Origin of the sequence: Acinetobacter sp. GFQ9D191M (genome assembly GCF_011174875.1) — a bacterium.
GTDB lineage: Bacteria > Pseudomonadota > Gammaproteobacteria > Pseudomonadales > Moraxellaceae > Acinetobacter.
This window is the reverse complement of the sequence record NZ_JAALGV010000101.1, coordinates 1-104918: the sequence shown is the minus strand read 5'-3', so window position 1 is coordinate 104918 and position 104918 is coordinate 1. Positions and strand designations below refer to the sequence as shown.

The window sequence follows — 104918 nt, the reverse complement described above, 5'->3', positions numbered from 1 at the left end:
CTCTTAACTGACTGGCATTACATCTTCGGATGGGTTTTTTTATTGCACTTTAAACAAGCATTTAGGTAGTTTTTGCACATTGACGGGGCGATTATTATCTGTACAATTTGTTACAACTGTTAATAAAACAGCCATATTTTATAACAAAGAGAGAAAATCTAAATGTTTAAGAAACTTACTCTTGCTACAGTACTTATTGCTAGCCTAGGAACTGCTCACGCTTATCAAGCTGAAGTGGGCGGTACGATTGCTCTGGTTGATCCAGACAATGGGGATACTTCTACTGGTTTCGCAATTGATGGAACTTACTACTTCAATCCAGTCCAAGTTAAAAACTCGCCTCTTAATGAAGCAGCATTTTTAAATCGTGCAAGCAATATCAATGCAGCGGTTTCTTATATTGATTACGATTTATTTGATGTGACTACATTTAATGTAGGTGTTGAATATTTTGTTCCAAATTCAGATTTTTATGTAAGTGGTAATATTGGTCAATCATCTACTGATACACCTATTGGTGATGATGACACAACTCTTTACTCAGCAGAATTAGGTTATTTACCGGTCCCTGGTCTATTAGTTGCTGTTGGCCTAGCTGGTTATGACAATGACGCAGGCGATGATGTTGATCCAACCTTACGTGCCAAATATGTTACTCAAGTCGGTCAATATGACATGAACTTTGAAGGTGGCGCAAGCTTCGGTGATCTTGATGCTTATAGCCTCGGTGCAGATTTATATTTAGACAAAACTTTCAGTGTTGGTCTGGGCTATTCTGATTCCGATATTGATAATAGTGATGTTTTCACTATTCGCGCGAAGAAATTCTTCAATCAACAAGTTAGCCTAGAAGGTTCAATTGATTTTGCTGACGAAGGCAATATCTTTGGCGTACGTGGTGCATACCGCTTCTAATCTCCAAGATTAAAAGTCCAAAAAAAAACCGCTCAATTGAGCGGTTTTTTATTTGAATAATTTATTGTTCCAGATGAGCAATTCGCATTTGCAGGCTAACATTGCCATTAAAGACATTTTTATCCAGTTCATAGACCAGACGTACATGCTGTTTCATCGGATCAAACTTGTATTTATCGATGGCACTAAAGGCAATCGCATCCACAACCTGTCCATTCTCTAAGGCAACACGTAATTTCAGATGTACATCCTTGAGCCAGCGGTAATCCAGAATCTTAAAGATGCCTTCAAAAATCGGTTGAGGAAACTTTTGTCCCCATGGACTTAAGTTTTGCAGTAAATCGACCGTTTCAATTTGGAAAGCTGATGCCGGTAGTTCCCCATCAGTCCACAGCGTAGCGGTAAATAGGCTTTCATCCATCTCTGCAATCAGCTGTTCAAAGACCTGTTTAAATTCAGCAAAATGCTGCTTTTTAATGGTTAGTCCCGCTGCGGCCGCGTGCCCACCAAAATGGCTGACCAGATGCGGATACTGCTCTGCTATCCGTTCAATACTATCCCGGATATGAATCCCTTCAATGGAACGTGCTGAACCTTTGATATGAATCCCATCTTCATCTGCTGCGAACACAATACTTGGACGATGGAACTGTTCTTTTAAACGCCCCGCCACAATCCCGATCACACCCTGATGCCAGTGCTGTTCAAACATGATCAGCGCGGCTGGCAAAGTATTCTCATCCAGCTGGATTTTTTCCAGTTCAGTCAAAGCTTCTTGCTTGATTTTGCCTTCTACCTGACGACGTTCGACATTGAGTTTATTCAGCTGTTCTGCGAGTGGATAAGCGGTTGCCAGATCCGGAGCAAGCAAACACTCGATCCCGATATCCATGGTTTCCATACGACCCGCTGCATTAATGCGTGGGCCAAGCACAAAACCCAGATCCTGCGCTTTGAGCGTAGCTGCATCACGACCAGCAATCTCTAGCAAGGCACTGATGCCAGGTCGGCAAAGATGATGTTGAATCCGTTTTAAGCCGGCATCCACCAGAATACGGTTGTTATAGTCCAGACTTGCGACATCTGCATAAGTACCTAAAGCGACCAGATCCAGATAATTGGTAATAACCGTTGAAGATTTACCCAACTTTTTACGATGAGTCGATAGATTTGCCAGAACATAAAAAGCTACCCCTACACCTGCCAAAGCCTTACTTGGAAAATCACAACCCAGCTGATTGGGATTGACCACAGCCTCTGCTGCAGGTGTAGGCTTGGTAGTTAAGTGGTGATCGGTAATAATCACCTGCATACCATGATCTTGCGCCTGTTTCACGCCTTCATGACTGGAAATCCCGTTATCCACTGTGATTAAAAGATCCGGCGTAAAATTAGCAAAAGCTAGATCCGCAATCGCAGGTGTCAGGCCATAACCATACTTAAACCGGTCAGGAACCAGATAGTCGACATGAGCACCCATATCACGCAGAGCAAGTACCATCAGTGTGGTACTGGTCGCCCCATCAGCATCATAGTCACCGACAATTACGATTTTCTGGCCGGCATCTATAGCCTGATCAATCAGCTGGACCGCTTCCGTTAAGCCTTTCATGGTCGGAGCCAGCAGATGCTTGAGTTTCAGCTCCAGCTCCTGTTCAGATTCCACGCCACGGCGTGCCAGAATGTTAGCTACAAATGAAGGCACGCCCTGAAAAGATTCAGGGCGTGTCAGTAAAGGTCTTTGCTTGATTTCAAGTTTAGGCATTGTTATGGCATCAATCGTTGTAGTTTCCACGCCCCATCGATTTTTTCATAACTCAGGCGGTCATGTAAACGGTTGGGGCGCCCCTGCCAGAATTCATAATAGTCCGGCTGCAAACGATAGCCGCCCCAGAATACCGGTTTATCCAGCTCTTCCTGATTGGCAACCTGCTGATGCAGATTCCAGAAACGTTGCTGTAGTTCTTCACGACTCGCAACCACACCACTTTGCGGAGTACTGATATGAGCAGCGATCTGACTTTCACGTGGACGTTTATGATAATAATCAGTCGATTCTTCTTCCGAAATTTTAACTACCTTACCGCTAATCCGGATCTGACGTTCCTGTTCCTGCCAGTAAAACAGCAATTCTGCATACGGGTTTTCGGCCAGATCCAGACCTTTTTGACTGTCATAATTGGTATAGAAATCATAACCCGCTTCAGTGGCACCACGCAGCAACACTGTGCGCACATGCGGACGACCCTGTGCATTTGCAGTTGCCAATGACATGGCATAAGGTTCATGCAGCTGTGCAGCAAGGGCATGGTTAAACCACTGCAAAAACTGCATATGCGGATTGGGATTGACCTGATCTTCATGTAGCTCGCCTTTTTGGTAGTTCAGACGCAGTTCACTTAGATCCTTAATCAGATCGCTCATTCACTCTTCCCCCATTTAAGCGGCGTTGGCACGTACCGCATCAGCCAATGAATTTGCCAGTGTGGTTACCTCTGCAAGATCCTCGCCTTCCACCATGACACGGATCACCGGTTCAGTCCCTGATTTACGGATCAGTAAACGGCCACGGCCTTTGAGCTGTTCTTCAGCTTTGCTAAATTCTGCAGTCAAAGCAGGCACTGAGTACGGGTCAAACATGGTATTCAGACGTACATTCACCAAGACATTCGGCAATAATTTAAAATCAGCCACTAACTCGTGCAGTGCTTTCTTCTGCTCGACCATCACGGTTAAGACTTGCAGCGCAGCAATAATCGCATCGCCTGTGGTGCTCTTGTCCAAAGTCAGGATATGGCCTGATGGCTCACCACCAATCGACCAGCCTTTTTCTTCCAGACCTTGCAGTACATAACGGTCACCGACTTTGGCACGTAGCAGCTCTACCCCAGCTTTCTCGAGGGCCAGTTCCAGCGCCATGTTGCTCATCAAGGTACCAACAATCCCAGCTGGCTTATTTTTTGCCTGAGTCGCAAGAATATACAGAATATGATCGCCGGTAATTTGCTCACCGTTTTTATCGACCATAATCACGCGGTCAGCATCACCATCGAAGGCTATGCCTAAATCAGCACCATGCTCAACCACTGCTTTTTGCAGATTTTCCGGATGAGTTGAACCACAGTTCTCATTTATATTCAGACCGGTCGGTTCATCATAGATGGAAATAACCTTAGCACCCAACTCACGGAAAACCGCAGGGCCAACGCTATAAGCTGCACCATTGGCACAGTCAACGACAATGGTTAAATCATTCAGGTCTAAATGGTATGGGAAAGTCGACTTACAGAATTCGATATAACGGCCATTGGCATCTTTCACACGGAAACTTTTACCCAAGTTCGCGTTATCTTCAATTACTAGTTCTTTTTCCAGTTCCTGGTTGATCTCATCCTGCAAAGCATCAGGCAGTTTTTTACCTTCACTCGAGAAAAATTTAATCCCATTATCGAAATACGGATTGTGTGATGCAGAAATGACAATACCGAGACTAGCATGCAAAGCACGGGTCAAATGGGCAATGGCAGGTGTTGGCAAAGGTCCAAGCAGATGCACATAGACACCTGCCGTATTGAGTCCTGCCTGTAGCGCAGATTCCAGAATATAACCAGATAAACGGGTATCTTTCCCCAGTACCACCAATGGTTTGTTTTTTTTGCTATTTCGTTTTAATACTTTTCCTGCCGCAAAACCTAATTTCAGGGCAAATTCAGGTGTAATCGGTAACTCACCAAATTTTCCACGAATACCATCGGTACCAAAATAACTCATGCTTTGTCTCACTTCTTAGCGGGTGATTTACATCATCCTTTTTCATTGTGCAACACTGTACACCAAAACAAAAAAGCCGTCATGAGGATGACGGCTTTTTTAGAGTAAACAATCAGCGAAAGTTAGCCCATACGGTAGTTTGGCGCTTCTTTGGTGATGGTTACATCATGCACGTGAGACTCAGACATACCGGCAGATGTGATTTTCACAAACTTGGCATTTTGACGAAGATCATCAATCGTTGCAGAACCGGTATAGCCCATAGAAGAACGCAGACCGCCCATCATCTGATGCACGATATTGCCCATTGGGCCTTTGTACGGTACGCGACCTTCAATACCTTCAGGAACCAGTTTTTCAGCACCGGCTTTAGAATCCTGGAAGTAACGGTCAGCAGAACCAGTTGCACCGGCCATCGCACCCAAAGAACCCATACCACGGTAAGCCTTGTAGTAACGGCCCTGGAAGAATTCAACTTCGCCCGGTGCTTCTTCAGTACCGGCCATCAGTGAACCCACCATGATGGTACTTGCACCAGCGCCAATCGCTTTTGCCATATCTCCAGAGAAACGGATACCACCATCAGCAATCAATGGAATCTGTTCTTTCAATGCACGTGCAACAGAATCAATTGCAGAAATTTGTGGCATACCAATACCAGCCACAATACGAGTTGTACAGATTGAGCCAGGACCAATCCCCACTTTTACGGCGTCCGCACCCGCATCAAGCAAGGCAAGCGCAGCATCACCAGTGGCGATATTACCGCCAATCACTTGAACTTGTGGGTAGTTCTGTTTGACCCAGCGTACACGCTCGATCACACCCGCAGAGTGACCATGTGCAGTGTCCACAACGATCACATCTACACCAGCATCAACCAGTGCTTCTACACGGCTTGGTGTTTCAGCGCCAGTACCAACTGCTGCACCTACACGTAGACGACCTAGATCATCTTTACAGCTATTTGGATAAAGTTCCGCTTTACGGAAATCAGTTACCGTGATCAAGCCTTTTAATTCATTGTTTTCGCCAACAACGATCACTTTTTCAATACGGTTTTTTTGCAATAAGGCCTGAATGTTTTCTTTCGATTCGCCTTCACGCACAGTCACCAGACGGTCTTGGCCAGTCATGATATTGCTAACCGGCTGTTCCAGATTGGTTTCAAAACGTGTATCACGACCTGTCACGATACCAACCACTTTACCGTCTTTAACCACGGGTACGCCACTGATGTTATTCGCTTGAGTTACAGCGATCAGTTCACGTACTGTAGTTTCTGGGGTAACTGTGATCGGATCTTTCACCATACCGGCTTCAAATTTTTTCACACGGCGTACTTCTGCGGCCTGGGCAGCAATATCCATGTTCTTGTGCAGAATACCGATACCGCCATTTTGTGCCATCGCAATTGCCATACGTGACTCAGTCACAGTATCCATAGCTGCTGAAACAAGTGGGATATTCAGGTTAATGCCGCGAGTCAGGCGTGTCTTTAGAGAGACATCTTTTGGGAGAACAGTAGAGTAGGCAGGGAGTAATAGGACATCATCGAAGGTTAACGCGTCTTGAACGATGGTCAACATAACAGTCTCACTGGTAATTTCCGTGCGCTATTATAAACAAATTTAGCTCTAAATTTCATTGCAATTGCAAAATTTATTTTGTCTAAATCTGGACTTAGATTTAATCCGAATATCTAAACCTGTAAATTTGACTATTCAATCAACAATTTAAATATGCCAGAGTAGTCATCATATTTATTTGCTTTACAAAATCCCTTACTAATTTTTTCTCCCATAAAAAAAGCAGAGTCCATACCCTGCTTTTTAAATCTTGAGTTTGAATTTAGCTCACCCGTTCGAAATTATCATCATTTTCGGCTTCATCCGGCTCAATCTGGATGAATGGAATCATATTGTGTGCCATCCGTGCTTTATTGCACTGGGCATCAGCGATCTGCACTTCTTTACAGGATGAGCTACGTAGCTCGTACATGCCGCAACTCACCTGCTCGCCAATCTTGCCTTCTAGCGCAACACAGCGCGGATTTTTCTGATTGGTTCCCGCCATGCATGAATAGACCGAGGTGACAGGCTCAGTATAGTGCTCAGGCATGGGAATCCCCTCTGCCCAATAAAATGAAACCCTGAAATAGGCGCAACATGCGCCACAACTTAAACATGCATCTTGTGTAGGAACTTGAGACAACATTTCTTATAAATTCTCGTCATCAAAAACAGTTTTTTTGCCGGCGGAAAATATAAAAAATGTTGTTTTTCTACTCAAGAAAAAATTTAAAATTTTCTTGAACTATTCAGGACAAGTAAAAACAGTTTCATCCATTAAATCAGTGCCACATTCCAGTGTTTCAATCCAGTCCAGAAACTGGTTAATCTGTTCTTTACCCACAAATGGTGTTCCATGTTGTGGCACAATCATGTCTACATCCATGGTACGTACCATCTGTACCCATAAACGAATCACCTTGTTATTGCACATATAGCGCTGGTGAAATCCTTTCATTTTCGGAATGTGCGCTGCAAAATTTTCCAGTGGCTTTGAAGCATCCTCGACCATTGACGCCCCCATATCACCAGAAAACAGGATCTTGGCAATCGGGTCATAAAACTGGAAATTACCGACTGAATGTAAAAAGTGCGCTGGAATAGCAATAATGCTGGATTGACCGAGTGGAATGATCTGACCATGATCCGGCAATTCAACCAGACGATCCAGCCAGTTACCTTTCATACGGTCACTCATAAAGGCTGAATTCAGATGCGGCAAGAAACGCGCCCAGAGCTTGGAAGCCACGACTTTGGCTTCGGTATAGACCAGCCAGCGCGGCATGGAGGTAATAATGTCCGGATCCTGATGCGATGCCATCACATAATCCAGATTGCTTAACCGGGTATAGCGGTTCAGTTCCATGGTCAACGGTACATAAGTTAAATCACCGCCCGGATCAAGTACTGCAGCACGCTCATTGTCTAAAATCAGAAATTGGTTTGCCTGGACACCTTCACCTTTAACGAGACTGGTAAAACTAATACATTTATGTGTCCCATTATCAAACAAGACTTGCGATGTGGTGCGCTCGAAGGCCATCAGTAATCCCCAATTTTTTTCGTTTAGGATGGTTTTTCTATAGGCATATAACATATAGGGAATTAAATGAACTTACAATCAATAAAACTGGATATATCACTTTATTTATCAGTAAATTGAGCACAATTTCACAATAAAAAATCCCGAGTTTTTAGCTCAGGATTTATACGAAATTGATTTTTATTTTTAAAATAAATAATGTTGTGCCAAGGTGCCGACACCGATGATCAAGAAAATACTGGCGCCAATTTTATGAATCAGGCCGATTGGAAGTTTATTCGCCAGTTTATCACCGATAAATACCGCAGGTGCGTTGGCAATCATCATTCCGACGGTAGTACCCATCATCACCCAAAGCACACTGTCAAAACGTGCTGCCAGTGCCACTGTCGCAATCTGGGTTTTATCACCAATTTCAGCCAGGAAGAACAGCACAAAAGTCGCACCAAACACGCCGTACTTTTGCCATTTATTGATACTGTCGTTTTCATCCCCTAATTCATCCGGAATCAGCATCCAGATTGCCATCCCAATAAAACCGACTGACACGATCCACAGCAAAATTTCTGGCCCAATAACGGTAGTGACCCATTGCCCCAGGGCTGCTGAAAGACCATGGTTAATCAGGGTTGCCAGTAAAATTGCAATTAAAATCGGTGTCGGTTTGCGGAAACGTGCTGCAAGAAGCAAAGCCAGTAACTGGGTTTTATCACCCATTTCGGCAAGTGCAACGATGGCCGTGGAAAGCAGGAATTCGTACATGCGGTCTTTCTCTGGCTGGCATTTTCTACCGATGATTCACCCTTCCCGCCAGCCAAAATCTGCAGAATGGTAAATCAAAGGTCTTGCCAACAAAAGAAAGCTTCGAGAAGCTTATTTGGTTCTTTGCTATGATGACCATGCCCTGTTGAGCAAATATGTTGACCATCACCCTTCTGCTTTGCGCAAAAGGCGGCTACTCCCCAATGAAGTGCGCCCATTATAGCCAACCGTGTTTATATTTACAAATTGTCATATAAAAAAACCCTGCCGGAGCAGGGTTTTTATTTTCATACATTCATGAATCAGATCAAGAGTGTACGAATATCCTTTAACAGCTTGGTCAGCTTATTGGTAAAGCGTGCAGCATCGGCACCATTAATTACGCGATGGTCATAAGACAGTGACAGTGGCAGCATCAAACGTGGATCAAAGCCCTCCCCATTCCATACCGGTTGCATGGTTGCTGGGGAAATTCCCAGGATCGCCACTTGCGGCCAGTTCACCAACGGCGTAAATGCTGTACCGCCAATTGAGCCCAAGCTGGTAATCGTGAAGTTCGCACCTTGCAGATCTTTAGGTGACAATTTCTTGTCACGCGCTTTCTGGCTTAATTCACCGAGCTCAATGGCGATCTGCTTGATCGACTTCTGGTCCGGGTTACGTAATACAGGAACAGTCAAGCCATCTGGCGTCGCAACCGCAATGCCCATATGGATCTCATTACGTAGCAATACCGATTTACCGTCATCAGACAGGTGACCGGCAAACTCGCGTTCTTCTTTGAGCAGATAAGCTACAGCCTTGATAATGAAAGCCATGATGGTCAGGCCAATACCTTCTTTCTTGAAGTTGCCTTTCAGCTCATTACGCCAAGCTTCCAGCTCAGTGATGTCTGCTGCATCAAACTGGGTCACTTGTGGGATATAGTTATTTAAAGATAACTGTGGAATCGAAACCTGTTGCAGACGCGTCAAGGCTTTCTCTTCTACCCCACCAAAAGCACTGAAATCAGGCAGTTTTGGTAAGCCAGCAGGAGCTGTAGCTGCCGCAGGTGCGGTTGTTGTTTGCGGTGCAGTCAGACGATCTTTCACATACGCAAACAGGTCTTCTTTCATTAGACGCTCATGCGGACCAGAAGCTTTCACTTCTGCCAATACCACACCCAGTTCACGAGCCAGTTTACGCACAGCAGGACCAGCATAAACTTTGGCATTGGCAGCGTTCTGCTCTTTGGTGAGCTTGTCTGCACTATGCGTTTCAGGTGTCGCAGCAGGTTCAGCTTTTGGAGCTGTGGCTGGTGCAGGCGTAGCTTTGACTGCAGGTGCTTCTGATTTTTCCGCTGGAGCTGCAGCAGGTGATGCTTGTCCTTCAGCTTTAATCGTAATCAGTGCCACACCTTCAGAAACACTCTGGCCCAGCTCAACATGAATCGCCTTAATCACTCCGGCAGTCGTGCTTGGCACTTCTACTGTCGCTTTATCCGATTCGACCACGATGATGCTCTGGTCTTTCTCCACCGTATCACCGACCTGTACCAGAATTTCTGCTACAGCAGCCTTGTCGACACCCAAGTCAGGTACTTTTACTTCAATATCGCCTGCAGGGGATGCCGCCTGTTGTGGTGCTGTTTCAGTTTTGGCTTCAGGTGTTGCTTGAGCTTTTGGCTTTTCTTCTGCTTGAGGCGCTGCTTGCTCAGCAGCTGGTGCTGAATCTGCAGTTTTCACTGTCAGAATCAGCACCCCCTCTTTGACTGAATCACCTTCCTGAATATGAATCGCTTCTACAGTACCTGCAACTGTACTTGGTACTTCAACTGTTGCTTTATCCGATTCAACCACGACCAGGCTTTGATCCACCTCAACTTCATCGCCAACCTGAACCAGAATTTCACCCACCAGGGCCTTTTCTACGCCAATATCCGGCAATTTCACTTCTACAGTAGATGTAGAAGCCGATTGAGAGGCCTGTTCACTTTGGCTAGAGGCTTTAGGCTGATGTGCCGCCACTTCCTGCAGGATTTCCTCATCAGGCAATTCAGTTGGAGTATTTTCCGAAGTTTTGTCAGCAGCATCAGCTTCCTGACTTTCTACCGTACTGGCATCATCTTCAGCCTGCAGTTCAATCAGGACAGTACCTTCAGATACTTCATCACCCTGATTGATCAGGATGTTTTTGACCACACCTGCTGAAGTGCTTGGCACTTCAACAGAGGCTTTATCCGATTCCAGCAGCACAATACTTTCATCTACAGCGATGGTGTCACCCACCTTCACCAGGATTTCTGCCACAGTTGCCTTGTCTACACCAATATCTGGAGTCGTAATTTGCATGATTAGTTCTCCTCTTTGTAGTCAGCAACTGGATGCAATTCAGGAGTCGCCTGAGGTGCCCAAGCCACCGGACGATCAGTATCTAACTCAAAGCTAGAGATCGCGTCTTTCACTAAACGTGCATCGACTTCGCCTTCATCTGCCAGCTTCTTCAAGGTTGCTACGACAATATGTGCAGCATCGACACCAAAGTAGCTACGCAGGTTGCCACGGGTATCTGAACGGCCATAACCATCGGTACCCAAGGCTACGAATGGACGGCTATCTGGAAGATAGGCACGGATCTGTTCGCTATAGGCACGCATGTGATCGGTAGCCGATACCACAATACCGTCCTTGTCACGTAACTGCTGAGACACCCATGGCTCTTTCGCTTCTTCAGCCAGTGGATGCAGGCGGTTATATTCTTCACATGCCATACCATCGCGAGCGAGTTCGTTAAAGCTGGTCACGCTCCAGACATTGGCATGAATCTGATATTCCTCACGCAGGATTTTTGCGGCCTTGATGACTTCACGCAGAATCACGCCTGAACCCATCAACTGAACCGTCGCTTTTTCGTCTTCTTCCAGCAGATACATACCACGCTTGATGCCTTCTTCTGCACCTTGCGGCATTGGCGGATGTTCGTAATTTTCGTTCATCAAGGTCAGATAATAGAACACACGCTCCTGATTCACATACATACGTTGCAGACCATCATGCACGATCACAGCAAGCTCATAGCCAAAGCACGGGTCATAAGAGACACAGTTTGGAATGGTGTTGGCCAGAATATGCGAATGACCATCCTGATGCTGCAAGCCCTCACCATTTAAGGTAGTACGGCCAGCGGTTGCACCCAGCAAGAAGCCTTGCGCCTGTGCATCACCTGCGGCCCAGGCAATATCGCCAATACGCTGGAAGCCGAACATCGAGTAGTACATGTACATCGGAATCATTGGCAGGTTATTGGTTGAATAACTGGTCGCCAAGGCTGCCCATGCGCTCATCGCACCGGCTTCGTTAATCCCTTCCTGTAACATATGACCGTCTTTGGCTTCACGGTAATGCATCAACTGTTCCTGATCTTCAGGGGTATATTGTTGACCATGCGCTGCATAGATCCCCAATTGACGGAACATCCCTTCCAGACCAAAGGTACGCGCTTCATCTGGCACGATCGGTACCACACGGTCCTTGATTGCTTTCTCTTTTAATAAGGCAGAGATGAGACGAACCATGACCATGGTGGTGGACTGTTCTTTACCGTTTGAACCTTTGAGCACAGCATCAAAAACAGAGAGCTCAGGAATTGGTAAAGATTCGCTTTCTTTGCGACGTGCTGGCAGATAACCACCCAGTGCTTCACGGCGTGCCTTCATATATTTAATTTCAGGCGAGTTTTCGCTTGGGCGGTAGAATGGAATTTCTTCCAGTTGTTCATCAGTAAATGGCAAGTTGAAACGGTTACGTACGTATTTCAACGATTCCAGCTGCATTTTCTTGATTTGGTGGGTCTTATTCACCGCTTCAATTTCATCAGACAGACCATAACCTTTTACGGTTTTCGCCAGAATGACCGTTGGCTGACCTTTGGCCTTGGTCGCTTCTGCATAGGCAGCAAAGACTTTGTACGGGTCATGACCACCACGGTTCAGATTATCAATATCTTCATCGCTCAGGTCTTTGACCAAAGCTTCTGCTTCTGGATATTTACCAAAGAAATGTGCGCGTGCATAAGCACCACCTTTCACCTGATAGCGCTGATAATCACCATCTACTGCTTCTTCCATAATCGCTTTGAGTGCACCAGATTTGTCTTTATCCAGTAGCGGATCCCAATGACGACCCCAGACAACTTTAATCACGCGCCAGCCAGCACCACGGAACAATGATTCAAGTTCCTGAATGATCTTGCCATTACCACGTACCGGGCCATCCAGACGCTGCAAGTTACAGTTCACCACCCAGATCAGGTTGTCCAGCTTCTCACGACCCGCCAGTGAAATCGCGCCCAAGCTTTCCGGCTCATCCATTTCGCCATCGCCCAGATAAGCCCAGACTTTACGGTCTTCTTCCTTAATCAAGCCACGGTTCATCAGATACTTTTGAATATGCGCCTGATAGATCGACATGATTGGACCCAGACCCATCGATACCGTCGGGAACTGCCAGTAATCTGGCATCAAGTAAGGATGAGGATAAGAGGGTAAGCCTTTGCCGCCGACTTCACGACGGAAATTATTCAGATGCTCTTCAGTTAAGCGACCTTCTAAAAATGAGCGGGCATAAATCCCCGGTGCACAGTGACCTTGATAGTAAATCAGGTCGCCACCGAAGCTGTCGTTATTGGCACGGAAGAAATGGTTAAAACCCACATCGTATAAAGTGGCAGATGAAGCAAAGCTGGCCAAGTGACCACCTAAGTCATCACCGGTTTTATTTGCGCGAAGCACCATTGCCAAAGCATTCCAGCGGATCAGCGCGCGAATACGGCGCTCCATGTCCTGGTCGCCCGGCATCGCAGGTTGTTCTTCTACAGAAATAGTGTTTAAGTAGGGAGTATTTAAACGCTGAATAGGAACATGTTTGGCAATTGCGCGTTGATAAAGTTTTTCAAGTAAAAAGGCGGCGCGCTCGGTTCCCATGTGCTGCAAAACGGAGTCAAAAGCGTCTTGCCATTCTTGGGTTTCTTGAGCGTCGGTATCTCCATAAAACGCCATAATCTACAGTTCCTGAAAGCCAAATTGATCACTTATATGTATCATATTTACGGCTTATGCAGGTATGGCCTTGGCTGAATGCGGTTCTGGAGTACTATTTATTATCTAAATATACATTGACACTTTATTACACAAAGTAACAAAAAGAAGTCAATAATGGCGATTTTTTATACGACAGTTATAATTCTCGGTGATAATATAATATCTAAAAGCAATTAGACCGAACTCCTTCTCTACTCCCTGGAAGAAATGTTCAGTCTAATTGCCTTAAAAGCGGTTTGATTGATTTTTTATGAGTATCAAGTATCAGACGTATTAAAGTATTTCAGTTATTTTGAGCAAAGCTACGCTTAAGGCAACATTGCTAAATAAGTTGAAGGATTTTTACGTTGACCGTCTTTTACTACTTCATAGTGTAGATGAGGACCAGTACAACGACCTGTACAACCTACATTCGCAATATGATCACCGGCTTGCACCTGATCTCCCACACGTGCAATCAAGCGTGAAGCATGGGCATAACGAGTAAGGTATCCATTACCATGGTTAATTTCGACATACTGACCATAACCTGTACCCCAACCCGATTTGGTTACGATACCAGGACCAGTTGCATAGATCGGTGTACCGCTTGCAGCAGCCAGATCTAGACCTGAGTGATTTTCAGCACGACCACCCATGGTACGGCCGCCAAAATTTGAGCTGACACGTTTCATGTCGGGTAATGGATGAGCCACTAACCACGAATAAGGATTATTTGAAGATGCAACTTTACTGGATGAAGAATTGCCATATTTTTGAGCAATGGTCTGATTATTCAGTTCAACCGGTTTTTCACGTAGCTGAACATTTAATTTAGTTTGTGCGGGAATATCAATATCTTCAGGATGGGTATAAGAACCCTGCGATAAAGTACGTGTTAACTGCTCAAGACGGTCAGGTGTAGCATCTTGTTGATTCAGATCCACTAAATCTGCAAAAGCTACTGAAGCAGCTGAAACCGAAATAGAAAATGCCAATAGGATACGTCGCATAGGCATATGCATAAAAAACCTCTCTAAACTGCTAATCGAGTTTCTTGAAGATCTCTTCCTTGATATCCACTTTAAGAAGCGCATAAGATTAAGACATAAACATGTAGGAATTATGTATGTCGGAACCTGTCAACGTCTTTCAAAAAACAAGAAAACAGATAAAAACAGGAAACTTTTCGTTTCTCTCATCACAAGTTTCTGCATGGCAGAAGCTTACGAAACTCGTACAACCGCTATTGCCTCAACCCGAACAATGGCAAGTTGCCTGCTATCAAAATGGTGTGTTAACGATTACTGGTGAAAACCAAGCCATGATTTCTCAATTGGCCTATCTTCAAAAGCAATACATCTCACAACTCTCTCAAATAAACGAATTAAAAGATCTCACTAAAATCCAGGTTTGCTTAAGGAATCCATCCCCTGTTCAACCGGTTCCAGAAAAATCTGAAAGAGCCTTGAGTCCAGAAACACAGGAATTACTTCGCGGTGCTGCTGACTTTATAAGCGACCCTAAGCTTAGCCAAGCTTTACTACGTTTGGCAAGCAATAAAAAGTAACATTGCAATGAGATGTAATAAATTCCAATGTTATTTTTATGTGACAGGCGTCACATTAGATGCAGCTAAGTTATAACACAAAGACACAAAGACAAGGACTTATGTCACAGTTACATAACTAATTGGACATTGAGTTACGTCATCAAATGTTACAATTTCATAGCTGCTTGGGTCACTTTTCACGTTACGCAATAGTTGATTATTCAAAGCATGCCCTGATTTGTAACCATCAAATTTGGCAATGATCTGGTGGCCTAGCAGGTATAAATCACCTACTGCGTCCAGAATCTTGTGACGTACAAACTCATCCGAGAAACGCAAACCTTCTTCATTGACCACACCAGTTTCATCTACACCGATGGCATTTTCCAAGCTTGCACCCAAAGCCAGATTATTGGCTTTCAAGTAGTCAAGGTCTTTCATAAAGCCGAATGTACGCGCTTCACTGACTTCATAAACGAAGGTTTCTGTAGAAAAATCGATGCTGGCAGACTGATGTTCTTTTTTAAAGGCAGGGTGATCAAAATCAATAGTGAAATTTAGCTGAAAGCCGTCGTGTGGGCTGAAAATCGCCCGTTTATCATCGATCAGGGCTTCAACAGGTTTAATAATTTTAATAAATTTCTTTGGTGCATCTAGTTCTTGCAAGCCGCCCTGCATGAGCAGATAAATGAAAGGTCCGGCACTACCATCCATAATGGGAACTTCTGAAGCTGACACTTCAATAATCAGGTTATCAATGCCCAGTCCCGCAATGGCGCTCATCACATGCTCAATCGTACCCACTTTGGCATTTGACTGAACCAGATTCGAACACATGAAGGCTTCCTGGATCAATAAGGCATCCGCAGGAATATCGACAGGTGGATCCAGATCAATACGACGAAACACAATGCCCCCATCGGCGTGGTGTGGCACAAAGTTAATCATAACCTTCTGCCCACTATGAAGACCGATTCCGCTCGCTTTCACGATACGTTGCAGGGTACGTTGTTTCAACATGCTTTTTATCATCTGTTCACCAATAAAACCGCTATACGTTAGCATATTTGGCCATTGATAAAAAACAAAAGGTGGCTCTAAAGCCACCTTTTCTGTGCAATCATCGTAAACACATGCTGTTACATATTACTTACGCTGTTGATTTTTAAGATAATCTTGGATGCTCATTGGCGTTGGACGCGGGCTAGAAACTGAAGCTGCAGGATTAGCTGCTGCACCTGCTTCATTTTGCTGACGCTGAATTGCCGGTACATCATCATCTTCAACTACTGCCTGTGATGCTGATGGACGTGCTGCCTGTACATTCGCGCGTTTAGTCGGCTCAACCGAATCTGCAGCATGGCGAGTCAGACCAGTCGCAATCACTGTGACGCTGATTTCATCACGAGCATCAGGATCAAATACTGTACCGTAGAAGACCTGACCTTCGTCTAGATCCACGATCTGGTTTACAACATCAGTAATTTCTTCGATTTCACCGAAGGTTACGTCATCACCACCCGTCACGTTAATCAGAATACCTTTGGCATTCATGATGGTGACGTTATCCAGTAATGGGCTGCGAATCGCCTGTTCTGCTGCCTGACGTGCACGGTTTTCACCACGACCCAAGCCTCCCCCCATCATGGCATAACCACGTGTACTCATTGCAGTTTTCAGATCGGCGAAGTCAAGGTTAATGTGACCAGGACGTACCACCAGATCAAAGATACTACGTACCGCATTCAACAGTACATCATCCGCTTTTTTATATGCATCCTTCATTGAAATATCACGGAAGACTTTCAATAGACGCTGGTTTGGAATGATGATCAGAGAATCTACGTGCTGTTCTAACGCTTCAATCCCCTTCTCGGCAGATTGCAGACGGCGTTTACCTTCAAAGTTGAATGGTGTAGTTACGACACCAACAGTGAGGATACCCATTTCTTTAGCAATTTCAGCAACGACTGGCGCAGCACCGGTACCTGTACCACCACCCATACCGGCAGTAACGAATACCATATCGGTACCTTCAAGCTGCTGGCGGATCAGTTCACGGCTTTCTTCTGCTGCCGCTTGACCGACCTGTGGATTTGCTCCAGCACCCAGACCACGTGTACTTTGCTCACCCAGCTGAATTTTAAATTCGGCTTCCATGCGATCCAGTGCCTGTTTGTCTGTATTGGCACAGACGAACTTTACGCCCTGGATATCGGACTGCAACATATGCTGTACAGCATTACCACCCGCACCACCTACACCAAATACAGTGAAACGGGCTTGACCATTGCTATCGCTATGATCTTCTTCGAAAAATTCAAATGAGGCCATGACCTATAAAATTCCTAATTCATAATTGGCAGTCACTAAGCCCGTATACTGCCTTAATCTTGATAAAAATTGTTTTTAAGAATGCTGCTCAAGCAGGCACTTGTCAAGTACAAGCCGGATTAACTACAACTTCCCAACAATATTCACAATAAAAATCGCTTAAAAGATCGCTTTTAACGTTTCGTTAAAACCTGACCATGCCCGTTTAATGCGCTGTGTTACTGATAATTTGTCCCCGTCTTCGGTTTCAACGAGGGTTTCCTGGGTATCACTCTGACTAAACATCAGCAAACCAGCCACTGTTGCGTACTGGGAACGACGTAAAGCCGCCTGGTGCTGTTCATCCGCATAGACCTGTACCGGCGGATTGCCCAGATGTGCAGATACACCCAAGGTACGGCGTACAAAGCTGACCATACCTTCAATCTGACTGGCATCACCAGTCAGCACCACACCATGATACAGTCCCTGCATCGCGCCATGGTTCACCAGTTCATCACGCACCAGACCCATGATTTCTTCATAACGCGCCATGATAATTTCAGTCAGTTCAATCCGGCTAATGGTTTGTGGTCCATCAATGCCCTGGAACTGAATCATATGCTCTGGTTTAACCACTTTCAGGTCAACACAACCATAGAGCAATTTCAGACGTTCTGCTTCTTCTGTCGTAGTCTGTAAAACTGCTGCGATATCACGGGTCACATGTTCACCGCCACGCTGAATGGTATGGGTTAATGCCAAACGGCCATCCAGATAAACAGCGACATTGGTGGTTCCCGCACCGATATCCACCAGACACACGCCATATTCTTTTTCATCTTTGAGCAGGCTGGCTTCAGCGGTAGCCAGACAGGACACCACCATTTTCTCCACACCGATATTGGCCCCTTTTAAAGCGCGGTCAATATTCTGCATGGTGCTGATCGGTAACATCATCAAGTGATAATGCCCGGTCATGCTATGTGCCGACATACGGATCGGGTTGAGTACCCACTCAGGTGCATCATCCAGCTCGAAGCCCAATGGTACCGCACTCACCAGATAATGATCTGAGGTGACATGACTGGCTTTGGCCAGCTCAAGTGCCCGTACCACTTCACTGGTCGTAATTGAATGTTCACTATTATCAATGGTGGTACGACCCGAGGCATAAAAGCTTTTTAATTCAGCACTCGGGATCGAAATCCACGCAGAATGCACACGACATTCAGCCATATCTTCCGCTTCTTGTACGGCGTTTTTAATGGCGGTAATGACTTTATCGAGACTGACAATTTTTCCTTTATTCATGCCTCGGTTACGAGCGGTCGCCATTCCAATCACTTGGATATTGTCTGGCGCGTGTACCTTACCAATCAAAACTGAAACTTTGTGTGTCCCAATGTCAATCGCCACAACCGAGGGAACAGCTTCACTCATTATTAACTACTACCATTACGTGTTTGTTAGATTTATGGCTTTATAAGGCCTCTAGTTTTTAAAGCCGGTCATTATGGCTTTACTGTTACATTATTCTCAACGCCCGTGTCATTAATGGTTACAATAAATTGACCATTTACAATTTTAGGCGGAATTGAATTTTTCCATTGAATCGCCAATCCATTACGATAACGCAGGTCAATCGCTGAAATTTTTGACCATACCGGTTTTAGTTCGCTATAGGACAGATGACTCAAACGTTGCAACTTGCTCATGGTCTGGTCTTTATCGACAATCACACGCAAACCTGAATCAAACTGCATAAACCACGTCATTCGTTCAGTTAAATATAATTCTTTTAAACGAATACCTTGTGGTAAAAATAACTGGTTGATTTCATTATAACGTCGCATCATGGTATTTGCATGAGTAGAGGGTCCATGCAGCAACGGTAAAGCTGAATAATCTTTAGGACTGACTTCAGTGAAAATAATGCCACTATCACTTAGCAGTCGTCCTGTACCCCATCGTGCAATAGCATGATGCGGCATCACCCGGACATGAATCTTGTCTGGCCAGGCACGAGACACTACGACACGGTCCACCCAGGACAATTCCAGTGCGCGGTCACGAATCGATTCCAGGTCCGAAGTGAAATAGTTTTCAGTCACAATCGGTGAAACGTACTGCATGACCTGGCGCTCTTCAGCTGCTGAACGCGTTCCTGCCACTTTCAGCTCTGCTACCTGAGCATCCGTCATCACCTTATACAGGCCAAAAATCCCAAAAGCCAGCACCACCAGCGCGACACACAACAAGGCCCAACCACCCAGGTTGGTCAGTTTTTCTTTGCGTGTCGGCGGCTTGTCGTGAATTGAGGTAATCGCAGCACGTTTACGGCGCATGGTTGCTGGGAGTTGAGCCATAACTTAGTGTGCCGCACCGTTTAATGTTTGTTCCAGAATCGCTACACAGAGCGCATCAAAACTATAGCCGACGGCTGCTGCCGCTTTTGGTACCAGAGAATGACTGGTCATCCCCGGAACTGTATTCACTTCCAGCAACCAGAAATTACCCTGTTCATCCTGCATTGCATCAATACGGCCCCAGCCACTTGCACCCACTGCCTGGAAGGCACGTAGAGCCAAGGCTTGCAATTCTTTCTCTTCAGACTCGCTTAAGCCACATGGAATGCCATATTCCACATCATTACGCTGATATTTAGCTTCATAGTCATAGAAAGCCACATCTTCTGGCGGTTGCAGACGAATGACAGGTAGGGCCTGACCATTCAGAATTACAATGGTAAATTCACGGCCTGTGATCCATTTCTCTGCCATAACCACGGCATCATGTTCAGTGGCTTTGGCAATCGCATCAGCAAAGTCTTCTACTTTTTCAACTTTACTCATACCAATACTCGAACCTTCGTGTACAGGCTTAATGATCAGCGGCAAATCTAGAGCAGATACAATTTCTTGCGCATTCGAGTTCTTGGTCACGATACGATATGGCGCAGTAGGTAATTCTGAACCCTGCCAAACCTGTTTGGTTTTGACTTTATCCATACCAATGGCAGAACCCTGTACGCCTGTACCGGTATATGGAATATTCAACCATTCCAGCGCACCCTGAATCTGACCGTCTTCACCGCCACGACCATGCAATACCACAAACGCACGATCATAATTTACTAGCTCGGTAACACTACGCTCTTGTGGATCAAACGCTTCTGCATTGACCCCAGAACGCATTAATGCCTCAAGTACGGCGGTTCCACTATCTAGCGAAACCTCACGCTCTGCAGATTTACCACCCAGCAATACGGCAACTTTTCCGAATTTTGAAGCATTTGACACGTTTATATCCTTAAACTTTTTGAATCTGTTCAATCAGTCATAACATGACTATTTTACTTTACATATAAATGATTTTGAGCAAGTTCGATTGAGATTGCTCCAACATTACCTGCGCCTTGGGTTAATAACAAGTCATTTGCTTGCAATACCTTTTTCATCACCTGGCTCAGGTTCCCCTCAACCGGATCAATCAGGATTGGTTCAACTTCCCCACGTAAACGGATACTACGTGCCAATGCGCGGCTATCTGCACCTACAATTGGCTTTTCCCCTGCCGGATACACTTCAAGTAAGAGCAGCTGATCAACTTGTGAAAGCACTTCTACGAAGTCATCAAAACAGTCACGGGTACGGCTGAAACGGTGCGGCTGGAACATCATCACCAGACGGCGATCTGGATGGCTGGCACGAGCCGCTTTAATAGTGGCTTCTACTTCTTTTGGATGGTGACCATAGTCATCGACCAGTTTCACATCGCCGCCTTCAAGTTCGAATTGACCTTGTACCTGGAAGCGACGACCTACACCACTGAAGCCTTCCAGTGCACGGCAAATAGCTGCATCGGATACGCCTTCATCCGTTGCAATCCCAATTGCAGCCAAGGCATTGAGTACATTGTGCAGACCCGGCTGATTCACAGTCACGCGTAGCGGCTCACGATCTTTACGTAATACGGTAAAGTGGCTGCGCATACCTTCCTGTACGACATCGACGGCACGAATGTCATTATCTTCATTAAAACCATAAGTCAGTAATGGACGACCAATACGCGGCATGATTTCACGGATATTGGCATCGTCACCACACACAACCGCCAAACCATAGAATGGTAGTTTTTGTAGGAACTGGATAAAGGTATCTTTTAAAACATCGAAGCTACCGCCATAAGTATCCATATGGTCAGCATCGATATTGGTCACCACGGCAGCCATTGGTTCTAGATACAGGAATGAGGCATCTGATTCATCGGCTTCTGCCACGATATAACGACTTGCACCCAAAGCGGCATTCACACCGGTACGGTTTAGCAAACCGCCGATCACATAAGTTGGATCCAGATTTTCTTCTGCCAGCATACAGGTGATCAGGCTGGTGGTTGTGGTTTTACCGTGAGTGCCTGCAACCGCGATCCCGTGACGGTAACGCATCAGCTCACCCAGCATTTCTGCACGGCGGACTACCGGTGTACGGGTTTCAAGAGCCGCCTTGATTTCCGGGTTTTCCTTATCAATCGCGGTAGATACCACGATGACATTGGCACCCTTAATATTGCTGGCTGCATGGCCGATATAGACCTTGATACCATTTTCTTCTAATTGAGCCGTAGTTTTAGAGGCCTTGATGTCTGAACCAGAAACTTTATACCCCTGGTTTTTCAGTACTTCCGCGATCCCGCACATCCCTGCACCACCAATCCCTACAAAATGGATATGCTTGATCCGGCGCATTTCCGGGACTTTAATTAATTTCTTTGCTTGGTCTGCTGGGGTTACTGGAGACATAATTTACTCGGATTACAATTCTTGAATTAAACGGACCACATGCTGGGTCGCATCGGGTTGAGCCTGACGGCGTGCTTTTACCGCCATTTCCATCAATACCTGACGGTCAAGCATCGGCTCTAATAAGGTTTTTAAACTGTCTGGCGTCAAAGTAGCCTGCGGGCAGATTTTAGCTGCCTGCTGATTGGCCAGGAATTTGGCATTCGCAGTCTGATGGTCATCAACCGCACTTGGAAGCGGTACAAAAATCGCGGCTACACCGGCAGTTGCAATTTCAGTAACCGTCAGTGCACCGGCACGGCAAATGACCAGATCGGCGTCGCTATAAGCTTGGGCCATATCTTCAATAAACGGCTGAACTTCAACCTGCAAGGAGGCGGGTTTGTCTGCATAACGTGCGCGCGTTGCTTCAGCATGATTTTGACCACACTGATGATAGACATTTAACGGCACATTCAACTGTTTCAAGGCTTCCGGCACACGTTCATTTAAGGCTTGTGCCCCAAGTGAACCACCAACAATTAAAATTCGTAGCGGCTGGCCAGCTTTTTCCCGCTCCTGATAACGCCAGGACGGATTTAAAATTTCTGTAATTTCTTTGCGTACCGGATTACCAGTAGTCACCACTTTATCTTGTGCCGGGAAAGTATCAGGAAAAGCTTGACATACCGTTTTAGCGACCCGTGACAACTGGGTATTGGTAAAACCCGCGACTGCATTTTGCTCGTGAATAATTACAGGAATACCCAGGATCCGCGCTGCCAGACCACCCGGTCCTGCCACATAACCGCCAAAGCCTGCAACAGCTTCGACTTTGAGCTGTTTCATATGCTTCATAGCACTAAGAGTGGCTTTTAAAATTTTAAACGGGGCCAAGACTTTACGCACAAAACCATTGCCACGCACACCTTGAATATCGATTTGATAAATTGGAATATTATGGTTTTTTAATAATCGGTTTTCCATGCCCGCTGGTGTTGCCAACCAGGACACTTCAATTCCTTGTTGTTGTAGATCTTTTGCAACGGCTAACGCTGGAAACACATGTCCACCCGTACCTGCGGCCATCATCATGACATGTTTAGGCTGTTTTTGCTGAGCGTCGGTCACGGTCTAATTCTTCAATTAAAAAATGAAACAGGAGGTCTAATTTAAGTCATCAATTGTAATCACAAACGCTTGCCCTTGAAAGTTTATTTACCTTATTTCAACAAGCGTTTCATTGTTTTTTTCATACTAATTTGAAGTTTAAACTAGTTTTATTATAAGGTCTGCATTTTTCCTTAGACTTAAGTGAAATATAAGCATAATTTTTAAATATTTTTCATTTAATCTTTTTATAGTCATTTCCTAAATCTATACATTTTTCACTAATTACTGCTATTTTTCCATTTAATTCATCCTATTAACTTATGCCTAAATCATATAAATCTGAATAAAATTTTATGTTATCCCTATCTCTATATAATTTTTTTCAAATTGATCTGCATACTCCTTAAATGGATTCAAGCATTATAGATGTCAAAAATATCAATTCGTGATCTATGGATTATTTTAGCCGGTTATCTGGCGGCCATGCATGTCGGCAAACTGTCTGCTGTTATTCCCATTCTGCAACAGGATTTAGGCTTAAGTTTTACGCAAGCCGGGTTTTCCCTATCTTTAGTACAAGGGGCCGGGATGCTATTCGCCCTTTGTATTGGTGCTTTTTCGGAAAAAGTGGGTTTAAAGCGCTGCATGATTTTGGCGTTAATCATTTTAGGACTGAGCAGTATCGCTGGCCTTTGGATTCAGCATGCCACAGCCTTATATTTCTTCCGCTTTACCGAAGGGATTGGATTTTTAACTATTTCCTTGTGCGCGCCTGCAATTTTAAAACGGATCAGTCGGCCTGAAACACTGAATTTTAAAATGGGACTCTGGAGTTCCTATATGGGTGTCGGTGTCAGTCTTGCTGTTTTTAGTATTCCTGTTTTACTCGAATACCTGAACTGGCAGAATATTTGGGCTATTCTCGGCAGTCTATGCTTGATTATTGCAGGCATCATTAAACGATACCTGCGAATAGATTCAATGGCATTTGCATCTAACACAATTCCTCAACCAGTACCGTCAAATACTTCATTCTGGCAGATTGTCAAAGTTACCCTTACCCATCCACCCATTCTGTGTTTAGCTATTATTTTTGCCTGTTATACCAGTCAGTGGATTACCGTGACCGGGTTCCTGCCCAGCATGTATGTCGAACATGGTATTGATTTAAAAGTTGCAGGCGTTCTGGTTTCAATCGTGGTACTTGCCAATCTGGGCGGCACTTTTGGTGCAGGTATGTTGTTACAACGTGGCTGGAAACCCAAGACGCTATTCAGTACCGGATTTACAGCCATGCTGTGCAGCAGCTTTCTGGCTTTTGCAGCCAGTTCATGGCTCATGTTCGACTTACAGTTTATAAGTGCTGTACTGTTTTCACTGATTGGTGGAATTATCCCGACCACTATTTTTGCCATTACTTTGCAGCATGCCCCGCGTGCCAATGCCGCAGCAGCCAGTGTGGGTCTGGTTTTACAGCTTTCAGCCTGTGCTCAATTTTTTGTGCCGCCTTTGAGCGCAGCACTGGTTTCGACTACACAGAATTGGGCTTATATCGCGGCAGTTACCGCCAGCCTCTCTATATTAGGAATCTTAATGACCCTGCTTTTATTCAAGCATTATGGCCAATAAAAAGAGCCTCAGACGAGGCTCTTTTTTATTATTGAAAGCTTAGGCTTGACCCAGACCGGCTTCCAGTACATCAAACAGGTCATCTGCAATGGAGGTACCAAACTGAGTATCAATTTCACGGATACAGGTTGGACTGGTGACGTTAATTTCAGTGACATAATTGCCAATCACATCCAGACCGACAAATACCAAACCTTTTTCTCTGAGATAAGGCCCCACTTGCGCTGCAATGGCTCTATCATTCTCAGTTAATGGACGTGCTTGACCTAAACCACCTGCTGCCAGATTGCCACGCACTTCACCATTTTGCGGAATACGGGCCAGACAATACGGTACTGGTTCGCCATTGATCATCAGGATACGCTTATCCCCTTCTACAATTTCAGGAATATAACGCTGTGCCATAATCGGCTGGTTACCATTGTTGGTCAGAATCTCAATGGTTGAGCCAATATTGATACCATCCTGATAGAGACGGAAAATTCCGGTGCCGCCCATACCATCCAATGGTTTTACAATCACATCAACATGCTCTTTTAAAAATTCACGGAGCAGGCTTTGTTGCGACGTTACCAAAGTCGGAACTTGCAGGTGCGGGAACTGAGTAGCAAACAGCTTTTCATTGCAGTCACGCAGGCTTTGCGGTTTGTTGATAATCCATGCTCCTTCACGTTCTGCCTGTTCCAGAATATAAGTGGTATAGACAAAGTTCATGTCGAATGGCGGATCTTTACGCATCAGCACCACATCATAAGCCGCAATCGATTCTTTTTTCTTTTCACCCAGTTCGTAGTAATGGTTATAGTCTTCAAATACCTGCAAAGGCGAGATCAGACCAAAGGCCTTACCTTGGTCGATATATAAATCTTGCTGTAATGCATAACCCAGTTCATGTCCACGGCGTGCAGCTGCCCATAACATGACCATGGTTGAATCTTTTTTCAGGTTTACATTTTCGATGGGATCCATCACAACAAGTACGCGCATGTCTCTGTGCTCTTTCTTAAAAATACATTAGCAAGGAGTATAGCCTGTGCAGTTTCTTTTGTTTATGGTGATTTTGCATGACTAATTTTGTATAAATGCTTAAATACTTTAATCAACAAGAGCATTTATCATGCAGCAGGCAATTGTCGGCTTTCATCTGGATGAAGAAAATCATTGGGTCGCTGAACTGGCCTGTGGTCATGGTCAGCATGTGCGGCATGATCCACCTTGGCAAAACCGTCCTTGGGTCATGACCGAACAAGGCCGTAAAGAAAAACTGGGCGTCTTATTGGACTGCAAAAAATGTGAAATACACGAGTATTAATATCTTCTAAATCAAATCAGTATATATACTCACCCTGAGTATTTTATCTCGTTTAGAAAATTGATTAAAACCTGAATAAAAATAATAATACCTTGCTTATAAATGCATTATCTTTCAACTAAATACATCTAATTTTATGATTTAACGATTATTTTTCGAAATCATGGTTCCCAGCATAATAATAAAGGTACTGACCCCGCCAATCAGTAAGCTCATCAGGGCAATTTCCAAAGTGATCTTATGATGCCAGCTCTGATCAGGAATCCAGGGCAAATTCAGATTTTCCCCAAAGATAAAGTTAATAGTACATATAATCAGAAAGCCAATCGTTGTAGAGATCAGTAAAGTCACCACCAAGTTTTTCCACATCTTGTAGCCTACCAGCATGACAATAATGGCTAAACCTACCACCGTTATAATCGATATAAATAAAACACTGTTCCAGTAATCCATTCCTAGTACTCTTATTTTAAATCAATTAAAATTATGAAATTCTTATAATTAATTACGTAATGTTTATTTCAATATAGGCGGATTACAATTTGTAAACAATGACCATAACTACCTTATTCATTTTATTTGTAAAGAGACTTTATGAGGTTTAATTCATGCTTTAATGAGTTTCTTTTAAAAATATTTTTCTTTTTAGATAAAATAATTTTGATCAAGATTTATATATTGAGAAGAATATTTATATAAAATTTAATTTTGAAGAAGATAATATAACTTATCAAATTTAAAGTTTATCTAGATCAGAATTTCTATCTTATTATTTATATTTCTTTTAAATACAGTCGCCTGAACAGAATCTTTCTTCCCATAAAAAGTAAAGCCTTAGATTACTAAGGCTTTACTTTTTATCTGGTGAATCAGGTTTTAGATTCCGTATTTCACACGATAAGCTTCCATTTTCGCCAATGCTTCGCTATCGCCTTTTGCATCTAGGTAATTCATTAAATCTTTCATGGTAATTAGTGCATGTACTGGAATTTCCAGTTCTTTTTGTACTTCCTGAATAGCAGATAATTCACCTTGGCCTTTTTCCTGACGATCAAGAGCAACCAGTACACCTGCAATTTGCGCACCAGCATTTTTCAGGATGGTGACTACTTCACGAATCGCAGTACCGGCTGTAATCACATCATCAATAATCCAGACTTTTTTCCCTTCCACTGAAGCACCGACCAGCACACCACCTTCACCGTGATCTTTGGCTTCTTTACGGTTAAAACCCCATGGCACGCTTACGCCATGATTTTGAGACAGCGCCACTGCTGTAGCCGCCACAAAAGGAATACCTTTGTAAGCTGGTCCAAAAATCACTTCAACATTATCGCATTCAGTTAATTTTGCAGCATAGCCAGAAGCCAGTAGTGACAAGGCTTCACCATCATTGAGCAAGCCAGCATTAAAAAAATAAGGACTCACACGTCCTGATTTTAAAGTAAACTCACCAAATTTAAGCACACCACGTGATAATGCGAGTTCGATAAAAGCTTGCGGGTTAAACTGAGCTGGCGTTGACATGAGGTGCTCCTAAATCCATTAATTAAGGGTAAGACTTGCGCATGATACCAAAGAGTAGCTATCCAGGTGATCAAAAAATTCTTCGTGTCGTTTCAATTAATGTCAACGGTTTACGTTCCTCTGTCAGCAAGGGCTTGCTAGAGTGGATCGAACAGTCTGATGCCGATGTGATCTGCATGCAGGAAAGCCGGATTACCCATGCGCAGTGGACTGATAAATTTAAGCCTGAAGGCTGGTATACCCACCTGTTCCCTGCCGAGCGTCCAGGTTACGCGGGTACAGCGATTTACAGCCGTCTGCCTTTCGTTTCCATTACCGATGGTTTGGGTTTTGAACTGGCCGATTCTCAAGGTCGCTTTATCTCGGCAGAATTTGACTTGGGTCTAGAAAAAACAGCACATATCTGTTCGCTGTATTTACCTTCAGGTTCTTCGGGCGATGAAGCGCAGGCACGTAAAGATCACTTTCTGGAAGAGTATAAAAAGATCCTGAAACAATGGCGCGATGAAGACAAATCCATCATTGTCTGTGGTGATTACAATATCGTGCATAAACGTATCGATATTAAAAACTGGTCTGGTAACCAGAAAGCATCGGGCTGCTTGCCGCATGAACGTGCATGGTTGGATCATATCTATGATGAACTGGGTTATGTCGATACGTTCCGCGAAGTCCGTAAAGAAGCCGAGCTATATTCCTGGTGGTCGAATCGTGGTCAAGCCCGCGCCAAGAACGTGGGCTGGCGGATTGACTATCAGGCCTGCTCACCGGACTGGAAAGACCGTACTGTAAATGCCTGGGTCTATAAAGATGAATGGTTTAGTGACCATGCACCCGTGATTATTGACTATAAAATCTAAAACTGACCGAAAGATTGAGTGAACATTCGTTCACTCAATTAAGGTTTATTACCTACACTACATGACGTATTTTCAGGTTTATCTTCAGACCCTAACAGCGCATGATACTCACACGGCACAGGGATATGTCAGGATGACACTATAAGGACAGGACGCCGTAGGAAGAAAATAAAACAAACTATCAGATTTAGCTTGTTTTTCATGGATGTGACAACGGACGTTGTATTGAGACCCGCATAATCAGGATGATTAGATGCGGGTTTTCTCATTTCAGTACCTTCATTTTTTTCTTATTCTTAAACTTTACCATTTACTTTTTAATACCCATTCTGCTCTTAAACGATGTCAATCGAATGACATGTCTTTTAAATATTGCTTAAAAACAAGCTTCTTGGAAACACATAGGCGATCGGCATAAATTCAGCTAAGCTAAGCCATCAATAAATAAACTGTTTGGGATACAGCGAGCATGCTCAAGATTTATGGCATTAAAAACTGCAATTCGATGAAAAAAGCTTTTGATTTACTTGATGAACTGGGATTGGCTTACGAATTTCATGATTATAAAAAACAGGGAATTGACGCGGATACTGTTAAAACCTGGCTAGATGCTTTAGGTCAAGATGTGGTACTGAATAAGAAAGGCACCACCTGGCGTAAACTTACTATTGAAGAGCAGGAAAATGCCCTTGCCAGTGAAGATAATCTGATTACCGCCTTAACTACTCATACCAGCCTGATCAAACGTCCGGTATTACAGACTGCAACTGGTTTTATCGCTGGTTTTGACGAAGCCGCTTATCAAAAGCTAAAAGACTAATCATCCCAGATGATCTGGAAGAATAAAAAAAGCCTGACTTCTGTCAGGCTTTTTTATGGTAGTTTTTAGAGAACGGTCATGATCTATTATTTGGCACGAATCCAGGTTTGGTTACGACCTAAAGCAGACACGCCGATATAACCGCGCAGCTCAAGCTTCTTGCCACCATCTGTCAGGTTGCCTTTCAGCTTATAAGTTTTACCAGATTTTGGATCTAGGATCGAACCACTGTCATAGCTGGTTCCGCCTGTATTTTTCAGGCCTTTCACAATCGTTAAACCTTTCAGCGATTTATTGTGATACGGACCTTCACATTTTGTACAAGCATTTTCTTCACCCGGTGTTAATACCGATTGGATGCTTGCAGATAATGTCCCATTTTTTTGCTCAGTAAATTTTACTATAGCCTTTGGTTGTTTGGTTTCGTCGTCAATCGTTTTCCAAACGGTACCATTTAAAGGATCTGCAGCATTGGCCAGCGCAGATAAGCCGAGTAGTCCTAACATTAGCGTAATTTTTTTCATTTTTCTTCATTTCCCTAGTCTGAGATAGACCGATGTAGTATTAAAAAGTCACAACATTTTTGCAATTTTTACCTGTGACTATTTAGTGTAACCTTGTAAACATTGTTGGTAAATAATCCACATAATCAATAAAAGCAGAAAAAGATGGAAAGAAGATGAAGATGAGCCCCGTGACGAAACAATTAATTACAGAAAGTCTTTTAAAAGCGACCATCCGTGCGCCTAGTCGGTTCAATCTTCCTCCAAGCTCCTTGCGGGTCGCACTGGAGCAGATGTGCAAGATTTTTCCGCAAGATAAGTCCGTACAAATCCGTTCACTCCGACTGGCGGGTATACATGCCGAGGAAATCAAGCCGCAACAGGAATCCAGCCAGCTGATTTTTCATATTCATGGCGGTGCTTTTTATCTCGGTTCCTTAAATACCCATCGTGCCTTTATGACCCAGATTGCCGCTCGCACCCAGATGCAAGTACTGCATATTGATTATCCTCTGGCACCTGAATCTGCTTATCCTGAACCTTTGGAGGCCCTATTTGATGTCTATAATCTGTTATTAGATCAGGGCATTCAGGCCAAGGATATTATTCTGTCCGGAGATTCGTGTGGTGCTAATCTGGCATTGGCATTGGCACTCAAGTTACAGCAGGAAGACCTACCACAGGTGAGTGGACTGATTCTACTTTCCCCTTTCCTTGATCTGACCCTGACTAGTGAATCACTACGCTATAATCAGAAACATGATGCCCTGCTGTCGATTGAAACCCTCAAAACCGGGATTCAGTATTATGTACCGAGTGCAATGGATCGTGGCGATCCGGAAATTTCCCCATTTTTTGCCGATCTCAGTGGTTTGCCACCGATGCATATACAGGTGGGGTCTAAAGAAATTCTGCTGGATGATGCCACACGCTTCAAGGAAAAAGCGGAACAGGCTGGTGTCGAGGTTGAATTCAAGATATATACCGGGATGTGGCATAACTTTCAGATGTTTAGTGCCTGGTTTGAAGAGGCCCGACAAGCGCTGGCGGATCTTTCAGAATTTGCTCATCGTCTGGATCAAGACTAGAAATTTAAAAGAAGCCATAAAAAAGGTCAGCGATTGCTGACCTTTTTTTGTTCATTCATTTTCTATCGAATTTTAGATCTGGCTTACCTGCGCCATCGCAGTTTCAATTGCCTGCTGTTTCGCTACATCACCCATATTGACGCCTTCAGCACGAATCACGTGCACATCAGTTACGCCAGTAAAGTTAAATACAGTTTTCAGGAAAGCTTCCTGGAAATCGACTGGGCTTTGTTCGCCATAAATACCCCCACGGCTACTGGCAATATAGACTTTCTTTTCACCTGCCAGACCCACTGGGCCATTTTCTGTATATTTAAAGGTACGTCCCGCCACACTAATGCGGTCAATCCAGGCTTTTAAAGTAGAAGGTAGGCCGAAGTTATACATAGCAGCCCCTACCACCACGATATCCGCCTGTAAGTACTGCTGTAAAATCTGTTCTCCTAAAGCCGCCTGCTCAAGATTCTGACCCATCAAAATTTCGGCAGTTAAATGTGGAATCGGCTGTGCAGCTAAGTCCAGATATTCAAGCTCAACTGCCTCACCATGTTTCTGTTGAAGCTGTCCCACAATAGCTTGAGTCAACTGACGGGAAATAGAGGCATCACCTAAAATACTGGCATCAATCTGTAAAATTTTCATTGCTTAATCTGGTCCGTTCATTGTTCGGGAATGGACATAGCTTAATAAACTTTAAATAATGAAATAATGGGTTTAAATAAAACACTTCATTGCGTATTTAGAACAATAAATTTCTAGCTTAATTTTTCTCCTTTTTTTTAATTTTTGATAAATATTACTGATTATCAATGAATTAATTTTATGTTATATTTCTGTAAATAATTAAAGCAATATTTTTCTATCTTTTAAAAACTTAGCAATAACAATAAAGGTCAGACCTGTTGTATGAAGCGAATGTCAGCAGTATTACAAAAATTCCAGAATCATCGACTCAAGAAATATCTGATCGAAGATGAAGTGGTGATGAACTGGGGAATTTTGAAAAAGTGTATCCTGATGCTGGCACTGGGCTGTGGCATACATATCAGCTGGCTAAGTTGGGACCTTTTTGTCCTGTCACATCCGCAATACTGGCAGCATGTCCATATTGATGTCGTTCGTTCAGAGATTCACATGAATGGCCTATTTTTACTGGCGCTGGTTCTTCTGATTTATCCCTGTTATAAATTTCAGGGCAATGCACTGATAGAACGATATTTTCCCTATCTGGCAGTGGGCATCTTTGTGGTGTCCCTGTGTCGGGATGCATATATCGTAGGCGTGATTAGCCCGGTAGCCACAATTGCCTATGTTTGCCTGATGACGGTAGGTCTAGTCCTGTTTCACCGGAGACTGGTCTATAGCATGCTGATTCCGGCCTCACTGTTTCTGGTAACTTGTGCCTATCTAAGCTTTAACCAACAACTGCCTTATTCACCACTTTTTAATATTCAGGACCAGTTTTTCCATAATAGCTTCTGGCTGTTATCAATGCTGTATTTTATCCTGCCGATTCTTGCTGTCTGCATGATTTTATTTGAGATTTTACTCAGTCAATGGCGCTATCGCGAACAGCTAATTAACCATCTCAGCCAGATTGATCCTCTGACCAATCTGTTTAATCGCCGTAGCATTAATCAATGTCTGGATCAGTTAAATAGTACTGCGACTTTTAACTATGCCCTGGTGCTGCTGGATCTGGATCATTTCAAAAAGATCAATGATTACTATGGACATCACAAGGGCGATGAAACATTGGTACAAGTCAGTGCGGTACTAAACCAGCAATTGCGTGAAAGCGATGTCGTTGGCCGGTTCGGTGGTGAAGAATTTATTCTGGTCCTGAATAATTCCAGCCTGGAGAAAGCTCAGCAGGTAGCAGAGCGTTGCCGAAGCGCGATCCAGCAACTACAGATTTTTAGTGATGAAGGACAATTGATCCCGGTGACGGCCAGCTTTGGCATTGCTATTTCAAAACCAGAATTACGCCCACAGCAACTTTTAAGCCAAGCCGATCAGGCCCTTTATCAGGCCAAAGCTAGTGGACGGAATCAAGTGAAATCTTATCTGGAACCTCTAAAAGTTCAACCAGCCTGATATTTTTATCGGCCTTATTCACTTTAAAGCATGTACCCGAAAAGCTTTAAAGTGAATGCTAGAGCTGTTCTAAAAGCTGTAGCTGTGCCAATAATTCTGCTTTACTAAATGCGCCAGTCAAACGTAAGCTGCGAATCTCCTGCTGCTGAGTATCAAGAAATAAATAGGTCGGTGGTCCCAGAATTTCCCATCGGTTAAGTAAAGCCTGATGCGTAGCATCATACTGACTAAGATCAAGCTTGATCAGAAAATAAGGGGCTAAGGCCTGCTGGACAGCAACTGCCTTTAATACTTTATGTTCAATCGGCTGACAGGCCACACACCAATCAGCATAGACATCAATAATGACCTTCTGCCCTTGCGGTACTGTAGCCAATAACTGTTCAAATTCAGTGGCCGTTTTTGCTATATGCCAACTCGCCTGTTGTTGGGCAGTTTCAACAAAAAAACGCTGACTATGCTGATACTGACTATATGTAATATAAGGCACTGCAATAGCCAAACAGATGATATAGAGCCAGCGCAGTCCGGTATTTTTCCAGAATAATCGTGCCAGAACATAAACAACAAAGCTTAAGCCCAGCCCTAGCGACAGCCACTGCAATGCCGCTTCTGAAATCAGCGGACGAATAAAATACAAGGCCAAAGCTAGCATAATGAAAGCAAAGAGCACTTTCACCTGATTCATCCAGTGCCCGGCTCGAGGTAGAATACGTGCCCCCATAATACTGGCCAGCAGCAACGGGGTGCCCATACCGAAACCCAACGTAAACAACAGCACTGCGCCTTGCCACTGGTTCTGAGTCTGGGAAATAAATAATAAAGCACCGGCTAATGGTGCCGTCATACAAGGCCCAACCAGCAAGGCAGAAACAGATCCCATGATCGCAGCGCTAACCAGAGTTCCCCCTTGCTGCATCGCCTGAACCCGGTCCAGACGTTGCGTCAGACGCTGTGGCATTTTAATTTCAAACAGGCCAAACAGGTTGAGGGCAAATACCACAAATAATGCACTAAATGCCATCAGGGTGGCAGGTTGCTGTAACCAGCGCTGAAAGTTGAGTCCGGCTGAAGACGCGATCAAGCCTAATACCGCATAGACTGCGGCCATACTGCTTACAAAGCTTAGGGCAATCATCCAGGCCTTGATGCCTTTGCTATCACGAACAATTAATGAAGTCAGAATTGGCAGCATCGGCAAAGAGCATGGCGTAAATGCCAGCAAAATGCCCAAGCCGAAAAATAACAGCAATCCATAAGCCAGCGAACTTTCAGCCAGACGTGTAGACCATTGCTGGTCTTGTGCCGAGTCGCTGTTGGATCGTGTAGAAATGACTTCAACGATTTTACTGTCTGTATTTCCTGATTCTAGATCATCAGCAGAATTTTCCAGAATTCGATTGTGCTGTGAGGAAGAGCTACTTAGATCCAGTAACCGTTTATTACCCGAGCCAGTAGATTCATATTGCACCAGACCGGATAAGTCAGTCTTGAATTCAATGGTTTGGGGTGGGTAACAAAGCCGGTCTTTGGCACAACCTTGCCAGCTGACCTGATACGTTTGACCCGCCTGTGTCGGAATCTGAACTTTTAATTGCTGATAATAAACCTGGGTATGACCATAGTTTTCATCATGTAGATCTTCAGCGGGTGGTAATTGCAAGGTCATCGGCTGACTTCCCTGCTTTACCTCTACCTTATGCTGATAAAGATAATAGTTTTGCGGAATTTCCCAGCTAAGTTCAGCCTGTTGCTGAGTGACTGAACTGATACTCAGAGGAAAAGCCTGCTCAGGCGAAAGCAAAGGCGCTTCTGCCTGAGCAATATTACTAAGCAACACTGTGCCCAATAAGACTGGAGAAAAAACTTTTCTCCCGATCTTAAACTGTAGTGCTTTGGTCATATCGGAATAAGAGCAGCTTAGAATAGGAATGATACGCCCAAGCCTGAGAAGTAACCTTTATTCTGACCTTCCAGATCTACCCCAACACTGGCATCAAGTTGTACCTGATCATTCAATGCATACATGACGCCAGTCCCTAGTGCATATTCATTATTCTGACTTTCGGCTTTACGATAAATCAGTTCCGAATAACCTGACCAGCGCTCAGTAATCTGATAGCCTAAAGCTGGAATCGCAGTAATTGCCCAGTTGCTATCCTGCCATTCATAACGCATGGTCAGTGCAGTATTCACCAAATCATTATATTGATAAGCAACTGCTGAGCTCAGGCTATAAATATCTTCTTCATTACTAAAATTAGCATTACCTGTGGCAATAATAGCTTCAGCCATCAGCGCCATACTGAGTTTTTCATCATCCAGATCAATGGCTTTTTTCAGGCCAATACTGACATCGCCTAAACCATCATCCTCTTCAGTCTGACCATTGAACTTGGTTTGTGACCAGGCCGGACCAGCCCAGCCTAAACGTAATTCCAGATCATCAGTCAAACCGGTACGCAACAAGACGTCGGCATTTAAAGTGGTTTGTTTCAGCTTGCTTCCATCCACAGTCGCTTCGCTATAAGAGAAACTCGGTAAACCCTGTTCCCAAGCTAACTGACCCACTGGTACGGTACTGGTACCCAAACCTTCACCTGGTCGGTCAAATTCAACTGCAGCACAAAGCTGTGCACTGACACCCGTCAGTGCCATCAAACCCAATATTCTTAAAGTTGTCTTCATCTTGTTGGAGCTCTTTCTTAAAATTTAATGTAATTCCTTGGTCATTTTTGCGCCATGACTACGCAATAATTCTAGGGTCTGTTTTTCTTCTTCCAGTGCTTCTGCCCAGTTAATTTCATCAAAATCACAATCAAAGAATAAATCACTAATCGATGACAGAATGGTTAATCCTTCTTCATCCTTGCTGTTCGGATTGACTTTTTCTTCTAATAGGCGCTGCACTGCAGGTACACAGGCTGCACTGGCCGCATCCCAAAGCGGGCCATAAACTTCTTCAGCATCCCAGAGATGCAAATTGACTTTGGCCTGGATCAGCGCTTCCAGAATCTGTAAATGTACATCCAGACGTTGCTGTTTTTCTTCAGCAGTTAAGGGACTGCCCGCTTCATAAGCTTCGCAGACTTCTTCCCACCATTTGAACAGGCCATCTGACCAGATGGAAATAACTGGGCCTTTTTCCAGATCAATAAAATTCGGGTTAAGTCCATCTGCCAAAAGCTGTTTGACCTGACCCAGATTGAGTTCTTCGAGTGCTTGCACAAAAAGCTGTTGTTGCGCAGTTAACATGATGGAGCTCACTTCAAATTCGTTTTTCACTATTATGCCGAATAAAGCGGGATTTGTTTTGTTCTCATTCGTTTATTTTATCTAAAATTGAAAAAAGCCCCGTAGGGGCCTTTTTCATCTGCGAATTATTTATTGTTCTAGATCTGTACCCGTATCTTCTTCCGCAAGTTTTAGCGGAGTGCTACGTACGTTATCTTTTTTCTCAATCACATGTTCCAGACTGCGTTTTAAACGGTCGATGGCACCATGAATGGCAGTATCAACATTATGACCATGATGGTTCACGACAATTGGCTTCAAGCCGGCAGGACGTGCTTCGATCATGCAGCGAATATCATCATCGCCTCCTTTGGCGGCATTTTCATCGCTAAGATGCACTGAGAAATGGGTAATACGCTCACTGTGGCGCTGAAATTCCTGATTTAATTCGGTACGAACGTAAGTAATTAGACGATCACTATTGCGAATGTTTTTATCGGTACGGAGTTCAATGTTCATAAAATACCATCCTCAAATCATTTTAACTTTTTAGTGCAGAATTTTTATCTTGGCACGTGTATAGCTTGCTGTTTTATATTGCATTTCAAATCTTCAAATCGCTTTGGATAAAACCCTCCAGATTGAATGATGAACACATTTTTGAGTCTGCAGAACCGTGTTCCTATACTTCGAATATCGGTCCTCTCTTGAAAATATGCAAGTGATATTTTGATTTTTTTAGCAAAAGGACAACCGATCGTGACAACTGCTTACCGGATCGTGATTGACCTTCCAGATTTGGAACAATCGAAATACTATTCACATGACCTTCCCAAAATTAAAGCAGTCTTTGCCCTGTTCATAAAAGATCTATGTAATTACTTTAATCAGCTTCAAAATTGAGTCTCAATTCTTAAAATTAATTTAAATATAAAAATTTAACTCGCTTCAAATATCCTATAAACCTTCTTCTCCCAATATCTCAAATTATCATCAGCTCAGGACGATGAAATATTTCTGTCAGTGATCAATTTTGACTTTATTTTTACTTATTAATCTGTATCCTTAAGCTGCTTTCTCGGGGGAGATATTTAAATGAAATTTACACAAATCGCGGCACTTTGTGCATTGGCTTCAACAGCAGCTTTCACTCAGGCAGCAGTTTGGCAGGATTTTAGTTTGACAGGCCTATATGGCGAAAATTATGCACATCATATAGGTATGGTTGATGATTTAGAACAGTCAACCATTACGGCTGAATATGCAGCTGGTTTAAAATATGGTGATATCTTCGCCTTTGCTGACCGTACTAATAATGATCTCAGTGGTAATGAAACTTACTTTGAAGTTTCACCACGTTTAAGCTTAGGTGCGGTCACTGGCCAAAAACTTGAAGCTGGTCCAATTAAAGACGTACTTATTTCTACTACTTGGGAAGGTGGTGAAGGCTTTAATAATTACCTATATGGTATTGGATTTGCTCTAGATGTTCCTTATACCAGTTATGCAAACATCAACTTCTATAAAGTTGATAATGAAAAAGGTTCTGAAGATGATTATCAGATGACCATTACTTATGCGGTTCCATTTAAAATTGGTAGTGAAGAATTCCTAGCAGATGCTTTCCTAGACTGGTCAACAGCTGAGAAAAACGATCATGCAAGTGAATTGAACTGGACGTCTCAATACAAATGGAATGCAGGCAAACATATTTCACCTGAAACCAAATTATACTTCGGTGTTGAGCATTCAGTTTGGAACAATAAATATGCAATCAAAGGTTTAGACGAACATAATGTCAGCGCATTGGTGAAATACCACTTCTAAGTTTTTAGAATGAATAAAGCAGGACTTCGGTTCTGCTTTTTTATTGCCTAAATTCAGGTTATGGTTAGATATTCTCTTTCTTTTTTGGCATCTGCTTATGAGCTTTGTTATTCGTCCTGCTCAAATTCAAGATCTGGAACATCTACTCCCGATCTACAATGCTGAAATCTTATACGGAACCTCAACCTGGAATAGCACGCCAAAAACGATCCAGGATTTTCAGAACATGCTGAATGAATTAAATGCTCAGCAATTTCCTTTATTAGTAGCTGAGCATTCAGCATCCAGGCAAATTGCAGGTTATGCGGATTATTCTACATTTCGACCCATTCAGGGCTTTAAACACACTGTTGAACATTCTGTCTTTATTCATGCAGACTTTATTGGGCAAGGTCTGGGTAAAGCTTTGATGCTCAAGCTGATTGAACATGCGCGGCAAAATGCTATCCATGTCATGGTCGGTGCCATTGACCATGAAAATCATGCATCAATTGCCTTACATGAGAAATTAGGTTTTAAACAAACCGGTTATATGCCGGAAGTTGGACAGAAATTTGGACAATGGCGCGATCTGGTATTGATGCAACTCAACCTGAATTAAACCAAAATATTTTATTTTTTATGTAAAACTTAATCTAATTGGATCAATAATCTGTTAGAAAAATTACTGATAGATAAAATTTTCTATTAAAACCAGAATAATGTCAGTTGAGTAAAATTATGAATAAGTGGCTTATCTTTATCAGTATTCTCCCTCTGAGTAGTTTCAGTTTCGCCAATTCAGACTTTGAAACTGAACTCCGATCCGAATGTGCCAAGGTGAAAAGCTATGCCAACTCGGGAAGAAAATTTTATGATCAGAAACAGTATCAAAATGCGCTAGGACAATTTCAACAGCAAGCTTCCTGGTCTGCTTTTTGTGAGATGCATAGTGAAAACAGTGGTGTATCTTTTTCCGAAAATGCTATTGCCACTGCTTTTAATAATGTTGGCTTAAGCTATTTTAAATCAGGAAAGCCACAATGGGCACGGGCCTGGTTCTCAGTCTTTCCTCAAGCCAAAAGCAGTCAATTTAATTTAAAACAGCTTCCTTCCCCGCAAAAAACTCAAAACTTGGCTGGCATCTATATACAGCATGCTGGCTTCGGTCACTGGAATACCATTCAAGTCAAACGGATTAAAAATTCTTATCAGATTCATTTTAATGGCCTCTATATGGGACTAAATAGCATGATTTATGGTCCAAATATAGGTGAATTTGAAACCACAATGCCTGTTAATAAAACCCAAACGACCTATCGATCAGATGACTGCAAAATTAATCTCAATTTTGCTTTTGATCCTAAACAGGGGCAGCAGGTAATTTTAAAACAGGACAGTGGCAGTTCAGGTTGTGGCTTTGGACATAATGTCTATGCAGATGGACACTATTTAAAAGTTGAGTCCTAAATTGAGTTGTTAAAAAAGCCCGCGATTGCGGACTTTTTAAATGCATATTAGAAATATACTTAAACAACGATATCCGCCAGATTACCTTTCTGTTCCAGCCAGTCTTTACGGTCACTGGCGCGTTTTTTGGCCAGAAGTTTATCCAGTAAGCCTGAAGTCAGGTGCACATCATCCAGATCCAGTTGTACCAGACGGCGAGTATTAGGATCCAAAGTCGTTTCGCGAAGCTGGCTGGCATTCATCTCACCTAAACCTTTGAATCGGGTAATCTGCGGGTTCTTGGTTTTACATTTTTTCAGGATGCCTTCCAGTTCATCTTCATCCAGCGCATAGTGCACATCTTTAGCATCATCGATACGGAATAGTGGTGGCATCGCTACAAACAGATGCCCTTCCTCGACCAGAATCGGAAAGTGTTTTACAAACAGCGCACATAACAAAGTCGCAATATGCAGACCATCCGAATCGGCATCGGCAAGAATACAGATCTTGCCATAACGCAGTTCAGACAGGTCATCTGAACCTGGATCGACGCCAATCGCGATTGCAATGTTATGCACTTCCTGAGAGGCCAGCACTTCATCCGAAGAGACTTCCCAAGTATTTAAAATTTTCCCGCGAATCGGCATGATCGCTTGGAAATTCTTGTCCCGTGCCTGCTTGGCTGAGCCGCCCGCAGAGTCCCCTTCCACAATAAACAGTTCAGACTGATCCAGATCATGTCCCACACAATCTGACAGTTTCCCAGGTAAAGTCGGACCAGCGACAATTTTCTTACGCTCAACTTTCTTGGCTGCTTTTAGACGGCGACCTGCTTTGGAAATCGCCATTTCTGCCAGTTGCATAGCAATGTCTGAATTCTGGTTTAACCATAGCGCAAACGCATCTTTGGCAATATTCTGTACGATACCTGAGGCTTCACGGCTAGATAAACGTTCCTTGGTCTGACCAGAGAATTGTGGCTCCTGGAATTTCAGTGACAAGATATAGTTCACTCCATCCCAGACATCTTCTGCAGACAGTTTCATATTCCGCGGCAACAGGTTACGCAGTTCACAGAACTCACGCATGGCATCGGTCACGCCTGAACGTAAGCCATTCACGTGAGTACCACCCTGTGCGGTTGGAATCAGGTTGACGTATGATTCCTGAATACTTTCTCCACCTTCCACATTCCAGCAGATGGCAAATTCTGCACTGGCACGCTCAGCATCACCTGTCGCCACAAACGCAGGGGCCGGAATGATTTCACGGTCTTCCAGCTCATCCATCAAATAGTCGACCAGACCATTTTCAAACTGCCAGGTGATCTTTTCATCATTGATCTGGTCGATATAGTTAATTTGCAGACCAGCAGCCAATACCGCTTTGGCTTTTAAGTTATGTTTTAATGCTTTAAGGGCAAATTTAGGCGAATCAAAATATTTGGTTTCCGGCCAGAAATGAACAGTTGTCCCTGTGGCACGTTTCGGTGCCTTGCCTTCTAGTACTTCTAACGGTGCAGTCGGTTCACCATTTTCAAAGGCCATTTTGTACAGGTTACCGTGACGCTGAACTTCAACTTCTACGCGGCTAGAAAGCGCGTTGACGACCGAGATCCCTACGCCATGCAGACCGCCAGAAAATTGATAATTATCAGTACTGAACTTACCACCGGCATGCAGTTTGGTCAGGATAATTTCAATCCCGCTCTGACCATATTCCGGGTGAATATCGACAGGCATACCACGGCCATTGTCTTCGACCGATAATGAACCATCCTTATACACCGTGACCGTGACTTTATTGGCATGTCCCGCCAGTGCCTCATCGACCGCGTTATCAATCACTTCCTGCGCCAAGTGGTTTGGACGAGAGGTATCGGTATACATGCCCGGACGACGACGCACCGGATCTAGACCAGATAAAACTTCAAGAGATTGAGCCGTATATTGAGACACGTTATTCGGTTTCCTTTTTTATGCAGTCGGATAAAAACTGTAAGAGCAGCGGAATTTTCTCCGCAAAATCATCCATACCATGGCTGCCATTGGCCTCGGTCATCAGCAGTGCAGGTGGACGAGCTGAACTATAATAGCGATGTGCTTCACGATAATCCAAAACTTCATCGCCTTGTTGTAACAGCACTAATATTTTGTCTGCATCTTGTGCAGTTGGTAGCGCCATAGCTTCGAGCTGGCCAAGATCTGCGTCATTCAGGCACCAGTTCGGATGAATCTGCAGAGGCAATTCATCATCAAACAGTTCACGAAACAGCTGCCATGGTCGCATTGCCGGATTGATCAGTACAGCCGGCACATGCGCTTGAGCGACCAGATATGTCGCATAGAATCCCCCAAGACTACTGCCGACCAATGCCACCTGATCCATCGACTGGATCAATTTAGAAATCTTCTGAATTGCAGTCATCGGCGGCATGTTCAAATCGGGTAAATGCACCTGAATATCCGGGTACTTGGCACAGTATTGTTCCAATAACTGGCCTTTAATCGAGCTACTACTACTCTTGAACCCATGCAGGTAAATGATATTCATCGGCAATCAATAAAAAACAAACAAAATGTCAAAATTTAATTTAAAAGTGTGAAATACACTTCATTTTATAACCACTTAATTGCTTAAATTGTCTGACAAAAAAGCCTTTAATGTTATGCAATTCTCGCTATTTTAAGAGTATTCCGAATAAATTGAGAATCAAGAATACTGAAAAAAGAATTTATACCGCGAAGTGCTCAAAAAAGAAAGATGTCTACGGCTCATATAAAGGATAGGATCAAATGCCAAGTTTAACGCCATTGCATGAAACCTATTGTCGATGGGACCGAACTCCGCTTAGCCAGGCAGATGTCCTGGAAGGCCTGGCACAATTGGTCACCATGCGCTTTAGTGATGTAGTACAGGAGCTGATTAAATCGATTCAGCGTGAAATTTTAATGAGCGTATTCGGGCTGAGTGAAAAAAATTCCAAAACTTTCCAGAATATTCCTTATATCGTACGTCTGTATCAAATGTCTTATGACATGATCTTTCATTATGGCAATACCCTGATTGCGCCTGGACTGCGTCGTATTATTGAAAGATTTCCTAAATTACATAATAAACCCCTGACCCCGACCATGCATTTTATGGTCAGTGCCCTGAACGGGATTATTGGCGATTATCTGCTGAAATATCAGAATCCCCTCGCCCTGCCGATGCTCATTTACGATCATTATGGTTCTCTGCAACAAGGTGAGCTAACTGGACGCATTACCCTATTTGTACATGGTCTGTGCATGAACCATCTGGACTGGTCAACCCGCAAATATCCGGGTATTGGGGAAAAATTACTGGCACAGCGTGACCATAACACCATGCTGTACCTGAATTACAATACCGGACGCCGCATTTCAGCCAATGGCCGCAGTCTGGCCAATGCCTTGCAGGATCTGGTCAAACGTAATCCAGGAATTACCAGTATTGATCTGATCGGACACAGTATGGGCGGTCTGGTGTCACGCAGCGCCTTGTTCTATGGCAAACAAAATGTCTATGACTGGATTCCGATGGTAGAAAATCTGGTCTGTCTGGGCTCACCGCATCATGGTGCGGTACTGGAACGTTTTGGTTTTAGTTTGCAGGAAAAGCTCGGACATTTTCCTTTAGTGAAAATTGTGGGACATGTGGTGAATATTCGCAGTAACGGAATTCTAGACTTACGTCATGGCAGCGTCCGGGATGATGACTGGGAACACAATCCGGTACGGATTGGCTTTATGGACGACAACCGTAAACCGGCACCGATTCCTGCGCATATTGATGCCTATCTGGTGGCAGGTACGATCGAGTTTGAACACCATACCAACAAAACGCTTAATGTGATCGGTGATTATCTGGTCAGTGTCAAAAGTGCCTTGGGCGAACATCCCCATCCGCGTTTTGATCTGAAAGTACCCGACGCACATAAGGCGATTTTCTATGGACTGAATCATTTTGAAATTCAGTATCATCCACTGGTGGCCGAACAGATTGTGCGCTGGTTCTATCCAAGTGTGGAAGATGAAACCTATACGCAAATTCATGAATACGTGACCGATCTGGACAGTATTGAAGGCATTGCCCTAACATGATTGAAGGTAAAAAATTTGGTTCGCCTCTAAGAGAGTGATAAAAAAAAGCCAGTCTGTAGACTGGCTTTTTTGATTCCAATTTTGAAAATCAGTATTTATCTCTTAAACGTTTGACGGGCGCAGTCTGATATTTGCGGAATAACTGCCACAGGCTGATCAGCAATAAAATACTGAAGAACATCAATGACCAGACCGGTAAAGATTGCCCCAGGAACGTCCAGTCAATTGCGGCACATTCACCTGAACCGTTTAATACCTGCTGTAATACCGATTTCATCGGCAAAGTTTCCAGCCAGTAATCCAGACCTGGGCCACAGCTCGGCACTTGATCTGGGGGCAGGTTCTGTAGCCAGACATGCCGTGCAGCGACACCGACTGACCATAAGATACTCAGCGAGCCTAAGAAAGCATAACCACGCTTCATGGCATTGGATTTCGGATTATGCAGCAAGGCAATCAGGGAAATAATCCCTAGTCCGATCAATCCGATTCGTTGAAACACACACAATGGGCAAGGGTTCAGACCCTGTCCATGCTCAAGATATAAAGCAAATGCCATCCCGGCAACAGATGCCAAAAACAACACACCACTCACGAAGCGATAACCCCATTGCATGGTTAATCCTCTTATTTATTATCGATATTGGGCTAAATATTCAGTAAAACTGATCGTGTTATCTTGCTCGAGCTGCTGTTGTTGCTGCAATGACTTTTGTGACAATTCATTGAAATATTTAAGTGTTTCTTTGCTTAATCGATGTGATTCATAGAGATTGCTATGCTGATGGGCCAAATGCTGGCCAAACTGCCACATGCTGCTGTGGCTACGAATATCTCCGACAATCAGGGCTGACAAGGTCGCATCAACTTCATCGACACGGATCTGCATGGCTTGCATAGCATTGCTATATAGATCAGTTTCATAAGCCTGATCGAGCAATTGAGCCAGTGGCTGCATACGTTGCAAATGCAGATTACACCAGTCTTCAATCATATAGCGCTGGCCATTTTCCATAATCGCAGCGTTATAGGCGCGGCCACGATTGACCACTTCAGCCTGATTCTGGTCAATGATTTCCTGTTCGGCATCCAGCAATGCCGGGCTGTCTTGCAATAAGCAGTACAGTGCCACTACTTCCAGGAAGCCGGCAGTATCTTCATTGATCCCGATCGCGCTATACGGATTGACATCTACAGCACGCAGCTCAACATAGCCGATCCCGCGATTTTGCAAGGCTTGCGATGGAGTTTCACCTTCTTTAGGTACCTGCTTTGGACGCACCAGACTGTAGTATTCATTTTCAATCTGTAGCACATGGTCATTGATCTGAATTGGCTGACCATTGGCATCATCCAGACCCAGACGGGTAAACTGTTTGTACGGTGTTCTGACCGCTTTTTGCAGACCTTCCAGATAATCCTGCAGATTATTGTAGTGAATACCCAGCTGTTTCTGCGCTGAATTCTGGTAGCCAAAGCGTCCCATCCGTAATGCAGTCGAATAAGGCGTATATAAAGTACCGCGTACCAGCGGGAATAAATGGTGATCGCGTCCGGTCATAAAACACTGGCAAACGGCTGGACTGGCGCCAACCAGAAAAATCACCAATGGGGTTAAACGAATAAAGTTACGGATCAGCCCCATATAACGATGGCTGCGATAATCCTGCAGACTTAAAGCGCGCAGCTCTTCATCAGTTTCCTGTTCCTGGAGCGCTATAAAGAAATGATCCGGGAAAGACAGATTATAGTGAACCCCGGAAATGGTCTGCATACGACGGCCATAACGCACGCCTAAACCATGACGATACAGCGTTTTAAATAAACCAATATTGGAGCTGCCATATTGCGCTAGCGGGATATTTTCATCCTTGCTGTCGAGCATACATGGCATAGACATCGGCCAGAGCTTTTCATCATTTTTCAGATGACGGTGTACAAAGGCATGAATGTCGGTCAGATAGTTGAGAGCTTCAGTAATACTCTCTTTCGGTGGAGTAATAAACTCCATCAAGGCTTCAGAATAATCGGTCGTAATATGCGGATGTGTCAGAGCTGAACCTAAGGCATGAGGATGCGGTTCCTGTGACAGGAAACCATTGCTTTGCATACGCAAGCTCTCACGCTCGATACCGCGCAGCATTCCTTTGATGAGCGACGAATCTACCCATTCCGGTAATACATCATGGGCAGTCGATTCAGGTTGACTCATTACAATCTCGCTTAATGGGGGTAACTATTAAAATAGAATCATCGGTTTAGCTTAGTATACCGCGATTTCCAGACAGCACATGCTGCCCTGCCTAGTTTTCAAGCAAACCATTGATTTTTAGTTGGGCAAATTTTTAACACAAAGTTTCTCTATAAGACATGTGAAATTTGTGATTTTATTAACAAATAAATGCTAATAAATTGTAAACATTATGAATTATCAAGATATTTTAGACTTCTGGTTTAGTCCTGAAACTCAACCCAACTGGTTTGCCAAAAGTGACCAGTTCGACCAAAGTTTGAAGGAAAAATTTGGTGATATTCTGGAACAGGCGAGTAGAGCTGAACTATGGTCATGGCGTAAGAATGCTGATGGTCGATTAGCTGAAATCATTGTTCTGGACCAGTTCTCACGCAATATTTTTCGGGATACGCCGCGTGCTTTTGCTCAGGATAGTCTGGCTTTGGCACTGGCTCAGGAAGCCATCAGCCAGGATCTGGATAAACAGCTGAGTCCGGAGCAACGTTCCTTTCTTTATATGCCTTTCATGCATAGCGAGTCTCAATTAATCCATGAATTTGCGCTAAAATTATTTCAGCGCCTCGGCAATCCAGAAAACCTCGAATATGAAATCAAGCATAAAATCATTATTGACCGTTTCGGACGCTACCCACATCGCAACCAGATTCTGGGCCGTGAATCCACCGAGGAAGAATTGAGTTTCCTGACCCAGCCAGATAGCAGCTTCTAGAGGTCTGTAACTCGCTGGATCATCCTATCAGGAGAACGAAGATGAAAAAGACCGTCATTGCCCTGACCCTTGCGACGACTGCCCTGCTTTCTGGCTGTGCAACGATACCGTCCAAGCCGCTTACCTTTGACCAGCTCGGCCAGTACAGCACTACTCCACTGAATGCCAACACTTATCGCATCAGTTTTCAGGCGCGACCTAATATGAGTTTCGGTACAGCCGAAGAAATTACCCTGCTGAAAGCCGCGCAGACCACAGTTCAGAACGGTTTCCAGTTTTTCCGGGTACTGAACGATCCAAGCAACCGTACCCAGCAACCACCGCGTCAGGCGATTGTCTATCCGGCGCCTAGCGTCTATCCATACGGCTATTATCGTCCTTATGGTTATTCCCGTCGCTATCCGGGATTCTGGCCCGATCCATTCTATGACCAGCCCTATACTGTCACTTTAGATCCTGCTCAAGTGGCTTATACCATTGAGTGCTTTAAAGCCGGTCAGGAGCCGAAAGATGCCTTTGATGCCCGCTTGATTTTACAATCACTTGGCGCTAAATATGGAGTAAGTCCATCCGGCCAAGTACTCCAACCGCAGCCGGCCACGCCCTAATAACAGGATGATTTATGCAGAAAGAGCAGCCGTCACCGAGCTTACAACGCAGTAAACGTTTTGCGACTATTGCACTGGTCGTCGCAGTACTGGCTTGGCTGGCGCTGATGATTACTGCCAAACTGCTGCCTGAATATGTCTGGCTGATTCATATTCTGATGCTCTCTGCCGAAGCAGGTGTAGTCGGTGGTCTGGCGGACTGGTATGCAATTACCGTGCTGTTCCGCAATCCTTTTGGCCGGCTACCGATTCCAAAATTTTTACGTGACCATACTGAAATTATTCCACGCAATAAGGCCCGGATTGCCGAATCTATGGGGCGCTTTGTGCAGGAAAATTTCCTTTCCCCGCAAATTGTGCAGCGCAGTCTGGCCAGTACCGATTTAAGTCTGGCTGCTGGCCGCTGGCTGGCCAATCCGCAGAATAATGCTCAAGTCACACAAGTGATTCAGCAGACCGTACCCAAAGTATTTGAATTTGTCGGGCAGGAACAGATCGCCGGATTTATTCAGAGCAATAGTGTGCAATGGGTCAAAAACACCCAGATCAATACCCTGGCCAGCGAAATGCTGCGCGCTGTTTTGGAAAATGATTTCCATCAGGATGTGCTGCAACGCGGCCTAGATGTGGTACATGCCTGGATGACTTCACATCCAGAACAAACCCGTGAGCTGACCCGCACTTTATTCAAGGAAATGGGCGTCTGGCGTCTGGCCAAAGGCGCCAGCTGGATCGGTATTGATGTGCAGCAACGCAGTATCGATTCGGTGATTCAGCGGGTGGAAGCCATGCTGGCAGATCCCGACCATCCGTGGCGGCTTAAAATTGAAGAAACAGCTCAAGAATTGATGCAGCAATTGGCAGATTCTGAAAGTATGGCCAGCCAGCGACTGAATGAAACTAAAGATGCCCTGCTTGACAGTCCGCAAGTGCTAAATTTTATCAGTGGTGCAGTGGTCATTTTATGCGATGCCATCAAAGCAGATTTGCAAAAGTCGGATTCGGGGATTGCGGAGAATCTGCGAGTCGCCATTCAGCAAGTCGGTGAAAATATTATTTCAAATACTTCAGTGCGTGAGTTGCTGAATAACCGTCTCAGTGGTATCGCTGTCGATTTGAGTGACCAGTACAGTGAGAAAGTGATCCGTTTTATCAGTGAACGTATTCATGAATGGGATTCGACTGAGATGATCGACAAGATTGAAAACGAAGTCGGTGGTGACCTGCATATGATCCGGGTTAATGGTGTCGTGGTCGGGGCCTGTATTGGTCTGATCCTTGGAATCATCCGTGCTGCAGTCGAGCATCTGATTTAATTGATTTTTAGTTAGAGAGCCCATCTGTTAGTGAATGCTTTTTACCTTCTAGAACTTCTTTCTTAATTCTCATTGATAGAAAACAATTATTTGGGTGGCTGATTTCCTGACATATCGACCAGCAAGCCGGCAAATTTGCGTACAAAAGGTAAAAGCGTCACCACAATCGGAAAAGCAATCGCCCAGGAAATCATCCAGTTATGAAACCAGAGGGCCATAAAGCCCTCAATCCAGCCCAGATTGCGCAGCATGTTAATCATGGAAATAATTCCACTCATCAGGCAGGACAAGATAAAAGGCACAATGACCAAGGCCCATTTGGCTGGAAGTTTGGGAATATTGCCGATGATGGTCGGACGCTGTTTTGAATCCATGCTGACTCTTTTTATAGTTTCAATCAGGCTAATATAGGCCATTTTGATTGCTGGATGATTCATTTTTTATAGTAAAGTTTGCAACTTATTTATTCCCCTCTTTCTCATGTGATCCTTCATTGATGACCGACCGAGGGATAGAAACCATAGGCTGCTAATCGTATATTTTTTATTCCCCATAAATGGTTTTACCTAAAGAGTCGGAAATTTGCTATATTTGCTGTTTTTCTGCGATATCTATTTTCGACTGATTATGAATACGGCAATCCAAGCAGCTCTCGATCATGCAGTGCAAACTTTACAGGCACAAAACGTACTCCCATCTGACTGGAACAATACAAGTAATTTGACGCGTACCAAAGACCGCAGCCACGGTGACTTTGCATCAAATATTGCCATGATCGCGTCTAAAGCTGCGGGTATGAAACCGCGTGATTTAGCAGAAAAAATTCTTGCTGCCCTGCCTGAAGTGGCGGATATCAGCAAGGCAGAAATTGCAGGCCCAGGCTTTATTAACTTCTTTTTAAATGCAGACCAGCGTTTTGCTGTGCTGGATCAGATTCAGGCTCAACAGGCAACATATGGTCGTACCCAGGCCAATGCGGAAAAACGCGTTCAGGTTGAATTTGTGTCTGCGAACCCGACTTCCAGCCTGCATGTAGGTCATGGTCGTGGCGCTGCTTATGGTATGACTGTTGCAAATCTGCTTGAAGCGACAGGTGCCAAAGTTGACCGTGAATATTATGTCAACGACGCTGGCCGTCAGATGGATATTCTGGCGACTTCAACTTACTTACGTTATTTAGAATTGACGGGTCAGGAACTGGTGTTCCCGAAAAATGCCTATCAAGGTGATTACGTTAAAGAAATCGCACAAAGCATTATTGATCAAGACGGCGATATCTATGTTCGCCCTGTTGCAGACGTTTATAAAGATGTCCCTGAAGACGTACAGTATGCTGCCGAACCGGATGCTGAAGGCAATAAAGTAGTTGTTTCAGGCGATAAAGAAAAACACATTGATGGCCTGATCTTCAACTCACAAACCTTATTAAATGAAGGTTACCGCGTCTTCCATCAGGCTGCATTAAAAGCCATTCTTGATGATATTAAAGATGACCTCGGTGAATTCGGAGTGACTTTCAATCAATGGTTTAGCGAAGCAACTTTGACTGAAAAAATTGGTGAAGCGCTACAAACTCTAGATCAGCGAGGCTTCCTGTATGAAAAAGATGGCAACATCTGGTTCAAGTCAACTGAATTTGGTGATGAAAAAGACCGCGTAGTGAAACGCCGTAATGGTCAAACCACTTATTTCGCGTCTGATATTGCGTATCACCTAAACAAATTACAACGTGGCTATACCGATATCATTGATATCTGGGGTTCAGATCACCACGGTTATATCGCACGTGTAAAAGCAGCGATTGATGCTCTGGGCTATGACTCGAAAAAACTGACTGTACTTCTGGTTCAGTTTGTCAGCCTGTGGCGTGGTGGCGAGATGGTACAAATGTCCTCTCGTTCAGGCCAGTTCGTGACTTTGCGTGACCTGCGCAAAGAAGTCGGTAATGATGCAGCACGTTTCTACTATGTCATGCGTAAATCTGAACAGCACATTGACTTCGACCTTGACCTTGCCGTATCTCAAAGCAAGGACAATGCCGTGTATTACATCCAGTATGCGCATGCGCGGATCTGCCGTATGTTAGAAAAGGCAGCCTCTACAGGTGTGAACTTTGATGCAGCCACTGCACGTGGTCTGGCAGCCAAACTTGAGCTGGAAGCGGAGACTGAAATTCTGGCAAAGCTGGCAGCTTATCCAGAGATTGTCGTTCGTGCTGCAAACAGCTATGAACCGCATCAGATTGGTAACTACCTGAAAGAGCTGGCTGCGCTGTTCCATGGCTGGTACAACGACAACAAGGTTCTGGGCGATGATGCAGAATTAACTCAGGCACGTTTACTGTTATCTGTAAATGTTCGCCAGGTGCTGCGTAACGGTCTGGAACTGCTTGGTGTATCTGCGCCTGAGAGCATGTAAGCAAAACACTGTTTTGCATGCTCGCAAGGCGAGAGCTAAGCTCGAAGCGAAAATGTAAAGCACTGCTTTTACATTGACGCAAGACGGAGAGCTCTGCTCGAAGTCAGCATGCTAGTCATTGCCGTTTATCTGCTGAATAAATATTTTGTAACTTTAGCTATGTGTTTGAAGATGCAGATAAATTAAAATTCTGTGTGATTTGTGATCTAGATAATGACTTTTCTATCACGATCACATAGGATGAAGTCATAGTAGAGGCATAACTGCTGTTATGCCTTTTCTATTTGCCCCGATAAATAAGAGGAAATCCCAAGTGTTTGGAAAAACGCAGCGCGGTGTATCTGAAAGACCGAATAAGCCCAAAAAGCCACTTATTCCTACCTGGCTCGGCACACTCGTGATCATTTTAATCGTGTTAAGTTTTTTAATGGCACTCATGCTGTGGAAGCCATGGGAACCTGTTAAACCTAAAAACCAGGCTACGGCTGAGCATTCTCAAGAAGAAGATACCAATAAAGACTACCGTTTTTATGATCTGTTGCCACAGCAGCAAGTGACACCGATTCCTGAAGAGGCGGTTCCTGAAGCAAAAAATCAGGAAGCAGTGGTGATTGTAGAGGCACCAAGACCTGAAGTTGATGAATCAGAAACAGCAACTGAGCCAGGTCTGGATGCAACCGAAGCCCCAACTCCTGCTTCTGCAAGCTATATTTTACAAGTTCGTAGTTTTGATGACCCGGATCAGGCAGATGCCCGCCGTGCAGAAATCATTCTCAACGGTTTATCTGCAGATGTAGTCCGCAGTGTGGAAAATGGCAAGGTTTGGTATCGTGTCGTGTCTGGACCTTATGATTCAGCAGAATCTGCGATTATTGCACAGCAAACCTTACAGCACAGTGGTATCGATTCGATCGTTGTCAAACGATAAAGTTTAGAAAATAAAAAAGCGCCAGATGGCGCTTTTTTTTGAATCTTTTATCTCCTCCCTTTTTTAAAGGGAGGTTGGGAGGGATTTTAATTTTTTAACTCCCTCTTGCGAAGCAAGGCTTCTCACCTTTTTCAAAGGGAAAGAATCTAAGGGATATTTGTTATCATGAGATTCCCTCCTAAGCAAGCTTTGAAGCACTGCTTTGAATTGAAACGCAAGAGGAGGAAATTAGAATATTTAATCTCCCTCAATCCCCCTTTTTCAAAGGGGGAAGCAACATAACAGGAGATTAAAAGCTTTTTATAGGGTATGACCCAACGCCTCACCCATCAATACGGTTGAATTGGCTTTAAATTTCTCATCCCATTGCATCTTGTTTTCCTCAAACAGGATAACGGCGGTTGAACCTAGGTAAAAACGACCCAGTTCAGCGCCTTTTTCAAGGAATAAATTGTGCTGGTTTAGCTCGATACGACCAGATGGTTTTACCTTGCCAGTCGCCACAGTTTCAATACCAGCCACAATCATCGCACCAACTAGAACCACTGCCATACGACCAAGTTCGGTATCAAACAGACATACCATACGTTCATTACGGGCAAACAGACCTGGAATATTTTCGGCTGTGGTCTGGTTGACCGAGAACAGTTCACCCGGCACATATAAAGTTTCAGTCAGAGTCCCGGCAAATGGCATGTGAACACGATGATAGTCACGTGGTGACAGATACACCGTCGCAAACTCACCATTCTTGAATGGTTCTGCCAGTTGCGGATCAGCAATCAGGTTTTCAACCGTAAACTTCTGGCCTTTGGCCTGAAACACATCGCCATTTTCAATTTTACCCAGTTGGGAAATTGCGCCATCTGCCGGAGACACAATTGCGGTTGAATCAGCATCGACCGCACGCACTCCAGTTCTTAATCCACGGGTAAAGAAATCATTAAATGATTTGAATTTCAGGGCATTGGTTTGCTCAGCAATCGACATATCAATCCCGTATTTGGTCTTGAATGCTGCGATCACGGCTGTTTTTACAATCGGATTTTCGCTGGCTGCAATTTTTCCCACCACACGGGACAGGCGATGCTGTGGCACCACTTTTTGGGCCTGGATAAACAGTTGTTGTTTTAGACGCGATGTGATGCTCAAGATGGCACCTCTCCTGTAGCGATTGGACTATCGAGGCGGTTGCCCCATTCACTCCACGCACCATCATAGGCTCGAATCTTCCAGCCGAATAAGCGCCCCAGAATATAAGCCAGACCTGAACGGTGATGGGACTGACAATACACCACAACCGGCTGATCCAGATCAAATCCCAGTTGTTCCAGACGCTGCTGAGTACGTGGTAAAGGATGTAATTTTAAATGATTTTGCCGGTTAAGGGCAGTACTCCACTCAAAATGACGTGCGCCCGGGATGTGACCACCGCGTCGCGCGGCCAGACGCAAGCCGGTATATTCATCTTCTGTACGACAATCCCATACCTGAATATTTTCATTTTCAATGAGTTGTTTTAGTTCATTATAATCGATCTGAAACTCAGCCTTTCTTTCAAGATTGACTGGAACCAGATGATCGACAGGTATAAAGGTTTCCTGATCCGATGAAGTCGGTAGTCCCGCACCCAGCCAGGCATGAATGCCGCCATTGAGTAAACTGGTATTTTCAAAGCCCAAACAATGCAGGTTCCAGAGCAGACGCCCTGCCCACGCACCGCCTTCATCATCATAAGCTACGACATGATGTTCAGGAGAAATATTCAGGTAACGAATTAAAGCTTCCAGCCCTTCTGCATCCGGTAACAGGCCCATGGCTGTTTCTTCCTGACGAACCAGCAGCTTGGGTTGCAGATGTAAGGCATGTGGAATATGCAATTGTTCATAAACCGACGCCCGGCTTAAATCAACAATTCGAAGTTTTTCATTTCCCAAATGTGGAACCAAATCTTCTGCTTCAATCAGCAGACCAAAGTCAAAGGCGGAAGCTGTCATCTTAGTAGTTGTCATTGCGGTCAAATCCTTTTGATCTTAGCACAGCTCATTTTTTCAATTATGTTGTTTTTATCTAGATCCTTAGCATAATTTTAGCTAAAGCTGATTTAAGAAAGACCATCATCCAAGAAAAAACCGCCTCATGATTGAAGCGGTTTTTTGAATCAAGCAGAGATTTTTAGACAGGTTCTGAGATATTGAACACCTGACGCAAATATGCCAGGAAAGTATCATTATCCGTCATGGTTTTTCCTGGGCTATCGGAGATTTTCGCTACCGACTGACGGTTGCATTCCACCAGTTTCAATACGATATTTAGCGGCGTCTGCCCCATGTCATTGGTCAGATTGGTGCCGATCCCGAAGCTGACCTGAAAGCGATCTTTAAAGTATTGATGCAATTTCCAGGCTTTTTCCAGATTCAGGCCATCACTAAAAGTCAGCATTTTGGTTTTGCTGTCAATTTTCAGCTTTTTATAATGCTCATAAGCTTTGTCACCCCATTCATAGGGATCACCACTGTCATGGCGCAAACCATCAAACAGTTTGGCAAAGTACAGGTCAAAGTCACGCAGGAAAGCATCCATACCGACTACATCGGTCAAGGCAATTCCAAGGTCACCACGGTATTCCTGTACCCAGGTTTCCAGGGCGGCTTTCTGGAAATTACGCAGACGCACATCTAACGCCTGAAAGGCTTGCAGAAATTCATGCGCCATCGTCCCGATCGGGGTAATGCCCAACTCTTTGGCTAAGTACACATTACTGGTCCCACGGAACACGTGCGGTGCAGCTTTATTAAATTCTTCGACCACATGCTTTTGCCAGTCAAAACTATAACGACGGCGGGTACCAAAGTCCGAGACCAGGAATGGTGGATCATTCGGGTTCTGCGCGGCATCATACTGTTTTAAAAGTTCAATTTTAGCTTTTAAACGGCGCTCACCTTCAGCTAGCACTTCAGATGTACGAATGCGGCTAAAATACAGTTCATTCACAATGGCCAGTACAAAGATTTCAAACATCATTGCCTGAACCATGGGGCCTTCAATAGTAATATCCAGGCGGCCTTCATTGTCGATGGTGGCCTTAATAAAACGCCGTTTGAGCTGGAATAGTTCCAGATAATCCACAAAATCGCTTTTGATAAAACGCAGGCTGCGTAAATATTGTAATTCGTCTTCTTTAAATTTGAGCTGACACAGCAAATCCAGTTGGTGATTCAAATCATCCAGAATATCCGTCAGCGGATATTCCGTATCTTCCAGGTTGCGACAACGGAAATGATAGACACTATGCGTTTGTGGAAACTTGTGTAATACCACTTGTAGCATGGTGAATTTATACAAGTCAGTATCTAACAAAGAGTGGATAATTGGAGCCATAACTAAGGGAAATATCGCTGTGCTTATCCCGCATTAAAGCATAAAAGTTTAGGCAATATTGCAGGATTTACGTACAGCTAGCTGAATTATCGACAAAAGTTCAAGAAAATAAACTGCTTCCCACACAGTTATTTGACTGCTTTCAGCCCGTTTTCCTGTTCCTTGATAATTTTTTGTAGCTGCTTTTCCTGACCGATCACCTTGGCAAATTCAGCTGTGGTTTTTTGCCCGGTTTTCTTGGCTTGGCCATCACAGTCGACCTGACGCAGCTGTTTGGCAATGGCAAATTCCATTTTAAACAAGGCACCCATCAAGGCTGTATTGCCACGGTTGTCCCGGGCGCAGCGGTCTGCCCCTTTGGCCAGTAAGGTGGTCACAATATCCTGATGGCCATAATAGGTTGCCATCATCAACGAGGTATAACCATCTTGATTGCGTACATCGACTGGAAAGCCGTGCTTTAAAAATTCATTGATCACTTCGCTATTGCCGATTTTAGCAGCAGCAAAAAACAGATCGATCAATTCCTGTTGTGAGGTCATCTGAACGCTTGCCGCAGTTTTTGCAGGGGAGACATTCTTCACTTCAGCAGCAGTTGCGAATGCGGAACTAAAGGCAAGAATACTGGCTAGAAATGCGTGTGGCAGAACTTTCATGATGAACTCCAATAGAAATCGAAAGGAAAATTTAAGTTTTTAAAAACTCAATTGACCTGAGATGGAATGAAAAACAGAGTGCCTGTAAAACTCCCCCTAGGGTGCAGGAAAGGTTTGGAGTATTACAGGACTTTTTGGAGGTGATGCGCTAGGCCCTAGTCACCAGTTCTTCAAGACCAATCGGGATTAGTCTTTTAATTTTGCAGCTTTGGCTTTAACGATTGAGATGTCACCATTTACAGCTTTAGTCATGCGCATACCGTAGTCAGCATCTGCCTTATAGAAGTAAGACAACATGATGTGCTTGGTTTCTGAATCTTTGACATTGCCCAGATCAGCCGCCAGGTTCATGATCAGGTCATCTTTCTCTTTGGCAGTATATGAACGATACAAGTCACCTGCTTGCTTGAAGTTTTGCTCTTTAGTAGCGATCTGCTGAACATGACCAGTCAATGGTGTTTCAACTGCACGTGCTTTTTCAGTCGCCGGTTTAGGCTCTTTACGGCTTGGCTCGTAGTTCACATCAGAGTCACGCTCAGACACATTCATATGACCTTCCTGGTTGTTGTTGTTCACATTCACCACTGGACGGTTTACTGGAATTTGCTGATGGTTGGCACCTAGACGGTACATTTGTGTATCTGAATAAGAGAAGATACGGCCTTGAAGCAAACGGTCTTCAGAGGGTTCGATACCTGGTACCAGATTACCTGGTGCAAATGCAGCCTGTTCAGTTTCATTGAAGAAGTTCTTCGGCATACGGTTCAGCGTCAATGTACCGACTTTTACTTCTGGAACCAAATTGGTTGGCCAGATTTTGGTTGGGTCTAACGGATCGAAATCAAAGCTATTCAGATCTTTAGGATCAAGCACCTGAATATACAGATCCCATTTCGGGAAATTACCTGCATAGATGTTGTTATAAAGATCATTGGTCAAGTGATTGAAATCTTTACCTTGTTGCGCAGCCGCTTCTTTGACATTTAAGCCCTTCACGCCCTGTTTAGAGCGGAAGTTGAATTTCACGTACTTGTATTCGCCTTTGTCGTTATACAGTTTGTAGGCATGTACACCAAAACCGTCCTGTTCGCGGTAGCTGGTTGGGACACCTTGCTTGCCATAAACATAAGTCAGCATGTTGGTTGCCCAAGGCTGGCTAGACAGAAAGTCAAACACACGGTTGGCATCTTGTACGTTGGTGACGGGGCTTGGTTTCATCGCGTGGATGAAGTCCGGGAATTTGATCGCATCACGGATAAAGAAGACTGGTGTCTGGTTACCGACCAAGTCCCAGTTACCTTCCTGGGTATAGAATTTGATGGCGAAACCGTGCGGGTCACGTAGGGTCTCTGGTGAACCTTTACCATGAATGACGGTAGACATGCGCACAAAAACTGGAGTTTTGGTACCGGCCTTGAATAAAGAAGCAATTGTTAAATCAGACAGATCTTTCGTCGTAACGAATTCACCATAAGCACCCGTACCACGTGCGTGTACGACACGTTCAGGAATGCGCTCACGGCCAAAACGTTGCAGTTTTTGAACCAGTTGTACATCCTGCAGCAAAGTTGGACCTTGTGGACCCGCAGTGATCGAGTTCTGGTTATCACCGACTGGTGCCCCGTTATCTTTGGTTAATGGTGCAGCTTGTGCAGCTGTCACCGTTGCAAGCATTGCAACAAGTAATGAACGCTTAAACATTTCTAAATCTCTCAATTTAATACCTTTCCTGCATGCAGCTAAGATACTTGAGAGCAAAAAATAGATAAAACAGATAATTTTTATGATTATGATCGTGTTTTTAGATAGTTTAAAATATTATCAATGCTAATCAATCAATTAAGCCCATTTTTTAGACATTAACTTAATAACAGATGAGTCTGATCTTGCTACAATGGCGGCAATTTTGAATCTGACTAAAATTGATTATGCGTGCATTATTACAACGGGTACTGGAAGCCAAAGTCGTGGTCGATGGTGAAACCACCGGAGAAATTGGCAAAGGTATTCTGGTTTTTCTAGGTTTAGGTAAAGAAGACAATCTGGAAAAAGGCAAAAAACTGATTGATAAGATATTGAAATACCGTTTCTTTGATGATGAGCAGGGCAAGATGGGCTGGAATGTCAGTCAGGCCGGTGGCGGTTTACTGCTAGTGTCCCAATTTACCTTGATGGCGCAAACTCAAAAAGGCTTACGTCCGGATTTTGGTCCCGCCATGCCGCCAAGCGATGCCAAGGTCTTGTATGAACAGCTGGTTGAATATGCGCAGAGCCAGTTCGAAAATGTACAAACCGGTATTTTTGCGGCCGATATGAAAGTGCATCTGGTCAATGATGGGCCGGTAACGTTTAATCTGGAAGTTGAATAAACCGTCATTGTTCCAAAATGAAAAAAGCCCTCTTGATGAGGGCTTTTTTATGATAATCCTTCCCTAGCCCCTCCTTTAATTAAAGCAGGGGGATTAGGAGTTATTTACCAGTTTTTTCTTTAATAAACTGACGTGCCATTTTCACTTTTTCTTTAACTGGTTTTGGCAGTTTAGGTGGAATCATTTTCGCAACCTGGTTAAACCAGACCAGCAGACCAAAATCACCTTCCATTTTAATCGTGCCACTTTGCATACCGGTCATGAATGCAGTCGGATCACCTTTGAGCAACGTTTTTACGCCCTGTTCACTGTCAGCAAATTGCAGTACAAAATCAGCTTTTTCTGCATCACCTGAAACGGTATCGATATGACCATTATTCACAACGATCTGACGTGCCATTCCTTCATCTGTTCCGATCTGGATACGGAACTGGCGTTCATGTACCAATTCAATAAATTTCGGACTGGTACGCGCTAACTGCTTCATACGTAATGCAAGACCTGCGACCAGCAAATCAAGTGGATCGGTACTGAGGTCAACCAGAGGAAGTTTGAGCACAGGAATGGAGGACAGTTTCATGGAATTATGCCTATTCTAATTGTACGAAAATTGACAAATATCCTAGCATAGATCAAAGCCAGGCAGATGCAGGACTTTGTATCATATTTCTAAACGAAAAATGCACCCGCAGGTGCATTATTTCGCTGATATTAGAGAACTTAACGGCTAGATAGCTGCTGCTGGTCATCTTCATACACTGGTGTATGTTCGATATAACGGCGTTTAGCCAAAGCACGCTCTGCACGTCGATCTTCACGCAATAACAGTAAGGTCACTACGACCATCACGGCCGTTAAAGCTGTCAGATAGCTATATGTCATCGGGAGCTCAAACAAGGCTTGAGTACCTACTCGAATCACTTCGATCAGGCCCCAGGCTAGCATTCCCGCAGCCATAAAACTTAACCAGCGACGATAAGGCGAGAAGAAAACAGCAAGCACAGCCGCGGCGACTAAACTAAAGCCTACGAGAGTTGCTAGATTCGCTGTTACCATATAAACCCCTCCATCCAAAAGGATAGTGTGTATGCTTGATATTGCAACCGTCCTACCTATTGAATTTCGTTAAATCAATAAAATGGAATGTGTCGATTTGTATCTCTATGCATGCATTATGCTGAGTTTTTTGCATAAAAAAAGTCCTGTTTTCTCCCCTTACGACATACTCTGTCGCGATATTATTTTGTCATTACATTTTTTATTTTCACAGTATTTGTGGATCAATTGCTGCGTCGATGTTGGCGTGTCATTACAAAATCATATGCCCTTTCATCGACTTAAAAAAAATATTTTCCGTTTAAGATGATCGGGGTATTTATAGACAAGCTGCGCCGTCCCTCGATAAAAGTTAAGCTAAAAATATAAAAAAACGCGACCCTAAGGCCGCGTTGGATTTCACCGAAAAGCTATGTGTTACGCGCGGCTCAGATCTTTATCATGTACACCGAGCAGGTAGAGCACACCATCCAGACCCACGCTGGAAATGGCCTGATTGGCATTCTGACGAACCAAAGGCTTGGCACGGAAAGCCACACCTAGGCCCGCAATTGAAAGCATTGGCAGGTCGTTGGCACCATCACCTACAGCAATGGTCTGTTCCAGAGAAATTCCCATATTGTCGGCAATTTCACGGAGCAATAAAGCCTTGCGTGCGCCATCCACAATATGACCTTTGACTTCGCCTGTCACCACGCCATCCTGCACATCCAGAACGTTGGCATGAACTTCATCAATTCCCAGTTTGGCTTGCAGATATTCTGCAAAATACTGGAATCCACCAGACAGAATTGCGGTACGGTAGCCCAGTGCTTTCAGGGTTGAAATCAGGCGTTCTGCACCTTCAGTCACGGTCAGACGCTCAGCAATTTTTGGCAATACCGATGCATCCATGCCTTTTAATAAAGCAACACGAGCACGGAAACTTTGCTGGAAGTCCAGCTCGCCCTGCATCGCGCGTTCAGTGATTTCAGAGACTTGGATACCGACACCAGCTTCGATCGCCAGCTCATCAATGACTTCCTGCTCGATCAGGGTCGAGTCCATGTCAAAGCAGACCAGACGACGGTTACGGCGGTAAGCATTATCTTCCTGTACTGCCACATCGACATTCAGGTTATTCGACAGGCTTAAGCAGGCTGCACGCATGGCTGCTGCATCCAGCATCTGGCCTTTCAGACCAAACTGTACACAGGCACGTTTAGGGCCAGTATTGGAACCATCCAGCTCAGGACGGCCAGAAAGACGGGTCACGGTTTCAATATTGAAGCCCTGACTCGACACGATTTTGGTCACGGCTTGCAGATGAGAGGCATTTAATTCCGGGGCCAATGCCGTTACGATATAACGCGTGCGGCCACCCTCTCTTACCCACTGTTCATATTCAGCAGCAGAGATTGGTTTAAAGCGCACTGTTAACCCGATATCATGTGCTAGAATCAGGATTTCCTTCATGGCTAATGCTGTTGCAGTTTGGTCATCAGACGATACAACAATACCTAAGGTCAGTTGATTATGAATGACCGCTTGCCCCACATCTAGAATCTGTAAGGAATGAGCGGACAAAACCTGCATTAATCGTGTAAATTGATTAGGCTGGTCGGGTCCTAAGAATGATATAAGAATGATTTCTCGCATGAATTGACTCGGGTCTGAGCTACAACTATTGTTAGAATCATAATCGAAATTGAACAGAATTGCCTTGGAAGTTTACGTTGAATGCGCCTAGACAAGGGCTATTTGCTAGCCTACTGATTGTAAGTTTTGCTCTGCATACCTTTTTACTGGTATTGGCAACGACTCACCAACTGAATGATAACCGTGCCAACCAGGGACAGCTCATGACGAGCCAACTGGTCACAGACAGCCTGGCGGAGCTTGAACCGGCGAACCGCGTTTCTCTGGCACTTCTGGCCAACCGTTATGCGACTAACCCAAGCGTTGCTTCAATTCGTATCCTGGATGCGAATGGTCAGGTTTTAGCCACTGGTGGACTGACCAAGACCCGTGATGGGGAAGTTTTTGTCCGAGATGCCCTGCAAAACGAGAAAAAAGTCGGTGTGATTGAAATCACCCTGATTGAGCCAAGTATTGGTGAAATTCTCCGGACTCAATGGCTTGCCATTCTGTTCTCTTTCATTATTCATGGTTTGCTTTGGGTCGGTTATCGTGCGGTAGCGCGTCCAAGCCGTACCGAGTATCTGGCACGTATCAATAATGAATCGCGACTGAAATTCGAGATTCAGACTTTAACTCAGGCATTAGAACAGGAAAAGCATAATGCTGCCCTCGCCATTGCCCAGGCACAGCAAGCCCTGAAAAACAAACCGAAAGAAAAAGACAGTAAACCTGTGGTCCTAGATACCGATAGCCTGAGCTTGAACATTCAGTTCTATGATCCAAAACAGTTGCTAGATAGTGTGAATAAGACGGTATCGGTTCCTTATTTCAATCTGTGCCAGATTTTCCTGAACAAAGCTACTGAACTGTGCATCCAGCACTACAAACTGAACAGCACGGATATTTGTACCGTACACAAGTTTGATGAAAAAGGTGCCAGTATCAGTATTGCGGCAGAGAAGCCAGATGCCCTCGCCTGTCTGACCATGATCAGTTCAGTATTCCAGTTGCTTTCAGAAGTCCTGTATAAGCGTTATCGCGAAGAAAAACGTTTTGTCCTGCAGACACGTAGCGCAATTTCTTCAGCCGTTGAAGAAATGCAGCTTAATTCCGTTCAGGCTGCAGAACGTCTGGTTCAGCAACTAGTCGCTAAGGAAAGTGCACTGTATGTTCCTAATGCCCTGTTGAAACAAATCGCGGACCACTTTGAGCTGGTCAGCATGCCAAATCCGACCAATGTTCTGACCCGTCATGCCTTTGTGGTCAATGGGATGGATGCGGAAAGTGCTGAACTAGCGCAAAGCTTCAGAACCGAGATTCTCAAATCGAAACAGTCTAAAGCGTCCTAAGTCACAGAAAGCAAAAAGCCCGATTGAATATCGGGCTTTTTATATGAGAGAAATAAAATCTTCAGCAATCAGGATGTTATCTATCTGCGGAAGTATCTTGTGCTGATGCAGATTCAATTGTCTTACTTTTGGCGGCCCAGTACGTCGCCAAGGCGGGTCCAGAAATGTTATGCCATAGGCTGAAAATAGCACTTGGAACCGCAGTGATGGGAGACGCGGCAAAATGGGTCGCAGCCAACGCTACCCCTAAACCAGAATTCTGCATTCCCACTTCAATCGAAACCGCGCGACAATCGATTTCTGCCAGTTTCAATATTCGGCTTGCCCAATAACCCAACAAGTAGCCCATTCCATTGTGTAAAGCCACTAGACCCAAAATCATTAACCCGGATTCCAGAATCTGGGTTTTACTGCCAGCAATAATGGCCGCCACAATTGCGACAATGGCAATCACCGAAATTACTGGCATTACTTGGATATAGCCTTCTACCTTGGTTTTTAGAAGGGCACGGACAATCAAACCTAAAATGATTGGAAACAGCACCACTTGTAGAATCGAAATCAGCATAGATAAGGCATTAATTTCAATCCATTGGCTGGCCAGCAGATAAAAAATTGCCGGAGTCAAAAGCGGTGCCAATAAAGTTGATACCGAAGTACACGCCACAGACAAGGCCGTATTGCCTTTGGCCATATAGGTAATCACATTAGATGCCGTGCCACCTGGACAGCAGCCCACCAGAATCACACCAATCGCAATTTCAGCCGGAAGCTGGAATAGCTGACAGAGCAAAAAGGCTAACCCTGGCATCACCATAAACTGAGCCACGACCCCAATCGCAACGGCCTTGGGACTTTGCAAGATACTTTTAAAATCACCTGGCGTCATGGTCATGCCCATGCCGAACATGATCAGACCCAGCATCCAGGGAATATAGGCGCGTAACCAGACAAAAAGATCCGGCAGCATCAAGGCAATGGCTGAAAACAGAATGACCCATAGAGCAAAGGTCTTTTGGACAAACTGGCTAAATTGAAGAAGTGCTGACATGGGAAAATCCAAGTGTCATGAAAAAGAAATCAAGGCATCTGTGGATGCCTCAAAGTAAACAAACCATTGCATAATGGCAAATGGCCCTAATCGCCTTAAGTCAGCGCTTAGGCAGCATTAATAATATCTTTCAGATAAATCCGTTTTACACCCTGTGCCAGCATGTCCTGCCAGGCATGTTGTAGCGAACCGTTCAGGTCTATACCTTTGGTGGCATCCGCAATGACATAGGCCTTAAAGCCGAGTTTGCAGGCATCCATCGCAGTCCAGGCCACACAAAAATCAGTCGCGATACCCACGATGAATACGGTATCAATACCGCGCTCACGTAAATAGCCGGCCAGACCGGTACTGGTTTTTTGATCAGCTTCCATAAAGGCGGAGTAACTGTCGATATTTTGATGAAAGCCTTTGCGGATAATCAGTTGAGCTTGCGGAAGGTTCAGCTCCGGATGGAATTCAGCATCCTCAGTCCCTTGTACACAATGACTCGGCCAAAGGACCTGAGAACCATAATCCAGCTGAATCGTGTCATAGGCTGCTTGAGCAGGATGATTGTCTGCAAAGGAGATATGCTCTGCCGGATGCCAATCCTGAGTCAGCACAATATTCTGAAAGTACTGCCCCAATCGGTTGATATTCGGAATAATCTGATCGGCATTGGTAACAGCCAGATTTCCACCTGGGGTAAATCCTTTTTGTACATCCACCACAATCAGCGCCGCATTTTGCATCATTTTCATCCCTTGAAATCTGAGTTTGCATCCAAGCATAGCTTAAAACTAAAGAAAATTTTTAGCCCTTTAGGTAAAAATAGAATGACTCTGCATTCTGATAAAACGCATGATGAGTTAACTGTAAAAGCTATTGCTCTCCAAAACATAGAAAGAATTTGTCTTAAGCTGAACTGATACTGGAAAATAAAAAGCCTGCATCAGTGCAGGCTTTTCGGATATTCATCTTTTTATTTTTAAACCTTGGTACGGCTGACCAGGAGTAGCATACATACCGCAGAGATTACGATACATGGAATCGCTGCCGAGATCACCCCTGCTGCACCGAAGACCTGCTGTCAGTAGCTGACCCGCAATTGCAGGGCCAAGCATGGCGCCGATACGGCCAACTGCGGAAGCAACACCTACCCCTGTACCACGTACTTCAGTTGGGTAAACGATACTACCGAAGGCATAGAGTACACCCTGACAGCCAATCACAAAGGCACCTGCCAGTGCTGCGGCCATGTACATTTGCTCAAGTGAGCTTGCACCGTTCAACGCTAATAGACCCGCCAGGATACCGCCGTACATCAATAGAATGACATACGCTTTTTTCAGGCGATCCGTCAGCATACCCAAAATCACGGTACCAATCGTTGCAGTCACCATAAAGTAGAACTCTGCAGTTGAACCATCTTTACGGGTGAAGCCCAGTTCCATGAACAATGATGGCAACCAGCTCAACATAATGTACACCACCATCAGGGTGAAGAAGTAGCTGACCCAGATGCAAAGCGTACGAAGCAAGTTGTCAGAGTTAAACAGATCCTTGAATGAACCGTTATTTAAAACCTACTCAAACCTACTTATGTGGATTTGATGTTTAATTCCTACTTCACCATCAAGAACCAAAAGCATCTGCTTTTGGAATTACCCCAACTCCATAGGCTGTCACGGTGTAACTCACCGCCTTAATCACCACTTAAGCAGCAATTAAATCCTTATCAGCGTGATTTAAAATATTAATTGCTGCATTAATATCTCGACTTTGCTTGGTGTGACAAACAGAACACTTCCACTCACGAATTGAAAGTGTAAGAGATTGATTTAATTCACCACAGCAAGAACACATTTTACTACTTGGGAAGAATCGACCAACAGACAATATAGATTTTCCATGCTGTTTAGCCTTGTAAATCAATTGTCTTTTAAACTCATAAAAACCCATATCAGATATAGCTCTTGCGAGTTTTCGATTCTTCACCATGCCTTTAACGTTTAAATCTTCAATTGCGATCACATCAAAACGTGTAACCAGATCAGTTGTGACCTGGTGAAGATTATTTTTACGAAGGCAAGCTATTTTGTAGTGCAGGCGAGAAAGCTTGGTTTTTGCTTTTTCCCGATTCTGACTACCTTTTTTCTTGCGACTAAAAGACTTGTTGAGTCTTTTTAGTTTAGCAAGCTGTCTTTTGAGTGGTGCAAGTGATGGTATAACCTCACCATTTGAAAGGGTAGCAAGACTAGATACCCCTAGATCCACACCAATAGACAACCCTGTTTTGGGTTTTAGTTTTTCAATCTGAGCCAATTCAACAGCAATCGACACAAACCACTTGCGACCTTGTTTAAAAACTTTAGCTGACAAGATTTTACCTTTGTATCGTAAAGCCTCAGTCATCCTCACCCAACCTAAATTGGGGATTTTAATAGATTTATTATCTATACTGAATTGATCATTTGATAATGAAAAGCGATCATCCTTACCTTTTTTCCTTGGCTTGGGGTATTTACTTAGACCACTAAAAAACCGATCAAAAGCATTACCTAGTTGCTTGATAGCAAGCTGTGGCGAACATTTAGTCACCTTCTTCATGAAAGGGTATTTTTCAAATTTAAAAGAATTTAGATGTTTTCTTAGTTTTGCCTCTTTAGGCTTGTTTAGTAAGTTCCGATCTACTTCAACACCATAATATTCACACTGATCTCGATATTCCTTATCAGCTTTATATTGCCGTTGCCATTCCTTTAACGCCCAATTATACGTTAAACGAGCAACACCACACGCTTGAGCGAAATAGCTTGCTTGCTTATTATTAGGCATCAACTCAATGACATGCCCTCGTATAAATCGACTCATAGTGCTTCTTTAACAGCCTGTATTAACTTTTGATTCTTCTTGCTGCGACTACCATATAATCTTGCGGAGAACACTGTAATAATTTCCAATACATCTTGAGCAAGTTCTTCTTCAAAACTCAGATTTTCACCTTGATTAATAATCACAATTTCAACATTACGTGCTTCGCATAAAGCGAATACCAATTCTGCACCAAAGCGTAATAATCGGTCTTTATGGGTAAGAACTAAGCGACCAATTTCATTATCAATAATCCCATCTAAAAGGGCTTTTAACCCCTTTTTGCGATAATTCATTCCTGAACCAAGATCGCTAATTAATTCAAATGTCCAACCTTGCTTGGCGCAATACATCTCCAAAACTTGTTTCTGCCTTTCAAGATCAGCCTTTTGGTCGTGACTCGAAACTCTTGCATAAGCAATCGTTTTTCGATTGTTTTGAATAGCGAGATCATGGATAAGTTCAGGCGTGATTTTGCTCAGATCATAACGTCTGTGATTTTTAGGTGTTCGATCTGCAACTAAAACACCTTCCTCATCCCACCTTCTTAAGGTTTGGATGGATACACCCAATGTTTTAGCTGCAACACTAATGCTAACATATCTACTCATTTGTATATAATAGTATAGAAATAAGTAGAATTCAAATAACAATTAATAACCCTGAGGAGATGCTGCACGTTCTGCGGCTGTCTTGTTTTGTGTCTTTAAGTATTCTTTACATTCAGGCAGACACAACATCATCAGTGGAATCACGATGATGGGTAATAAACCACCTAAGTAAAAAACATTTTTCCAGTTTGCACCGAATTCAGTTGCTGCGATTAAAGACAAGATTGCAGCACCCACTGGCATACCACAGTACATCAGGCCCACGGCACGTCCACGGTTTTGTGGAGCCACGGCTTCAGAAGCCAGCGTGATTAAGATTGGCATTGCACCGCCAAGACCCGCACCCGCCAGAAAACGAACTGCCAGCAAACTGTGGAAACTGTTCACCCACACGGTACATAAGGTAAATAGTGCAAAAATTGCGGTTGACCAGATTAAAACTTTCTTACGGCCAATACGGTCCGCAAATCGACCACCGACCAGTGCACCAGGCAATAAGCCCAGAATCCCTGCACTAAAAAACACACCCAATTGTGAGCTATCCAGACCAAAGTGCTCACGAATACCAGCAGCGGCAATCCCGGCAGCCTGAATATCCAGGCCTTCAATCACAGCGATCAGAAAGCAGATCCCTACCGTGATGATCGCGTGCTTATTGTCTGATTTTTCCATTGGAATATCCTTGTTCAATCAGCGTTCAAAAGAGAGGCCATCATCTATGAGCGCTCAAATAGAATTAACTACCAATAAGTTGAACAATTTGCTCGGATATACTGAAAAATCCAGAAAATTGATGACTTTAAGATGCTGTTCGATAAAGTCAAAAAAGCAATTAATGAGAAGTATTAAAATCCCAGTATTTTTGGATTTAGACTTATACATCAAACCCAGAAATTCAACAGTGAGAAAAATTCGGGGCCGATCACTAATACGAAAAAAAGATTAGTTCAGGCATTTTTGCTTTTTATTCCTCATAAATGAGGTTTATTATTCGATATATTTTAGCTCTTAATTCATCGAATATAAATATTAATACTCCCCTAAAACACCATAAAAGAATGTTTTCTAAATCTATTTAATTCACTTAAGTGACTTATTCTGTGTATTTTTTCCTGAAAAAATGAATTCATTAGCTTTCATCCTGCTGGAGGATAAAGGATGATTTGGACAGCAAAAAATCATAACGATTAAAACTTGATTGTTGCCTAGAGGCTTTGTATAAAGAATTCAGTGGCTTTTACTAAAGCATATTGTTCTTATGCGTTTGATCAGTCATAATTTGCATAAGCAATATTCAATTCAGTGCAAATCTATTGAATTTGCTACAAATCAAAATACAAACCCATCCCAAATATGTTTTCTCATTCTCTTCGGATGGACAAATAGGATAGTTTTTTAAAATGACTCAGCAAGCACAGACCATTCAGGGTTCCATTGTCGCAATCGTCACCCCCATGTTTGAAGATGGCAGCGTAGATTGGAAGGGTCTCGAGAAGCTGGTTGAGTGGCATATTGCAGAAGGCACTAACAGCATTGTGGCTGTAGGTACTACTGGTGAAGCATCAACGCTCAGCATGAGCGAGCACACTCAAGTGATCAAAGAAATCATTCGTGTTGCCAACAAACGTATTCCTATCATTGCCGGTACAGGCGCAAACTCGACTCGTGAAGCAATCGAGCTGACTCAGGAAGCCAAAGAACTTGGCGCTGATGCTGCCCTGCTGGTTACTCCTTACTACAACAAACCGACTCAGGAAGGTTTATACCAGCATTATAAAGCCATTGCTGAAGCGGTTGACCTACCTCAAATTCTTTATAACGTTCCAGGCCGTACTGGCGTGGATATGGCTAATGAAACCGTGATCCGTCTGGCAGATATTCCACAGATCGTGGGCATTAAAGATGCAACAGGTGATGTAGCCCGTGGTGCTGCCCTGATTGAAGGTCTGGCAGGTAAAAACATGACCGTTTACTCAGGTGATGATGCAACTGCCTATGAGTTAATGGGTCATGGTGCCAAAGGCAATATTTCTGTGACTGCCAACGTTGCACCAAAAGTCATGAGTGAAGTATGTGCTGCAGCCATTGCAGGCGATGCTGCACGTGCTGAAGAGCTCAATGCTCAGGTTGCAAATTTACACAATATTCTATTTTGCGAATCAAACCCAATTCCTGTGAAATGGGCTCTCCATGATATGGGCTTAATTGGTACAGGTATTCGCCTTCCATTAACACCACTTGCAGAACAATATCGCGCTCCGCTTCATGAGGCACTTGTAGAAGCGAGCGTCATTAAATAAAGAGCAACGATTATGCAATTACGTTTAGGACTTACCCTGGCACTTTCAGTATTCAGTTTAGCAGGTTGTAGTTCAATGGCCTTTAAAAACGGTACCTTGGACTATAAAGAAACAACCACGCTGCAACCATTACAATATCCTGAAGGGTCAATGGTTCGTCCTGCAACGCCTTTGTACCCTGCTCCGACAGTGGATCCGCTTGCCCTGGAAAATGCACCAAAGCTTGAAAATCAGCGTGGTAACCGCTTTGCGATGCCACGCCCTACTGCACAGCCAGTAAATTCAACTCAAACAGATGAAACTCAAGAAAATTTTTCAGGAAAGCCGCAATTAGTCACTGACGGAAATCAAAATCCACTGCTCAAAATTGATGGAAATGCTGCTACAATATGGCAATACACTCTTGCCACGCTTAGCAGCCTTAACCATTCTATCGTTGGTCAAAATAAAGATCGTTATGAAGTAACGATTCAGGTTGATCAGCAAACCTATGTTTTAAGACTCTCTCCCGCAGGTTCGAGTAACACCCTGGCTGTGTTTAATCCCGATAACAGTTTTGCCGACCGCGAAAAAGCAGCAGAACTGTTAAACCAGATTTACCAAAATTGGCCAGCCTAGACATTTTCTAGGCATTTTTTTTTGTAGAAGGTTCCCTCATGTTAAAACAAACCTTGCTCTATACTGGTAAAGCGAAATCTGTCTATACCACGGACAGTGAAGACCACCTGATTTTAGTTTTTCGTGACGATGCGTCCGCATTCAATGGCGAAAAAATCGAACAACTGGATCGTAAAGGTAAGGTGAATAACCGTTTTAACGCCTTCATCATGGAAAAGCTGGCTGCTGCTGGTATTGAAACTCATTTTGAGAAACTGCTGACACCAACTGAAGTGTTAGTGAAAAAACTTAAAATGATTCCAGTAGAATGTGTGGTACGTAACTATGCTGCGGGTTCTTTATGCCGTCGTCTGGGTGTAGAAGAAGGTAAAGAATTAACTCCTCCTACATTCGAATTGTTCTTCAAGGATGACGCGCTAGGCGATCCAATGGTGAACGAATCTCAAGCGATTGCTTTAGGTTGGGCGACTGCTGAACAATTGGCAAAAATGAAAGAACTGACTTACCAAGTGAACGATGTGCTTAAAGCATTATTCGAAGCGGGTAATATGCTTCTGGTTGACTTTAAACTTGAATTTGGTGTGTTCCACGACCGTATCGTACTGGGTGACGAATTCTCTCCAGACGGTTGCCGTCTATGGGATAAAGACACCAAGAAAAAACTGGATAAAGACCGTTTCCGTCAAGGCCTAGGCGGCGTGGTTGAAGCGTACGAAGAAGTTGCAGCACGTTTAGGTATCAATCTTGAAGATATCTAAGCACTAATAGTGCTTCAAAGAACCGGGTTAATAGCCCGGTTTTTTATTGTCTAATCTTATGATCGAAAAAATAAATTTTATTAATAAAAATGATCGTTTTTACATTATTCAATGCATGCCTTAATATTACTGCATCCCAGCAACATCCCCAGCAGATGCAATCCATCTGATGTTGCTGACCAGATTTATACCCTTACCCTCTAGGATGTATCTCCCCCAAGACATCCTATTTCAGCCCAATTCTCCTTGAATTGGGCTTTTTTTTGCTTATTGCTGCTGTTGTTCCTGCTGCCAGCGACGTTGTTGCAGACGTTCGCCTTCTACTTCACGCTTATTACGTGCCGATTCGTACAGCTTGGTGCCTTTCAGCTCAGGCGGCAGGTAATCTTGCAGGACAAAATGTTCCGGATAGTTGTGCGGATACAGATAATTTACCCCATAGCCCTGCTCTTTCATCATTTTGGTCGGTGCATTACGTAGATGTAAAGGCACTGGCAAATTGGCCGTTTTTTCAGCCAGATCCATCGCCTTGTTAATCGCCAGATAGGTACTATTACTTTTGGCACTAGTCGCCAGGTAAACCGCACATTGTCCCAGAATAATCCGGCATTCCGGCATGCCAATCGCTTGAACTGAGCGGAAGCATTCGCCCGCCAGCAACAAGGCATTCGGATTGGAATTGCCAATATCTTCTGATGCTGCAATCAGCATACGGCGGGCAATAAAGACCGGATCTTCACCACCTTTGAGCATACGCGCCATCCAGTACAGGGCAGCATCCGGATCACTGCCACGAATCGACTTGATGAAGGCCGAAACCAGATCATAGTGCTGCTCGCCAGATTTGTCATAACGGGCAATATTCTGCTGTGCGACTTTGACCACAATCGCATTGGTAATGATATTTTCCTGGTCAGCCTCAAAGGTACTGGCAATCAGATCCAGCAAATTGAGGGCCTTACGCGCATCCCCAGCGGCAAACTGCAATAAGGCGTCAAATTCTTCAATCTGGATATAGCGTTCCTGCAGAAATTTGTCAGTCTGAATCGCCTGAGTCAGTAAAGTCTGAATCGCTTCATCACTCAGCGCATTTAAGGTATAGACCTGACAACGTGACAGCAAGGCACTGTTGACTTCAAAAGATGGATTTTCCGTCGTCGCGCCAATCAGGGTAATTTTGCCTTTTTCGACGGCATTCAGCAGTGCATCCTGCTGGGATTTATTAAAACGGTGAATCTCGTCAATAAACACTACAGGTGTCAGCAGATCACCACTTTCCGCAATGACTTCACGCAATTCTTTCACACCGGTATTGAGTGCAGACAGGCTGATAAATGGCCGGTCTACCGCTTGGGCAAGTAGCAAGGCAATCGTGGTTTTACCCACTCCAGGTGGCCCCCAGAAGATAATCGATGGTAAATGTCCCTGGTCAATCATTTGACGTAGAGGTGCATTCTCTCCAAGCAAGTGATCCTGCCCGATAATTTCTGTAAGGTCGCGAGGCCGCAAGCGTTCTGGAAGCGGGATATGACTGTCTGACATCTTATTATTGGCTCAAATTAAATTCTGCTTTCATTCTAACACTGGTAGTTTTGATTCCAATATTTCAAACATTTATGAGAAAAATTTAATTTATGTAAGAAATCTCTATTTTTTTTACAATGAATGGATTAATCTTATGAAAAGTAGATAAATAGAACATGATTAATTACAGGTTAATAACCTTGTAAATTTCACATTATCTCATATTAATTAGAATGGACTTGAGCAACTGATTGGATGCTCTTTGGGTGGTATCGGTGGGGATGCATGAAGCATAATAAATCTAGACGAACAACTGCGGAATGCGCTGATTCGCTTATTTCAACCTCGATACAATCTTCTAATGAACAACAGGCAAAATCCAGATTATTACAAGATCTGATCAATGATGTGCCGCATCCGCTTTGGGTGCTGGGCAAGGATAATATTGAATATTTTAATCAAGCACTTTCGGATTATTTAGGTACCAATTTAAGTGAATATGGTCCTAAAGAATGGCAAAGCCTGATTCATCCAGATGATCAGCCAACGTTTTCTGAGCAATGGCATGCTGCCCTGAATCAGCAACAAGGCTTTAATACCCAGTGCCGGATTAAATCGGCTGATTCCAGCTACCGCATGTGTGCCTTGGCCATCAAGTTTCAGCATACAGCAGAACATCTGCTGCAATGGTCGGTATCACTGACCGATATCCATGAATATTTTGAGATTCAGCAGCAACTGTCTCAGGTGATTTCTACTCAGAAAAACATGCTGGATGCCAGTGTCGATTGTATTAAAGTGATGTCTCCACAAGGCGAAATCCGTCATATCAATCAGTCAGCCTGTCATAAGTTAGGGATTGATCCTGAACAGCAGCCTGCCCCGCATTCATGGTTAAGCCTGTTACCCGCTGAAGTTAAAAAAACCGGACAACGCGCTTTAAAACAGGCTGCTCAAGGTTTAAATAGCCGTTTTGTAGAAAAAGCCCAGACGGAGAGTGAGGACCCACAATACTGGGATCATTTACTGACTCCAGTATTGGACGAAAATAATATTCCCCAAAATATCCTGTGTGTTTCACGCAATGTCAGTCAGCAAAAAATAGCTGAAAGCCGTTTAAAAGCCGTAATTCAGCGTGATGAGCTGACCGGACTGTATAACCGCAATGCCTTTTATAAGACCTTTAAACAGGTGCTGCTAAAAGCCAAGCAACAGCAAATGATGGTTGGCCTGCTCCTGATCGACTTGGACTATTTCCGGCATATCAATGACACTTTGAGTCATATTGCCGGGGACCATTTGCTGCATGTCTTGGGCAAGCGTTTTCAGGCCTGTTTTGGCTCCAACAATATAGTCGTTGCCCGTCTGGGTGGCGATGAGTTTGCTATTTTAGTCAAAAACTTGGAAAACGAAGCCCAGCTGATTAATACTGCACAACTGGCCTATGCCCAACTGGAACAACCAGTGAGTTATGTCGGCCATCGTATGAGTATCGGTATGAGTATCGGTTGTACCGTTTATCCGCGTGATGCCCAGAATAGCTCTAACCTGCTGAAATGTGCCGATATTGCCCTGAATGATCTGAAAAATAGTGGTCGTGGCGGGATTCGCATGTTTAATCAGGAGATGTTCAGGTCACTGGAAAACATAACCAAACAACTGACGCTGGCACGCAAGATTATTCATGCGGATCAGATTATTCCTTATTATCAGCCTAAGGTCCGCCTTTCTGATGGTGAGGTGATTGGTTTCGAAGCCTTACTGCGTTGGCAAGATCAACAGCATCAGATCCAGTTACCCTCTCATATTTTTTCTGCTTTCCAGGACTATGATTTAGCTTCGCGCATCAGTGAAACCATGCAGCTAAAAGTCTTTGAGGATATGAGCCGCTGGCAGGCCGAAGGTCTGGATATTCTGCCAATTTCAATCAATGCAGCTCCAGTTGAATTCCTGCGCGATGACTATGCTGAGAAATTTCTGGCTCGTCTGTCCCGATTCGATATTCCTGCGCATAAGGTTGAGCTGGAAATTACCGAGCAGAGCTTGTCTGAAGGCGGAGCCAATTATGTGATCCGGGCACTGAACCTGCTGAAAAAACATGGAATTCATATTTCTCTGGATGACTTCGGTACCGGTCATTCTTCCCTGACCCGTTTGCAGGAATATCCGGTCGACTGCATCAAGATTGATCGCAACTTTGTAGAACGCATGAACAATGATCCGTCTGCGCTGGCCATTGTCAAAGCCATTACCCAGATTGGTTCCAGTATTTCTCTGGATGTATTGGTCGAGGGTATTGAAAATACTGAACAACTGGACACGCTGATCAATTGTGATTGCCAGATCGGACAAGGTTTTTATTTTTATCGTCCTATGTCCGGGTCTTCAGCACAGCAACTGCTACAACAGGCCGCTTAATTTTTTTATTTAATCATTTGACGGGGTTGGATTGCGCTAATCATTAGCGCACCCAGCGCACGATATATTCATCAATTTCATCTTCATCAATATCGACTTCACTTAAGCAGCGACCAGCAGCGGATTTTTTGGCCTGAATCACGCTTTGTCGTGAACCCGTCTTCAGATAATGCCAGGATGGCAGGCTTTTCCCTTCAGCAACTCGGCGATAAGCACAGCTTGAGGGTAACCAGTGAATAGTGTCCAGTTTCTCAGGTGTCAGCTGGATACAATCCGGCACATATTGCAGCCGGTTCGGATAATCCGAACAGCGGGCAGTTTTGCAGTCCAGTAATTTGCAAGCCACTTTGGTATAGGCGACTTCGTGGGTGTCTTCATCTTCCAGCTTGATCAGGCAGCAAAGCCCACAACCGTCACAAAGCGCTTCCCATTCTTCTGGCGTCAGCTCAGTGAGACTATATTTTTTCCAGAAGTATGGACGTAAGGCATCAGACATAATCAAAACGGCTATGGTAAAAATCAGCTTATTATACCAAGTCTCAACAAAGGAAATGTAGGGACGTAAATCTTATTAATATCACGTAAACTATTGTTAAATCAGAGACAGTACATCAACAAAACACTAACAGTGCCCAAAATCGAATATTCCTATACTGGATTTGAGAATAAAAACACATGGAGAATTGATATGTTTCGCTGGGCTATTATTTTTGCTGTGATTGCCTTGATTGCCAGTCTACTTGGTTTCGGTGGAGTAGCAGGCTTATCTAAGGATTTCGCAATTATCTTATTGGTGATTGCCGTTATTCTTGCCATTGTTGGTTTCCTTTCTCGCGGCAAGGTCTAGCGACTGAGTTCTGCTTAAGGAAAAGTTTCCTACAGAAAAAACAAGAGCCATTTGGCTCTTGTTTTTTTATGCGCCCAAAATGAATTACGGTTTGATATGGCGTGGTCTGAAACCAGCAGCGACCAATGCGGCCAAATACGCCACGACTCCTACCACACATAAAATCAGCACTTCCAGTACACGCATCCACTGTGATACATCACCATTGTACCAGCTCAGTGCATAGGCCAAGGCTGCAATCATCATCACATTGGCAAACATGAATTGCATAAAGATTTTTTTCCAGTGTGCGCCAAAACGGAAAATATTGCGTTGATGCAGATAGAAATACAGCAGACCTGCATTGACCATGGCTGAACCGGTTGAAGCCAGTGCCAGTGCCATATGCTCCGCTTCCCAATGAATCAGCTTAAAGAAACCAATAAAGATCACGTTCAGAATCGCATTGGCTGCCACGGCCATTAAACCGACGCGTACCGGTGTACGGGTATCCTGCTGGGCATAGAAGCCGGGAGCAAAGACTTTAATCAGCATAAAGGCAATCACACCACCACTCATACATTGCAGTGCCAAGGCAGTCATCTGGGTATCTTCAAAGGTAAACTGTCCACGTTCAAACAATGCCTGAATAATCGGTGTTGACAGCATGAACAAGGCAATACTGGCTGGTAGACCCACCAGCACAATGACTTTCGCTGCCCAATCCATCATGTCGCGGAATTTTTCCGGATTCTTTTCTGTATGCTGTGTGGATAAGGACGGCAGAATCACGGTACCGATTGCCACACCAATCAGACCCAATGGTAACTCGGTCATCCGTTCAGCACTATACAGCCACGACACTGAACCGTCCTGCATGAAAGAGGCCCAAACCGTATTCAGTAACAGGTTGATCTGGGTGACGGATACACCAAACAAAGCGGGTAACATCAGTTTCATGATGCGATCCACCCCTTCATGCTTGAAGTCCACTTTCGGTGGAATCAGCAGGTTTTTACGCCATAACTCTGGAATCTGGATTGCCAGCTGCAAAATCCCGGCAATGACGACGGCCCAACCTAGCGCCATAATCGGCTCTGCCATAAAAGGCGTGAGCCAGAGCGCACCGGCAATCATGGCAATATTCAATAAAACCGGAGCAAAGGCTGGCGTACTGAAAGAGCCATAACTGTTCAGAATACTGCTGGCAAAAGCCGTCAGTGACATAAATAGTAGGTATGGAATGGTCAGACGGAACATGTCTGTGGCCAGCGCAAACTTTGCTTCATCGCCATGAAACCCTGGCGCATAGATATACATGATCACCGGTGCGGCAATGATGGCAATCATGGTCAGGGTGGTCATGAAGGTAGCCAGACAGCCAAAGACCCGGCTGATCAGGATCTGCACTTCTGCATGGGTGCGACTGGTCTTATATTCAGTCAGTACCGGAATAAAGGCTTGGGAGAATGCCCCTTCTGCAAACAGTCGTCTGAAAAAGTTTGGAATACGAAATGCCACCACGAAGGTATCGAAATCTTTACCGGCACCGAATACATTCAGTAAAACCACATCCCGGACCAATCCCAGAACCCGCGACAACATGGTCATCGCACTGACAATTACGGTCGAACGCCAAAGCGCCATCCTATTCACCTAATAATTAATTTGGGCCTATTGTAATGAAACTTGCAAAAGAAGTTCATTGCTTAATCACATGACTTCCTGAAGGGTCATGGGTTCTTATAATGTTGTAACTGGGCACGAAAAGCACACCAGTCAAAATATGGTCCCGGATCGGTTTTACGTCCCGGTGCAATATCCGAATGTCCGGCAATATGCTGCTGCATTTTTGGATAATAGTCTTGCAAACAGGCGGTGACTTTGACCAAGGCATCATATTGTGCCTGTTCAAACGGCAGGTCATCACTGCCTTCCAGTTCAATCCCGATGGAATAATCATTACATTCTTTTTTGGCCAGATAGTTAGAACGACCTGCATGCCAGGCTCGGTCATTGAAATTCACAAACTGCAGCACTTCACCAGAACGCAAAATCAGCAGATGCGCCGACACCTGCATGCCTTCAATAGTCCGAAAATACGGATGCACTGACCAGTCCAGCTGGTTCTGAAAAAACTGTTCAATATAGCCACCACCAAACTGTGACGGCGGCAGACTGATGTTATGGATCACCAGTAACTGGATGTCGGTATGTTCAGGCCGCTGATTAAAATTTGGAGAAGGGATCTGGCGCGCCCCGAGCAATTGCCCGTCCCGGATTTGAAACTCAGCTGCCTGTTGCATAAAACTGTCCTGTACAAAAATAAAATCTGCAATATCAGGATTGCAGCCGGCTTAATGCTAAAACTTTCATAGGCAAATCTCAATTCATCCCGGCAGGCTGTATGAAAAATCGCTCATTTTAATGTAACGGTGTTAAGATAACGCACAATTTTTCACGGCTAAAAAAGATACGGAAATACTCATGAGCATATCTCAGGCTTTGCTAGAACAGTCGATTCAGATCAATATTCAACAGGCACTCTCCGAAGATATTGGCGATGGTGACATTACTGCCCTGCTGACTCCTGAAGATGAACAGGCGACTGCCACGATTATTAGCCGTGAAGCAATGGTTCTTGCTGGTCAGCCTTGGGTCAATGCCCTGATTCAGGCCTATGATCCGAGTGTAGAAGTGATCTGGCTAAAAAATGACGGCGATCATGTCGCTGCCAATGAAGCTTTTCTAAAACTGGCCGGTTCTGCACGTAGCCTACTGACTGTAGAACGCCCTGCCCTGAACTTTGTACAGACGCTGTCTGCAGTTGCGACCAAAACAGCAACCTATGTCAAAGAGTTGGACGGTCTGCATACCAAGCTCTTAGATACCCGTAAAACGCTGCCAGGCTTACGTATTGCCCAAAAATATGCTGTTGCTGTCGGTGGTGGTCAGAATCACCGTCTGGGCCTATTCGATGCCTTTTTGATTAAAGAAAATCATATTATGGCAGCCGGCGGCATTCGCCAGGCGATTGCCATGGCCCACCAGATTGCACCGGGTAAACCAGTTGAAGTGGAAGTTGAAACCTGGGATGAACTGAATCAGGCCCTAGAAGCCGAGGCTGATATCGTGATGCTGGATAATTTCAGTCAGCAGCAAATGATTGATGCGGTCAAACATGTGGCTGGTCGCTGTAAACTGGAAGCCTCAGGCAATATCACCATTGATAACTTACGTGAAGTGGCGAGTACAGGCGTAGACTATATTTCGATGGGCGTACTAACCAAAGATGTCAAAGCCATTGACCTGTCGATGCGTTTTAATGGTTAAAGTCTTATTATTAAAAAAGGGTGCCATAGCACCCTTTTTCTTATTCTCAAGGATATAAATCATAGAGGTTGAATGGCCTCTACTCTGTTAATTGGTATCACTTCCTCGTTCCATATTTGCACCATCACGGTTTTCATCACGAGAATTCGAATCACAGGCAGTTAAACCCAGTACAGCAAATACTGAAAATGCCATCAACCATATTTTCATGTTATACCCCTCTGAATGAGATTTGGTTAAAAGATCATCGCTTAAAACAGAGGTTACACAGTAGACAGATCCTGTTCATTTTTTGTCAGGCAATGTGTAGGTACAATAAAAAACGCATCCGAAGATGCGTTTTTTACAACTTGAAAAGCTTACCAGCCCAAAGCTTCTTGCTGTTTCTTGATCAGTTCCTGAATCCCTTTTTCAGCCATGGCCAGCATGTCATTGCATTGCTCACGGGTAAATGGCTTATCTTCAGCAGTACCTTGGATTTCAATAAATTCACCTGCCTGAGTCATCACGACATTCAAGTCAGTCTGACAGTTTGAATCTTCTTCATAGCAAAGATCCAGCAGGACTTCATCTTTAAAGATACCTACAGAAATGGCTGCTACCAGGCCTTTAAGTGGATCCTGTTTGATTTTCTTTTTCTCAAGCAATACGTTCATGGCATCAATCAATGCTACTGCAGCACCCGTAATTGATGCAGTACGGGTACCACCATCTGCCTGAATCACGTCACAGTCAATGGTAATGGTATTTTCACCGAGTTTTTTCAGGTCGACCATTGAACGTAGGCTACGACCGATCAGACGCTGGATTTCTTGAGTACGGCCACTTTGTTTGCCGCGAGCAGCTTCACGATCACTACGGGTATGTGTTGAACGTGGCAGCATGCCATATTCCGCTGTTACCCAGCCTTGACCCTGACCTTTCAGGAAACGTGGTACAGAGCTGTCTACACTGGCAGTACACAGCACTTTGGTATGACCAAATTCAACCAATACGGAACCTTCCGCATAACGTGTATAGTTACGGGTAATTTTCACTTCACGTAATTGATCTAATGCTCGTTGGTCGATACGCATAATAGGTCCTGCTGTTGACTAAAAATAATTGCGGCTCAGTATAACAGAAGCCTCCGCCAAGATTGGAACAGAGGACAGATCATTTACAAAATCACTGGACACGCTTTGCTTGTATAGATTTTTCAGTCCATCTGCGCTACTGCGATGGACAGATGTTTTTTGCTAAACTGCAAATCTGCCGAAGGAAGATCCCTATGTCTTTACGTGAAGAACGCAAGCACCAAAGCCGCCAGGCCCTCCTCGATGCTACCTTGGCATTGAGCAGCCGTGGCCATGCATTTAGCAGCATCAGCCTGCGCGAAATCACTCATGAAGTTGGACTGGTGCCTGCCGCATTTTATCGACACTTTCAGAATATGGATCAGTTGGGACTGGAACTTCTGGATCAGGTGTCAATTCATCTCAAAGGTGTGCTGAGTCAGTTGGGACCTGCAGATTTTTCTCTGGATGAGCTTTCAGCCAAAATCGAACTGTTTTTTCAGGCAGTTGATGCTCATCCCGAAGCTTGGACATTTGTCAGTGCCGAGCGTTGGGGCGGTTCTATCATTCTCAGACAAGGCATTGAACGGGAAATTCATTATCTGACCCAAGATTTACGGCATACCCTGGAACAGATTCCAGCCACCCAGCAATCTCCTTCTCCAGCCGAATTAACCGCATTGGCACAGGTCCTGGTTCCTCTCGCATTAAACTGGGCTATGGGCTGGATTCAGCTTCAGGCACAGCCTGATCCTGAACTGCGACAAACTCGGATAAATGACTTCAAAGCGCAAAGCCTAAAGCAGTTAGAACTGTTATTTCGTGGAATTTTCTCTCAAGCCTGAGATCTCATCTGAGTGAAATCTATTTTACAATTCAATTTTATCCTGACATAAAAAACCCGCGTATAACTGCGGGTTTTTAGATTCATGCAGATCTGGTGTTATTTAGCTTTACGCTCTTTTTCCACCAGATAATTCACCACTTGAACCACTTTAGCATCATCGCCCTGAACTACATACTTACCATTTACGGTGACCGCTGGTACGCCGCTCAACTGATAAGTCGCAGCCAGATTTTTAGCCTGTGCAATTTTTGAAGAAATCGGGAATGATTTATAGGTGGTATTAAATTTCGCTTCAGAAATACCATAACGGGTATAGAACTTGGCCAATTGAGCCTGTTCCAGAATTGGCTGTTTCTTGGCATGGATATCATGGAATAGCTGCAAATGTGCTTTTTGACGAACACCTAGAGCTTCAGACACATAGTATGCGCGTGCTGCCTGTTCCCATAGCGGATTCATCGCGGCTGGGGTACGTACAAAACGTACATCTTTAGGCAATTTTTTTAACCAGCTTTGCATGTGTGGTTCAAGAGAATAGCAGTGACCACAGCCATACCAGAAGAATTCACGGACTTCAATTTTCCCCGGCTTTTCAACTTTTACTGGATTCGCCAGGACTTGATAGTCTTGACCTGCTACAAAGTTGGCGGCCATTGCACTGCCAGAAAATGCCAAAACGGATGCGGCTACAGTGCCTAAAATAAATTTTTTCATTGGGATTATCGTCCTCTAAATCATTATGTCTAATTTATGGCTTCACTATAAAGTAATTATGCCGGTTTCGTTTTTATTCTGTGAACTTTTTTACAGCTTTTATCGCTTTTTTTTCCAGAATCGCTACACTAAACAAGTGTACTGATTTACAAGAAGTTAAATCTGTTTATACCGCCTCTGGGCGAACTTAAATTTTAAATAATCACGACTGATTGAGGTGACACCGATGTCGCAATTGAATGTTGATCCACAAGAAATTGCCAAGTTTGAAGCATTTGCAGCTATATGGTGGGATCAGCATTCCGAGTTCCGCCCATTGCATATGATCAATCCACTGCGTCTCAACTGGATTGATGAACATACCGGTGGCTTGAGCGGCAAGAAAGTGCTGGATGTAGGCTGTGGCGGGGGCATCCTGTCAGAAAGCATGGCACGCCGTGGCGCTCAAGTGCTGGGCATTGATATGGGCGAAGCGCCACTGAATGTGGCCCGCATCCATGCCGAGCAGGAAGGTGTCAGCAATATTGAATACCGTCAGATTCCAGTAGAGCAACTCGCAGAAGAACAGGCCGGCCAATACGATGTGGTTACCTGTATGGAAATGCTGGAACATGTACCTGATCCAGCCTCTATTATTCAGGCCTGTTACAAACTGGCCAAACCAGGTGGCCATGTCTTCTTCTCGACCATTAACCGTAATCCAAAATCTTATCTGTTCGCGATCATTGGCGCAGAATATATCCTGCGTATGCTGGCCAAAGGTACACATGATTACAGCAAATTCATCAAGCCATCTGAGCTGGCACATGACATCCGTAATGCCGGTTTAAAATTAAAAGACATGACTGGCCTGCACTATAATCCGCTGACCAAACGTTACTGGCTAGCACCGAACGTCGATGTAAACTATATGGTGTATACCGTTAAAGAAAGCGAACTAGAGGCCGCACAATGAAAGCGGTTTTATTCGACCTAGATGGTACTTTAATTGATACTGCGGCTGATTTTATCCGGATTATCCAGCATATGTGCCGTGAAGCCGGCCGTGACGTGGTGGAAGCCGATCTGATCCGTACTCAGGTTTCAGAAGGTGCCCGCGCTATGGTCAAATTGGTCTATCCCGAACTGCAACTAGAAGATCCAGTGTTTCTGGATCATCGCCAGCGTTTTCTGGATATGTATGGTGCAGATATTGCTGTAGATACAGACCTGTTTGCGGGAATGTATCCTTTACTTGAAGAATTAGAGGAAAATGATATCCCTTGGGGAATCGTGACCAATAAACCGCGCTGGTTGAGTGAAGCTTTACTCAAAGCTTTAAACCTGACCGAACGCTGTGCCGTACTGGTCTGTCCGGAAGATGTGACCCGAACCAAGCCAGATCCAGAGCCAATGTATCTGGCTGCCGAGCAGCTACAGCTGGCTGCAGAGGACTGTATCTATGTCGGTGACCATCCACGTGATATTGATGCCGGCCGCAATGCCAAGATGTACACCATACTGGCAGCATACGGTTATTTACCACTGCAATACAAAGATGACTTAACAGCCTGGCAAGCCGACTATATAGTGAATACAGTGAATGAGTTACATCAGCACATTCAGAAACTGGTCTTGAGCGAGCCAAGTGTCCTGTCTTGATTCCTGAAGCTACTAAAGACACTTAACAATAATAATGAGGAGGTAGATAATGAAGTATTCAGAATATCAACCTCGCCCCGATCTGTTAAAAGATCGTATCATCCTGATCACGGGTGCGGGCGATGGCATTGGTCGTGCAGCAGCAATCAGTTATGCCCTGCATGGAGCAACTGTAGTTCTGCACGGGCGTACCTTAAACAAGCTTGAAGTCATTTATGATGAAATTGAAAGTTTGGGTGCGCCGCAACCTGCCATTCTCCCATTACAGTTATCTAGCGCCTCTGAACGTGATTATGAATTATTGCTCGACACGCTCGATCGGCAGTTTGGCCGTCTGGACGGGATTTTGCATAATGCCGGTATTTTAGGCGAGCGAGTGCCACTGGCAGATTATCCGGTTAATGTCTGGGATGACGTCATGGCAGTTAACCTTCGTGCGCCTTTTGTGATTACTCAAGCCCTATTACCCCTGCTGGAAAAATCCAAACACGCTTCTGTGGTCTTTGCCAGTTCCGGCGTAGGTCGTGAAGCCCGGGAATGCTGGGGCGCTTATTCAGTTTCAAAAATTGCCATTGAAGCAGTCAGCCAGTTATTTGCCAAAGAGCGGGTCAATTCGAATATCCGTTTTAACTGTATCAATCCGGGTGCTACACGTACCGCAATGCGTGCCAAGGCTTATCCGAATGAAGATCCGAAAACTTTACCGACACCGGATTCCATCATGCCAGCTTATCTGTACCTGATGGGTGAAGATAGCTTGCATATGAACGGTCAAAGTATTGATGCTCAAGATTAAGCTTTAACTGCCACCTATTTAAAAGCCAATGTCCGCATTGGCTTTTTGTTTTTTAAACTCTATAAAGATAAGGCTCATTTGAAAGCTGCTTATTCTCCTGCCCCATTCATCCAGATTTCAGACTGAATCAGCCAGACCTTTCTTATCTCTGCAATACTGTCTTTATTCAGTTCGCTGCAAATTCCCCTATACTAGCGCCAACAGATTTTTATTTGAGTGCAACATGACTGACTTAAACAACATCACCGTGACGACTTTGGAAGATGGCATGGTTTCTCTGCTGGTCGATCAGCAGCCGATCTCTGAAAAATACGGCATGAAGTTTGATGCCAGCATTATCGATGACATTCAGGCACTCGAAAATGGTCAAAAACTGAAACTGTTTGATCAGTTTGTCTTTTCTCATACCGATCTAAATTTTGAACATTCCTATCATTATGTGACAGGTATCGAAAAACTAGACGATCGTTATCAAGTGGCGAAACACTTTGTCTATCGCATCAAGATCGAAGGTCAGCCTGAAATTGAACATGTGATTAGTAATCAGGGCAAAGCAATGACAGCGGAAGATGTGCGTACCTTTATTCAGGCACATGTGCAGAAATCCCTAAGTGACTATACTGACCTGAACTATGCCTATTAAGATCGTTTGTTAGATCCCGAAAGAGCGCATTTACGGATAGTGCGCTTTTTTTATCCTTAAATTCTTTAAAAAACAGATATAAATCGTTTTAATGAATCAATAATATAAAATTATTCGGTTTTCCAAATTAATATAAAATTTTTATAATGCTTTTCAAGTTAAATCAAAGCGAAGGAAAATTAAATGGCAGACCAAAAACGTAAAACTGAAACTATTCGTCGTATTGAAAATTTGCAGTTATCAACTACCCTCATTTTGGCTTTAGAAGATGCAGTCGAGGCAGAGTCTGTGGCTGAAGCCATTCAGTCCTTACAGGGTTTAACAGAACAGTGGAACTAAAAAATTGTAATGACTGAATCAAGATCTGGCGCTTAAAAAGAATATTTTTCCACTATTTTGAGACGGTTTTGATACACAATTCAGGACATTGCGCTTGCATCTTGATCCCGGTTTTGCTGAAATGCCAATGGGGCTGGGTATAACTGGTCAACTGACTGAAGTGCATCCTAAGCTTATGTAAAATCATGGCATAATCATAATTTCTCTGTAATTGATATAAAACTTCAGCCAGTTCTTCACAGTTTCTCTGCAATTTTTCCGTACATTAGTTACTTTAGAAAATGAACAATTGAATGAGGGTTCAACATGAAAAAGGTTCTGGTAGCATTGGCGATGTCCTGCAGTGCATTCATGCTGGCAAATGTTGCAAACGCTGCCCCTCATTTCAATGATGAACAGCGTATGGAACGGGGTCCGGGTCATCATCAGGCCAAGAAATCGCGTGAGTTCCATGACGATCACCAAGACGAGTATGATAAACGTCGTATGCGTGAAGAACGTGGTGTTAAACGTCTGCAACAGTTACGCTGGCAGCCTGGCTATGTCATGCCTCAGCATTATCGCAGTAATGGCTATAAGGTCGAATATAAGGACCATAAACTGCCTAAACCAGACCGCAAGCAGCAATGGTACAAAGTCAACAATGACTACATTCTGGTGAACTCTGAAAATAACAGCATTGTCCGGATTATCGGAGACTGATTCAGAACCTGATGCAAAGCCCAACCTCGTTTGGGCTTTTTGATTTTTCGGATGAGCATTTTTAGGCTTTTTCTTATGTTAGAGCCTTCCTTTTAATCGTGGCTAATCTCCTAAATTCCTTCATGAATTTAACAATTCCACTAAACTGGCCTCACGCTTTCTATCCACTTATTCGCTAATTTAATCTCATCGAAAACATGTACAGATTTTTAGGTGAGAGCCATGAAAAAAGTTTTAACTACAATTGCCTTATCTCTTAGTGCGCTGGTTGCTACTTCTGCAATGGCAGCACCGCAGCATCATGATCCACGTTATGCACCACATAAACCGGCACCGCACTGGGATCATAAAGATGCGAAAAAATGGGATGACCGTCGTTATAACAACCGTGGGGTTAACCCAAGCCGTGACTGGCGCGTAGGTCAAAAACTGCCAAACCAGTATGACAACCGTCGCTTTGAAGTCAGTGGCTATGAAGCACGCCGTCTGCCGAAAGCAGGTAAAAACCAGCAATGGTACAAAATCAATGGTGACTATGTACTAGTCAACGATCGTAATGACAAGATTGTTCGAATCATCAACTAATCATTCTCTTTTCTGCCCTTCTAGCAGACACCTGAAGCTTGCTTCAGGTGTTTTTTTATATCTGTACTTCCACTTCAGTATTTTTTCATTAGAATCAAAGCTAGATCTTTAAATGTTGAAATAGGCACAGCCATGACTGCAGCAGAAACCTCACCGAGCAACACCTTGCAATATGTGCACTGGTTTCGCCATTCTGCGCCTTATATCAATGCTCATCGCAATAAAACTTTTGTGATCATGTTTGATGGTGAAGCAGTATTGCATGATAACTTTCAGCACATCATTCATGATATTGCCCTGCTCAATTCTTTAGGAATCCGTCTGATTCTGGTGCATGGCGCACGTCCGCAGATTAACCAGAATCTGGCTGCGAGTGGCTTCGAGACTCCCTTCCATCAGCAGCGTCGGGTCACAACACGTGAATCCTTAAGCTGTGTACTGAATGCAGTAGGATCAATCCGTTTACAGATTGAGGCGCTATTGTCTATGGGACTGGCCAACTCACCCATGTATGGTGCGCGCATTGATGCCGTTTCAGGAAATTTTGTGACAGCCAAACCTTATGGCATCCGTGATGGGGTTGATTTTCAGTTAACTGGTGAAGTTCGGGCCATTGATACCGATGCGATTCAACGTCATCTGGACAATCATAATATTGTGATTCTCGGTCCGACCGGCTATTCAACGACAGGTGAAGTTTTTAACCTTCTAGCTGAAGAAGTCGCAACCAAAACTGCGACTCGTCTCAAAGCCGATAAACTGATTATCTTGGGTCGACAGCATGGTTTACTCGACAGTAAGGGCCAGTTAAAACGGGAAGTAACCCCACAGCAACTGGATGACTATATTCTTTCTGATGAACAGGATATTGAAATTCGGCTCCAGCTCAAGGCCGCTCAGGAAGCTTCCCGAAATGGCGTCAATCGTGTTCATCTGATTTCATATACCTATGACGGCGCCCTGCTGGAAGAACTGTTCACCCGGGATGGTTCCGGCACCATGATCACCGATGCGCATTATGAAGAAGTGCGTATGGCCGACATTCAGGATGTTGGTGGCCTGATCCGCTTGCTTCGCCCCTTGGAAGAAGAAGGCATTCTGGTTTACCGTTCGCGTGAACGTCTGGAAAATGAAATTGACCAGTTTGCCGTAATTGAGCGTGACGGCATGATTCTGGCTTGTGCTGCCCTGTATCCGATTCCGACTACGGGCAATGAACTGCGTTCTGCAGAAATCGCCTGCGTTGCAGTAGATCCAAGTTACCGTCAATCCAACCGCGGTGGCCAGATCCTGCATTATCTGGAAGATAAGGCCAAAAGTCTGGGTATTCAGCAACTGTTTATTTTAACGACCCGTACTGCACACTGGTTTCTGGAACAGGGTTTTGAACCGACATCAATAGATGATTTGCCTGATGCCCGACAGGCTTTTTATAATTATCAGCGCAATTCAATTGTCTGTAAAAAGTCACTTTAAAGTGACTTTTTATTCGCTCTCATATCTCTATTTTAGATAACGATATTCATAAAACCTGTATTCAGCATAAAAATCCTATTGCTGATTTTCTAATAAGCATATCTGGCCACTTTATTTAGAATAAATAATTTTATATTTCATTGTCTTATATAAATAATTCTTTTTTCCTAAATTAATGTGTAAATCACTTTCCTGCATAAGTTTTGCACTTTTTTATTTATCTTTTTTCTTCATTAGAAATTCCTGAATAGTTATTTTTTTAGAAAAGTAAAAAGCTTTAGCGTATGCCTAAGTTCTTCATTTCACATTTCTAAATTTTCAGGAGTTTTGATTCATGCGCCAATCACACATTCAATTATTCACAAAAACTGCGGTCCTTAGTGCTGCGGTGGCTGGCGTGATGATGCTGTCTGGCTGTGGCAAAAAACAGGAAGCCGTGACCCTGAATATTGGTTTCCAGAAATATGGTGTACTGCCGATCTTAAAAGAACGTGGCACCTTAGAAACGTCATTAAAAGAACAAGGCGTGAATGTGAAATGGGTTGAATTCCCGGCTGGTCCTCAGTTGCTTGAAGGCTTGAATGTCGGCAGCGTATCTTTTGGTGAAGCCGGTGAAGCGCCACCGATTTTTGCTCAAGCAGCGAATTCAAATCTGGTCTATGTGGCCAACCAGCCTGAAGCACCGAAAGCTGAAGCGCTAATCGTACAGAAAGACTCGAAGATTCAATCCGTACAGGATCTGAAAGGCAAACGTGTTGCCTTAAATAAAGGCTCAAATGTTCATTACTTACTACTCAAAGTCCTTGAAGCCAATAATCTGAAACTCAGTGATATCGAAGTGGTTTACCTGCCACCTTCTGATGCCCGTGCCGCTTTCGAACGCGGTGCTGTCGATGCCTGGGTGATCTGGGATCCGTTCTTCGCTGCAGCAGAACATCAGATTGGTGCCCGTGTCATCGCCACGGGTGAGAACATCGTCAGTAATCATCAGTTCTATCTGGCAGATCGCAAGTTTGCTGAAGCCAACCCACAGATTATTGAAGCTGTCGTGAATGAACTCAACCTGACCACTGAGTGGGTTTCTGCTCATCAGGATGAAGCAGCCAAACTTCTGGAAAAACCGACAGGCCTGGCCTTTGATGTATTGAAAACATCTATTTCACGCATGGGCTTTGGGGTAAAACCACTCACTCCCGAAGTGGCACAAAAACAACAACAGGTGGCTGATGCCTTCTATGGCCAGCAACTGATTCCAGCCAAACTGAATATTCAATCTGCAATTATCGCGAAGTAAACCAAAGAACAATTTAGGGGATTTAATCATGACTCAACATCAGCTACACAACAAAGCAATCACATGGTTCAAGACCTCCAGTCATGGGATGAACGCTGCATTAGTTGCTTGCGCGATGTTGGGTTCAAGTGCCGCTTGGGCAGTGGATCCTTCAGTTAAACAGCTGCGTGTGGGTTATCAAAAAGCTTCTGTGAACCTGGTGATTGCACAGCAGCAAAAGCTGTTTGAAAAGGAATTTCCAAATGCAAAAATCAGCTGGAACGAATTTCCAGGCGGACCACAAATTCTAGAAGCACTGGCGGTAGGTTCTATTGATGTAGGTGCAACTGGAGATACACCTCCTGTCTACGCTCAGGCAGGCAATAAGCCATTGCACTATTTTGCTTATGAAACTGCAAAACCTTTATCTTCTGCCATTCTGGTCCAGCACAATTCCAAAATTACCAAGCTGAGCCAGCTCAAAGGTAAACGTGTTGGCGTGCACCGCGGTTCAAGCTCACATTATTTACTGGTACAGGCAGTACGCAAAGCGGGTCTGCAATGGACCGATATCCAGCCGGTCTGGCTAAGCCCTGCTGATGCGCGTGCAGCTTTCCAAAAAGGTGCGATTGATGCCTGGGCGATTTGGGATCCGTACTATGCTGCGGCTCAAGTAGAAGATAAAGCCAGAGTTTTATCTTCAGGCAAGGGCTTAAGTCCCAATTACACCTTTTACCTCGCTTCAGAAAATTTGATCAAAAATCACCCGCAAGCCTTAAAAGGCATTATCAAGCAGGTCAATGTTGCAGATAAATGGGTACAAAGCCATAAGGCTGAAACTGCAAGCATCTTTGCACAAAGTACCGGTCTAAAACCGATTGTCAGCCAGACCTTTATCCAGCGTCGTCCGAATCCGTCTGGTGCTGCACCGCTCACCAAGAAAGTGATTGCCGATCAGCAGGAACTCGCAAACCATTTCAGCGAACTCAAGATCATTCCGAAATCTATCAATATTCAGCAAGCCGTTTGGGCAGGAAAATAATCTAAGGATCAAAGACATGAAAATTTTCTGGTTTATCCCGACACATGGCGACAGCCGCTACTTAGGTACCAGCAAAGGTGCACGCCAGGTTGATCATGCCTACATGAAGCAGATTGCGGTTGCGGTCGATAATCTTGGTTATGAAGGTGTATTAATCCCGACTGGCCGTTCATGTGAAGATCCATGGTTAACTGCAGCCAGCCTGATTGATGCCACTAAAAAACTGAAATTCCTCGTCGCGCTGCGTCCAGGTGTTACTACGCCTGCCCTGACTGCACGTATGGCTGCAACCTTTGACCGTCTGTCTGGTGGCCGTGTATTGCTGAACCTGGTGACGGGTGGTGATGAGCAAGAGCTAAAAGGCGACGGCGTTTATGAAGATCATGCAACACGCTACAAGACTGCAGCTGAATACACCACCATCTGGCGTGAAATCCTGACCCGTTCACATACCGGCGAAAGCTTCACTTTCCATGGTGAACGCTTAAGTGTGGACGATGCCAAACTGCTTTATCCACCAATTCAAAAACCATATCCACCACTCTGGTTCGGTGGTTCTTCAGATGCAGCCGTTGAACTGGCCACTGATCAGGTTGACACTTACCTGACTTGGGGTGAGCCGCCTGCAGCAGTGAAAGAAAAAATTGAAAATGTGCGTGCCAAAGCGGAAGCGAAAGGTCGCAAGCTGAGCTACGGTATCCGTCTGCATGTGATCGTGCGTGAAACCAATGAAGAAGCATGGAGAGCAGCAGACGAGCTCATCCAGTATGTGGATGATGCCACCATTGCTGCTGCACAAGCGAAATTCAAGCAAATGGACTCTGTCGGCCAACGTCGTATGGCTGAGCTGCACAATGGCGACCGTAGCAAACTCGAAGTGTCTCCAAACCTGTGGGCAGGTGTAGGTCTGGTACGTGGCGGTGCAGGTACAGCGCTTGTAGGAGATCCAGAAACTGTCGCAGCACGTATTCAGGAATATGCTGATCTAGGTATCGATACCTTCATTTTCTCAGGCTACCCACATCTGGAAGAATCGATCCGTTTTGCGGAACTGGTATTCCCATTACTTCCGCTTGAAACTCAGCAAAAACTGGCTCAGCCAAACCTGACTGGTCCATTCGGTGAGATTGTGGCAAATAACTACACTCCAGATGAGAACAAGAAGGCTGAGAGTATTCAGGAGCCAGCTTAATGTCGAAAGTCGTTTCAGTTGAAACCCTCGCAGAAAAGAAGGTTTCACGTGGAACACAGCTTGGGCAGCGTTTGCTGCCCTGGTTAGTTCCTGTCGGATTAATTCTACTCTGGCAAATCGCGTCGAGTACCAGTTTGCTGGAAAGCCGCATTTTGCCTGCACCAAGTGCCGTAGTCATCGCGTTCTGGAATTTGCTGCTCAGCGGTGAATTGTGGACACATGTCAAAGTGAGTGCTGGCCGTGCCTTAAGTGGTTTATTAGTAGGTGGTGGTCTAGGGCTGATTTTGGGTCTACTGAATGGTTCATCCAAAACGGCTTCTACCCTGCTGGATACCACCTTGCAAATGATCCGTAATATCCCGGCTCTGGCCTTAATTCCACTGGTGATTCTCTGGTTCGGGATTGATGAATCAGCCAAGCTGTTCCTAGTCGCGATTGGTGTGTTTTTCCCAATCTACATCAATACCTATCATGGGATTCGTTCAGTCGATCCCCAGCTGATTGAAATGGGTAAAAGCTATGGCCTGACTCGCTGGCAGCTTTATAAAGAAATCATCCTGCCAGGGGCAATGCCTTCAATTCTGGTCGGCCTACGTTTTTCACTTGGTCTGGTCTGGGTACTGCTGATTGTGGCTGAAACGATTTCTGCCCAGTCCGGTATCGGTTATATGACCATGAACGCGCGTGAATTCCTGCAAACTGATGTCGTACTGGTGGGTATTTTACTGTATGCCCTGCTCGGTAAACTGGCAGATGTCCTAGCCGTGGCCTTAGAACGATTCCTGCTGCGCTGGCATGCTGGCTATCAAAAATAATTGAAAAAATATTGAGGAGCATGTGATGACTGATCTCAGCTTAGGGCGTCTTGCCAATGATCCGACTGCAGTGCAGGAGCCTGCTGCAACCGATATCAATCCCAATGCCGTTGCGGGTGCCGAAATCATTATTGAACAGCTGCACAAGTTCTATGGCTCAGTGAAGGTACTGGAAGATCTGGACCTGCATATTCAGCCGGGTGAATTTCTGGCGATTGTTGGCCGTAGTGGCTGTGGTAAAAGTACCCTGCTCCGTCTGATTGCAGATTTAGAAAAACAGAGCTATGGCGAAATTAAATTCAAGTCCGCACGTCATATCCGTGAAGGCATCACCGCTGATGATATCCGCGTGATGTTCCAGGATCCGCGTTTATTGCCATGGCGCAGCATCGAACAGAATGTGCAACTCGGCCTACCAAAAGACCAGCATGACAATGCTTCACAAATGCTGGAGAAAGTCGGCTTAAAAGAAAAAGCCGGGCTTTGGCCTTCACAACTGTCTGGTGGTCAGCGTCAGCGTACAGCTCTTGCACGTGCCTTGTCACATAAGCCGCGTATTTTATTACTAGATGAACCACTTGGTGCGCTGGATGCCCTGACCCGTCTGGATATGCAGAATCTGATTGAAAAATTATGGACTGAACAGGGCTTTACCGCGATTCTGGTCACCCATGACGTGAGTGAAGCCGTACAACTGGCAGACCGGATTATCCTGTTAGATAAAGGCTATATTGCCAAAGAGTTCAAAGTTGATCTTCCACGTCCACGACAAAAGAATGTGAAATTCGCCGAACTTGAACAGCAGGTTCTGAATGCCGTTCTGGCAACCTAAAATGTGAGGGAATCTGGAATAACTGTTTATTCTGGATTCCTTATTTCGAATCAAGAGAATATCTGTCTCACTGATTATTTATTCAGCAATTGGCAAAATTTCAACTTCATTCATTAATTTTATTTTAACTTTATGATGCTTCAAGGTAATAATTACTACTTAAAAAATCATCAACCTTTTCAAAAGCTTGGTTTTTAATTCCTGCGCCTTAAACCGATACTAATTATATCTTTAATCTAAAGAATAAATCATCATTATTCATAAAATTAGCACCTGACTTGATGCACAAATCTGATGATTTGACGTACAATTAAAAATTCCCTTTTTAATTGTTTTTAATATTTGCTGATGGAACAAAAAAAGAGTACTCAAAAACGCAACCAGCTGCTGAATGCTGCACTCGATGTTTTTTCCCTATACGGTTTTAATGGGGCGAGTTTAGATGAGATCGCGCAAATTGCAGAAATGCATAAGTCGAATATTTTCTATTATTACGAAAATAAAGAGGCGCTCTATGTAGAGGTTTTAACGACCGTTCTACAAAAATGGCTGGCACCTTTACAAATGCTAGAAGCTGATCTTGAGCCTGAAGAAGCGATTACCAATTATTTGATGCAAAAAATTGAAGTATCGCGTACCCAGCCTAAAGCTTCACGCCTGTTCGCTCTGGAAGTGATTCAGGGTGCGCCGCACATTTTAGAAATCTTAAAAGGTCCATTGAAAAAACTGGTCAAGCGTAAAGCCAAAGTGATTTCAAACTGGCAGGAACAAGGCAAAATTTCTAAAGATATCGATCCTGAACTGCTGATTCTGAATATCTGGGCCGTGACCCAGAACTATGCAGATTTCGCAACCCAGATGGAAATGGTAACAGGCAAGACCTTGCGTAACCGCAGCATGCAACAACGGATTATCCAGCATACTGTACATATGATGCTGTACGGCATACTTCCGCGTACACAAGAAAAATAGGTCAATGCAAAAATCATTTGGCATACGGCCATAAATTTTATGGTCGCCGACCCCTTCTCTCACCCTTTATTATTATTTTAACGTTTGATATAAATTCAATAATTTCTGCGCACCTAGCAGCAGATTCTCTTCCCAGTCCAAATGAGCACTATCATCTGCACCGTCAGTAATATATTTAACTGAAATCAGGCGCACATCCAATTTTCTACATACCTTGGCCAGCGCATAGCCTTCCATATCCACCAGCTGACAAGCCACTTTTGGTAAGCCTGTTTCAAAGCTATCCCCTGTTCCACAAACCCCTTTCGGTAAATGGGCAAAGAACGGTTCCAGATCAATTGCGCCTGGCAAATGATCATCCATCGGGGTAATACCAACTTCAAATCCTAGTGGTGAAACATCCATATCACGTTGCACAAAACGCTTAACTTCAACCAGTTCATGCGCCTTGAAATGGGAACTGCCTGCGGTGCCGAGATTAATCAGGGTTTTACAGCGAGTTTTCTGAATCACTTCAAAAGCCTTAAAAGCAGCATTGACCTTGCCGATGCCACTATAGTGGACTTCCACACCTTCTGCTTCGAACAAACCTTTGGATTCACTGGCCAATGCCATAATGAGCGCCGAATCTGACATGCAAACTACCCGAGACTGAGAAAACCGTGACATTAGAAAGCAAAATCCAGGCAATGAAAAGCGGGTTTTTAGATTTCTGTTTTGCAGATCTCATGCTTAAATAACCGCAGAAGATTCTTGGATGGCACACTTTCTTCTTGATGTGTTTCGTGATTTTTCAATAATTTTTTTGCATAAAAACACAACAGCAAGACGAATCGTTGAGATTATGGCAATATATAGCCTTTCCTATTTTTTAATTCCCTGATTTCGCCTATGCAGCTGCTCCGTCTCAATGCTTTAGCGTCACATTCTGAATTGCCAAAAACCGCCGTTACGATTGGTAATTTTGACGGCGTGCATCTGGGTCATCAGGCCATGATCAAACAGTTAAAAGCTGTTGCAGAAGCTGAACAACTAAAAACTGTTGTGATGATCTTCGAGCCACAACCGCTTGAATTTTTTAAAGGTTATGAAGCACCGCCGCGTATTTCCTCATTGCGTGAAAAGGTAGAATATCTAAGCGAACTGGGTGTGGACTATATTGCGGTCGCCAAGTTTGATCATCATTTCCGAAGCCTGAGTGCCGAAGCCTTTGCCGACATTCTGAAAGATAAACTGAATGCAGCACATCTGGTCTTGGGGGATGATTTTCACTTTGGTAAAAACCGTCAGGGCAATAGTGAATTCCTGCGAGATTACGGATTTAAGGTCACCAACCTGCATACTATTGCGTTAGATGGTGAACGGGTCAGTTCTACCCGCATCCGTCAGACCCTGCAAGCGGGCGACCTGGCTCTGGCAGCCAAATTACTGGGACGTCCTTATAGTATCACTGGCCGGGTGCAATACGGCGACCAGATTGGCCGTACCATTGATTTCCCGACCATTAATGTCCGGTTAAACCGGCATAGACCCTGTCTGCAGGGTATTTATGGGGTTGAAGTCGTCTGTGAAACCGGATCACTCAGCGCCAAGGTTCAGCAAGAAAATCCTGAACAGCCGGGTATTGCCGGCTATGATCAGGGCAGCCTGTTTGGTGCCGGTCATGTAGGTACCCGCCCTGCAATCAAACAGACTCATCCGGAATGGCGATTAGAAGTACATTTTCCTGATGTTTCTGCTAATCTGTATGGCCTGTTAATGCGGGTAACCTTCTTGAATTATCTGCATGGCGAAAAAGATTATCCTTCGCTTGAAGCGTTAAAGGCCGGAATTGATGATGATGTTGAGAAACTGCTTGAGTTTCGTCGAAAACACCCCACATTTCCCTTTTAATGTCCCGTATTTTTATTGTAAAACGTGTCAGTCTAATGACTGATTAAATTGGAAGACAACTTGCATGAGCGATAAGCAAACTCCTGAAAATGCAGTGGATTATAAAGCCACGCTGAACCTCCCAGGTACTGACTTTGCAATGAAAGCAAATCTGGCAGTACGTGAAGCGAAATGGTTAGAAGAGTGGTATGCCGATGACATTTATCAGCAGATTCGTGCATCGCGAATTGGCAAGAAAAAATACGTGCTTCATGATGGCCCTCCATATGCCAATGGCCAGATTCACCTAGGTCATGCAGTCAACAAGGTACTTAAAGACATCATCATTAAAAGCCGCATCATGGACGGCTTTGATGCGCCTTATGTGCCAGGCTGGGATTGTCACGGTCTTCCAATTGAACTGAAAGTTGAAGAAAAAGTCGGTAAGGTCGGTGTCAAAGTGGATGCGCCCACTTTCCGTAAAGCTTGCCGCGAATATGCATTGAGCCAGGTTGAGCTACAGAAAAAAGACTTCATCCGTATGGGTGTGTTTGGCGACTGGAGCAATCCTTACCTCACCATGAACTTCAAGCAGGAAGCCAACATTGTACGTTCACTCGGTGAAATCGCGAAAAATGGCCATATCCAGCCAGGTCTTAAACCGGTGAACTGGTGTCTGGACTGTGGTTCAGCACTGGCTGAAGCTGAAGTTGAATATGAAGATAAAAAATCAGATGCAATCGATGTGGGTTTCACCGTGGTTGATCTGGCGGATCTGTCTGCACGTTTAGGTGTTGAAGTTAAAGACTCAACTGATATCGTGATCTGGACGACTACGCCTTGGACCCTGCCTGCGAACCAAGCGGTTGCCCTGCATGCTGAAATTGAATATCAGTTGGTCGTTGCACGTGGTGAAGATAAAGCTGCACAAAACTTTATTCTGGCTAAAGATCTGGTTGAATCTGCAACTGAGCGTTATGGCTTTAATGCGGTTGAAGTGATTGCAGATTTTGCCGGTGCGAAACTTGAGAATCTGGTACTGCAACATCCTTTAATTGCTGAGCGTCAAGTGCCAGTCATTCTGGGTGAACACGTTATCGCAACCAGCGGTACTGGCGCTGTACATACTGCGCCTGGCCACGGTGTGGACGATTATAAAGTTGGTCTGCTGTATAACCTGAAAGTGGATAATCCTGTAGGTGGTAATGGTGTGTATTTACCGACTTCACCACTATTTGCAGGCGAGCACATCTACAAGGCCAATCCCCAAATTATTGCGGCACTTGGCGAAGCTAACAAGCTATGGGCACATAAGCCTATCAAGCATAGCTACCCGCACTGCTGGCGTCATAAAACTCCAATCATCTTCCGTGCGACCCCACAATGGTTCATCAGCATGGATGAAAAAGGTCTGCGTCAGGGCGCATTGAATGCCATTGAAAATGACATCAGCTTCGTTCCGGATTGGGGTAAAAACCGTATCCAGGCAATGATCGAAGGCCGTCCGGACTGGTGTATCTCACGTCAACGTACTTGGGGCGTGCCAATCCCATTCTTCGTGCACAAAGACACCAATGAACTGCACCCACGTACACCTGAACTGATCGAAGAAGTGGCTAAACTAATCGAACAGGAAGGTATTGATGCCTGGTATAACCGTGAAGCCAAAGACTTTATTGGTAATGATGCTGAGCAGTACAACGCAGTTCGCGATACCTTAGACGTATGGTTTGACTCTGGTACAACTCACTATGCAGTGCTGCGTGACCGTGAAGAGTTAACTGATCCAGCTGATTTATATCTTGAAGGTTCTGACCAACACCGTGGCTGGTTCCAGTCTTCATTATTGACCTCTATGGCAATCAATCAACGTGCGCCATATAAAGGTCTGCTGACTCACGGTTTCGTGGTCGATGAGAAAGGCCGCAAGATGTCGAAATCGCTGGGTAATATCATTACTCCGCAAGACATTATCAAGAACATGGGTGCAGACGGCCTGCGTTTCTGGATCGCTTCAGCAGATTACCGTTATGAAATGACCGCAGGTAAAGAAATCTTTAACCGTGCATCAGATGGTTACCGTCGTATCCGTAATACTTTGCGTTTCTTGCTGGCAAACCTGAATGGCTTCAATCCGGCAACTGATGCCCTACCTGTAGATCAACTGATTGCACTGGATCAATACATCCTGCAACGCGCCAATGATGTACAGGAAACCATCAAGAAAGCATATGAAGATATGAACTTCCATATCGTGACCAATGCCTTGACCAATTTCTGCATTAACGACCTTGGTGGTTTCTACTTAGACATCATCAAAGACCGTCAGTACACTACTAAAGCAGACTCGCAGGCACGTCATTCTGCGCAAACTGCACTGTATCATCTGGTTCAAGCTTTTGTACGCTGGATGGCGCCAATCCTGAGTTTTACTGCTCAAGAAGCGTGGCCATTGATTCCGGGTCAAAGCGAGAAATATGTCTTTACTGCTGAATGGTACGATATTCCAGTTTCAGCACAGGCAAACCTGTTATCTGAAGCAGACTGGCAAACCCTGATTGCAGTGAAATCTGCGGTGAACAAGCACATTGAAAATGCGCGTAATGAGAAACTGGTGGGTTCAAATCTGTCTGCCAAAGTTGAGTTATGGGCCAATGATGAGCTGAAAGCTGTTCTAGACCGTCTGGGTGATGAGCTGCGTTTCGTTCTGATCACTTCTCAGGTAATCGTGAATCCGTTTGATGCTGCTCAAGGCAATGACGCTGAACTTGAAGGTCTACGCGTGAAAGTATCTGCGGCAGATGGCGAGAAATGCGTACGCTGCTGGCACGTGCTTCCTGATGTGAATACACATGCCTCACATCCAGGACTATGCGGTCGTTGTATTATTAACCTCCCGAGCGGCCAAGGTGAAGAGAGAAAATATGCCTAACCCACAGCAGAAAAAGGGTCTGTTTCAGTTCTATCCTCACAATTTGTGGTGGATCGGACTGGCTATTCTGGCGATCATTTTAGATCAATGGACCAAATGGATTGCGGTAACACATCTGGAATATGCAGATCCGGTGCCCGTCCTGCCCTTTTTAAATTGGACACTGTTACATAACTATGGCGCTGCCTTTAGTTTCTTGTCCGATGCCGGTGGCTGGCAACGTTATTTCTTTACTTCTCTTGCAGGCTTAGTGTCTGTGGTTTTCGTGTTCTGGCTGATGCGTATGCCAAAGAGCATGAAAGTATTACCATTAGCGGTTGCCCTGATTCTGGGTGGTGCTATTGGTAACCTGATTGATCGCATTTCTTTGGGTTATGTGGTTGACTTTATTCATGTCTATTATCAGAACAGCCACTTCCCTGCTTTTAATATTGCGGATAGTGCCATTACTTTAGGTACGATTCTGCTGCTGATTGATACGTTTTTCCTGGAAAAACACCGAATTCAACGTGCACAGGCGCAACATGACTGATTTTATTAATCCTAACGAGGAAACTCGTGTTGAAGACGGCTCTAAAGTCGAGCTTCATTTTTCTGTCGCGATCGAAAGTGGCGTAGAAATTGACAATACCCGTAGCCGTGAAGAACCGGTAAGCCTGACCATTGGTGATGGCAACCTATTACCAGGTTTTGAAAAAGCCTTGATGGGCTTGCGTGCTGGTGACCGTCGTACCGTCAGCCTCCCGCCCGAAGAAGCTTTTGGTCCGTGGAATCCTGAAAATGTCCAAAAATTTGATACGGTGAAATTTGGCGAACGTCCGATCGAAGGTCACATGATCGAGTTTGAAGACAAGGCCAAATCGACTTTGTATGGCGTAGTAAGATCCGTAAATGATGATATTACCGAAGTGGACTTTAATCATCCGCTTGCAGGTAAAAATATCACCTTTGAAGTCGAAATCTTCAAAGTTACTCCAGCTGGCCAGCAAGGCGTGAAGCTGATGTAATATCGGCTAATCACATGATTTAAAAGAGCTCCTTCGGGAGCTTTTTTAGTTTCTGGATACAAATCCTCTCTAGTCTCTGTTCAGAAATCTGATTAATTTAATTTGATGAGCATGCGATAAGAAAGGGAAAGATATGAAAATTTATATTGTGGTTGGCAGTGTGCGTGAAGGACGTACAGCAATTAAGGTCGCACATTGGGTACTACAGGAAATTAAAAAATATGGTTTTAGCACGCTTGAAACCGAACTTGTCGACTTAAAAGAATGGGACCTTCCGCTTTTTGCTGGTTCTCATCCCCCATTGACCGGTATTTATGATCAGCCGAAACAGCAGGAATGGGCTGACTTTATTGCCCTTGCGGATGCATTTATTTTTATCAGTCCCGAATATAATCATGGCTATAGCCCGGCATTAAAAAATGCGCTGGATTATCTGGCCAAGGAATGGCAAGGCAAGCCGGCAGCCTATATAGGTTATGGCGTCACTAATGGCTCACGTTCCATTGATCAGATCCGCCAGGTCGGCACTCAGCTCGGTATGGTGGATACCAATGCGATTGTAGAGCTGCGAGACATTTTTAGTCGCAATAAAGACTACAGCTTTGAAGGGAATGAATTCGACAATAAAACACTCAGAGATGTCGTGGATAAGCTGATCCAGTATGTCAGTGCCTGAGGACGACAGCGATGTGCGCTTTAGCCTACAGGCAGCGCAGAATTTGTCGGCTATTCTCACTTTCAGTTCAAGGCTATAGTTTGATTCATAGACAGACAGGAAGTCTGCAAAGCGATACAACAACAATAAAAAGCGCAGAGTAACAGGACGTTGACAGGTCAGACAGGAGTCAGATCTGAAAAGCAAATCCAGAAAAGCCTCAACAGGATGTTGGGGCTTTTTTGTATTTAAAATCTGGTATTTTTTTAAAAAATCAGATCTCTATATTAAAGCCTAAATTGACATCACAGGCTGCTTGTCCGCCTCGGATTCCCCAGTTTTCCAATGGACTTTCCTGCAGATGAATCAGGATATGGTCAGACGGAATGCCCAGTTTTCCCAAGCTTTCTACACTCTGTTGATACAGTTTGCGCTTGGTCTCCAGACTTCGGCCAGCGAAGCAGTCAATACTGATCTAGGTAAAATATTCAGGCTGGGCCAGATGAACCATATATTGAAAACGATGGGCTTCATGCACCACTAGCCGGATATTACGGTCATAGTCAGGCAGTTGAAAGGCATTTTTCACACAGTGAAATACGCTGTCGAGTAACTGCTCTTCATCAGCCTGGGAATATTGCTGCCGGACTTCAATTTGAACGGTAGGCATGTGCTTCTCCTTTCTATTATGTTATGGAATTTTTTTAAATATTTTTTTATTGAATAGAGAGATGAGCTTCAATAAGGTCTTCTATCTCTACCATATCGTAAAATTGTCCTGATAACTTGGGATTTGATCGGACAAATATTTTCAAGTGAGCTTGTCGCCTCTGGCCTACAGCAGATGCGGTCAATGCCTCTACTCGGTCTTTCTGACTCAGGCTATATTGAGTGCATACCAAGACAGGAAGCCTTGCAAAAACAAGAATAAAACATCGGCAGGATGCTGATCGATACCGGAGGAAAGGTATCTGAGCTAAATTTGAAAAGGCCCTCACAGGAGTTGGGGCCTTTTTCTTTCATTGTGTTATTAACTATTTAGCTTTTTACTAAGGTGCGGTCATCTTAAGCAACTTGGCTTTTGGACCATCTTCAATCACCCAGAGTGAGCCATCTTTGGCCTGGATCGCACCACGAATCCGCTCTTTCATATCCAGTCGCTGTATTTCTTTCGCAGGATTTTGAGTGGTATCGATTACAATCATTGCCTGAGAAGACAGACCTGTAGCAATGGCTTTATTTTTCCATTGAGGAAAGCTATTGCCAGTATAGAACAGCAAGTCTGAAGGAGAAATTACCGGAGTCCAATCTAATGCTGGTGCTTCAAACTCTGGTCGGGTACTGTGATCTGGAATCGGCTTGCCATCATAATGATCCCCATTGGAGACGATTGGATAGCCATAATTTTTGCCTTTTATCACTTTATTCAGCTCATCACCACCTTTTGGACCCATTTCAATCACCCAAAGCTGCCCTTGTGGATCAAATGCCAAACCGAGAGGATTACGGTGTCCCAGACTCCAGACCTGCTTGGCAATTTCGCCCTGATTCATAAATGGATTATCGGAAGGGATTGAACCATCATCATTCAGACGAATAATCTTGCCGGCATTGGATTTCATGTCTTGAGCTGGATTAAATTGCTGACGTTCACCCGAACTGATCCAGAGTTTATTGTCTGAGCCAAAGATAATCCGGTGCCCATAATGGCCTTGTCCTGAAGAAAATTTCGGTACCTGACTCCAGATTTTCTTAATCTGAGTAAGTTGTGGCGTGCTCTTAGTGAGATCGAGCTTGCCACGAACCACCACTGCACCATAACCACCCTGTCCCTGTTCGGCATAACTGAGATATACCCACTGATTCTTGGCAAAGTCAGGATGGAGTGCGATATCGCCTAAGCCCCCTTGTCCACCATAGGCCACTTGAGGAATACCCTGAACAGTTTGAGTGCTACGATTGGCTGGATTAAATAATTTTAATTTTCCAGATCTTTCAGTAATCAGTAAACGCTGATCTGGCAGCTCAGTGAGTGCCCATGGCTCATTCAACTGCGCAAATTCTTCGACTTTATAGGCTTGCTGTGTGGTTTTGGCAGCGGATTGTCCAGCGGGCGGTGCTGAAGTCTTGTCTTGGGCACAGGCAGTCAGGCTATAGGAACCCAAGCCTAATAATAAAATTGCTGCTATTTGAGTCTGTTTCATTGTTATTCTTCATGCTAATTTCATTCAGATAAGTACCAATTTAGCATTCCGGACAGCGGCTAAAATAATAAAAAAGTAAAGGAATCGTAAACGGATATAACATAATCTCAATAAGATAGCTGATGCATTGATTGAGTTTTTTATTATTTAATACAGGCTGAATCGCGAAGAATTTTCGCCTGATACAACTGCTGATCGGCTGTTTTCAGTAAACGATCAACATTTTTATAAATATGCTCTGCATCCATAATCGCTGCTCCGACACTGATACTGATCCAGGTTTTGTCATCCCCACGATTGGCGTGTTCTAAATTGAGCTGACGAATAACCTCACAAAGTTGCTCGGCAAAAGCTTCGGCTTCCTGCGAGGAAATATCTGCCAGTAAAACCGCAAATTCCTCTCCACCATAGCGGGCCAGAAAGCCATTTTCAGGCAATATTTGCTGAATGGTTCGAACCAGTGTTTTTAAAATATAGTCACCTTTGAGATGGCCATAATAGTCATTATAGTTTTTAAAATAATCCACATCGATCATATAAACAGCCAGCGAAGATTGGTTTGCTATCGCATGCTCATATTGCTGCTGAAGCTGTTCATTTAAGGCAAAGCGATTATAGGCACCTGTCAGCGAATCCAGCCTCACCTGCTGCGCGAGTTTCTCATTGAGCAAGGTGATATCACGCGTACGGTCCCGAACCTTCTGATCAAGTTCTTTATTCAGGCGCAAAAGCTGATTGTTTAACAACTCGGTATTAATACTTTGCACCGCATAATCACGGCTGAGCTGAAAGGTAATTAAAATAAAATAGGCACAAGATGTATAAAATGCAATTTCAACTGAATCTATTACCTTTAAAGCAAGTAAATAGTCATGCAGGAAGGTCAAGCAGACCAGCACCACCGCAATAGAATTGATCTTGGAATAACGCACATGCGATTTATGCATGCGATAAGCGCCATAAAGCAGATTAATAAAAACCAGTACTGCAATACTAAAGCTCTGGAAAAAGAAGCTCTGGAATATATAAGGCAGCGTAAACAGGGTCACAGCCACATTGATACTAATTAACAAAGCTGTGATTTTTAATAAATAAGGATTTAACAGTCGATACGGAAATAAATATATATAAATCAAGAAGAACAGAGTTGCCAATTCGGTCAGTAAATACTCAAATCGTGTGCCCCATACCCAGGAAATATTCGTGAATAAAGTATAAATAAATGGAACTGCAAAGAAGCTACGCAGGCTCAAGCACAGAATAAATAACCCTAGAAACAGCAGCAAATTACCTGCTTGCGTTTTAAGGCTGCGAAATACTGCAAAGAACACCATAAAGCAGCCAATCATCAGCAGAACGCCACTGATCACACTTAAAGGAATCACCTGATCATAAAACTTATCCAGAATAGGCTGGTTAAAGCCAATAAACATGCTGTTTTCCAGCCCGCCACGGATATGGTGATAACTTGAAGCATGAATGGTAATCGTCACTTCCCGCTGTGAGGGAAAGAAAGAAGCCAGCTTTGGCGCCATCATGGTCTGATGCTGACCGTGTATGCCCACCTTCCCTACTTCAATCAGGAGATGATCATCGACATACATGCGATAAGCCCCATACTGGTATGGTACGTAAACATAAACCGCATGATTAATGGCTGATTCAGGCAGCCTAAAGGTTTTTTGAAAAGTTCCAATATGGTCTTTATGACCTGTTAAAGTCAGGAAAGAATTAGGTAAATGAACTTTTTCAGCAGCAAGGGGCTGATTAGAGGAATTTAATTGGGACGATCGCTGCTCAGAAGTGGGATCAATCAGCTGATTGGGATAAAAATCCCATTCGCCATCAAGTTTGACATACTGATGATGATCAAAATTTAATTCTGTTACAGCGTATAGCTGTGGAGAAATCAAACTGAGCCATATCAACACAAATGTGTTTATGTGAGAATCTGCTGCATATGACTCAGAGAATAAAAAAATATTTACACGAGTAGTATAACATTTTACAACTGATCAGAGATTATACAGCCGTAAAAAATTAGTCGTTAAAGAGAGAAAAGTGATTATATAAATATAAAAAAAGCCCCCTGCGTGAGCAGAGGGCTTTTGGAATAATGAGCTGGCGATGACTTACTCTCACATGGGAGACCCCACACTACCATCAGCGCTAAGAGGTTTCACTTCTGAGTTCGGGAAGGGATCAGGTGGTTCACTCTTGCTATGGTCGCCAGCACAACTGGTATGCTTACTCGCTATGGTCTTATCTACGTTGCTTGCGCTTCGTTTGCCTAGCTTTCTTCAAATAGAATGCATTAACAGATGTATCTGAGTTCTTGCGAGTAGAACTAAGCAGTGCTTAATTATACTCTCATTTGTTCGATTAGCTTAACTAAATCAAGTTTTCGTCTGATCGTTAGATCAATATGAAATCAATTGATGCTTTATATACAACTGCTTGGGTGTTGTATAGTCAAGCCTCACGAGCAATTAGTATTGGTCAGCTTCATACATCACTGCACTTCCACATCC

The 104918-nt window shown here is 44.2% G+C and carries 99 protein-coding genes, 1 rRNA gene, 3 pseudogenes and 1 riboswitch; of the genes and pseudogenes, 46 read left to right on the top strand and 57 right to left on the bottom strand.

Features of this window, described 5'->3' with window-relative positions; genetic code table 11:
- Positions 1-162: 162 nt before the first annotated feature.
- Positions 163-915: a putative porin gene (locus tag G5T77_RS14390; RefSeq protein WP_166137449.1), complete on the top strand. Its 753-nt coding sequence runs from the start codon at positions 163-165 to the stop codon at positions 913-915.
- A gap of 61 nt (positions 916-976) precedes the next feature.
- Here G5T77_RS14390 and recJ read toward each other — a convergent pair whose 3' ends face one another.
- From recJ to G5T77_RS14340, 10 genes are all read right to left on the bottom strand, one after another.
- The gene (gene recJ, locus G5T77_RS14385; RefSeq protein WP_166137452.1) at positions 977-2680 is read right to left on the bottom strand and encodes a single-stranded-DNA-specific exonuclease RecJ; all 1704 of its coding nucleotides are present in this window, start codon (positions 2678-2680) and stop codon (positions 977-979) included.
- Between the two features lie 2 nt (positions 2681-2682).
- Positions 2683-3339: a pyridoxamine 5'-phosphate oxidase gene (pdxH, locus tag G5T77_RS14380; RefSeq protein ID WP_159123794.1), complete on the bottom strand. Its 657-nt coding sequence runs from the start codon at positions 3337-3339 to the stop codon at positions 2683-2685.
- 15 nt (positions 3340-3354) lie between these two features.
- Entirely contained in the window at positions 3355-4686 is a 1332-nt protein-coding gene (glmM, locus tag G5T77_RS14375) for a phosphoglucosamine mutase (RefSeq protein WP_166137455.1), read from the bottom strand.
- A 122-nt stretch (positions 4687-4808) separates the two neighbouring features.
- Complete coding sequence (gene guaB / locus G5T77_RS14370) at positions 4809-6275, bottom strand: IMP dehydrogenase (protein WP_034170242.1); 1467 nt, start codon at positions 6273-6275, stop codon at positions 4809-4811.
- A 262-nt stretch (positions 6276-6537) separates the two neighbouring features.
- Positions 6538-6903, bottom strand: a complete 366-nt coding sequence (locus G5T77_RS14365; RefSeq protein WP_166137458.1) for a YkgJ family cysteine cluster protein — start codon at positions 6901-6903, stop codon at positions 6538-6540.
- A 99-nt stretch (positions 6904-7002) separates the two neighbouring features.
- Positions 7003-7800, bottom strand: coding sequence for an MBL fold metallo-hydrolase (locus G5T77_RS14360; protein WP_159123793.1), 798 nt, complete (start codon positions 7798-7800; stop codon positions 7003-7005).
- A 186-nt stretch (positions 7801-7986) separates the two neighbouring features.
- A complete protein-coding gene (locus G5T77_RS14355) occupies positions 7987-8562 on the bottom strand; it encodes a TMEM165/GDT1 family protein (RefSeq protein WP_159123792.1) in 576 nt (191 codons plus the stop codon).
- Positions 8563-8635: 73 nt separating this feature from the next.
- Positions 8636-8776: riboswitch (yybP-ykoY riboswitch) on the bottom strand.
- 88 nt (positions 8777-8864) lie between these two features.
- A complete protein-coding gene (locus tag G5T77_RS14350; RefSeq protein ID WP_166137461.1) occupies positions 8865-10892 on the bottom strand; it encodes a 2-oxo acid dehydrogenase subunit E2 in 2028 nt (675 codons plus the stop codon).
- A 2-nt stretch (positions 10893-10894) separates the two neighbouring features.
- Positions 10895-13597 (bottom strand): pyruvate dehydrogenase (acetyl-transferring), homodimeric type, encoded by a 2703-nt coding sequence (gene aceE / locus G5T77_RS14345; protein ID WP_125279167.1) that lies wholly within the window; start codon positions 13595-13597, stop codon positions 10895-10897.
- 350 nt (positions 13598-13947) lie between these two features.
- Positions 13948-14637 (bottom strand): M23 family metallopeptidase, encoded by a 690-nt coding sequence (locus G5T77_RS14340; RefSeq protein WP_034170247.1) that lies wholly within the window; start codon positions 14635-14637, stop codon positions 13948-13950.
- Between the two features lie 110 nt (positions 14638-14747).
- On the opposite strand from G5T77_RS14340, the gene G5T77_RS14335 reads away from it, so the two are divergent.
- Positions 14748-15188 (top strand): DciA family protein, encoded by a 441-nt coding sequence (locus G5T77_RS14335; protein ID WP_004781492.1) that lies wholly within the window; start codon positions 14748-14750, stop codon positions 15186-15188.
- A gap of 99 nt (positions 15189-15287) precedes the next feature.
- On the opposite strand, the gene lpxC is transcribed toward G5T77_RS14335, so the two are convergent.
- The 7 genes from lpxC to murG all read right to left on the bottom strand — a co-directional run bounded on the left by lpxC (position 15288) and on the right by murG (position 23397).
- Complete coding sequence (lpxC, locus tag G5T77_RS14330) at positions 15288-16190, bottom strand: UDP-3-O-acyl-N-acetylglucosamine deacetylase (RefSeq protein ID WP_034170289.1); 903 nt, start codon at positions 16188-16190, stop codon at positions 15288-15290.
- Between the two features lie 126 nt (positions 16191-16316).
- Entirely contained in the window at positions 16317-17504 is a 1188-nt protein-coding gene (ftsZ, locus tag G5T77_RS14325) for a cell division protein FtsZ (protein WP_166137464.1), read from the bottom strand.
- A gap of 159 nt (positions 17505-17663) precedes the next feature.
- Positions 17664-18926 carry a cell division protein FtsA gene (gene ftsA / locus G5T77_RS14320; RefSeq protein WP_034170249.1) on the bottom strand — a complete coding sequence of 421 codons (1263 nt, stop codon included), beginning with the start codon at positions 18924-18926 and terminating at the stop codon, positions 17664-17666.
- A 71-nt stretch (positions 18927-18997) separates the two neighbouring features.
- Positions 18998-19852, bottom strand: a complete 855-nt coding sequence (locus G5T77_RS14315; protein WP_034703611.1) for a cell division protein FtsQ/DivIB — start codon at positions 19850-19852, stop codon at positions 18998-19000.
- A gap of 3 nt (positions 19853-19855) precedes the next feature.
- The gene (locus G5T77_RS14310) at positions 19856-20785 is read right to left on the bottom strand and encodes a D-alanine--D-alanine ligase (RefSeq protein ID WP_166137467.1); all 930 of its coding nucleotides are present in this window, start codon (positions 20783-20785) and stop codon (positions 19856-19858) included.
- 53 nt (positions 20786-20838) lie between these two features.
- Positions 20839-22287 carry a UDP-N-acetylmuramate--L-alanine ligase gene (gene murC / locus G5T77_RS14305; protein ID WP_005232692.1) on the bottom strand — a complete coding sequence of 483 codons (1449 nt, stop codon included), beginning with the start codon at positions 22285-22287 and terminating at the stop codon, positions 20839-20841.
- Positions 22288-22299: 12 nt separating this feature from the next.
- A complete protein-coding gene (gene murG, locus G5T77_RS14300; protein ID WP_034703617.1) occupies positions 22300-23397 on the bottom strand; it encodes an undecaprenyldiphospho-muramoylpentapeptide beta-N-acetylglucosaminyltransferase in 1098 nt (365 codons plus the stop codon).
- A gap of 408 nt (positions 23398-23805) precedes the next feature.
- Here murG and G5T77_RS14295 point away from each other — a divergent pair, with 408 nt between their 5' ends.
- On the top strand, positions 23806-25008 hold the full coding sequence (locus G5T77_RS14295; RefSeq protein WP_166137470.1) for an MFS transporter: 1203 nt from the start codon (positions 23806-23808) through the stop codon (positions 25006-25008).
- A gap of 39 nt (positions 25009-25047) precedes the next feature.
- On the opposite strand, the gene gshB is transcribed toward G5T77_RS14295, so the two are convergent.
- On the bottom strand, positions 25048-25995 hold the full coding sequence (gene gshB / locus G5T77_RS14290; protein WP_166137473.1) for a glutathione synthase: 948 nt from the start codon (positions 25993-25995) through the stop codon (positions 25048-25050).
- A 130-nt stretch (positions 25996-26125) separates the two neighbouring features.
- Between gshB and G5T77_RS14285 the strand changes: the two genes are divergently transcribed.
- Positions 26126-26320 carry a DUF3565 domain-containing protein gene (locus G5T77_RS14285; RefSeq protein ID WP_166137476.1) on the top strand — a complete coding sequence of 65 codons (195 nt, stop codon included), beginning with the start codon at positions 26126-26128 and terminating at the stop codon, positions 26318-26320.
- 141 nt (positions 26321-26461) lie between these two features.
- Here the strand turns inward: G5T77_RS14285 and G5T77_RS14280 are convergent, their stop codons facing one another.
- Together G5T77_RS14280 and pyrE are read right to left on the bottom strand one after the other, a co-directional pair.
- Complete coding sequence (locus tag G5T77_RS14280) at positions 26462-26773, bottom strand: hypothetical protein (RefSeq protein ID WP_159124191.1); 312 nt, start codon at positions 26771-26773, stop codon at positions 26462-26464.
- A 423-nt stretch (positions 26774-27196) separates the two neighbouring features.
- Positions 27197-27847 (bottom strand): orotate phosphoribosyltransferase, encoded by a 651-nt coding sequence (gene pyrE, locus G5T77_RS14275; protein WP_125279724.1) that lies wholly within the window; start codon positions 27845-27847, stop codon positions 27197-27199.
- Positions 27848-27888: 41 nt separating this feature from the next.
- On the opposite strand from pyrE, the gene G5T77_RS14270 reads away from it, so the two are divergent.
- Both G5T77_RS14270 and G5T77_RS14265 read left to right on the top strand, forming a co-directional pair.
- A complete protein-coding gene (locus G5T77_RS14270; protein ID WP_159124217.1) occupies positions 27889-28707 on the top strand; it encodes an exodeoxyribonuclease III in 819 nt (272 codons plus the stop codon).
- Between the two features lie 469 nt (positions 28708-29176).
- Positions 29177-29527, top strand: a complete 351-nt coding sequence (locus tag G5T77_RS14265) for a Spx/MgsR family RNA polymerase-binding regulatory protein (protein ID WP_166137479.1) — start codon at positions 29177-29179, stop codon at positions 29525-29527.
- Positions 29528-29613: 86 nt separating this feature from the next.
- On the opposite strand, the gene G5T77_RS14260 is transcribed toward G5T77_RS14265, so the two are convergent.
- Entirely contained in the window at positions 29614-30051 is a 438-nt protein-coding gene (locus G5T77_RS14260) for a DUF2147 domain-containing protein (protein ID WP_004781465.1), read from the bottom strand.
- A gap of 155 nt (positions 30052-30206) precedes the next feature.
- Here G5T77_RS14260 and G5T77_RS14255 point away from each other — a divergent pair, with 155 nt between their 5' ends.
- On the top strand, positions 30207-31118 hold the full coding sequence (locus G5T77_RS14255) for an alpha/beta hydrolase (RefSeq protein WP_166137482.1): 912 nt from the start codon (positions 30207-30209) through the stop codon (positions 31116-31118).
- A 72-nt stretch (positions 31119-31190) separates the two neighbouring features.
- Here the strand turns inward: G5T77_RS14255 and G5T77_RS14250 are convergent, their stop codons facing one another.
- On the bottom strand, positions 31191-31760 hold the full coding sequence (locus G5T77_RS14250; protein ID WP_166137485.1) for an FMN-dependent NADH-azoreductase: 570 nt from the start codon (positions 31758-31760) through the stop codon (positions 31191-31193).
- A gap of 264 nt (positions 31761-32024) precedes the next feature.
- Here G5T77_RS14250 and G5T77_RS14245 point away from each other — a divergent pair, with 264 nt between their 5' ends.
- Entirely contained in the window at positions 32025-33215 is a 1191-nt protein-coding gene (locus G5T77_RS14245) for a GGDEF domain-containing protein (RefSeq protein WP_166137488.1), read from the top strand.
- Between the two features lie 58 nt (positions 33216-33273).
- Here the strand turns inward: G5T77_RS14245 and dsbD are convergent, their stop codons facing one another.
- The 4 genes from dsbD to G5T77_RS14225 form a co-directional block, all read right to left on the bottom strand.
- Positions 33274-35118, bottom strand: a complete 1845-nt coding sequence (gene dsbD, locus G5T77_RS14240) for a protein-disulfide reductase DsbD (RefSeq protein WP_166137491.1) — start codon at positions 35116-35118, stop codon at positions 33274-33276.
- A gap of 17 nt (positions 35119-35135) precedes the next feature.
- The gene (locus tag G5T77_RS14235; protein ID WP_166137494.1) at positions 35136-35903 is read right to left on the bottom strand and encodes a transporter; all 768 of its coding nucleotides are present in this window, start codon (positions 35901-35903) and stop codon (positions 35136-35138) included.
- Positions 35904-35927: 24 nt separating this feature from the next.
- Complete coding sequence (locus G5T77_RS14230) at positions 35928-36470, bottom strand: ankyrin repeat domain-containing protein (RefSeq protein ID WP_004781453.1); 543 nt, start codon at positions 36468-36470, stop codon at positions 35928-35930.
- Positions 36471-36599: 129 nt separating this feature from the next.
- Entirely contained in the window at positions 36600-36968 is a 369-nt protein-coding gene (locus G5T77_RS14225) for an HPF/RaiA family ribosome-associated protein (protein WP_005232722.1), read from the bottom strand.
- A gap of 240 nt (positions 36969-37208) precedes the next feature.
- Between G5T77_RS14225 and G5T77_RS14220 the strand changes: the two genes are divergently transcribed.
- From G5T77_RS14220 to G5T77_RS14205, 4 genes are all read left to right on the top strand, one after another.
- A complete protein-coding gene (locus G5T77_RS14220) occupies positions 37209-37352 on the top strand; it encodes a hypothetical protein (RefSeq protein ID WP_159124199.1) in 144 nt (47 codons plus the stop codon).
- Between the two features lie 192 nt (positions 37353-37544).
- The gene (locus tag G5T77_RS14215) at positions 37545-38276 is read left to right on the top strand and encodes an outer membrane protein OmpK (RefSeq protein WP_166137497.1); all 732 of its coding nucleotides are present in this window, start codon (positions 37545-37547) and stop codon (positions 38274-38276) included.
- A 97-nt stretch (positions 38277-38373) separates the two neighbouring features.
- Positions 38374-38877 (top strand): GNAT family N-acetyltransferase, encoded by a 504-nt coding sequence (locus G5T77_RS14210; RefSeq protein WP_166137500.1) that lies wholly within the window; start codon positions 38374-38376, stop codon positions 38875-38877.
- 119 nt (positions 38878-38996) lie between these two features.
- Positions 38997-39725 carry a hypothetical protein gene (locus tag G5T77_RS14205; RefSeq protein WP_166137503.1) on the top strand — a complete coding sequence of 243 codons (729 nt, stop codon included), beginning with the start codon at positions 38997-38999 and terminating at the stop codon, positions 39723-39725.
- A 59-nt stretch (positions 39726-39784) separates the two neighbouring features.
- Here G5T77_RS14205 and parE read toward each other — a convergent pair whose 3' ends face one another.
- Both parE and G5T77_RS14195 read right to left on the bottom strand, forming a co-directional pair.
- Positions 39785-41665, bottom strand: a complete 1881-nt coding sequence (gene parE / locus G5T77_RS14200) for a DNA topoisomerase IV subunit B (protein WP_166137506.1) — start codon at positions 41663-41665, stop codon at positions 39785-39787.
- Position 41666: 1 nt separating this feature from the next.
- Positions 41667-42260 carry a YqiA/YcfP family alpha/beta fold hydrolase gene (locus G5T77_RS14195; protein WP_166137509.1) on the bottom strand — a complete coding sequence of 198 codons (594 nt, stop codon included), beginning with the start codon at positions 42258-42260 and terminating at the stop codon, positions 41667-41669.
- A 242-nt stretch (positions 42261-42502) separates the two neighbouring features.
- Here G5T77_RS14195 and G5T77_RS14190 point away from each other — a divergent pair, with 242 nt between their 5' ends.
- The gene (locus G5T77_RS14190) at positions 42503-43834 is read left to right on the top strand and encodes an alpha/beta hydrolase (protein WP_166137513.1); all 1332 of its coding nucleotides are present in this window, start codon (positions 42503-42505) and stop codon (positions 43832-43834) included.
- Between the two features lie 88 nt (positions 43835-43922).
- On the opposite strand, the gene G5T77_RS14185 is transcribed toward G5T77_RS14190, so the two are convergent.
- Together G5T77_RS14185 and gshA are read right to left on the bottom strand one after the other, a co-directional pair.
- Positions 43923-44450, bottom strand: a complete 528-nt coding sequence (locus G5T77_RS14185) for a disulfide bond formation protein B (RefSeq protein ID WP_166137516.1) — start codon at positions 44448-44450, stop codon at positions 43923-43925.
- A gap of 18 nt (positions 44451-44468) precedes the next feature.
- Complete coding sequence (gshA, locus tag G5T77_RS14180; protein ID WP_159124207.1) at positions 44469-46046, bottom strand: glutamate--cysteine ligase; 1578 nt, start codon at positions 46044-46046, stop codon at positions 44469-44471.
- A gap of 211 nt (positions 46047-46257) precedes the next feature.
- Between gshA and G5T77_RS14175 the strand changes: the two genes are divergently transcribed.
- Genes G5T77_RS14175 through G5T77_RS14165 form a run of 3 tightly spaced genes read left to right on the top strand, consistent with a single transcriptional unit; the run spans position 46258 to position 48721 of the window.
- A complete protein-coding gene (locus G5T77_RS14175; protein WP_166137519.1) occupies positions 46258-46797 on the top strand; it encodes a DUF924 family protein in 540 nt (179 codons plus the stop codon).
- A 41-nt stretch (positions 46798-46838) separates the two neighbouring features.
- Positions 46839-47405, top strand: a complete 567-nt coding sequence (locus tag G5T77_RS14170; RefSeq protein WP_166137522.1) for a hypothetical protein — start codon at positions 46839-46841, stop codon at positions 47403-47405.
- 14 nt (positions 47406-47419) lie between these two features.
- Complete coding sequence (locus G5T77_RS14165; protein ID WP_159124210.1) at positions 47420-48721, top strand: DUF445 domain-containing protein; 1302 nt, start codon at positions 47420-47422, stop codon at positions 48719-48721.
- A gap of 86 nt (positions 48722-48807) precedes the next feature.
- Here G5T77_RS14165 and G5T77_RS14160 read toward each other — a convergent pair whose 3' ends face one another.
- Positions 48808-49095: a DUF2798 domain-containing protein gene (locus G5T77_RS14160; RefSeq protein WP_125278848.1), complete on the bottom strand. Its 288-nt coding sequence runs from the start codon at positions 49093-49095 to the stop codon at positions 48808-48810.
- 253 nt (positions 49096-49348) lie between these two features.
- Here G5T77_RS14160 and argS point away from each other — a divergent pair, with 253 nt between their 5' ends.
- Together argS and G5T77_RS14150 are read left to right on the top strand one after the other, a co-directional pair.
- Positions 49349-51139, top strand: coding sequence for an arginine--tRNA ligase (gene argS / locus G5T77_RS14155; RefSeq protein ID WP_166137525.1), 1791 nt, complete (start codon positions 49349-49351; stop codon positions 51137-51139).
- Positions 51140-51452: 313 nt separating this feature from the next.
- Positions 51453-52067: an SPOR domain-containing protein gene (locus tag G5T77_RS14150; RefSeq protein ID WP_159124212.1), complete on the top strand. Its 615-nt coding sequence runs from the start codon at positions 51453-51455 to the stop codon at positions 52065-52067.
- A 300-nt stretch (positions 52068-52367) separates the two neighbouring features.
- Here the strand turns inward: G5T77_RS14150 and asd are convergent, their stop codons facing one another.
- From asd to G5T77_RS14125, 5 genes are all read right to left on the bottom strand, one after another.
- The gene (asd, locus tag G5T77_RS14145) at positions 52368-53219 is read right to left on the bottom strand and encodes an archaetidylserine decarboxylase (protein WP_166137528.1); all 852 of its coding nucleotides are present in this window, start codon (positions 53217-53219) and stop codon (positions 52368-52370) included.
- Positions 53216-54064, bottom strand: a complete 849-nt coding sequence (locus tag G5T77_RS14140; RefSeq protein WP_166137607.1) for a sulfurtransferase — start codon at positions 54062-54064, stop codon at positions 53216-53218. Before G5T77_RS14140 ends, asd begins: the two co-directional genes overlap by 4 nt.
- Before the next feature lie 178 nt (positions 54065-54242).
- Positions 54243-55448: a nicotinate phosphoribosyltransferase gene (gene pncB, locus G5T77_RS14135; protein ID WP_166137531.1), complete on the bottom strand. Its 1206-nt coding sequence runs from the start codon at positions 55446-55448 to the stop codon at positions 54243-54245.
- A gap of 128 nt (positions 55449-55576) precedes the next feature.
- Positions 55577-56104, bottom strand: a complete 528-nt coding sequence (locus tag G5T77_RS14130) for an ankyrin repeat domain-containing protein (RefSeq protein ID WP_166137534.1) — start codon at positions 56102-56104, stop codon at positions 55577-55579.
- A 186-nt stretch (positions 56105-56290) separates the two neighbouring features.
- Positions 56291-57805, bottom strand: coding sequence for a catalase (locus tag G5T77_RS14125; RefSeq protein WP_166137610.1), 1515 nt, complete (start codon positions 57803-57805; stop codon positions 56291-56293).
- A gap of 227 nt (positions 57806-58032) precedes the next feature.
- On the opposite strand from G5T77_RS14125, the gene dtd reads away from it, so the two are divergent.
- Positions 58033-58473 (top strand): D-aminoacyl-tRNA deacylase, encoded by a 441-nt coding sequence (dtd, locus tag G5T77_RS14120; RefSeq protein ID WP_004281259.1) that lies wholly within the window; start codon positions 58033-58035, stop codon positions 58471-58473.
- Positions 58474-58573: 100 nt separating this feature from the next.
- On the opposite strand, the gene G5T77_RS14115 is transcribed toward dtd, so the two are convergent.
- From G5T77_RS14115 to serB, 3 genes are all read right to left on the bottom strand, one after another.
- Entirely contained in the window at positions 58574-59053 is a 480-nt protein-coding gene (locus G5T77_RS14115) for an SCP2 sterol-binding domain-containing protein (RefSeq protein WP_004281258.1), read from the bottom strand.
- Between the two features lie 140 nt (positions 59054-59193).
- The gene (gene aciT / locus G5T77_RS14110; protein ID WP_034703185.1) at positions 59194-59529 is read right to left on the bottom strand and encodes a ciprofloxacin tolerance protein AciT; all 336 of its coding nucleotides are present in this window, start codon (positions 59527-59529) and stop codon (positions 59194-59196) included.
- Positions 59530-59946: 417 nt separating this feature from the next.
- Positions 59947-61167: a phosphoserine phosphatase SerB gene (serB, locus tag G5T77_RS14105; protein ID WP_166137537.1), complete on the bottom strand. Its 1221-nt coding sequence runs from the start codon at positions 61165-61167 to the stop codon at positions 59947-59949.
- 77 nt (positions 61168-61244) lie between these two features.
- Here serB and G5T77_RS14100 point away from each other — a divergent pair, with 77 nt between their 5' ends.
- On the top strand, positions 61245-62498 hold the full coding sequence (locus G5T77_RS14100; RefSeq protein ID WP_166137543.1) for a hypothetical protein: 1254 nt from the start codon (positions 61245-61247) through the stop codon (positions 62496-62498).
- A 76-nt stretch (positions 62499-62574) separates the two neighbouring features.
- Here the strand turns inward: G5T77_RS14100 and G5T77_RS14095 are convergent, their stop codons facing one another.
- The 6 genes and pseudogenes from G5T77_RS14095 to G5T77_RS14070 all read right to left on the bottom strand — a co-directional run.
- Complete coding sequence (locus G5T77_RS14095) at positions 62575-63549, bottom strand: bile acid:sodium symporter family protein (RefSeq protein WP_166137546.1); 975 nt, start codon at positions 63547-63549, stop codon at positions 62575-62577.
- Positions 63550-63656: 107 nt separating this feature from the next.
- Positions 63657-64286 (bottom strand): bifunctional nicotinamidase/pyrazinamidase, encoded by a 630-nt coding sequence (gene pncA, locus G5T77_RS14090; RefSeq protein ID WP_159124185.1) that lies wholly within the window; start codon positions 64284-64286, stop codon positions 63657-63659.
- A 233-nt stretch (positions 64287-64519) separates the two neighbouring features.
- Positions 64520-65105: pseudogene (locus G5T77_RS14085) on the bottom strand (MFS transporter); the annotation flags it as partial.
- 142 nt (positions 65106-65247) lie between these two features.
- The gene (locus G5T77_RS14080) at positions 65248-66405 is read right to left on the bottom strand and encodes an RNA-guided endonuclease TnpB family protein (protein ID WP_125279454.1); all 1158 of its coding nucleotides are present in this window, start codon (positions 66403-66405) and stop codon (positions 65248-65250) included.
- On the bottom strand, positions 66402-67016 hold the full coding sequence (locus tag G5T77_RS14075; RefSeq protein ID WP_034703196.1) for an IS607 family transposase: 615 nt from the start codon (positions 67014-67016) through the stop codon (positions 66402-66404). The genes G5T77_RS14080 and G5T77_RS14075 overlap by 4 nt, the downstream gene beginning before the upstream one ends.
- A 48-nt stretch (positions 67017-67064) precedes the next feature.
- Positions 67065-67688 (bottom strand): annotated as a pseudogene (locus G5T77_RS14070) (MFS transporter); the annotation flags it as partial.
- 728 nt (positions 67689-68416) lie between these two features.
- On the opposite strand from G5T77_RS14070, the gene dapA reads away from it, so the two are divergent.
- From dapA to purC, 3 genes are read left to right on the top strand one after another with little or no spacing between them, the layout of a single operon-like run.
- The gene (dapA, locus tag G5T77_RS14065) at positions 68417-69316 is read left to right on the top strand and encodes a 4-hydroxy-tetrahydrodipicolinate synthase (RefSeq protein ID WP_125278859.1); all 900 of its coding nucleotides are present in this window, start codon (positions 68417-68419) and stop codon (positions 69314-69316) included.
- Positions 69317-69328: 12 nt separating this feature from the next.
- A complete protein-coding gene (locus G5T77_RS14060) occupies positions 69329-69934 on the top strand; it encodes a lipoprotein-34 precursor (NlpB) (protein ID WP_166137549.1) in 606 nt (201 codons plus the stop codon).
- 38 nt (positions 69935-69972) lie between these two features.
- The gene (gene purC, locus G5T77_RS14055; protein ID WP_004781395.1) at positions 69973-70692 is read left to right on the top strand and encodes a phosphoribosylaminoimidazolesuccinocarboxamide synthase; all 720 of its coding nucleotides are present in this window, start codon (positions 69973-69975) and stop codon (positions 70690-70692) included.
- Positions 70693-70959: 267 nt separating this feature from the next.
- On the opposite strand, the gene G5T77_RS14050 is transcribed toward purC, so the two are convergent.
- Entirely contained in the window at positions 70960-72234 is a 1275-nt protein-coding gene (locus G5T77_RS14050; RefSeq protein WP_166137552.1) for a replication-associated recombination protein A, read from the bottom strand.
- A 267-nt stretch (positions 72235-72501) separates the two neighbouring features.
- Between G5T77_RS14050 and G5T77_RS14045 the strand changes: the two genes are divergently transcribed.
- Complete coding sequence (locus G5T77_RS14045; RefSeq protein WP_171521903.1) at positions 72502-74634, top strand: EAL domain-containing protein; 2133 nt, start codon at positions 72502-72504, stop codon at positions 74632-74634.
- Between the two features lie 43 nt (positions 74635-74677).
- On the opposite strand, the gene G5T77_RS14040 is transcribed toward G5T77_RS14045, so the two are convergent.
- The gene (locus G5T77_RS14040; protein ID WP_004781392.1) at positions 74678-75130 is read right to left on the bottom strand and encodes a YcgN family cysteine cluster protein; all 453 of its coding nucleotides are present in this window, start codon (positions 75128-75130) and stop codon (positions 74678-74680) included.
- Positions 75131-75322: 192 nt separating this feature from the next.
- On the opposite strand from G5T77_RS14040, the gene G5T77_RS14035 reads away from it, so the two are divergent.
- Positions 75323-75481, top strand: coding sequence for a DUF1328 domain-containing protein (locus tag G5T77_RS14035; RefSeq protein ID WP_004647174.1), 159 nt, complete (start codon positions 75323-75325; stop codon positions 75479-75481).
- 84 nt (positions 75482-75565) lie between these two features.
- Here G5T77_RS14035 and murJ read toward each other — a convergent pair whose 3' ends face one another.
- Together murJ and ampD are read right to left on the bottom strand one after the other, a co-directional pair.
- The gene (murJ, locus tag G5T77_RS14030) at positions 75566-77116 is read right to left on the bottom strand and encodes a murein biosynthesis integral membrane protein MurJ (protein ID WP_171521902.1); all 1551 of its coding nucleotides are present in this window, start codon (positions 77114-77116) and stop codon (positions 75566-75568) included.
- Between the two features lie 77 nt (positions 77117-77193).
- A complete protein-coding gene (ampD, locus tag G5T77_RS14025; RefSeq protein WP_166137561.1) occupies positions 77194-77766 on the bottom strand; it encodes a 1,6-anhydro-N-acetylmuramyl-L-alanine amidase AmpD in 573 nt (190 codons plus the stop codon).
- Positions 77767-77947: 181 nt separating this feature from the next.
- Here ampD and nadC point away from each other — a divergent pair, with 181 nt between their 5' ends.
- Positions 77948-78793, top strand: coding sequence for a carboxylating nicotinate-nucleotide diphosphorylase (gene nadC / locus G5T77_RS14020; RefSeq protein ID WP_034704010.1), 846 nt, complete (start codon positions 77948-77950; stop codon positions 78791-78793).
- Between the two features lie 87 nt (positions 78794-78880).
- Here the strand turns inward: nadC and G5T77_RS17380 are convergent, their stop codons facing one another.
- Complete coding sequence (locus tag G5T77_RS17380) at positions 78881-79003, bottom strand: hypothetical protein (RefSeq protein ID WP_005232802.1); 123 nt, start codon at positions 79001-79003, stop codon at positions 78881-78883.
- A 149-nt stretch (positions 79004-79152) separates the two neighbouring features.
- Complete coding sequence (rph, locus tag G5T77_RS14015) at positions 79153-79869, bottom strand: ribonuclease PH (protein ID WP_004781384.1); 717 nt, start codon at positions 79867-79869, stop codon at positions 79153-79155.
- Between the two features lie 194 nt (positions 79870-80063).
- Here rph and G5T77_RS14010 point away from each other — a divergent pair, with 194 nt between their 5' ends.
- Positions 80064-80693, top strand: coding sequence for a TetR family transcriptional regulator (locus G5T77_RS14010; RefSeq protein ID WP_166137564.1), 630 nt, complete (start codon positions 80064-80066; stop codon positions 80691-80693).
- Between the two features lie 98 nt (positions 80694-80791).
- On the opposite strand, the gene G5T77_RS14005 is transcribed toward G5T77_RS14010, so the two are convergent.
- Complete coding sequence (locus G5T77_RS14005) at positions 80792-81409, bottom strand: thiol:disulfide interchange protein DsbA/DsbL (RefSeq protein ID WP_004781380.1); 618 nt, start codon at positions 81407-81409, stop codon at positions 80792-80794.
- A gap of 226 nt (positions 81410-81635) precedes the next feature.
- Here G5T77_RS14005 and ubiG point away from each other — a divergent pair, with 226 nt between their 5' ends.
- The 14 genes from ubiG (at position 81636) to G5T77_RS13935 (ending at position 93717) form a co-directional block, all read left to right on the top strand.
- Positions 81636-82364, top strand: coding sequence for a bifunctional 2-polyprenyl-6-hydroxyphenol methylase/3-demethylubiquinol 3-O-methyltransferase UbiG (gene ubiG, locus G5T77_RS14000; RefSeq protein WP_166137567.1), 729 nt, complete (start codon positions 81636-81638; stop codon positions 82362-82364).
- The gene (locus tag G5T77_RS13995; RefSeq protein WP_166137570.1) at positions 82361-83050 is read left to right on the top strand and encodes an HAD-IA family hydrolase; all 690 of its coding nucleotides are present in this window, start codon (positions 82361-82363) and stop codon (positions 83048-83050) included. The genes ubiG and G5T77_RS13995 overlap by 4 nt, the downstream gene beginning before the upstream one ends.
- A 49-nt stretch (positions 83051-83099) precedes the next feature.
- The gene (locus G5T77_RS13990; protein ID WP_004781375.1) at positions 83100-83846 is read left to right on the top strand and encodes a YciK family oxidoreductase; all 747 of its coding nucleotides are present in this window, start codon (positions 83100-83102) and stop codon (positions 83844-83846) included.
- A gap of 223 nt (positions 83847-84069) precedes the next feature.
- Positions 84070-84489, top strand: coding sequence for a hypothetical protein (locus tag G5T77_RS13985; RefSeq protein ID WP_166137573.1), 420 nt, complete (start codon positions 84070-84072; stop codon positions 84487-84489).
- Between the two features lie 183 nt (positions 84490-84672).
- Complete coding sequence (locus G5T77_RS13980; RefSeq protein ID WP_166137576.1) at positions 84673-84828, top strand: hypothetical protein; 156 nt, start codon at positions 84673-84675, stop codon at positions 84826-84828.
- 306 nt (positions 84829-85134) lie between these two features.
- Positions 85135-85530, top strand: coding sequence for an RcnB family protein (locus G5T77_RS13975; protein ID WP_166137579.1), 396 nt, complete (start codon positions 85135-85137; stop codon positions 85528-85530).
- A gap of 222 nt (positions 85531-85752) precedes the next feature.
- Entirely contained in the window at positions 85753-86115 is a 363-nt protein-coding gene (locus tag G5T77_RS13970) for an RcnB family protein (RefSeq protein WP_166137582.1), read from the top strand.
- A gap of 132 nt (positions 86116-86247) precedes the next feature.
- Positions 86248-87591 carry an amino-acid N-acetyltransferase gene (gene argA / locus G5T77_RS13965; RefSeq protein ID WP_166137584.1) on the top strand — a complete coding sequence of 448 codons (1344 nt, stop codon included), beginning with the start codon at positions 86248-86250 and terminating at the stop codon, positions 87589-87591.
- 334 nt (positions 87592-87925) lie between these two features.
- Entirely contained in the window at positions 87926-88885 is a 960-nt protein-coding gene (locus tag G5T77_RS13960) for a sulfonate ABC transporter substrate-binding protein (RefSeq protein ID WP_166137586.1), read from the top strand.
- An 88-nt stretch (positions 88886-88973) separates the two neighbouring features.
- On the top strand, positions 88974-89906 hold the full coding sequence (locus G5T77_RS13955) for a sulfonate ABC transporter substrate-binding protein (protein ID WP_227607501.1): 933 nt from the start codon (positions 88974-88976) through the stop codon (positions 89904-89906).
- Positions 89907-89922: 16 nt separating this feature from the next.
- Complete coding sequence (gene ssuD / locus G5T77_RS13950) at positions 89923-91098, top strand: FMNH2-dependent alkanesulfonate monooxygenase (protein WP_166137591.1); 1176 nt, start codon at positions 89923-89925, stop codon at positions 91096-91098.
- Entirely contained in the window at positions 91098-91913 is an 816-nt protein-coding gene (ssuC, locus tag G5T77_RS13945; RefSeq protein WP_166137594.1) for an aliphatic sulfonate ABC transporter permease SsuC, read from the top strand. The genes ssuD and ssuC overlap by 1 nt, the downstream gene beginning before the upstream one ends.
- A gap of 25 nt (positions 91914-91938) precedes the next feature.
- Positions 91939-92745 (top strand): ATP-binding cassette domain-containing protein, encoded by an 807-nt coding sequence (locus G5T77_RS13940; RefSeq protein ID WP_125278874.1) that lies wholly within the window; start codon positions 91939-91941, stop codon positions 92743-92745.
- A 348-nt stretch (positions 92746-93093) separates the two neighbouring features.
- Positions 93094-93717, top strand: coding sequence for a TetR/AcrR family transcriptional regulator (locus G5T77_RS13935; RefSeq protein WP_166137597.1), 624 nt, complete (start codon positions 93094-93096; stop codon positions 93715-93717).
- Positions 93718-93789: 72 nt separating this feature from the next.
- On the opposite strand, the gene G5T77_RS13930 is transcribed toward G5T77_RS13935, so the two are convergent.
- Positions 93790-94353 carry a 5'-nucleosidase gene (locus G5T77_RS13930; protein ID WP_125278875.1) on the bottom strand — a complete coding sequence of 188 codons (564 nt, stop codon included), beginning with the start codon at positions 94351-94353 and terminating at the stop codon, positions 93790-93792.
- Between the two features lie 255 nt (positions 94354-94608).
- On the opposite strand from G5T77_RS13930, the gene ribF reads away from it, so the two are divergent.
- From ribF to G5T77_RS13905, 5 genes are all read left to right on the top strand, one after another.
- A complete protein-coding gene (ribF, locus tag G5T77_RS13925; RefSeq protein WP_034705207.1) occupies positions 94609-95610 on the top strand; it encodes a bifunctional riboflavin kinase/FAD synthetase in 1002 nt (333 codons plus the stop codon).
- Between the two features lie 64 nt (positions 95611-95674).
- On the top strand, positions 95675-98521 hold the full coding sequence (gene ileS, locus G5T77_RS13920) for an isoleucine--tRNA ligase (RefSeq protein ID WP_166137599.1): 2847 nt from the start codon (positions 95675-95677) through the stop codon (positions 98519-98521).
- Complete coding sequence (gene lspA, locus G5T77_RS13915) at positions 98514-99053, top strand: signal peptidase II (RefSeq protein WP_004781354.1); 540 nt, start codon at positions 98514-98516, stop codon at positions 99051-99053. The genes ileS and lspA overlap by 8 nt, the downstream gene beginning before the upstream one ends.
- The gene (locus tag G5T77_RS13910; protein WP_125278879.1) at positions 99046-99528 is read left to right on the top strand and encodes a peptidylprolyl isomerase; all 483 of its coding nucleotides are present in this window, start codon (positions 99046-99048) and stop codon (positions 99526-99528) included. The genes lspA and G5T77_RS13910 overlap by 8 nt, the downstream gene beginning before the upstream one ends.
- A gap of 133 nt (positions 99529-99661) precedes the next feature.
- Positions 99662-100204 carry an NAD(P)H-dependent oxidoreductase gene (locus G5T77_RS13905; protein WP_005232867.1) on the top strand — a complete coding sequence of 181 codons (543 nt, stop codon included), beginning with the start codon at positions 99662-99664 and terminating at the stop codon, positions 100202-100204.
- Positions 100205-100457: 253 nt separating this feature from the next.
- Here G5T77_RS13905 and G5T77_RS17475 read toward each other — a convergent pair.
- The 4 genes and pseudogenes from G5T77_RS17475 to rrf all read right to left on the bottom strand — a co-directional run bounded on the left by G5T77_RS17475 (position 100458) and on the right by rrf (position 104621).
- Positions 100458-100853: pseudogene (locus G5T77_RS17475) on the bottom strand (tautomerase family protein).
- Positions 100854-101232: 379 nt separating this feature from the next.
- The gene (locus tag G5T77_RS13895; RefSeq protein WP_166137602.1) at positions 101233-102387 is read right to left on the bottom strand and encodes a PQQ-dependent sugar dehydrogenase; all 1155 of its coding nucleotides are present in this window, start codon (positions 102385-102387) and stop codon (positions 101233-101235) included.
- A gap of 143 nt (positions 102388-102530) precedes the next feature.
- A complete protein-coding gene (locus G5T77_RS13890; protein ID WP_166137605.1) occupies positions 102531-104318 on the bottom strand; it encodes a GGDEF domain-containing protein in 1788 nt (595 codons plus the stop codon).
- Between the two features lie 188 nt (positions 104319-104506).
- Positions 104507-104621: ribosomal RNA gene (gene rrf, locus G5T77_RS13885) — 5S ribosomal RNA — on the bottom strand.
- Positions 104622-104918: the final 297 nt, after the last annotated feature.

What these genes read in the sequence shown, in the direction of transcription:
- G5T77_RS14390 (WP_166137449.1), top strand. Translation starts at nt 163, where the DNA reads ATGTTTAAGAAACTTACTCTTGCTACAGTACTTATTGCTAGCCTAGGA.
- recJ (WP_166137452.1), bottom strand. Translation starts at nt 2,680, where the DNA reads ATGCCTAAACTTGAAATCAAGCAAAGACCTTTACTGACACGCCCTGAA.
- pdxH (WP_159123794.1), bottom strand. Translation starts at nt 3,339, where the DNA reads ATGAGCGATCTGATTAAGGATCTAAGTGAACTGCGTCTGAACTACCAA.
- glmM (WP_166137455.1), bottom strand. Translation starts at nt 4,686, where the DNA reads ATGAGTTATTTTGGTACCGATGGTATTCGTGGAAAATTTGGTGAGTTA.
- guaB (WP_034170242.1), bottom strand. Translation starts at nt 6,275, where the DNA reads ATGTTGACCATCGTTCAAGACGCGTTAACCTTCGATGATGTCCTATTA.
- G5T77_RS14365 (WP_166137458.1), bottom strand. Translation starts at nt 6,903, where the DNA reads ATGTTGTCTCAAGTTCCTACACAAGATGCATGTTTAAGTTGTGGCGCA.
- G5T77_RS14360 (WP_159123793.1), bottom strand. Translation starts at nt 7,800, where the DNA reads ATGGCCTTCGAGCGCACCACATCGCAAGTCTTGTTTGATAATGGGACA.
- G5T77_RS14355 (WP_159123792.1), bottom strand. Translation starts at nt 8,562, where the DNA reads ATGTACGAATTCCTGCTTTCCACGGCCATCGTTGCACTTGCCGAAATG.
- G5T77_RS14350 (WP_166137461.1), bottom strand. Translation starts at nt 10,892, where the DNA reads ATGCAAATTACGACTCCAGATATTGGTGTAGACAAGGCAACTGTGGCA.
- aceE (WP_125279167.1), bottom strand. Translation starts at nt 13,597, where the DNA reads ATGGCGTTTTATGGAGATACCGACGCTCAAGAAACCCAAGAATGGCAA.
- G5T77_RS14340 (WP_034170247.1), bottom strand. Translation starts at nt 14,637, where the DNA reads ATGCCTATGCGACGTATCCTATTGGCATTTTCTATTTCGGTTTCAGCT.
- G5T77_RS14335 (WP_004781492.1), top strand. Translation starts at nt 14,748, where the DNA reads ATGTCGGAACCTGTCAACGTCTTTCAAAAAACAAGAAAACAGATAAAA.
- lpxC (WP_034170289.1), bottom strand. Translation starts at nt 16,190, where the DNA reads ATGTTGAAACAACGTACCCTGCAACGTATCGTGAAAGCGAGCGGAATC.
- ftsZ (WP_166137464.1), bottom strand. Translation starts at nt 17,504, where the DNA reads ATGGCCTCATTTGAATTTTTCGAAGAAGATCATAGCGATAGCAATGGT.
- ftsA (WP_034170249.1), bottom strand. Translation starts at nt 18,926, where the DNA reads ATGAGTGAAGCTGTTCCCTCGGTTGTGGCGATTGACATTGGGACACAC.
- G5T77_RS14315 (WP_034703611.1), bottom strand. Translation starts at nt 19,852, where the DNA reads ATGGCTCAACTCCCAGCAACCATGCGCCGTAAACGTGCTGCGATTACC.
- murC (WP_005232692.1), bottom strand. Translation starts at nt 22,287, where the DNA reads ATGTCTCCAGTAACCCCAGCAGACCAAGCAAAGAAATTAATTAAAGTC.
- G5T77_RS14295 (WP_166137470.1), top strand. Translation starts at nt 23,806, where the DNA reads ATGTCAAAAATATCAATTCGTGATCTATGGATTATTTTAGCCGGTTAT.
- gshB (WP_166137473.1), bottom strand. Translation starts at nt 25,995, where the DNA reads ATGCGCGTACTTGTTGTGATGGATCCCATCGAAAATGTAAACCTGAAA.
- G5T77_RS14285 (WP_166137476.1), top strand. Translation starts at nt 26,126, where the DNA reads ATGCAGCAGGCAATTGTCGGCTTTCATCTGGATGAAGAAAATCATTGG.
- G5T77_RS14280 (WP_159124191.1), bottom strand. Translation starts at nt 26,773, where the DNA reads ATGGATTACTGGAACAGTGTTTTATTTATATCGATTATAACGGTGGTA.
- pyrE (WP_125279724.1), bottom strand. Translation starts at nt 27,847, where the DNA reads ATGTCAACGCCAGCTCAGTTTAACCCGCAAGCTTTTATCGAACTCGCA.
- G5T77_RS14270 (WP_159124217.1), top strand. Translation starts at nt 27,889, where the DNA reads ATGATACCAAAGAGTAGCTATCCAGGTGATCAAAAAATTCTTCGTGTC.
- G5T77_RS14265 (WP_166137479.1), top strand. Translation starts at nt 29,177, where the DNA reads ATGCTCAAGATTTATGGCATTAAAAACTGCAATTCGATGAAAAAAGCT.
- G5T77_RS14260 (WP_004781465.1), bottom strand. Translation starts at nt 30,051, where the DNA reads ATGAAAAAAATTACGCTAATGTTAGGACTACTCGGCTTATCTGCGCTG.
- G5T77_RS14255 (WP_166137482.1), top strand. Translation starts at nt 30,207, where the DNA reads ATGAAGATGAGCCCCGTGACGAAACAATTAATTACAGAAAGTCTTTTA.
- G5T77_RS14250 (WP_166137485.1), bottom strand. Translation starts at nt 31,760, where the DNA reads ATGAAAATTTTACAGATTGATGCCAGTATTTTAGGTGATGCCTCTATT.
- G5T77_RS14245 (WP_166137488.1), top strand. Translation starts at nt 32,025, where the DNA reads ATGAAGCGAATGTCAGCAGTATTACAAAAATTCCAGAATCATCGACTC.
- dsbD (WP_166137491.1), bottom strand. Translation starts at nt 35,118, where the DNA reads ATGACCAAAGCACTACAGTTTAAGATCGGGAGAAAAGTTTTTTCTCCA.
- G5T77_RS14235 (WP_166137494.1), bottom strand. Translation starts at nt 35,903, where the DNA reads ATGAAGACAACTTTAAGAATATTGGGTTTGATGGCACTGACGGGTGTC.
- G5T77_RS14230 (WP_004781453.1), bottom strand. Translation starts at nt 36,470, where the DNA reads ATGTTAACTGCGCAACAACAGCTTTTTGTGCAAGCACTCGAAGAACTC.
- G5T77_RS14225 (WP_005232722.1), bottom strand. Translation starts at nt 36,968, where the DNA reads ATGAACATTGAACTCCGTACCGATAAAAACATTCGCAATAGTGATCGT.
- G5T77_RS14215 (WP_166137497.1), top strand. Translation starts at nt 37,545, where the DNA reads ATGAAATTTACACAAATCGCGGCACTTTGTGCATTGGCTTCAACAGCA.
- G5T77_RS14210 (WP_166137500.1), top strand. Translation starts at nt 38,374, where the DNA reads ATGAGCTTTGTTATTCGTCCTGCTCAAATTCAAGATCTGGAACATCTA.
- G5T77_RS14205 (WP_166137503.1), top strand. Translation starts at nt 38,997, where the DNA reads ATGAATAAGTGGCTTATCTTTATCAGTATTCTCCCTCTGAGTAGTTTC.
- G5T77_RS14195 (WP_166137509.1), bottom strand. Translation starts at nt 42,260, where the DNA reads ATGAATATCATTTACCTGCATGGGTTCAAGAGTAGTAGTAGCTCGATT.
- G5T77_RS14190 (WP_166137513.1), top strand. Translation starts at nt 42,503, where the DNA reads ATGCCAAGTTTAACGCCATTGCATGAAACCTATTGTCGATGGGACCGA.
- G5T77_RS14185 (WP_166137516.1), bottom strand. Translation starts at nt 44,450, where the DNA reads ATGCAATGGGGTTATCGCTTCGTGAGTGGTGTGTTGTTTTTGGCATCT.
- gshA (WP_159124207.1), bottom strand. Translation starts at nt 46,046, where the DNA reads ATGAGTCAACCTGAATCGACTGCCCATGATGTATTACCGGAATGGGTA.
- G5T77_RS14175 (WP_166137519.1), top strand. Translation starts at nt 46,258, where the DNA reads ATGAATTATCAAGATATTTTAGACTTCTGGTTTAGTCCTGAAACTCAA.
- G5T77_RS14170 (WP_166137522.1), top strand. Translation starts at nt 46,839, where the DNA reads ATGAAAAAGACCGTCATTGCCCTGACCCTTGCGACGACTGCCCTGCTT.
- G5T77_RS14165 (WP_159124210.1), top strand. Translation starts at nt 47,420, where the DNA reads ATGCAGAAAGAGCAGCCGTCACCGAGCTTACAACGCAGTAAACGTTTT.
- G5T77_RS14160 (WP_125278848.1), bottom strand. Translation starts at nt 49,095, where the DNA reads ATGGATTCAAAACAGCGTCCGACCATCATCGGCAATATTCCCAAACTT.
- argS (WP_166137525.1), top strand. Translation starts at nt 49,349, where the DNA reads ATGAATACGGCAATCCAAGCAGCTCTCGATCATGCAGTGCAAACTTTA.
- G5T77_RS14140 (WP_166137607.1), bottom strand. Translation starts at nt 54,064, where the DNA reads ATGACAGCTTCCGCCTTTGACTTTGGTCTGCTGATTGAAGCAGAAGAT.
- pncB (WP_166137531.1), bottom strand. Translation starts at nt 55,448, where the DNA reads ATGGCTCCAATTATCCACTCTTTGTTAGATACTGACTTGTATAAATTC.
- G5T77_RS14130 (WP_166137534.1), bottom strand. Translation starts at nt 56,104, where the DNA reads ATGAAAGTTCTGCCACACGCATTTCTAGCCAGTATTCTTGCCTTTAGT.
- G5T77_RS14125 (WP_166137610.1), bottom strand. Translation starts at nt 57,805, where the DNA reads ATGTTTAAGCGTTCATTACTTGTTGCAATGCTTGCAACGGTGACAGCT.
- dtd (WP_004281259.1), top strand. Translation starts at nt 58,033, where the DNA reads ATGCGTGCATTATTACAACGGGTACTGGAAGCCAAAGTCGTGGTCGAT.
- G5T77_RS14115 (WP_004281258.1), bottom strand. Translation starts at nt 59,053, where the DNA reads ATGAAACTGTCCTCCATTCCTGTGCTCAAACTTCCTCTGGTTGACCTC.
- aciT (WP_034703185.1), bottom strand. Translation starts at nt 59,529, where the DNA reads ATGGTAACAGCGAATCTAGCAACTCTCGTAGGCTTTAGTTTAGTCGCC.
- serB (WP_166137537.1), bottom strand. Translation starts at nt 61,167, where the DNA reads ATGCGAGAAATCATTCTTATATCATTCTTAGGACCCGACCAGCCTAAT.
- G5T77_RS14095 (WP_166137546.1), bottom strand. Translation starts at nt 63,549, where the DNA reads ATGTCAGCACTTCTTCAATTTAGCCAGTTTGTCCAAAAGACCTTTGCT.
- pncA (WP_159124185.1), bottom strand. Translation starts at nt 64,286, where the DNA reads ATGATGCAAAATGCGGCGCTGATTGTGGTGGATGTACAAAAAGGATTT.
- G5T77_RS14080 (WP_125279454.1), bottom strand. Translation starts at nt 66,405, where the DNA reads ATGAGTCGATTTATACGAGGGCATGTCATTGAGTTGATGCCTAATAAT.
- G5T77_RS14075 (WP_034703196.1), bottom strand. Translation starts at nt 67,016, where the DNA reads ATGAGTAGATATGTTAGCATTAGTGTTGCAGCTAAAACATTGGGTGTA.
- dapA (WP_125278859.1), top strand. Translation starts at nt 68,417, where the DNA reads ATGACTCAGCAAGCACAGACCATTCAGGGTTCCATTGTCGCAATCGTC.
- G5T77_RS14060 (WP_166137549.1), top strand. Translation starts at nt 69,329, where the DNA reads ATGCAATTACGTTTAGGACTTACCCTGGCACTTTCAGTATTCAGTTTA.
- purC (WP_004781395.1), top strand. Translation starts at nt 69,973, where the DNA reads ATGTTAAAACAAACCTTGCTCTATACTGGTAAAGCGAAATCTGTCTAT.
- G5T77_RS14050 (WP_166137552.1), bottom strand. Translation starts at nt 72,234, where the DNA reads ATGTCAGACAGTCATATCCCGCTTCCAGAACGCTTGCGGCCTCGCGAC.
- G5T77_RS14045 (WP_171521903.1), top strand. Translation starts at nt 72,502, where the DNA reads ATGAAGCATAATAAATCTAGACGAACAACTGCGGAATGCGCTGATTCG.
- G5T77_RS14040 (WP_004781392.1), bottom strand. Translation starts at nt 75,130, where the DNA reads ATGTCTGATGCCTTACGTCCATACTTCTGGAAAAAATATAGTCTCACT.
- G5T77_RS14035 (WP_004647174.1), top strand. Translation starts at nt 75,323, where the DNA reads ATGTTTCGCTGGGCTATTATTTTTGCTGTGATTGCCTTGATTGCCAGT.
- ampD (WP_166137561.1), bottom strand. Translation starts at nt 77,766, where the DNA reads ATGCAACAGGCAGCTGAGTTTCAAATCCGGGACGGGCAATTGCTCGGG.
- nadC (WP_034704010.1), top strand. Translation starts at nt 77,948, where the DNA reads ATGAGCATATCTCAGGCTTTGCTAGAACAGTCGATTCAGATCAATATT.
- G5T77_RS17380 (WP_005232802.1), bottom strand. Translation starts at nt 79,003, where the DNA reads ATGAAAATATGGTTGATGGCATTTTCAGTATTTGCTGTACTGGGTTTA.
- rph (WP_004781384.1), bottom strand. Translation starts at nt 79,869, where the DNA reads ATGCGTATCGACCAACGAGCATTAGATCAATTACGTGAAGTGAAAATT.
- G5T77_RS14010 (WP_166137564.1), top strand. Translation starts at nt 80,064, where the DNA reads ATGTCTTTACGTGAAGAACGCAAGCACCAAAGCCGCCAGGCCCTCCTC.
- G5T77_RS14005 (WP_004781380.1), bottom strand. Translation starts at nt 81,409, where the DNA reads ATGAAAAAATTTATTTTAGGCACTGTAGCCGCATCCGTTTTGGCATTT.
- ubiG (WP_166137567.1), top strand. Translation starts at nt 81,636, where the DNA reads ATGTCGCAATTGAATGTTGATCCACAAGAAATTGCCAAGTTTGAAGCA.
- G5T77_RS13995 (WP_166137570.1), top strand. Translation starts at nt 82,361, where the DNA reads ATGAAAGCGGTTTTATTCGACCTAGATGGTACTTTAATTGATACTGCG.
- G5T77_RS13990 (WP_004781375.1), top strand. Translation starts at nt 83,100, where the DNA reads ATGAAGTATTCAGAATATCAACCTCGCCCCGATCTGTTAAAAGATCGT.
- G5T77_RS13985 (WP_166137573.1), top strand. Translation starts at nt 84,070, where the DNA reads ATGACTGACTTAAACAACATCACCGTGACGACTTTGGAAGATGGCATG.
- G5T77_RS13980 (WP_166137576.1), top strand. Translation starts at nt 84,673, where the DNA reads ATGGCAGACCAAAAACGTAAAACTGAAACTATTCGTCGTATTGAAAAT.
- G5T77_RS13975 (WP_166137579.1), top strand. Translation starts at nt 85,135, where the DNA reads ATGAAAAAGGTTCTGGTAGCATTGGCGATGTCCTGCAGTGCATTCATG.
- G5T77_RS13970 (WP_166137582.1), top strand. Translation starts at nt 85,753, where the DNA reads ATGAAAAAAGTTTTAACTACAATTGCCTTATCTCTTAGTGCGCTGGTT.
- argA (WP_166137584.1), top strand. Translation starts at nt 86,248, where the DNA reads ATGACTGCAGCAGAAACCTCACCGAGCAACACCTTGCAATATGTGCAC.
- G5T77_RS13960 (WP_166137586.1), top strand. Translation starts at nt 87,926, where the DNA reads ATGCGCCAATCACACATTCAATTATTCACAAAAACTGCGGTCCTTAGT.
- G5T77_RS13955 (WP_227607501.1), top strand. Translation starts at nt 88,974, where the DNA reads ATGAACGCTGCATTAGTTGCTTGCGCGATGTTGGGTTCAAGTGCCGCT.
- ssuD (WP_166137591.1), top strand. Translation starts at nt 89,923, where the DNA reads ATGAAAATTTTCTGGTTTATCCCGACACATGGCGACAGCCGCTACTTA.
- ssuC (WP_166137594.1), top strand. Translation starts at nt 91,098, where the DNA reads ATGTCGAAAGTCGTTTCAGTTGAAACCCTCGCAGAAAAGAAGGTTTCA.
- G5T77_RS13940 (WP_125278874.1), top strand. Translation starts at nt 91,939, where the DNA reads ATGACTGATCTCAGCTTAGGGCGTCTTGCCAATGATCCGACTGCAGTG.
- G5T77_RS13935 (WP_166137597.1), top strand. Translation starts at nt 93,094, where the DNA reads ATGGAACAAAAAAAGAGTACTCAAAAACGCAACCAGCTGCTGAATGCT.
- G5T77_RS13930 (WP_125278875.1), bottom strand. Translation starts at nt 94,353, where the DNA reads ATGTCAGATTCGGCGCTCATTATGGCATTGGCCAGTGAATCCAAAGGT.
- ribF (WP_034705207.1), top strand. Translation starts at nt 94,609, where the DNA reads ATGCAGCTGCTCCGTCTCAATGCTTTAGCGTCACATTCTGAATTGCCA.
- ileS (WP_166137599.1), top strand. Translation starts at nt 95,675, where the DNA reads ATGAGCGATAAGCAAACTCCTGAAAATGCAGTGGATTATAAAGCCACG.
- lspA (WP_004781354.1), top strand. Translation starts at nt 98,514, where the DNA reads ATGCCTAACCCACAGCAGAAAAAGGGTCTGTTTCAGTTCTATCCTCAC.
- G5T77_RS13910 (WP_125278879.1), top strand. Translation starts at nt 99,046, where the DNA reads ATGACTGATTTTATTAATCCTAACGAGGAAACTCGTGTTGAAGACGGC.
- G5T77_RS13905 (WP_005232867.1), top strand. Translation starts at nt 99,662, where the DNA reads ATGAAAATTTATATTGTGGTTGGCAGTGTGCGTGAAGGACGTACAGCA.
- G5T77_RS13895 (WP_166137602.1), bottom strand. Translation starts at nt 102,387, where the DNA reads ATGAAACAGACTCAAATAGCAGCAATTTTATTATTAGGCTTGGGTTCC.